This window comes from Stenotrophomonas sp. TWI377, from assembly GCF_039674525.1.
Lineage (GTDB): Bacteria > Pseudomonadota > Gammaproteobacteria > Xanthomonadales > Xanthomonadaceae > Stenotrophomonas.
Map to the genome: position 1 here is coordinate 1 of NZ_JBDJNT010000013.1, position 113126 is coordinate 113126.

The window sequence follows — 113126 nt, forward strand, 5'->3', positions numbered from 1 at the left end:
CCATCGGGCGGAGAGCAGCCGACCAACGGTCGGCTCTACCATCGGGCGGAGAGCAGCCGACCAACGGTCGGCTCTACCACCGGGTCGCCCAAAGGGGGGCGCGGTGTTTTACCCGTGCGGGGATTGCAACTGGGCGTCCAGCTGCGCCAGACGCTCCGGCGTGCCTACGTCGGTCCATCGGCCGCGATGGTGCTGGCCGGTCACACGGCCCTGCGCCATCGCGTGGCGCAGGAGGGGGACGAGGCTGAACTGCGGCGGTGTCGCGCCGGCCCCGGTGGTGTCGCCGATCACCGCCCGCCAGCCGTCGAGGATCGCCGGGCGGTACACGCCGATACCGGCATAGGTGAGCCGCGCGCTGTCGCCGTCATCGCTGACGCGACCATCGGCGTGCAGGATGAAATCACCGCGCGGGTGCTGCGCGGGATTGTCGACCAGCACCAGATGCGCATCGCCGGCAGGCGTGCGCGGCAACGTGGCGACCTCCATATCCGTCCACACATCGCCGTTGATCACCAGGAACGGTGCCTCGCCGAGAATCGGCAGGGCATTGAGGATGCCGCCACCGGTTTCCAGCGGCACGGCGCCCTCATCGATGAAGTGCAAGCGCAGCCCCCAGCGCGCACCGTCGCCCAGCGCGGGTGCGAACTGGTCACCCAGCCAGGCGGTGTTGATCACCACCTCATCAATGCCGGCGGCAGCGAGCCGTTCCAGGTGCCACACGATCAGCGGCTTGCCACCGGCCACCAGCAGTGGCTTGGGCGTGTGCAGGGTCAGCGGGCGCATGCGCTCGCCCTTGCCGGCCGAGAAGATCATGGCCTTCATGGGCGCGCCTGCACCGGTTCGGCGATGCGGGCCAGGGCCGGTTTGATGCGCAGCTCGAACAGGTCGTGCAGTGGGGCCAGCTCGGGATGGCGCGGCAGCACTTCATCCAGATAGCGGATGAAACGGGGTGCATCCTCGAAGTAGTGACCCTTGCCGTCGCGGTCGCGCAGGCGCACGAACAGGCCGAGAATCTTGAGGTGGCGCTGCACGCCCATCCAGTCGGCGTCGCGCAGGAACTGCGGCCACGGCCGCACCGGCAGGCCGGCGGCCAGGGCGAGCGCGTGATAGCGCGCCAACCACGCGTCCACGCGTTCGATCGGCCAGCTCAGGAACGCATCCTTGAACAGGCTGACCGGGTCGTAGGCGATCGGCCCGCGCACCAGATCCTGGAAATCCAGCACGGCCGGCCCGCCGTCGATCGGCATCAGGTTGCGCGGCATGAAATCGCGGTGGGTCAGCACCTGCGGCTGCTGCAGGGCGTTGTCCATCAGCAGGCGGTGCATGCGCTGCAGGTGCTCGATCTCGCCGCAGTCCAGTTCCAGGCCGAGGTGACGTTGCAGGAACCATTCGTCGAACAGCCCGGCATCACGCTGCAGCAGCGCCTCGCCGAAGCTGCCCATGCCCTCGGGCACCGGGATGGACTGCAGCCGGATCAGTTGCGCGAAGGCGGCATCGAACCAGGCATCGGCGTTGTCGGTGTCGATATGGCGGGCCAGCGTCGGGCCGCCCAGGTCTTCCAGCAGCAGGAAGCCGTTGTATTCATCGCGCGCCAGTACCTGCGGCACGCGCACGCCGTTGGGCTCGAGCAGGTCGTGCATGCGCAGCCACGGGCGCACATCCTCCAGCCCGGGCGGGGAATCCATCACGATGTGGCTGCCGCGCGCGCTGGTGGCGCGCCAGTAGCTGCGGAAACCGGCATCGACCGACGCACGGTCAAGCGCGGTGGCCGGGTCGCCGAGGGCGGCGCAGGTCCACTGCCGGCGGTGTTCGGCGCGCAGCGGATCGGAAGCGGGATCGTTCATGGACGGGTACGTCGAAGCGGCGCCGGAAGGCGCGCGGGAAGAAAGAAGAGGGCGATGCTCAGCGCTTGCTGCTGAACAGCCGGAGCACGGCCAGGACCGCGACCGCACCGAGGATCGCGCCGATGAAACCGGCAGGCTCGCCGCGGGCATACCAGCCCATGTACTGGCCGAACCAGCCGGCCAGCAGGGCGCCGACGATGCCGAGCACGATGGTCAGCAGGCAGCCCATGCGGTTGTTGCCGGGCATGAAGAAGCGCCCGAGCAGACCGACGACGAAGCCGACCAGGATGATGTAGAGCCAGCTGGTGCTGCCAAACAGTCCGTTCATGCCAAATGCGTCAGTAGAGGTGGACGCAGCCTAGCAAGGCCAGGCTGCGTCCGCCAACGTCAGCAGCAGCCGTGGCCACCGTGACGGGTGCCGCTGTCGGCGGCGACCGGCGAACCGCTGGTCTCGCCACGCAGGCTGGCCGCGTAATGCTCGCTGATCACCTTGGACACGCAGGAGGTCACGCGCTTGCCCATCGGGATGTGCAGGAACTCGTTCGGGCCGTGTGCGTTGGAGTGCGGGCCGAGCACGCCGGTGATCATGAACTGCGCACCCGGGAACTTCTCGCCGAGCATGCCCATGAACGGGATCGAGCCGCCTTCGCCCATGTACATCGCCGGCTTGCCGAAGAAGGTCTGGCTGGCGTCGTCGATCGCCTGGGTCAGCCACGGCGCCATCGCCGGGGCATTCCAGCCGCTGGAGGCCTTCTCCAGGTCCAGCTTCACTTCCGCACCGTTCGGCGGATCGCGCAGCAGGGCTTCTTTGAGCAGCTCGCCGCAGGCTTTGCCGTCAGCGGTCGGGGGCAGGCGCAGTGACAGCTTCACCGCGGTATGCGGGCGCAGCACGTTGCCGGCCGAGGCCAGCGGCGGCAGGCCGTCCACACCGGTGACCGACAGCGCCGGGCGCCAGGTGCGGTTGAGCACCAGTTCGGCCAGGTCGTCGTTCATCGGGCGCAGGCCATCGACCATCGGGAATTTCTCGAAGATCGCGGTGTCCACCACTTCAGCGGCACGCTTGGCCTGTTCCTGGCGCTCGGCCGGGATTTCGACATTCATGCCGTCGATCAGGATGCGGCCGGTGTTCTCGTCCTCGATGCGCGAGATCAGCTGGCGCAGCAGGCGGAAGCTGGACGGGATCACGCCGGAGGCATCGCCGGAATGCACGCCTTCGTTGAGCACCTTGACCGAGAAGTTGCCGCCGGTCAGGCCGCGCAGCGAGGTGGTGCACCACAGCTGGTCGTAGTTGGCGCAGCCCGAATCCAGGCACACCACCAGCGAGGGCTTGCCGATGCGGTCGGCCAGGTGGTCGACATAGGCGGGCAGGTCGTAGCTGCCGGATTCTTCGCAGGCTTCGATCAGGATCACGCAGCGCGCGTGCGGCAGGCCTTGTTCCTGCAGCGCCAGCACGGCGGCCAGCGAACCGAACATCGCATAGCCGTCATCGGCGCCGCCGCGGCCGTACAGCTTGTCGCCGCGCAGCACCGGGATCCACGGACCCAGGTCGTCGTCCCAGCCGGTCATTTCCGGCTGCTTGTCCAGATGGCCGTACAGCAGGATGGTGTCGTCGCCGGTCTCGGCGCCGGAGGCCGGGATTTCCAGCAGCAGCAGCGGGGTGCGGCCTTCCAGGCGCACGACCTCGACGGTCAGGCCCGGCAGGTTCTGGGCGCGGGCCCAGGTTTCCATCAGGGTGACGGCCTGTTCCATGTAGCCGTTGGCGACCCAATCGGCGTCGAACATCGGCGATTTGTTGGGGATACGGATGTAATCGACCAATTGCGGGACGATCTCGTTGTCCCACTTTTCACTGACGAATTGGCCGAGCTTGGCGCTGTCCATCTGAACTCCGGAGTGCTTTTGACAAGTCCCGCCATTCTACGCCTGCGCTGGGGTAGGTATTTCCCTACACCACGTCGGGTGTTAGGCCTGCTGTGTGAAGGTGCCGTGGACGATAGGCTGTGTGTATGTGGCGAGGGACGCTGGAACCTTCGACAGGATTGCCGGCAGGGGCCGGTTCCGAGCCACAAGGAGTTACACGGTGGGACCTTGGTTTTCGTGCAGGGCGCTGGTGCTGGGACTGCTGTTGAGCGGAATGGCCTTCGCGGCCGATCGGATCAACATCAATACGGCGGACGCGTCGACGCTGCGGCAGGGACTGGCGAACGTGGGGCCGATGAGGGCCGAAGCGATCGTCGCGTACCGGCGACAACACGGACCCTTTGAACACGTCGAGGATCTGGCGCGGGTGAAGGGGATAGGGACAGCTACCGTCGAACGGAATCGACAACGGATGACGACCGGGGCCAGGCAGGCGCCGGACGAGGCACCGCCCAGGAGGGCAGCGCCGGCCTCCGTACCAAGGCGCTGAACAACAGGACAGGTCGGGACAGGCAGGACGCCGGTCACTGGTCGCCACGGCAGGATGCCGCGGCGGCACCGACAGCTGCAGGGAGGCAGCACGCAGGGAGGCGGCGCGGAAGGATTGGCGCGGACCCACCAGGACGGTGGCATCCAGACCCCGGGAAGGGTTGAGATGGCGGAAGCATATACGGCCGAGTGCAGGATGCATGGCCGGCACCCAGACTGGGCAGGATGCACAGGGGGAAGGCGGGATGCCGACAAGGATGTATCGATTGCCCGGTCTGCACAGGATGTGTGGCCGGGCAATTACTTTTTGGGGCGCACGAAAACCGGCAGCAGGGCTGCGCGTGTTTTCGCGAACGCATGCAGGCACTTCGTGTAGCGTGGCGGCATCTCTTCGAATGGATGCACGACATGGCAGTACGCAGCACGCTGTTGAGTCTGGCCCTCGGGACGCTGCTGGCGACCGGGATGCTTCCCGCCACGGCCGCCAACAGTGCGCCGACGGCCAGCAAGACGACCGAGGCCCCGCGCGGTCCCACCGATCTCAAGCCCGGCGAGTTTCTCTGGCATCCGGAGATCTCCCCGTCCGGCCCGATCGTGCTGGTGGTCAGCCTCGATGAGCAGCGCGCCTACGTGTACCGCAACGGCATCGCGATCGGCATGAGCACGATCAGCTCGGGCAAGACCGGGCATGAAACCCCCACCGGCGTGTTCACGATCCTGCAGAAGGACAAGGACCACAAGTCCAACCTCTACAACAGCGCGCCGATGCCCTACATGCAGCGCCTGACCTGGGACGGTATCGCGCTGCACGGCGGCAGCCTGCCCGGTCACCCGGCCTCGCACGGCTGCGTGCGGCTGCCACAGGCGTTCGCGCAGAAGCTGTTCGGCGAAACCCACCGTGGCGATACCGTGGTGGTGGCCGATGCCAAGAGCGCGCCGATGACGCTGGCCTATCCGGCCGTGCTGGCGCCGGTCAGCAGCACCGGCAAACCGCTGGTCGAGAGCACCGACGCCCCGGCGCATTACTGGAACGATGCGGCGGCCCCGGCCGGCCAGGTCGGCATTCTGGTCAGCCTGCATGATCAACGCCTGTATGTGCTGCGCGATGGCGTGCTGATCGGCGAGTCGCGGTTGGAGGCCAAGGCCTTGCCGGCGTTCGAGGGCACCACGTTGTTCGTGATGGGCCAGGGCTACCAGGACAACCCCAGCCCGCTGGACCCGCACCGCCCGCTGCACCGCTGGACCGCCTACCCACTGCTGGGCCAGACCGCCGCCAATGCCACCCCGGACCTGCTCGCCACGCCGAGCCTGCCGATGGCGCTGCCGCCGGAATTCGCCGAACAGCTGTACAGCGTGCTGGTGCCCGGCACCACGCTGCTGGTGACCAGCCTGCCCGCGGTTCGCCCGGTGGCCGATGAACAGAACCTGCAGCCCGTCTTGGAATCCGACGCCGGCGGGTCCACGTTGTAAGCGTTGCCTCCGGTTGGTGTGCTGCCCATGCCCGTTGTGAAATTGCTGCCTGCCGCGTTCTGCGGCCTGATCGCGTCCGCCACGGCGGGCGCGGCCAGCCCTGCGCCGGCCCCGGAGGCGAATCCGGTGCAGATGGCCGAGATGCTCTCCAAGGCCGCACCGGCTGCGGACAAACACGTGTTGCAGCTGGCGGCCCGCGCGATGCGCTGTGCGTTGCGCCGGCCGGAACTCGGCGTCGACCCGGGCAAGTTGAGCGTGATCGATTACTCGCGGCCGTCGACCGAACCGCGCATGTGGATTTTCGATCTGACCCGCCAGCGGCTGCTGTTCGAGGAGTGGGTCGCGCATGGGCGCAACAGCGGTGACAACCGTACCCAGCACTTCTCCAACAAGGACGGCAGTTTCATGTCCAGCCTGGGCGCGTTCACCGCCAAGGAGACCTACATGGGCGGCAACGGCTATTCGCTGCGCCTGGAAGGGCTGGAGCCGGGCTTCAACGACCATGCCCGCGACCGCGCGATCGTCATCCACGGCGCGCCGTACGTGAATCCGGCGATCGCGCGCCTGCAGGGCCGGCTGGGCCGCAGCCTGGGGTGCCCCGCTGTGCGGCTGTCCGTGGCGCGGCCACTGATCGACAGTCTGCGCGGCGGCACGATGGTGTTTGCGTATTACCCCGACAAGGACTGGCTGGCGCGTTCGCGCCTGCTGGAACCCGATTGTGGCGGCGTGTCCTGAGGCAGCTCTGCTGCGTCGGCTCAGGCACACTGGCGCCATGTCGACCGATACCGTCCTGAGCGCGGCCAGCCGCGTCATCCCCTCCTTCGAATACCGCCGCGAACGCTGGCGCAACGGCCTGGGCTGGACCCGCGAGATCCTGCGCGTGCCCGACAACGACGATTGGCAGGTGCGCCTGTCGATCGCCGAGATCGAGCAGGACGCCGCGTTCTCGGCCTTTCCCGGGATCGACCGCGAACTGGTGCTGCTGCGTGGCGAAGGCCTGCACCTGCGGTTCGCCGATGGCGCACTGCATACCCTGATGCCGCCGCACGACCGCCTGCGGTTTGCGGGCGAAGCGCAGGTGACCGGCGAACTGATCGACGGGGTGACCCACGATTTCAATCTGATGTGGCGGCGCGATGCCGTGCAGGCCGAGCTGCTGCACCGGCCGCTGGTGGGCAGCATGTTCTTCTTCACCGAACCGGCGGCGGCGTGGGCGATTCATCTGCTTGCCGGCCAGGCCGAATTCGAAGGCGAGCCGTCGCTGGCACCGCTGGCCGCCGGTGATACCGCCTGGTTGGCCGCCGGTGAGCGCCGCCGGTTTGCCTTGCACGGCGGCGGCGAGTTGCTGGCGATCCGTGTCACTGCGGGGGGCCGCAACGCCTGAGGGCCTGCCGACAATCCTCAGTACACGTCGCGCCGGTAACGTCCGGCCACGATCAAGGCCTCTTTCCCGTCGCGGCCCAGCGCCTGCTCGATCACCGCATCCACCGCCGGGGCCATGCCCTGCAGGCTGCCGCAGACCAGGATCGTGGCACCGTCGTGCACCCACTGCTGCAGCGTGTGGATCTGCGCCTGCAGCCGGTCCTGCACGTAGTGATGCTCACCACCGTCGCGACTGAACACCGTATCCAGACGCGCGATCCAGCCGTCGCGCTGCCAGGCGCGCAGGTCGTCGCCGAAGAAGAAATCGTGCGCGGCCGTACGCTCGCCGAACAGCAGCCAGTTGCGGCGCGCGCCGGCACTGATGCGCTCGCGCAGGTGGGCGCGCAGGCCGGCGATGCCGGTGCCGTTGCCGATCAGGATCAGCGGCGTTGCCGCTGCCGCACCGTGGAAGTTCGGGTTGCTGCGGAAGCGCAGATCGATGCGGCCCTCCAACGCAGCGTGATCGCACAGCCAACCACTGCCCAGCCCCGGGGTGCCATCAGGACGCAGCTGACGGCGCAGCAGCAACTGCACCTGGCCTTCGGCAGGCAGGCTGGCGATGGAGTACTCCCGGTGCGGCAGCGGGCGTAGCGCGGCGATCAGCGCGTCTGTGTCGGCAAACGCGGCCGTCTCGTCGCTGCTGGGCAGGTGCGCCCGCGCGAGATGCGCACGCAGCGGCTGTCCATCGATGTCCGCATCGCCCTCCCAGGGGGTATCGCGCAGCCAGGCCTCGACCTCGGCCGGCGAATGCTGCGGCCCGATCTCGACCACGTCGCCGGCCTGCCACGCCGGCAGCACGCCATCGGCAGGTACCAGGGTGATGCGGTAGGTCGGTGCGCCCGGGCTGCCCGGGTTTTCCAGATGGCGCGCCTGCAGTTGCCACGGCAGATAATCGGCCGGGGCCCAGTCCGGCAGTTCGGTCGCTTCACCACCGAGCTGGCCGAGCAGTTGCTGCCAGTGGCGCAGTGCGCCGGGATCGGCGTTGTCTACCTCCACGGTATCGAACAGCGGATGCGCGCCGTGCTGACGCAGCCACGCATCGAGCTGGTGGCCAAACGCGCAGAAATGCCCGTAGCTGCGATCACCCAGTGCCAGCACGCCGTACTGCAGCTGCGGCAATGCGAGCGCCTGTGGCATCACCTTGCGCAGGAAGGGCAGGGCATGATCCGGCGCATCGCCTTCGCCGGTGGTGCTGACCACGAACAACGCCTGCCCGCTGCGCTGCAGAAGCTCGGCCGTCACCGCATGCAGCGCGCGGATGCGGACCAGCAGGCCGGCAGCGCGCAACGCCTGCGCACTGCGTTCGCACAGCTGCTGCGCGAAGCCGGTCTGGCTCGCCCAGACAAGCAGGATCGGTGCGGGTCCGTTGTCGGCCACGTGGTCTTCGCGCGCGCGCCCGCGCCACCAGATCAGCGTGCAGAACGCGGCATAGCCCACCAGGCTGCCCGCTGCCCAGCGCCACTGCGAGGCCAGGGGTGCGCTCTGCCACCACGCGTCACCCAGATGCAGGCGCAGCAGCGCCCAGGCGATGACCGCCAGCAACAACATGACCGCCAGGTTGCCCAGCCACGCACGGGAAGGACGCAGACTCATGCCGCGCCCACGCGGTCGTCGGCGAGCAGGTGCTCGAATGCGGGACTCATCTGTTCCTCGATCCCGTGCGCGCCCCGGCTGACAACGCGGGCGGCCAGTGCATGGGTGCGCGCAAATGTGATGCCCTCGTCGGGGCCCATCACCGTCAATGCGGTGGCCCAGGCATCGGCCTGCATGGCACTGTCGGCGACCACGGTGACCGCGGCCGCAGCGCGCGTGACCGGTGCACCGGTGCGCGGATCCAGCGTGTGGCTGAACTGCTCGCCGCCCTGTTCGAAGTGATGCCAGCGATCACCGGAGGTGGCCACCGCCCGATCTCCCAGCGCGAGCACGCGTGGCGGATGGTCTGCTTGTGCATCGTCTTCCGGGGCCGATTCCACCAGCACGCGCCACGGCTGGTCATCAGGCTTGCGGCCAAAGCCGTGCAGCTCGCCGCCGACCTCCACCAGTGCGGCGTGCACCCCGTTCCCGCGCAGCCACCTGCTGACCTGATCGACACCAAATCCCTTGGCAATCGCCGACAGATCCAGCGCCAGCCCACCGGGTTGCAGCAGGCGACCGGGCTGCCACTGCAGCCGTTCCCACCCACACCGCGCACGGGTGGCGGCGAGGGCGGCCGCATCGGGAATGCGCCGGGCCTGCGCCTGTGCGCCGAATCCCCACAAGGCCACCAACGGGCCGATGGTCGGATCGAAGGCGCCGCCGCTGCGCTGTGCGATGTCCAGCGCGCACTGCATCACGGTGTCGAACAAGGGCGGCAGCGCCTGCCACTCACCCGCGGGCGCACGGTTGAAGCGCGCGATATCGCTGTCGGCTTCCCACGTGCTCATCTGCGCCACGATGGCGTCCAGCTGCGCCTGGATGCCGGCGTGCAGCGGGTGCAGGTCGCGGCTGCGCGCCACGGCCAGCTTTACCTGCCAGGTGGTGCCCATGGTGTGGCCGCCGAGGCTGGCGATGTCGAGATCCGGGTTGTTCATGGGGATGGGCACGTCGGGCCTAGTAAGCCCGATGGCCGGACTGCGTCGGGTGAAAAGCCCCCGTCGTGTCGACGGGGGCGGGGTGAGGTGGACGGCGCGTGCAGCGGCCGCGCCGAAGGCCGTTACTCGGGCAGCACTTCCAGCGTGGCCACGTAGCTCAGGCGACGCTTCTTGGCTTCCTTGATCGAGGTCTTGCTGTCCTCGGTGCCGGTTTCCAGCCAGTACATGCCTGCTTCCGGCCAGGTGACGGCGAACTCGCCCTTGGCATCGGTGCTGACCTTGATCTCGTCCTGGGCGTTGCGGTACCGGGTGCCGCCGCGGGTGATCTCGAACGCCAGGCCGGCGGTCGGCTTGCCGTCGACCAGCACGCGGAAGCGCGCGGCTTCACCGGCGACCAGATCGTTCGGGTGAGCCAGCGCGATCATCTCGATGCCCTGGTTGGTCGGCTTGAGCGCGGTGTCGTTCGGGGAGCCGTTGGTGACGAAGGTTTCCACGCGACCGACCGACTGCGAGACCTGCAGGTTCCTGGCGTTCTTCGGCACTTCGGTGGCGAAGGTGGCCGGCGTACCGCGCCAGCGCTTGGGCTTGCCGTCCTCTTCCCAGCTGGCCGACAGACCGTTGTTGATCGTGGCCAGGCGGTAGGTGCCCTGCTGGGTCAGCTCGACATCGAACACGCTGCGGAACTTGCCGGTCGCCGCGTTCTGCGGCTGCACGGTGCTGCCGTCCGGCGCGGTGATGACCAGGTTGTCCAGGCGCAGCGGCACGTGGTTGAAATAGAACAGGTCGTTGGAGACCGCCGCATCGACGGTGATCCACGGGTTGGTGCCCGCGATCACGGTCTGCGAGGGCTGCAGCCAGGCCTTGTGGGCCAGGGCGGAGAACGGAAGTGCGGCGGCCATGGCGGCGGCGAGGACGAGCGTGCGCTTCATCGAAAAACTCCAGGTGGATGGGGGATCAGGGCTTGGCGGTCAGGGTGACCAGACCGAGTTCGGTCGCGCCCTGGGCCTTGCCGGACTGGGCGGACGTGGCCGGCCAGGTGAAGGGGATCTTGAGCAGTTCGCGGCCGCCGACTTCGCGCACCGCTTCCACCACGAGGGTGTAGTTGCCCGGTGCCAGCGCCTTGAGCGCCGGCTGCTTGTCGCTGAAGGAGAGCGCGTGCTTGCCGACCGGGCGGGTCGGGCCGGTCACGCCGTCCACCGGCACCTCCAGCGTGCGGCCGCTCTTGCGCCACCACTGGCGCAGGTCGGGCAGCCACTTGGTGCCATGGCCTTCGGCGTTGCCGGTCTGCTGGTACCAGACGGAGAGGTTGGCGGCGACCTTCTGGTCGGCCCCTTCCAGCCACACGGCCACATACGGGCGGTGGTACTCGGCCACGTTGAGCTTGGGCACCTCGACGTTGATATCCAGGGTGGTGGCATAGGCCGGTGAGGTGGCCAGCAGGCCGCTCAGGGCGATGGTCAGGGTGACGCGCATGGTGCGACTCCGGAAGGGACGGTCAGTGGATGAGGATCAGGGCGATCAGCAGCGGGATCAGCAGGCCCAGGCCGACCAGCGGCCAGGTCATGCGGCGCTGGCGGGCATGCAGGTGCAGCAGGAACAGGCCGGTGATGCAGAACACCAGGCAGGCCACGGCGAAGATATCCACGAACCAGCCCCAGGCGGGCCCGGCATTGCGCCCTTTGTGCAGATCGTTGAAATAGGACACCCAGCCGCGTGCGGTGGATTCGTATTCCACGTCGCCCGTTTCGCGGTCGATGCTCAGCCAGGCATCGGCCCCCGGGCTGGGCATGGAGAGATAGATTTCGCCATCGGACCATTCGGCCGGGCGGCGCCCGATCGAGATGCCGAGCTGCGCATCCAGCCAGCGGCTGGCCACCCGGGGAATGGGCGCGTGGCCATCGGCGCGGTCGCCCAACTTGCCGAGCAGGTCAGCAGGCAGCTCGAGCTGGCGGCTGACCACCTGCGGCGTGGCTTCGATCCTGGCCGCGTGGTTCAAGGTGATGCCGGTCGCGGCGAACAGCAGCATGCCGATCAGGCACACCGCCGAGCTGATCCAGTGCCACTGGTGCAGCGTGCGCAGCCAGAAGCCGCGGCGTTGTTGTTGCACGCTGGAAGAAGGAGCGCTGGTGGCCACGGTCGGGAGAGAGAGTACTGAGGGGCGAATTACACCATTGATGAGAATGATTCGCAATTTGTGAAAAAAGAAGGCAGCGTTCCGTCGCCGGCGCGCTGCCCGAGGTCAAGGCCAGCGGCGACGTCACTCAGGACGCCGCCGCGGTGTGCCTCAGAACTTGGCGTTCAATGAGATCCAGTAGCTGCGACGCTGATCCTTGGTGGCGTAATCGTCCACGCAGCTGAACTCGCTGTCGCTGATCAGCACGCAGGACTGCGAGACGAAGTCCTTGTCGAACAGGTTGTTGACCCGCGCGTTGACGGTCAGCCACTTATTGATATCCCAGCTGCCGCCGAGGTGGAAGATCGTGTAGTCCTCGTAATAGCGGGTCTGCGAGCTGCTCACGCCGCCGACGTTGCTGACCAGCGTGTCGCGGTAGCGGTCGTAGCGGCCTTCGCCGATCAGCGACAGGCTCACCGCCTCGCTGATCTGCCAGTTCAGGCTCGCATTGGCCATGTGCTTGGCCGGGTTGCCGGTGATCGGCAGGCCCTTGCCGGTGCCGCTGGTCTGCTCGCTCTTGGTCCAGGTGTAGTTGCCGCGCAGCTGCAGAGTGTCCAGCAGATCGACCTGGGCGGCGGCTTCGACGCCGCGGGTTTCGGCCTTGTCGATGTTCACGCTCTGGCCGAAGGTGCTGTAGCCCAGCTCGGCCCAGCCCGGGCCGATGTCCACGCAGTAGCTGCCATCGTTCGGGGCGACTTCGCAGTTGGCGAAGGTGCCGCCGCTGGCGATCTTGTCGTCGAACTTGTTGAGGAAGCCGGTGAGGTTGAAGCCCCAGCGATCGCCTTCGTAGTACGCGGCGATTTCGTAGTTGGTGCTGGTTTCCGGCTTCAGGTTGGGCGAGCCGACCAGCGGGGTCACGCCCTGGCCGCCGAAGCCGACGATGCCGGGGAACAGCTGGTCCGGACGCGGGGTCTTGTAGCCCGTGCTGACGCCGCCCTTGACGGTCCAGGCATCGTTGGCATTCCACACCAGGTAGGCGCGCGGGCTGACGTGACTGCCGAAGATGTTGTGATCGTCATAGCGCACGCCGACCGTGGCGGTCAGGGTATCGGTCAGCGACCAGTTGTCCTCGGCGAACAGCGCCCACATGCGGTGCTGCTGCTTGACGTTGTTCTTGTAGCCGTTGCCGTCCATGCCGAACACGCCATCGACCATGTCGGTGTCGTTGTACTGGCCGCCCACGGTGAGCTTGTGCGCGCCGAAGGTGAGATCGAGCATGGTGTCCAGCACGTTGCCCTCCAGCTCCATGGTGCGCAGCGGGCGCGGCAGGAAGGCCTGCAGGCGCGCCAGCTCCGCCGGATTGAGTGCGCTCAACCCGTTGCGCGCGCCGGCCGCGCAGTTCGCTGCGGCGCCGGTGCGGCGGCAGACGTCGTTCCACAGGCCCTGCAGATCGGCGCGCTCGTCCAGGGTCAGCGGCAGCGAGCGGCCGAGGTTGTTGCTGGTGATGTGGGTCAGCGTGGTCTGCCAGGTGCCGAACTCATAGCGGCCCTGATGGGTCAGTGCCAGCTGGTCGCGCTCATAGCGCTGGTAGGCGGTGTAACCCACGCGCGGCTGCACCACGCGGCGGGTGATGTTGCCCGGACCGTTTGGGTTGCGGATCGTCGCATTGCCAACGCGCCACAGGCTGGCCAGGCTGTCCAGGGTGCCAGTCTGGCCTTCGCTGTTGTCGTACTTCTGGCGCGACACGTCGTAGTCCAGCCACAGCTCGTGGTCGTCATTGACGATGAAGTTCAGGCGCAGGCCGGTGTTCCAGTTGGTGTTGGCCACCGCCTTGCCGCCGCCACCGAAGCCGATGCTGCGCGACCACAGCGTGCCGTCCGGCAGCGGCAGGTCATCCCATTCCGGGTTGGAGGCTTTGGCGTCGTAATAGCTGCCGCGCACCGACAGGCCCAGGCGGTCCTTGACCAGCGGGCCACTCAGGTAGACATCGGTGCTGCGGGCATCACCGAACTGGTCGTCCTGCTGCAGGGTGAAGCCCTGGGTGACCGCGCCATGCCACTCGGTCTGGTTGCGGCGGGTGATGATGTTGATCACCCCGCCCATCGCATCGGAGCCGTACAGGGTCGACATCGGGCCGCGGACCACTTCGATGCGTTCGATCGCATCCAGCGGTGGCATGTACGAGAACTGGCCGCCACCGAAGTTGTTCGGGTACAGGTTGCCGGCGTTGCTCTGGCGGCGACCGTCGATCAGCACCAGGGTGTAGTCCGAGGGCATGCCACGCATGGAAATGGTGGCGCGGCCGTTCTTGTCGGTCGGCTCCATGCCCACGTCGATGCCTTCCACGTCGCGCAGCGCATCCACCAGGCTGGTGTACGGGCGCTTGCTCAGCTCCTCGCGGCTGATCACGCTGATGCTGGCCGGGGCATCGGCGATCTTCTGCTCGAAGCCGGCGGCGGTCACGACCACCTTGTCCAGCGTGGTCGGGGCGGCGGCCTCGCCGTTGGCGAAGGCCGGGGCGCTCAGCGCACCGAGCAGGGCGATGGACAGGGTGCAGCGGGACAGGGACGTGCGACGACGATGGCGCTGGGCCATGGGGGTAACCTCGGAAAGAAGAACGCGGACGCAACGCGGCAGGCCGCAGGGCGGCAACACGCGCAGGAATCAGGAAGGCCCGGAACGGGCAGAGCGTGCGTGACCGCGCGGGGCGCGATGGCGCCGCGGGCAGTCGGGATCAGCCCTGCGGAGGGGCCTGGCCGCGCTGGACGCGCAGGCCGGGTGCAGCAGGCAGCGGCGTGGCCGGTGCCGAATCAATGGCGGGTAGGACGCGTGGCGGCTGTGCTACCAGCGTGGCCATCAGCGCATCCAGCGATTCCACGACCGGTGGCAGCGACGGCTGCGGCGGTGGCGTGGAAGCAGGGCGCGCGCTGGCGACCCGGCGCGGCTTGGCCGGGGTGTCTTCCTGCACCGCGGTCTCACCGCCGCCGACAGGACGCTCGTCCATTGGCATCTGCAGGACCATCACGGTGCTGCCCGGGGCAACGCGCTCGAGTACCGGCAGGCCGGTAAACAGCATCGCCAGCACCGCCAACCACGCCAGCACCACAGGCAGCGCCGGGCGCTGCCCGCGCATGGCGGTGGCAAAGCTGCGATGGCGGTGGGGGTGGCGCAAGGGAAGATCCCGAAAGGGCGGACCGGACCTCCGGTTCGCAACGCGCCGAGATTGTAGTGAGAAATGTTCCCAAGCGCAAATGGGAACGATTTGCGATTGCGGGGGGCCTATGGCGCCAGGCTCAGATCTCGCTCCAGCGTCGCAGGAGATTGTGATACACGCCGGTCAACTGCAGTACTGCCGCGCTGTCGGCACCGGTGGTGCGCAGCGTTTCGATCGCACTGTCCATCTCCAGCAGCGTGCGCCGCGCGCTGTCATCGCGCACCATGCTCTGCACCCAGAAGAATGAGGCCAGCCGCGACCCACGGGTGACCGGATTGACGCGGTGCAGGCTGCTCGAGGGATACAGCACCAGATCGCCGGCGGGGAGCTTCACCTCGTGCTCGCCGTAGGTATCGCTGATCACCAGCTCGCCGCCGTCATAGTCGTCCGGCGCGGTGAGGAACAGCGTGCACGATACGTCCGAGCGCAGATGACTGCGCTGTCCGTCCAGCTGGGTAATCATCACCGCCCCATCCACGTGGAAGCCGTACTCGCCGCCGCCCTGGTAGCGGTTGAAACGGGGCGGCAGAATCCGCAGTGGCAATGCCGCCGCGAAGAACAGCGGATGCCGGTCCAGGGCGCCCAGCACGATCCGGCCCAGCTCGGCCTTCAGGGGCGAGGCGTCGGGCAATTGTTCATTGCGCTTGACCTGCGCGCCCTGCGCGCCGACGGTCTCGCGCCCATCGGCCCATGCCGCCTCGGCCAGCGCGCGCTGGAGGTGGGCCAGTTCATCCGCGCTCAGTACGTCGGGAACATGCAGCAACATGACAGGGTCCTTGTACGACGCAGGGGAGGGCTCCCCTGCGTCGGCCGGTGGTCAGAAGCGGAAGTCCGCACTGAACAGGACGGTGCGCGGGGCACCCGGGGTGTAACGGTAGCCGCTCTTGTTGATCGCAGCCACGTACTGCTTGTCGAACAGGTTGTAGGCGTTCAAGCGCAGCACCAGGTGCTCGTTGATGGCATACGAAGCCACCGCATCGTAAACCGTGTAGGACTTGGTGAAGGCCGGGGTACCGACCGCACCGTCGGTGCCGCGATGCATCTGGCCGGCGTAGCGCACGCCGCCGCCGATCGTCAGGCCGGACGGGAAGGCATAGCTGGTCCAACTGGTGAAGGTGTCGCCCGGGGTGTAGGTCAGGTTGCGGGTGCCGTCGGCGGCGACGTTGGCGCCTTCTTCCACCTCGGTATCCAGATGGCTGTAACCCGCCGAAACCGACCAGTTGTCGGTGATGCGGCCCACGGTGGAGACTTCGATGCCCTGCACCGACTTCTTGCCGGTCTGGGTCGGGTTGCCCGCATCGTCCAGGACCTGCGTGTTGATCTCGTTGCTGACCTCGGTCTTGAACAGCGCCACGTTGAAAGCGAGTGCGTCATCGAGGAAGGCCCACTTTGTCCCCACTTCGACGGTCCTGGCTTTCTGCGGCTCCAGGCTCGGATTGTCAGCGCTGCTGGTAGAGGCGCTCAGCTGGAAGTTGCTGCCGCCCGGCGGCTGCTGGGAGAGGGCGTAGTTGGCGTACAGGCTGACGATGTCATCGACCTTGTAGACCGCGCCGAGCTTCCAGTTGAGCAGGGTGTCCGAATGTTCAAGCGAGGGATTGGCGATCACGGTGCCAACCGGGTTGGCGCCACAGGCCGGACCACGGCCGCCGCACACCGACGCACTCTGGTACTCGGTCGAGTAGTGGTCCGCGCGCAGACCTGCGGTGACCAGCAGGCTTTCGCCGAGGTTGAGGGTGTCGAAGAGATAGATCGAGGAGGTGGTGGTCTTGCCGTGGCTGTCGGCGCCGTTGTGTGCCCAGGTCAGTCCGGTCGCGTTCCAGTCCGGGGCATACAGGTTGGCCGGCGACCAGGTGGTGCCACCGGTGGCGGCCTGGCCGAAGCTCTTGAGCTCCTCGCGGGTGAATTCCAGGCCGGCGCTCAGGTTGTGCACGATCGCCCCGGTGGTGATATCCGCCCGCAGGTTGAGCTGGTCGGTCAGGATCGTGTTCTGCTGGTCCTTGAAGGTCGGCAGGCTGCGCGCGATGGTGTAGCTGGCTGGATCGGCCGGGTTGGTGAAGCGGATGTTGCCGGTCGGTGCGCCATTGGCACCGCGCGTGCCGGTACCCATGAACGCGGTCAGCAGGTAATCCTGGTCGGTGCGGCCCCAGCGGGCGGTGTTGGTCACGCGCACGGCGTCGTTGATGTCGTGCTCGATGCGGAACGTCGCCATCTTCGCGGTGACATCGTCGTGGTCGGCGCGGGTGCCGTAGAAATTCTCCGGATCGACCGGCTGGCCGGCCAGCTGCTCCAGGCTGGGCTGCGGCGTCCAGCCCGGCAGGCCCAGGGTCGGCACGCCGCCGTCGGGCACGTTGTCCTGGTCCACGTAGAGCAGGTTGAGGAAATAGCGCGTGCTGGTGCCCAGGCCGAACGCCAACGACGGTGCGATGCCCCAGCGGCGGTTGTTGACGTGGTCGCGGCCGGGTTGGTCGCTGTCCTGCCACATCGCATTCACGCGCAGCGCACTGGTTGCGCCGAGCGCCTGGTTCCAATCGGCGGTGCCGCGCTGCTGGCTGTCGGTACCGGCCGAGACCGTGCCCGACACGGCGTTGTGCAGGTTGGCCTGTTTGCTGACCATGTTGATCGCACCCGTGGGTGCCGAGCGTCCGTTGTCGGTGCCGGCCGGGCCCTTGGCCACCTCCACCTGCTCGGTATTGAACACATCCCGCGAGATCGAGCCGAGGTCGCGCACGCCATCGACGAAGATGCTGCTGGAGGTGTCGAAGCCGCGCATGAAGATGCTGTCGCCGGTGTTGGTGTTGCCGTTCTCACCCACGTAGAACGTACCCACCCCCGGGCTGTTGCGCAGCGCATCGGTCAGCGTGGTCGCACCCTGCTGATTGAACAGGTCGCTGGTGATCACCTGGATCGTCTGTGGGGTGTCCTGCAGCGACTGGGTGAACTTCGGGGAAGCGACCTTGTCGGCCTTGAAGCCGCGCACGCCGCGCACATCGATCTGATCCAGGGTCTGCGGCGTGTTGCCACTGGACTGGGCGTGCGCGATGACCGGCAGGACAGCCAGGCTCAGCCCGGTGACCAGGCCGGCAGTGGCGCGACCGGCAACGGTGCGCGGAAAGGAAGAATGCTTGCGGCTCTTGATCATGGTGTGGACGATCCGGGAAGGGAAAGACGGGCGGCGCGGCGCGCGCGGGGAACAGCGGCCGGCAATGGAGACGCGGGCACGCGAAGCCGTTCGCACTGCGCACAGGCGCAGGCACGGCACGCCCCACGCGGTGCGTGGGGCAGGGATCAGGCGTGGGGAGGCGCGTGGCCGGGATTGAGCCGCAGCGAAGGTTCCAGCCGCTGCCGCCGCAGCGCATCGGACGGCCACAGCGGGACCAGGGTCGTCCAGCCGGTGCGCCGCTGACGCAGGGGCACGCCGACATGACCGAGTTCGGGATCGGGGCCGGACTCGGCGGCCGACGGGGGCTCTGCCGCCGGGAGCTCGGGCACGGGCATGGCCGGGGCGGTCGCCGTCGGCGAGATGTCCCAGGCCAGCGAGGTCCGTGCCGGCGCCTTGCCTGGCTCAGCGCCGCGCTGGGGTCCGCTCAGCCCGCGGCACGCCAGCAGCACCACGCAGAGCGTGGTCCACAGGGCAAGAGCGCCAAGAAGAGAGCGGTGGGCGGACACGGGCTACCGGACAGGCGCGACCGGGTGGCCGCAATGCCTATCGTAATAGGAACAATTCGCGTTTTCAAAACGCCGACATTCAGCCCGGCTCAGTCGCGGTCGTCGCGGGCCCAGACCGCGTCGTGTTCCCGCTTGACCGGGAACTTCGCGACCGGCGAGTAGGCCGGGGCGCACAGCGCGGAGCCGTCGCGGATATCGAAGCGGGCCCCGTGCAGGACGCACTCGATGCTGGCCTCGCCGGTATCGAAGGTGCCCGAGGACAGCTCGAACTCGTCGTGGGTGCACTGGTCTTCCAGCGCGTACAGCTCGCCGTCCAGGTTGAACACCACGATCGGCGTGCCGGTCACTTCATCAAAGGTGCTCTTCATCTCGCCGGGCAGCAGCTCGGCGCTGGCGCAGACGAAGGTCCAGGTCTCGCTCATGCCGGCACCGCCAGCGGCTTTTCCAGGATCTCGAAGCGCAGATCGTCGCGCTTGGGGATGCCGAAGCGTTCATCGCCATACGGGAAGGGCTTCTTGATGCCGGTGCGCTGGTAGCCGCGGCGCTCGTAGAAGGCGATCAGTTCGTCGCGGATGTCGATCACCGTCATCTGCATGACCGGCACGCCCCACTCGCGCGCGGCGTGGGCTTCGGCGGCCAGCATCACCTGCTTGCCGACGCCGCCGCCCTGCTGGGTCGGGTCCACCGAGAACATGCCGAAGTAGCCCTTGCCCTGGTCATCGGCGATATGTGCGCAGGCCAGCAGCTGGCCCTCGCGCTCGGCGAGCAGGATGGTGCTGCGCGGGCGCTCGATGTCGGCCTGAAGACCCTGCGGGTCGATGCGGGCGCCATCGAGGATGTCGGCCTCGGTGGTCCAGCCGGCGCGGCTGGCATCGCCCCGGTAGGCGGAGGTGACAAGGGTGACGAGGGCGGGGATGTCGGCCAGCGTGGCGGCGCGGTAGGTCAGGGTGCTCATGCCGCCATTTTAGGCTGGCCGGGGCCCGGACGGAAACGACCGGGGCGGGCAACGAAAAACGCCGTGGCAGGCCACGGCGTTCCAGGGGGGACACAGACGAGGCGGGCTCAGCCCAGCAGCTTGCGCACCTTGTTCAGCGCCACGATGAAGCGCTCGATCTCGTCATGCGTGTTGTAGAACGCCAGCGAGGCGCGGCAGGTCGCGGCGACGCCGTAATACTGCAGCAGCGGGTGCGCGCAGTGCTGGCCCGAGCGCACGGCAACACCTTCCAGATCCAGCAGGGTGGCCAGGTCGTGCGAATGCGCGCCCTCCACCAGGAAGGAGACCACCGCCGCCTTGTCCGGCGTGGTGCCGAAGATGCGCAGGCCGTCGATCTTGCCCAGTTCTTCGTTGAAGTGCGCCAGCAGCTCGGTTTCGCGTGCTTCCACGTGGTCCAGGCCGAGCGATTCGAGGTAGTCCACCGCCACGCCCAGGCCGATGAAACCGGCGATGTTCGGGGTGCCGGCTTCGAACTTGTGCGGGGCATCGTTGAACACGGTGCCCTCGAAGCTCACTTCCTTGATCATCTCGCCGCCACCAATGAACGGCGGCATGGCGTCCAGGTGTTCGCGCCTGGCCCACAGCGCGCCGGTGCCGGTCGGGCCGCACATCTTGTGCCCGGTGATGGCATAGAAGTCGCAGCCGATCGCGGGGATGTCGACCTTGCGGTGCGGTGCGGCCTGCGAGCCGTCCACCACGGTGATGATGCCGCGCTTGCGGGCCTCGCGGCAGATCTCGCGGACCGGATTGACCGTGCCCAGCACATTGGACACATGGGCAACGGCGAGCAGCTTGACCTCGGGGGTCATGGCCTTGCGCAGTGCGTCCAGGTCCAAGGCGCCATCCGGGGTGATCTCGGCCACGCGGATCGTCGCGCCGGTGCGCTGGGCGACCAGCTGCCAGGGCACGATGTTGGCGTGGTGTTCCATGCGCGAGACCAGGATGACATCGCCGGCCTTCAGCCGCGGCAGTGCCCACGAATAGGCGACCAGGTTGATCGCGAAGGTGGTGCCGCTGCACAGCACGAGCTCGCTGGCGCGCACATTGAGGAAGCGTGCCAGCTTGTTGCGTGCGCCTTCGTAGGCATCGGTCGCCTCGGTGCCGAGCGCATGCACCGCACGGCTGACGTTGGCGTTGTAGCGGCGGTAGAACTCGTCCAGCGCGCCGATCACCTGCACCGGCTTCTGGCCGGTGTTGGCGTTGTCGAAGTACACCAGCGGCTTGCCGTGCACTTCGCGCATCAACAGCGGGAAGTCCAGTCGCACGCGGTCCCAATCGGGCGCGGCGCCGGTATCGGCGACCGGGCGCGGCGTGGACAGGTTCATGCCACGCCCGCCAGGGCCAGTGCACGGGTGAGCTGGGCGGTGAGCTGCTCGGTCAGGCGTGCGTCGAGCGCGTTCAACGGTTCATGGCAGAACGCCGCGCTCAGCAGCTGCTGCGCGCGATCGGCCGGCAGGCCGCGCGAGCGCAGGTAGAACAGCGCATTCGCATCGAGCTGGCCAACCGTGGCCCCGTGCGCGGCCTTGACCTCGTCGGCATCGATCACCAGCGTGGGCTGGGTATCGATCTCGGCATCGGCCGACAGCAGCAGGTTCTTGTTGGACAGGTTGGCGTCGGTGCCATCGGCGCCTTCGCGGATGTGGATGCCACCGTGGAAGACCACGCGGCTGCGGTTGGCCGCCACACCACGCCAGACCATTTCCGAGGCGGTATCGCGTGCGATGTGCTCGATGCCCAGGCGGGTATCGACATGGCGGCGGCCGTTGCCGAGCAGCACGCCGTTGGCGGTCAGCTGGGCGTTGTCGCCTTCCAGGCGGACGTTGAGCTCATGGCGGCTCAGCGCGGCGCCCAGTTCCAGATCGACACGACGGTACTGCGCGTTGCGGGCCAGCACGGCGTCGGTGCGCAGCAGCGAGGTGGCGCGGGTGGCGTCGGCCTGCACACGGGCGTGCGACAGCACGGCATCCTGCGCCAGGTGGACGTGCACGAGGGTGTTGTCCAGGTGCGCGGCATCACCGACATGCAGGTGGTGCTCGACCACGCCCAGCGCAGCGCCAGCGCGAAGTTCGATCAGGTGGCGGTGGTGCCAGGACAGATCGGTCTCGCCAGCCACGCTGATGAAGACCAGCTGCAGCGGCGTCTCGACCTGCACGCCGGCTTCCACGCGCAGCAGCACGCCTTCATCGGCGAGCGCGGCGTTGAGGCGGGCGAACACTTCCTCGCTGCGCTCGAAGCGGCGGCCGAGGAAGCGAGCGGCTTCATCGCCCGCGGCCAGCGCCGAGGACAGGGTCGCCAGCTGCACACCGGCCGGCACCGCGGCGACATCGCTCAGCGCGCCGGACGGGCGACCATTGACGAACACCAGCCGCGGCGACGGAATGTCGGCCAGCAGGGCGGCATCGACCACGGCCGGGGCGAGCGGGGCGGGCTGGAAGCTGCGACGCTCCAGCTGGCGCAGGGAGGTGTATTTCCAGGCTTCGGTGCGCGGGCCGGGCAGGCCGGCCTGCAGGGCGGCATCCAGCTCGGCGCGACGTGCATCGCTGCCGCAGAAGCCGCTGGCGAGGGAATCGAGCAGGGCGCTCATCAGACCGCTGCCTCCGGCACCACGCGGTCCTTCAGGAAGTGGTAGCCATGGGCTTCCAGTTCCAGGGCCAGTTCCGGGCCGCCGCTCTGCACGATCTTGCCGTCGGCCAGCACGTGCACCACGTCCGGCTTGATGTAATCGAGCAGGCGCTGGTAATGGGTGATCACGATGAAGGAGCGGTCCGGCGAACGCAGCGCGTTGACGCCGTCGGCCACGCTCTTGAGCGCGTCGATATCCAGGCCGGAGTCGGTTTCATCCAGGATCGCAAGCTTCGGCTCGAGCACGGCCAGCTGGAAGATCTCGTTGCGCTTCTTCTCGCCACCGGAGAAGCCTTCGTTGACGCCGCGGTGCAGCAGCTCGTCCTTCAGGTGCAGCACGGCCAGCTTCTGGCGGACCAGCTTGAGGAACTGCATCGAATCCAGCTCTTCCTCGCCGCGCGCCTTGCGCTGGGCGTTGAGCGCCGCGCGCAGGAAGTAGGTGTTGTTCACGCCGGGGATTTCCACCGGATACTGGAAGGCCAGGAACAGGCCGGCGGCGGCGCGTTCTTCCGGCGCCAGCTCGAGCAGGTCACGGCCTTCGAACTGCACGCTGCCTTCGCTCACGTCATAGCCGTCGCGGCCGGCCAGGACGTTGCCCAGGGTGGACTTGCCGGCGCCGTTGGGGCCCATGATGGCGTGCACCTGGCCGGGCTTCACGTCGAGCGAGAGGCCCTTGAGAATCTCTTTTTCGCCAATGCGTGCGTGGAGGTTGTCGATCTTCAACATGTCGATAATCGTCTTGTCAGATAGGGGAACTGGAGGCAGCGCGACTCAGAGGTCGTATTCGCTGCGCTCGAGGAATTCGTTGCGCAGGTAGGCGGTGCGGGTTTCGGTCAATGCGGCCTTGGCGCCGATGTAGAGCATCGGGTACATCGAGCCGTACAGCATGCGCGGGTCTTCATCCTTGCCGACCGGGTACTGCGCTTCCAGGTCGGCATCGCGCAACTGCACCCACAGGCGCTGGGCGGCCTTCAGCTTGGCCAGCGCCACCGGGGCATCGGCCAGCTCGCCGACCACCTGGCGGTACACCGCGTTCAACGCGGCATCGGCTGTTTCGAACCCTTCGTTGGCGCACTCGTTCATCTGCATCTGCGTGCTCAGATCGTCGCAGGCCGATTCGGCGAACGCCGGCGCGGCCGCGCAGAGCAGCAGGGCCAGGGGGAGCAGGCGCTTCATCCGACCGAGCCTTCCAGGCTGACTTCCAGCAGCTTCTTGGCTTCCACGGCGAACTCCATCGGCAGCTCGCGGAAGACCTGCTTGCAGAAGCCGTCGACGATCATCGAGACCGCGTTTTCCTGGTCGATGCCACGGGCGCGGCAATAGAACAGCTGGTCGTCGGAGATCTTGGAGGTGGTCGCTTCGTGTTCGACCGTCGCGCTGGGGTTCTTCACCTCGATGTAGGGGAAGGTATGCGCGCCGGACTTCTTGCCGATCAGCAGCGAATCGCACTGGGTGTAATTGCGCGCGCCTTCGGCGCCGCGATCGATCTTCACCAGGCCACGGTAGGTGTTCTGGCCATGGCCGGCGCTGATGCCCTTGCTGACGATCTTGCTCTTGGTGCGCTTGCCGATGTGGATCATCTTGGTACCGGTGTCGGCCTGCTGACGATGGTGGGTCAGCGCGACCGAGTGGAACTCGCCGACCGAATCATCGCCAAGCAGCACGCACGACGGATACTTCCAGGTGATCGCCGAGCCGGTCTCGACCTGGGTCCAGGTGACCTTGCTGCGCGCACCACGGCACTCGGCACGCTTGGTGACGAAGTTGTAGATGCCGCCCACGCCGTTCTCATCGCCCGGGTACCAGTTCTGCACCGTGGAGTACTTGATCTCGGCGTCTTCCAGCGCGACCAGCTCGACCACCGCGGCATGCAGCTGGTTCTCATCGCGCATCGGCGCGGTGCAGCCTTCCAGGTAGGACACGTACGCCTTGTCTTCGCAGATGATCAGCGTGCGCTCGAACTGGCCGGTGTGGCCGGCGTTGATGCGGAAGTAGGTGCTCAGTTCCATCGGGCAACGCACGCCCTTGGGGATGAACACGAAGCTGCCGTCGGAGAACACCGCCGAGTTGAGCGCGGCGAAGTAGTTGTCGCCGACCGGCACCACGGTCCCCAGGTACTGCTTGACCAGTTCCGGGTGTTCTTTGATCGCTTCAGACATCGAGCAGAAGATCACGCCCTTCTCGGCCAGTTCCTTGCGGAACGTGGTGCCGACCGAAACCGAATCGAACACCGCATCCACGGCGACGCCGGCCAGCTTGGCGCGCTCATGCAGCGGCACGCCGAGCTTGTCGTAGGTGTCCAGCAGTTCCTTGGGCACATCGTCCAGCGAGGCGTACTTCGGGCCCTTCGGCGCGGAGTAATAGCTCAGCGCCTGCAGGTCGATCTGCGCGATCTGCAGCTTGGCCCAGTCCGGCATCGGCATGGTCAGGAAGTGGCGGTAGGCGTCCAGCCGCCACTGCGTCATCCACTCCGGCTCGTCCTTCTTGGCCGACAGGGCACGGATGGTGTCCTCGTCCAGGCCGGGCGGCAACGAGTCCGATTCGATGTCCGTGATGAAGCCCGCCGAATACTTGCGGCCGAGCTGCTCATGGATCTCGCGGTTGGGGGTATCGCCGGTGGCGACGGTATCGAGGGTATCGGTGGCCATGGGGGCTGCCTGATCAGGAGACGACATCCGCCGCGATCGCGCGGCGGTGGGCGTCAACAAGGGGAAGAGGGGGCAGGATCTGCGCCAGGGTGACCGCGCGCAGCGCTTCGGACACCACGTCGTTGATCATCCGCCAGCTGCTGCGCGCGCCACACTGCAGCTCGCGGCCGCACTGGCTGTGGTCGTGGGCGCACTCGGTCAGGCCCAGCGGCCCTTCCATGGCTTCCACGATCTCGAACAGCGTGATCTGGTCTGCCGCGCGGGTCAGCCGGTAGCCGCCACGGACGCCGCGCAGGCCTTCGACCAAGCCTGCCTGGGCCAGCGGCTTGAGCAGCTTGCTGACGGTGGGCGGTTCCAGACGGGCGAACTCGGCCAGTTCAGTGGCACTGAGCACCTCGCCCGGGCGGGCAGCGAGCACGGTCAGCACGACGGTGGCGTAATCGGTGAGCTTGGTGACGCGGAGCATGTGGGGTGCAGAACCATAAAGCGGACTGAAATTGTACGCTTTTCTCCGGCGGCATCCAACCCGCCCGTTCAGGCGCCCGCAGGGCGGCCTGGGACGCGTATTGAACCGCATCGCTTTGGCAATCACAAAGATTAAGCGAGAATCGGGGCTTCCCACCGCAACGGTCAGCCAGATGCCCAAGAAGATCCAGGCCCGCAAGTCCACCATCCATGGCAATGGCGTGTTCGCGCTGGCGCCGATCAAGAAGGGCGAGCGGGTCATCCAGTACAAGGGTCTGCTGCGCAGCCACGCCGACGTGGATGCCGACGACACCGGGGATGTGGAGAGCGGTCATACCTTCCTGTTCACCCTGAACGACGACTACGTCATCGATGCGAACTACAAGGGCAACGACGCGCGCTGGCTCAACCACAGCTGCGATCCGAACTGCGAAGCGGTGATCGAGGAAGCCGAGGGTGACAACCGCCGCGAGGACAAGGTGTTCATCGAGGCGATCAAGGACATCAAGCCGGGCGATGAATTGACCTACAACTACGGCATCACCCTGGCCGAGCGTCACACCGCGCGCCTGAAGAAGATCTGGGAATGCCGCTGCGGGTCGAAGAAGTGCACCGGCACGATGCTGCAGCCCAAGCGCTGATCCCTCCGGTCGCCACCGGCCGTGGGCCGGTGGCTGTCCCGACACGATGTGCACATTGTGGTCACCGCCGCCCAATGCGGCCGTGGCCACACTGAGCGCTCCTACTTACTGGAGCCGCTCCATGGCACACGTACTCAACGGCAAGCACATCGCGATCCTCGCCACCGATGGCTTCGAACAGTCCGAGCTGCAGGAACCCAAGCGCCTGCTGGAATCCTGGGGCGCTTCGGTCAAGGTGATCGCCCCGGGTGACGCCCGCACGATCCGCGGCTGGAAAGACAAGGACTGGGGCGAGGAGGTCACGGTCGATGCACCGCTGAAAGGCGCCAAGGCCGACGATTACGACGCGCTGGTTCTGCCCGGCGGCGTGATCAATCCCGACAAACTGCGCATCGACACCGATGCGGTCGCGCTGATCAAGGCCTTCGGTGGGGCGGGCAAGCCGGTGGCCGCGATCTGCCACGGCCCGTGGCTGCTGGTCGAGTCTGGCCTGGCCAAGGGCCGCAAGGTGACCTCGTGGCCGTCGCTGAAAACCGATCTGGGCAATGCCGGTGCGGAGTGGACCGATGCCGAAGTGGTGGTGGATGGTAGCCTGATCACCAGCCGCAAGCCGGGTGATATTCCCGCCTTCGCCGATGCGGTGGCCAAGGCGTTGGCCGGTTGATCGTGTGGGCACCGACCCAGGTCGGTGCCCACCATCGCGTTAGTTGCTGAGCAGCCCGGCCGGCACCAGCGCGCCGAGATCCTGGTTGAAGGTGACCACCAGCTTGCCGTTCTCCACCTGCGCCGACTGCACCTGCAGCGTGCCGAGCACCGCGGCCACGCTCGGGTCGATCTTGTAGATCGGCTCGCGCTGGGCGTAATCGGTGAGCCAGGCATTGAGCAGGCCGCGCGTACGCGAATCCAGCTTGCCGCCGTTGTTGGCCGGGGTGAAATCGTCGACCGTCGGCTCCTGCAGGTGGAAGCCCTGGGTCTGCGCGTCATAGCGCAGGCCGCTGCTCAGCTTCACTTTGCCCAGCGGCGCCGGGTTGCCGCCGGCGGTCGCCATGGCAACATCGAAGCCCAGGTCCAGCCGGCTGCCCTGCGGAAGGGTCAGCTGCGGATGGCTCATCGTCATTGCGATCAGGCCCCCCAGCGCATTCTGCGTGCGCGGGAAGCTGCCATCGAGGTACTGCTGCACATCGGTGGCGCCGACCGACAACTGGCGGCCGGAGACGCTGGGCGCGGCCTGCGCGCCGATGGCGGCGGCCAGCAGCACGGTGCAGGCGGCGAGGCGGGACAACAGCGGGCGAACGTTCATGGCGGCAGGCCGTGGGGAATGAGATGCCAACAATAGCGCGCGCGGCTGAATCCAGCTTTGACGTACGCGGTCAGGATGCGCCGGTGCGCCCTGCCGATGCAGTCAGTTCAGTACCGGCTGGATCGAGGCGCCATGGATCTCCCACCCGCTCCCATCCGCGCGGGGCTGCAGCCGATACCAGCCCTCGAAACGGAGCGTGCTGGTCCCGGTGCTGACCCGGATCTGGACCGGCACTTCGCGCAGCCGGGAGGGCTCGGCGGTGTCCCGTGCGATCGGGGCACTGGTCTTGATGCGCAGCCCGCGGAAGTCGGGCAATGCGCGAAGGGCGGCATCGTCCGGGTGGCCGCCCGGGCCGCCGCCGGTCCACTGTGCGTCGGCGGTGGCGACGTCGCCCTGCGCCAATGCACTCAGATAGCGATGCACCAGCGAGGGCTCATCCAGTGCGTCCGCGGCCACTGCACTGAGTGCGGTCGGTGGCGCGGCGGTGGGTGGGGGCGTCGGTGCACTGTGCTGAGGTGGCACGTCATCGGCGTGCGCTGCGCCTTCGCGTGCCGCAGCTGACTCGGTCAGGGGCGGCTGCTGCTGGCAGGAGCAGCCGTGCAGGAACAGCAACGGAAGCAACAGGACGGCGCGGCGCATGCAGGACTCTCCCCGGAGAGCGCCGAGTGTAGCGCCACGCCCGGCGCTTGGCTCAGGGCGCGCCCTGGATCGACTCCAGCGCAGCGAGCACCTCATCCAGCTGCGGCTGCAGCACGGTGAGCGGGTGGCTGGGTTCCTCGGCGTGGCGCTGGGCGAGATCGCGCAGCAGCTGGGTGGCCACGATGGCCGCGGCACGTTCGTCACCGCTGAGCCCGGTGTTGCGCCGCGCGATTTCCAGCAGGCGCATCCAATCCTGCTGCGCACGATGCTCCAGCTCGATGGTGCAGCGCCCGCTGCACTGCAGGCCGTCCTTTTCGATCGGGGTGACGGTGATGCGGTAACGCTGGGAAGAAGAGCTGGCCATGGCTGCCTGCGCGGTGGGGGACAAGGCCACCATAGGCTGCGATGTGTGCGGCGGCGACAGGCGCGGTCGCACGCAGTGTTCCACCCTGTGCGTTCCGCTCGGTTCTGCGATGCCGTGGATCGCGGCAGGACAGGCATCTTCGCGCCACGTGGGCGCCGCACACGTCTCTGGCAACGCTGTGTTTCGCTGCGCGCGCGTCACCAAAAAAAACGGGACGGCATATGCCGTCCCGTCCGGGTGCTGCAGGAAGCGCGCAGATTAGAGCGCGGCATCCTTGAGCTTCTTGAGCGGACGCACCTTCAGCTTGGTGGACGCCGGCTTGGCGGCGAACCACTGCTCTTCCTTGGTGAACGGGTTGATGCCCTTGCGCTTCGGCTTGGCCGGCACGCTGACGGTGGAGATCTTCAGCAGGCCCGGCAGGGTGAAGCTGCCCGCGCCCTTCTTGTGCACCGAAGCGGCGACGGCGCCTTCCAGCGAGGCGAGCACGGCGCGCACGTCCTTGGCGACAACGCCGGACGCTTCAACGATGTGTGCAACCAGACCAGACTTGCTCAGCACTTCCTTGATCGGCTTGGGAGCGGCCGGCTTCGCGGCTGCCTTCGTAGCGACTTTCTTTACTGCCTTCTTCGGGGCAGCCTTCTTAGCGGTCTTTGCCATGGTTTCCTGTTCCGTGAACGGTTGGTTGTTTGGTCGCGCCGAACCCCGTCGGCAAGCGAAATGTAGGGCAACTATGGGGCGCCGCCAATAGGCAAACGCATAAAAATTGGTGATTTCCACGCCCTTCGTTACCGCAGTGCATCAGGTCATAGCCAAAAAACAGGGTCCGCCCTCGCGGCGGAGGCCATCGGTCATGGACCGTCGCACCCCGACTGTCGCACGAAAACCACTTGAAAACAGCATCGATCTTGATGGCCGATTCAGCTGGGAGCGCCGCCTGCCGTGGCGCTGACGGCGGCCAGACACGGTGCTAACGCGGGGCGGTCTAGGCTGGCTTGGCCATTCATCCCGCAGGAGATCAACGATGGGTATTTCGCGTCATGCCACCGCGCATTGGGAAGGTGACCTCAAGACAGGCAAGGGACAATTGAGCACGCCCCAGAGCGGCTTGATGGACAAAACCCGCTATGCCTTCAGCAGCCGCTTCGGTGATGAGAAGGGCACCAACCCGGAAGAACTGATCGCCGCCGCACACGCCGGCTGCTTCACGATGGCACTGTCGGCCAAGCTCACCGAGGCCGGTTTCGTGCCGACCTCGCTGGATACCGAAGCCAAGGTGGACCTCTCGATGGAGGGGGGGGCCCAGCTGTCGCAGATCACGTTGAAGGTGAAGGCCGTAGTGCCGAACATCGAGGCCACCCAGTTCCGTGCCATCGCCGATGACGCCAAGCAGAACTGTCCGGTGTCCAAGGCGCTGAGTGCGGTACCGATCAGCCTTGAGGCCGAGTTGGCCGGCTGATCCGCGCCCGCGATTGGTGCACAGCAGATTGTGATGGGAAAGCGGCGGCCGCATAGTCGCCGCTTTCCTGTTGTGGGGTATCTGCATGCGTCCGACCGCTCTTGCCGCCCTGATGGCCTGCCTGCTGGCCGGCACCGCGCAGGCGGATGTGCGCCTGCTGACCGCCGCGACCATCCATACCGGGGATCCCGACGCGCCCGCCGCCACCGCGCTGGCGTGGGATACCGACACCGGGCGCGTGCTCGCCGTCGGTGATCGCCAGGCACTGTTGACGCTGTATCCGCTGGCAGCGCTGACCGACGTCGGCCACGCCACCGTGATCCCGGGGCTGATCGATGCGCATGCACACCTGATGTTCCTGGGCGGCACCCTGATGCAGGCCGACCTGACCGGCGCGGCCGGCACCCAGGACATCGTGGCGCGCCTGCAGCGCTTTGCGGCCGACAATCCCGAGGGCTGGCTGCTGGGCAGCGGCTGGGACCAGAACCGGTGGCCGGACAAACGGTTCCCGACGGTGGCCGATCTCGACGCGGCGTTCCCGGACCGGCCGGTCTGGCTGGTTCGCATCGATGGTCACGCGGGCTGGGGCAACAGTGCGGCACTGCGCGCGGTCGCACGGGAGCCGGGCCAACGCGCGTTGAAGGGCAACTGGCAGCCGGCCGGTGGGCGCATCGTGCGCGATGCCAAGGGGCAGCCGGGCGGGGTGTTCATCGATGAAGCGATGAGCCTGGTGCAGGCGGCGATCCCAACGCCCAGCGACGCCGCCCGCGAGCAGATGCTGACCCGCGCACTGGATAAAGCGGTCAGCCAAGGCCTGACCGGTGTGCACGACATGGGCGTATCGCGCGCCGATCTGGCCCTGATGCGCCGCTTCGCCGATGCCGGCGCGCTGCCGCTGCGCATCGATGCGTATGCCGATGGCAATGGCGATGCCCTCGCGGATATGTGTGCGCAGGGCGCGTACCAGCATGCCGGTGGCCGCCTGGAAATGCGCGGGGTCAAGCTTTTCATGGACGGCGCGCTGGGCAGCCGCGGTGCCGCGCTGCTGGCCGATTACAGCGACGATCCGCACAACCGTGGGCTGCTGGTGACCTCGCCGGCCGATTTCGAAACGGCGGTGCGCAAAGCCGATAGCTGTCATGTCCAGGTCGCCACCCATGCGATCGGGGATCGTGGCAACCGGATCGCACTGGATACCTATGCCAGGGTGCTGGGCGAGCGCCGTGGCAGCGACCATCGCTGGCGGATCGAGCATGCGCAGGTGGTGGCGCTGGAGGACATTCCGCGCTTTGCCCACCTCGGCGTGATCGCCTCGATGCAACCTGCCCACGCCACCTCGGACATGGGCTGGGCGCAGGATCGGGTCGGTCCCGAGCGGATCCTCGGGGCCTATGCGTGGCGGCGGATGCTGGGCTCCGGTGCCCGTCTTGCGCTTGGTTCGGATTTCCCGGTGGAACAGGTGGATCCCCGCCTGGGCCTGTATGCCGCGGTCACCCGCCAGGACCGTGCCGGCCAACCGCCGGCGGGCTGGCAGCCCGATCAGCGCCTGACCGCGGCCGAAGCGCTGCGGGGGTTCACTGCCGACGCCGCGTGGGCAGGCCATGACGAGGCCCAGGTCGGCCGGTTGCAGCCCGGCCTGCGCGCGGATTTCGTCGTGCTCGATCGCGATCCGCTCAGCATCGCGCCTACCGAACTGGCGGACCTGCAGGTGCGCTCGACCTGGGTCGATGGCGCACCGGTGTACGACGCGGCGCGTTGACGCGCCGCCGCCGGGATCACCAGTCCAGCGTGCCGCGGATGACGGTCTGCACCTGGCCACCGGACCAGACATCGCCATGGTCATCGATGCGCAGGGTCAGGCGCGCATCGTGGCCCACTTCGCGACCCTGGCTGACCACATAGCCGTGCGCGGTGCCAGGCAGCGCGTCGCGGCTGTCCAGCCAGGCAGCCAGCACCGCATTGGCCGCACCGGAGGCGGCATCTTCAAAGCGGCGACCGTTGCCGACGAACGCACGCACCGCAAGATCCCACGCCTGGCCCTGGCTGCGTGCATAGGCGAAGACCCCCATGCTGTCGGTGGCCTCGGCCAAGGTCGCCACGGCATGCCAATCCGGGGTGAGCGCGCGCAGGGCGGCCTCGTCAGCGAGTTCGACCACCCACCAGCTGCGGCCACCGGCCATGCGCGCCGGCGGCAGATGGCCCAGCGGCCAGCCCGCCAGCGCGGCCTGCAGGCGCGGGTCGGCGGCCGTGGTCACTTCGGCCACCGCGGCGCGCGGGGTACGGATCGCGATGGTGCGGGCCTCACCGCTGCCGTCCACGCGTAGCGGCAGGGCCCCGGCGATGCCGTCCTGGACCAGCATGCCCTCGACCGGTGCGGCCACGCCCAGCTCCAGCACGGCATGCGCGGTGCCCACGCTGGGGTGGCCGGCGAACGGGACTTCCTTCTGCGGGCTGAACATGCGGATGCCGTAGCTCGCGCCCGGGGCTGCAGGCGGGAACACGAAGGTGGTCTCCGGCAGCCGGGTCCAGCGGGCGATGGCCTGCATCGCCGTCTCGTCCAGGCCCTGTGCATCGAGCACGACGGCCAGCGGGTTGCCGGCGCCGGGGTAGGGCGAGAACACATCCAGCTGCAGGAAACGACGGGAGGTCATGGCGGGGCGCTCAACGAAAAACGGGCGGGCAGCTTACCAACCGGGGCCTTGTTCCGGGCGCTGTGTGGCGGCCTGCGCACCGGTCCGGGGACAAATCCACCCGACCTGGGCCGCCCTGGCCCTGCAACGGGCAGGCTTGGCATAGAATCGGGGGTTCGGCCCGGCGTGCCGGGCGATCCCCCTCACTACCCAAACCTCCACCTCCATGTCAGCTTCCCCCCTTGTCGATCGCTGGATCGTACTGAAGTTCGGCGGCACCTCCGTGTCGCGTCGTCACCGCTGGGACACCATCGGCAAACTGGCGAAAAAACGGGCGGAAGAAACGGGCTCGCGCGTGCTGGTGGTGGTATCGGCGCTGTCCGGGGTGACCAATGAACTCACCGCGATCGCTGATGGCGCCGCCGACAGCCGCGACCGTATCGCCGCGCTGGTCGCGCGCCACCGCGAATTCCTGACCGAGCTGGAGCTGGACGGCACCGCGCTGGACGTGCGTCTGGACGCGCTGGCCGGGCTGCTGGACGATCCGCGTGCCGCCGGTCGGCCGCTGGAGTGGCAGGCCGAGGTGCTGGGCCAGGGCGAACTATTGTCCTCGACCGTCGGTGCGGCCTACCTGCGCGCCAGTGGCCTGGATTTCGGGTGGATGGATGCGCGCGAGTGGCTGGATGCACTGCCGCCGCAGCCCAGCCAGAGCGAATGGTCGCAGCGCCTGTCGGTGAACTGCCAGTGGCGTGCCGAGGCCGACTGGGCGGCACGTTTCCGCGCCCAGCCGACCCGCATGCTGATCACCCAGGGCTTCATCTCGCGTCATGCCGATGGCGGTACCGCGATTCTGGGCCGTGGTGGCTCGGATACCTCGGCGGCGTACTTCGGTGCGTTGCTCGGCGCCAGCCGCGTGGAGATATGGACCGACGTGCCGGGCATGTTCAGCGCCAACCCGAAGGACGTGCCGGATGCGCGCCTGCTGACCCGCCTGGATTACTACGAGGCGCAGGAAATCGCGACGACCGGCGCCAAGGTGCTGCACCCGCGCTCGATCAAGCCGTGCCGCGATGCCGGCGTGCCGATGGCGATCCTGGACACCGAGCGCCCCGAGCTGCCCGGCACCAGCATCGACGGCAATGCGGCCGCCGTCCCGGGCGTGAAGGCGATCAGCCGCCGCAACGGCATCGTGCTGGTCTCGATGGAAGGCATCGGCATGTGGCAGCAGGTCGGCTTCCTGGCCGACGTGTTCGGGCTGTTCAAGAAGCATGGCCTGTCGGTCGACCTGATCGGTTCGGCCGAGACCAACGTGACCGTTTCGCTGGACCCGTCCGAAAACCTGGTCAGCACCGATGTGCTGGCCGCGCTGTCGGCCGATCTGTCGCAGATCTGCAAGGTCAAGATCATCGTGCCGTGCGCGGCGATCACCCTGGTCGGCCGCGGCATGCGCTCGATGCTGCACAAGCTCTCGGACGTGTGGGCCACCTTCGGCCGCGAACGCGTGCACATGATTTCGCAGTCTTCCAACGACTTGAACCTGACCTTCGTCATCGACGAAGCGGATGCGGACGGCCTGCTGCCGATCCTGCACGCCGAGCTGATCGACAGCGGCGCGATGCCGGTGGAAGAGGGCGAAGTGTTCGGCCCGCGCTGGCGCGAAATCGCCGGTACCATCCGCCCGCGCGAAACCGCCTGGTGGCGGGGCCAGCGCGAGCACCTGCTGACGCTTGCCCAGGCCGGTACGCCGCGCTACGTCTACAACCTGCCGACGGTACGGGCGCGTGCGCGCGCGCTGAACGCGATCAAGGCGATCGACCAGCGCTACTACGCGATCAAGGCCAACTCGCACCCGGCCATCCTGGAGGTGCTGGAGCAGGAAGGCTTCGGCCTGGAGTGCGTGTCGCACGGCGAGCTCAAGCACGTGTTCAACACGCTGCCGACGCTGTCGCCCAAGCGCGTGCTGTTCACCCCCAGCTTCGCGCCGCATGCCGAGTACGATGCCGCGTTCGCGCTGGGCGTGACCGTTACCCTGGACAACGTGGAAGCCCTGCAGCGCTGGCCGGAACTGTTCAGCAACCGCGAGCTGTGGCTGCGCGTGGACCTGGGCCGTGGCGAAGGCCACCATGCCAAGGTCCGCACCGGCGGCAAGGACTCCAAGTTCGGCCTGCCGATCGCCCGCGTGGATGAGTTCGTGCGCATTGCCGGCGAGCTGGGCACCCGCGTGGTCGGCCTGCATGCGCACCTGGGCAGCGGCGTGGAAACCGCGCAGCACTGGCGCCTGATGTGCGATGAACTGGCTGGGTTCGCCCGCCGCATCGGCAGCATCGAGACCATCGATATCGGCGGTGGCCTGCCGATCCCGTACAGCGCCGACGACGAGCCGTTCGATCTGGAGGCCTGGGCGATCGGCCTGGCCGAAGTGAAGGCCGTGCACCCGGCGTTCCGCCTGGCGATCGAACCGGGTCGCTACCTGGTGGCTGAGTCCGGCGTGCTGCTGGCGCGGGCCACCCAGGTGGTGGAGAAGGATGGCATCCGCCGCGTCGGCCTGGATGCAGGCATGAACACGCTGATGCGTCCGGCGCTGTACGACGCCTGGCATGACATCGAGAACCTCAGCCGCCTGAGCGGCTACTCCGAAGCGATGTTCGATGTGGTCGGCCCGATCTGCGAATCCAGCGATGTGTTCGGCAAGCGCCGCCGCCTGCCGGCCTCGACCGCGCCGGACGATGTGATGCTGATCGCCGACGCCGGCGCGTATGGCTACGTCATGGCCAACACTTACAACCAGCGCGAGCTGCCGCGCGAGGACGTCATCGATGATGGTCCTTGACCGCTGCCTGCCGCCTTCCAAACCGGATACACCATGACTGCTTTTGATAAACACCAGGTTGCCGTTTTCCGCTTCGTCCGCTGCGACTTCGCCGCGGACACCGGCGTGGCGCAGCTGGTCTACGCCTTCGATGACGGCCCGGAATTGATCGAGACGGTGACCATTCCGGGCGCGCCGTTCGTGCTCGAGGGTGACCGCGCCGAGGCAGTGCAGCGCGCCCTGCGCCTGCTGCACCTGATGGCCGGCGTGAGCTACTACAAGGCCGGCGTGCCCGAACAGGTGCGTATCGACAGCTACACGATCGATGCGGCCACCGCTGCGCTGGTCGAGACGGTGTACCTCAACGGTCTGGGCGAGTTCGCCTACCGCAATGGCCTGAACCTGCGTGGCCGCTTCCGCCTGCCGGTGGAGGGCGAGGCCTTCACCGCACCGGTGCTGGGCCTGCGCGAACACGCGCTGGTCGCCATCGGCGGCGGCAAGGATTCGCTGGTCAGCATCGAAGCGCTGCGCAGCCTGGGCATCGCCGAAACGGTCACGTGGATCGGCGGCTCGCAGCTGATCCGTGCCTGCGCCGAGCGCACCGGCCTGCCGATCCTCAACATCGGCCGCACGCTGGCCCCGGAGCTGTTCGAGCTCAACCGCCAGGGTGCCTGGAACGGCCATATCCCGGTCACCGCGGTGAACTCGGCGATCCTGGTGCTGGCCGCGCTGCTGCAGGGCGTGGACCAGGTGGTGTTCTCCAACGAGCGCTCGGCCAGCTATGGCAGCCAGATTCCGGGCACCGGCGAGGTCAATCACCAGTGGTCGAAGGGCTGGGCGTTCGAGCAGGCCTTCGGTGAGCACCTGGAGCAGCATGTCGCCGCGGACCTGCATTACTACTCGCTGCTGCGCCCGCTCTCGGAGCTGGCGGTGGCGCGTCAGTTCGCCAAGCGCGATGTCTACGACGCGCATTTCTCCAGCTGCAACCGCAATTTCCACATCCTGGGCGAGCGCCCGGTGAACCGCTGGTGCGGCGTCTGCCCGAAGTGCCACTTCGTGTTCCTGGCGCTGGCCCCGTTCATGCCCAAGATGCGCCTGGTCGGCATCTTCGGCCGCAACCTGCTCGACGATATCGAGCAGGCCCCGGGCTTCGATGCGCTGCTGGAATTCCAGGACCACAAGCCGTTCGAGTGCGTGGGCGAAGGCCGCGAATCGCGCGCCGCGATGGCGACCCTGGCCGCGCGCCCGGAGTGGAATGAAGACGCATTGGTGAAGCGCTTCGTCCACGAGATCCGCCCGCAGCTGGACGCCACTGAACTGCAGATCGAACCGCTGCTGGCACTGGAAGGCGAGCACCGCATTCCGCCGGCGATCTGGGAGCGTCTGCGTGCGAATTTCGCAGCTTGATGGCAAACGCGTTGCATTGTGGGGATGGGGACGTGAGGGACGCGCCGCGTTTCGCGTCCTGCAGCAGCGGCTGCCGTCGCTGCCGCTGACCCTGTTCTGCCCGGAGGCCGAGGCCACCGGTGCGCGCGAGGAAACCCACGGCGCGCTGACGGTCCGTTCGGATGTCACCGGCGAGGCGCTGGCCGCGTTCGAGGTGGTGATCAAGTCGCCGGGCATCAGCCCGTATGGCGACGCTGCGTTGCACGCCACGGCGCAGGGCACGCAGTTCATCGGCGGTACCTCGCTGTGGTTCGCCGAACAGGCCGCCGCCGACGGCATCGTGCACGATACCGTGTGCGTGACCGGCACCAAGGGCAAGAGCACCACCACCGCGCTGCTGGCGCATCTGCTGCGCGCCTCGGGCGCGCGCACCGGGCTGATCGGCAACATCGGCCTGCCGCTGCTGGAAGTGCTCGACCCGCAGCCGGTGCCGCAGTACTGGGCGGTGGAGCTCTCCAGCTACCAGACCGGCGAGGTTGCGCGCAGTGGCGCGCACCCGCAGGTCGCCATCGTGCTGAACCTGTTCCCCGAGCACCTGGATTGGCACGGCAGCGAAGCACGCTACATCGACGACAAGCTGCAGCTGGTCACCGGGGCCGCGCCGCGGATCGCGGTGCTCAATGCGGCCGACCCGCACCTGGCAGCGTTGTCGCTGCCGGAGAGCGAGGTCATCTGGTTCAACCAGCCGCTGGGCTGGCATATGCGCGGCGATGTCGTGCATCGCGGCGAGCAGGCCGTGTTCGACACCTCACACACGCCGCTGCCCGGCCGACACAACCGCGGCAACCTGTGCGCGGTGCTGGCGGCGATCGAGGCGCTGGGCCTGGACGCGGTGGCCCTGGCCCCGGCGGTGCAGGCCTTCCGCCCGCTGCCCAACCGCCTGCAGACCATCGGTGCGCGCGAGGGGATCACCTTCGTCAACGATTCGATCAGCACCACGCCGCACGCAAGCCTGGCGGCGCTGGAATGCTTCGCCGGTCGCCGCATCGCGCTGCTGGTGGGCGGCCATGATCGTGGCCTGGACTGGCACGACTTCGTCGCGCACATGGCCCACGACGTGCCGCCGGTGGAGATCGTCACCATGGGCGCCAACGGCCCGCGTATCCACGCGCTGCTGCAGCCGCTGGCCGATGCCGGCAGTTTCGGTCTGCATGCCGCTACCGATCTGCCCGACGCCATGCGGCTGGCGCAGGCCGCGCTCGGCGGGCAGGGCGGGGTGGTGCTGCTGTCGCCGGGTGCGCCGAGCTACGGCGTGTACCGCGACTACGTCGCGCGTGGCCGGCACTTCGCCGAACTGGCGGGGTTTGATCCCGATGCGATCACGGCGATCCCGGGCATCGGGATCGCATAACGTGCCACGGTAGAGCCGACCGTTGGTCGGCTGCGTGGGATCCTGCAATCAGGCTTCTTCCTCATCGATGAACGCGTAATCCCCGTCGATGAGCTGCTGCAGGTACGCATCGAAACCCGGTGCGATCACGGCATAGCTGTCCGGGTCGTGCAGGTAGCGCACCACCTGGCCGACCGTGCCGCCCGGCGCGGGGTCGAAATCCAGGTACAGCATCGACGTGCCGCCGTTGTTCATGCAGTGCGAGAAGCACAGGCGCTTGCCCATCGGCAGATCCGCATCGATGCCCTCGCCGAGGATCTCGGGGTCTTCCTCCAGCCATTCCTCGTAGATCGAGCGGATGCTGTCATCCCACTGCGCGCTGTCCTCGAATATCTGGTCCACCGAACGCAGGTAGTAGGGGTAATGCCCCTCCTCGACATCCGAGCCCAGCATCAGCACCACCGCCTCGCCACCCGGGTAGGTGCGGAAATGCGTGCCATCGACCCGCCCCAGCAGCGCCACCAGGCTCTCGGGCACCTGCGGCCAGCGCTCGCGCAGGCGCTGCAGATCGGCCGTGCTGGCGCCCTCGACCCAGGCCCACATCCGCGCATCGTCGTGGGGCAGGCGCGGCACCAGGCCGGAAAGGAAACGATCGACAAGGCTCATGCGGGGTTCCATGCAAAGGGGGCGGCCAGCCTGCCATAACAGGGACGGAGGTAGTTAATTCACGGGGTTGCACGTCGCGCCGGCGCTTCTACACGGTCTCGTCAACCGGCCGTCATACACTCGGGGCTCTTTCTGTCGGGAGCAGACGCATGAACAGGCAATGGCGGTGGGGTGCGGCGGTGCTGTTGGGCATGACGGCGCTGCCCGCGCTGGCGGCGATGCAGGCCAAGCCGGTGGAGTGGACACAGGACGGCACCACCTTCAGCGGAGTGCTGGTCTACGACGACAGCGACAACGACAAACGCCCTGGCCTGGTGATGGTGCCCAACTGGAAGGGGGTCAACGATTCGGCCATCGCCAAGGCCAAGCAGCTGGCCGGCGATGACTATGTGGTGCTGGTGGCCGATGTGTACGGCAAGGGTGTGCGTCCGAAGACCGATGCCGAGGCCGGTCCGGTGGCGACCAAGCTGCGCAATGACCGTCCGGTGCTGCGGGCGCGTGCGCTCAAGGCGATCGAGGTGTTGAAGGCGCAGGCCGGCAAGGCACCGCTGGATGCCAGCCGGATCGGCGCGGTCGGGTTCTGCTTCGGCGGCACCACGGTGCTGGAGATGGCGCGCGCTGGCGCACCGCTGGCCGGTGTGGTCAGCCTGCACGGTGGGCTGGGCTCGCCGCTGCCGGCCAAGGCCGGTGGCACCCATCCCTCCGTGCTGGTGCTCAATGGCGCCGACGACAAGAGCGTGAGCAAGGACGACATCGCCAGCTTCGAGCAGGAAATGAACGCCGCCCAGGTCGACTGGGCGTTCACCAACTACAGCGGGGCGGTGCACTGCTTTGCCGAGTCGGATGCGAACAGTCCGCCGGGGTGCCAGTACAACGAGCGCGCGGCCAAGCGCGCGTGGAAGGCGCTGGATGAGTTCTTCGAGGAGCGGTTCGAGACGACACGCCGGTAGGTGCCGACCGTTGGTCGGCACGCTTTCCGATCAATGCGAGCGCTGCACCGCGTAACGGGCCAGCCCGCGAAGCGCGGCCACGGCATCGTTGTCGGCCAGGCCGTCGAGCGCACGCTCGGCGGCATCGGCGTATTCCTCGGCACGGGCGCGGCTGTACTCCAGCCCGCCGGTGGCATGGATGGCCGCCAGCACCTCCGTCATCGCCTCGGCGTCACCGTTCTGCACGATCTCGCGCAGGCGGTCACGGGTGGTCGCATCGGAATGCGCCATCGCGTGGATCAGCGGCAGGGTGGCCTTGCCCTCGGCAAGATCGTCGCCCAGGTTCTTACCCAGCTCATCGGCATTGGCCGAGTAGTCCAGCACGTCATCGGCGATCTGGAAGGCGTAGCCCAGGTTCATGCCGTAGTCGTACAGCGCCTGCTGGGTGGCTTCGTCCACGCCGCTGGCCAGCGCGCCCAGACGGGTGCCGGCAGCGAACAGCACCGCGGTCTTGCGCTCGATCACGCGCAGGTAAGCGGCTTCGTCCGTATCCGGGTTGTGGACATGCAGCAGCTGCAGTACCTCACCCTCGGCGATCCGGTTGGTGGTGTCGGCCAGGATGCGCATGACCGGCATGCGGTCCAGTTCGACCATCAGCTGGAAGCTGCGCGAGTACAGGAAATCGCCTACCAGCACGCTCGGGGCATTGCCCCACAGCGCATTGGCGGTGCTGCGGCCACGCCGCAGGCTGGATTCGTCCACCACGTCGTCATGCAGCAGGGTCGAGGTGTGGATGAACTCGATGATGGCCGCCAGCTGGTGGTGTTCCGGGCCGGCTTGGCCGACCGCGTGGCCAGCCAGCATCACCAGCATCGGGCGCAGGCGCTTGCCGCCGGCCGAGATGATGTGGTCGGCGATCTGGTTGATCAGCACGACATCCGAGGACAGTCGGCGACGAATCAGCGCATCGACGGCGTCCATGTCGGGCGCGGCGAGCGTCTGGATCTGGGGCAGGCCCAGCGCGGGGCGGGTGTCTTCGGTGATGGTCATGCGGTCTGACTTTCAGGCTTGGGCGGAATTATAGGCGGTGCCGTCGTATTCCGCCCGCGAAGACGCCGCTGTCGCGTGGGCAAGGGGGCGACAGGCATGGGGACAGGGGAGATGATCACGGCGACCTCGACCCTCGCGCCCGGGCGCGTGGCGGGTATTGCCCGGCACGATGGGGTGTCCGGCTTGGGGGAGGCGCCGCCATCCGGCGTGAATACGTATGCATGCAACCCCACCGCTGGAGGCGCCCAGCTAAGCTTGTCGGGTTCGTTTCTGGCCCCCTCGCGGGTGCCGTGGAAGCCCGAAGGGGGGCCCCAATGTCGCAGTCTCCATGGTGGCGCGGTGCCGTCATCTATCAGATCTACCCGCGCAGTTTCCTGGACGCCAACGGCGATGGCGTGGGCGACCTGCCCGGCATCATCGAGCGGCTGGACTATGTCGCCGCGCTCGGCGTCGACGCGATCTGGGTGTCGCCGTTCTTCAAATCGCCGATGGCCGACTTCGGCTATGACATCGCCGACCACCGCGACGTCGATCCGTTGTTCGGCACGCTCGCCGATTTTGACCAGTTGCTCGCCAAAGCGCACGCGCTGGGCCTGAAGGTGATGATCGACCAGGTGTTCAGCCATACCTCGATCGACCATGCCTGGTTCCAGGAGAGCCGGCAGGACCGCACCAATCCCAAGGCGGACTGGTACGTGTGGGCCGATCCACGCGAGGACGGCACCCCGCCCAACAACTGGATGTCGATCTTCGGCGGCGTGGCCTGGCAGTGGGAGCCGCGCCGCGAGCAGTATTTCCTGCACAACTTCCTGGCCGACCAGCCCGACCTGAACTTCCACAATCCGGCGGTGCAGCAGGCCACGTTGGATTACGTGCGGTTCTGGCTCGACCGTGGCGTGGATGGCTTCCGCCTGGATTCGATCAACTTCTGTTTCCACGACGCACAACTGCGTGACAACCCGGCCAAGCCGCTGGAAAAGCGCCTCGGCCGTGGCTTCAGCGCGGACAATCCGTACGCCTATCAGTACCACTACTACAACAACACCCAGCCGGAGAACATCGGCTTCATCGAGCGGCTGCGCGTGCTGCTGGACGCGTACCCGGGCTCGGTCAGCCTGGGCGAGATCTCCGCGGAAGATTCGCTGGCGACCACGGCCGAGTACACCGCCCCGGGCCGCCTGCACATGGGCTACAGCTTCGAGCTGCTGGTGAAGGATTTCAGCGCCGGTTACATCCGCGACACCGTGTCACGGCTGGAAGCCACCATGACCGAAGGCTGGCCGTGCTGGGCGATCTCCAACCACGATGTGGAGCGTGCGGTGACGCGCTGGGGTGGCCATCCGGCCCAACCGCGCCTGGCGCGGATGCTGGTGGCCATGCTGTGCTCGCTGCGCGGTTCGATCTGCCTGTACCAGGGCGAGGAACTGGGGTTGGGCGAGGCGGACGTGCCGTTCGAGGCGCTGCAGGACCCGTACGGCATTACGTTCTGGCCGAACTTCAAGGGCCGCGACGGTTGCCGTACGCCGATGCCGTGGCTGGATGCGCCGAAGGCGGGCTTCACGACGGGCGAGCCGTGGCTGCCGATTCCGGCGGAGCATCAGGCCGCGTCGGTGGCGACGCAGGAACAGGATCCGCATTCGGTGTTGAACGCGTTCCGTCAGTTCCTGGCATGGCGGCGGACGATGCCGACGCTGTTGGTGGGGGATATTCGTTTCCTCGAGTGCGCCGAGCCGGTGTTGATGTTCGAGCGGGTGCACGGGGAGGAGACGTTGCTGTTGGCGTTCAATCTGTCGGCCGGGACGGCTCGGGTTGCGCTGCCGGTGGGTGACTGGCAGGCGATGCATGTTCCGGGTCCGGATGTCGGCGAGGTGGTCGGTGGTGAGTTGGTGTTGCCGGCGCAGTCGATGTTTTGCGCGCGACGCAGCTGAGTGGGTTTCCGGTGGTATTGAGAGGGCGGGGCCGGGTGCCTCGCCCTTTTTTTGTCTTGCGTTCGTGCGGTGGGCCCCCGCACGGCCAAGGGGGGGTGGGGGGGGGCTGGGGCTGGTTTGGGCGGGCAGGGGGGGGTTGGCGGGACCCGCCGCAAGTACGTCCGTGTAGGCTCATGTCGCGCCATCCATGGCGCTCATGGTCCCGCCAACCCACCCGTGCCCGCCCTTTGACAATGGGCTGGTGCGCAAGGGAAAAGCGACGCTAGCAGCTGAAGCATGCGCAATGGTCGGATCGGCCAGCGCGGTCGAGATGATCGGGTTGATCGGTCTGGTCGGTGGGAGCGGAACAGTCCGGGCGGTCAGGGCAATCGGGGCGTTCGACGTGGTCGGCACGGTCAAAAGTGTCGAGGCGGCCGAACTGCTCGAGCTGGTCCGAACCGCAGACACCTGGTTCGATCCTTCTTTGCGCTGCGTCGCAATGCATTGCACTGCACTGCACTGCCATGGCCACCAACCCACTGTCGAAGGGCGGGGGTGTGTGGGTTGGCGGGACCGTTGTGCCGCATGGATGCGGCTCACGAGCCCCCAAGGATGGGTTTACGGCGCGTCCCGCGAACCCACACACCCCCGACCAGGCCACGGACATCCGGCGCTGACGCTCTTCAGAGTCAGAGAAAAGCCAACAAAAAACCCGCTGCACAAGCAGCGGGTTTTCGATGTCGCCACTAAGTCGCTGACAAGAGCAACATCAGAACTTGTAGTTCACACCCAGCATGTACGTGCGGCCCCACTCCACGTACTCCAGCGGTCGATCCTTCGTGCCAGCGTAGGTGCGATACGGCTCGTTGGTCAGATTGCTTCCCTGCAGCAACAGCGTCAGCCCATGCAGACTGCTGCTGTCCGCGAAGGTGTAGCTGACCTGCGCATCCGTCACGTTCTCACCGACCACATACCGCAGCGTCCGGTTGCCGTTGAAGTTGCCGATCTCACCGATGAAATCCGAACGGCGGCGTTGGCTCACGCGGGCCTCGAACCCACTGCGCTCGTAGTACGCCGTGAAGTTGTACACGCGCTCGGACAGGCCGGGCAGGCTGATCGGATCGCTGCCCACGCTGGACGCGCTTTCCGGATCCAGGATCTTGATGTCGCTGTCGTTGAACGTCGCACTGGCCTGCACGCCGAAGCCACGCAAGGTCTCGGTCAGCATCTCCAGCGGGAACGAGGCGGTCAGCTCCAGGCCCTTGAGCTTGCCACCCTGGCCGTTCTGCGGGGCCGAGAAGGTGCCGGTCGGCAGCACCGGCACGATCATGCCCGGCGGTGGTACGTAGCTGGCCAGCAGATCGCTGAAGTCGTAGTCATCGCGCGACTGCGTGTAGACGTAGGACTTCAGGTCCTTGAAGAACACCGCAGCCGCCACATACGCCTTTTCACCGAAGTACTTTTCGTAGGACAGATCGATCGCATTGGCGCGCCACGGATCCAGCAGCGGGTTGCCGCCGCTGCCGCCGGGCTTGCCGGTGGCGGTGTCCACGCCGAACTCCAGGCCGGCGCGCATCTGGTCCACGCGCGGGCGTGCCACCTGCTTGGCCACGGCGAAACGCAGCGTCTGCTGGTGCGGGAACATGAAGGCCAGGTTCAAGCTCGGCAGCCAATCGGTGTAGGTCTTGCCGTCATCGATCGGCAGGATGTTCTGGCCGTCCGGACGCGAGCGGTCGAAGTAGTTGGACTGCGAGCTCTGGTCGGTGCGCACCATCTGCACGCCGATGTTGCCGCGCAGGCCCACCTCGCCCAGGTCGGTGTTGATGTTGGCGCGGATCCAGGCGGTGCTGGTCTTTTCCTGCACCGTCCAGGCCTTGGGAATCAGGTAGTCCAGGTTGGTGACCGGGTTGAAGACCATGTAGCGGTCCACCGCGGCCGGGACGTTCCAGGCGGGGATGTAGCCGATGCCGGCGAAGCCCAGGTTGACCGGTGCGTACTGCAGGTCACCGGCGATGTTGGCATCGCCCTGGTCGCCGAGCAGGATGTTGCCCTCGGCCTGGGTCTTGTCCTTGCGGCGGTCGGCGTAGTTCACGCCCACGTCCACATCGGAGAACCACGGCAGCGAATCGGGCATCGCAAAGGTGGCCTGCAGGCGGGCGCCCTTCAGGCGGTCTTCGACCATCGGCACCTTGCCGTAGCCGGAGCCGTAGATGGTGTTGGTCAGGAACAGCGCGTCCGGGTTGGAATAGTCCAGCCCCGGGCTGATCTGCGAGAACCCGTCCGGCTTGACCACCACCCCGACCGAATCCAGCTGCGGCATCGGCGTGAGCTGCAGGTTGTTTTCCAGGTTCAGTTCGTTGCGCGTGGCCTTGGAGTAGTTCACATCGGCGACAACCTTGACCCGCTCGAAGTTGAACTCGTTGTTCCAGCCGAACGCGTCGATCTTGTCCTTGCGCTTGTTGTACATGCCGCGCACCAGCGGATACACGCCGGTCGCCACGCCGCCGGCGAAGGTGCCATCGGCGTTGATCTGCGGGTTGGTGATCAGCAGGCCCGGGGTATAGCCGCCGTTGTAGTTGCTGAGGTTGACCTCGAACTGGTTGGCGGTATCGATCTGCTCGGCTTCGGTGTGGAACGCATCCAGGGTGCTGGTCCACACGTTCGACGGGCGGAACTGGACGGTGGCCATCACGCCGTCGCGCTCGTTGTTACCGGTGCGGCGCAGCGCCTTGATGCCGTCGGAGAACACCGTGCCCGGGGCCAGGCCGGGGCGGTTGCCCTGGTCGGTCTGCTCGGTGGTCCACGGTTCGTACAGCCCGACCTGGTTCTCCTGGATGGGCATGTCGCTGTGCGCGTAGCCGATCGAGATGCCCAAGGTGTTGTCGAGGAACTGGTCGATGTAGCTGGCGCTGAAGCGGTTGCCGTACGGATCGACATTGGCGGCCTTGCCCAGCGAGCTCTTCTGGTAGCGGCCGCTGATCGCGATCACGCGCTCGGCGAAGCTCAGGGGGCGCACGGTCTGCATGTCGATGGTGCCCGACAGGCCCTGGCCGACCAGGGCGGCGTCCGGGGTCTTGTACACGGTCACGCCGTTGACCAGCTCCGAGGGGTACTGATCGAACTCGACGCTGCGGTTGTCACCGGTGCTGACCACTTCGCGTCCATTGAGCAGGGTGGTGGCAAAGTCGGGCGACAGGCCGCGCACGCTGATCACCTGGGCACGCCCGGCCACCCGCTGGGCGGCCAGACCGGGCAGGCGGCCCAGCGATTCGGCGATGCTCACGTCGGGCAGCTTGCCGATGTCCTCGGCCGAAATCGCTTCGACCACCGAGGTCGCGTCCTGCTTGATCGCGATCGCGTTCTCGATGCCGCGGCGGATGCCGGTGACCTGGACCGTGTCCAGATTGGTCGCCGCGGTGCCGGTCCGTGCAGTGGTGGTACTGGGTTCGGCGGTCTGCGCCGACGCCATCAACGGCGTCAGGGCGACGGCCAGCGCGAGACTCAGCGCGCTGCGCTTGCGGTTCAACATTTTCCCCTCCCAGGCAATGTTGCCAATCGATTTTTTGGTTGCCCGGAGGACCCGGGAGCGTCATGGCGCGGTGGCCGTTGACTGCGTGGCTATGGTAGGCAGCGCATCGGCTGTAGGAATCACCCTGCATACGTATTCAATGACGTTTGCAGCGTTGGAAGCGATTACAGGTGCGTTATTGCAGCCGCACCGGCGTACACGCGCCCGGTAGGTGCCGACCGTTGGTCGGCACGCCGCATCCACGCACGCGGCGCTGGCTGAGCGACTTACAACGGGGTAAAGCGGATCGCCTGGCCGCCGCCCGGTGCAAGCACCAGCGTCAGCGCATCGGCGCTGGTGACCTCGCGCGTTTCGCGCACGAAGGCGAAGGGATTGCGGCGGAAATCCGCGCCGTCGCCATCGCGGTAGATCTCCGCGCGGTAGCGCACACCCGGCGCCAGGAAGCCCAGCGAGACCGGGAGCACGCGGCCGTGTTCATCGGTGATGCTGCCCAGGAACCAGTCGCGGCTGTGGCGGTCCCTGCGCACGATGGTGACGTAGTCGCCCACCTCGCCGTTGAGCACGCGGCTGTCGTCCCAGTCCACCGCGACGTCCTCGATGAAGCGGAAGGCTTCGCGGTGCTGCTCGTAGTGCTCGGGCAGGTCGGCCGCCATCTGGATTGGGCTGTAGATCGTCACGTACAGCGCGAGCTGCCGGGCCAGCGTGCTGGGGATCGCCTGACCGCCGCGGCCCTTCAGACTCAGGATGCCGGGGGTGTAATCCATTGGCCCGGACAGCATCCGGGTGAACACCAGGTTGACCTCGTGCTCGGGCGGGTTCGGCGGTTGGCCCCAGGCGTTGTACTCCATGCCACGCGCGCCTTCGCGGGTGATCCAGTTCGGGTAGGTGCGGCGCAGGCCGGTGTCCTTGATCGGCTCGTGCGGATTCACCGCGATATGCCGCTTGGCTGCTTCCTGCACCACCTTGAGGTGATGGCGGGCCATGAACTGGCCGTCGTGCCACTCGCGCCACAGCGGCCCACCGGCCGGGTTGCGACGGTCGACCTGGCCGTCATCGCAGACATAGCCGCTCTTGAATGCATCCACGCCCAGCCGCGCATACAGATCCAACGCCGCGCCCAGCTGATCTTCGTAGTGTTCGATCGCGCAGCCGGTTTCATGGTGGCCGATCAGGTGTACGCCCTTCTTCGCGCCGTAAGCCGACAGTGCCTCGATATCGAAGTCCGCGGTGGGCCGGGTGAAATCGAAGGCATAACCATTGCCGACCCATTCACCGTTCCAGCCGGGATTCCAGCCTTCCACCAGTACGCCACGGAAGCCATGCCGGGCGGCGAAGTCGATCACGCGTCGGGTCTTGGCGGTGGTCGCGGCGTGCCGCGGGCCGGTGGCCCAGCTCTCCTCATCCAGATGCATCGACCACCACACGCCCAGGTACTTGGAAGGCTTTACCCAGCTGACGTCGCCCAGCACATTGGGTTCGTTGAGGTTGAGGATCAGGCTGGATTCGACCAGCCCGCCGGCGGTGTCGCTGATCTGCAGCGTGCGCCAGGGGGTGTCGAAGGGCAGGTTTCGCCGCACTTTCCAGCCCTCGGCCGAGGGCGACAGCTGCGCGCGCAGGCGTTGGCCGTCGGTGCGGCGCAGCCACATGCCGGCGTAGTCCACCAGCGCGGCTTCGTGGATGGCGACATGCAGGCCATCGCGGCTGCGCAGCGTCATCGGCGTATGTGCCAGCGGCACCTGATCCAGCGGCGTGCGCTGGTAGAGATATTCGTAGTGAATCGGCTCACCGGCCGGAATCCACCAGGCGGTGGAGGTCGGCGCGATCGCGAACTCGGTCAGCTCATCGTCGATGATCGCCTCGCGCATGCCCGGCTGCTCGGGGAAGTGGTAGCGAAAGCCGAGGCCGTCGTCATAGACCCGGAACACCACATCGATGCGGCGCTTGGCGCCGCTGCGTTCGGCCAGCTGCACGACGACTTCGTTGAAGTGATTGCGGGTCAGCCGGCGCTCGCCCCAGGGCTGTTCCCAGGTTTCATCGACGCTGCGCGACTGCTGGCCCACCACGGCGAGATCCCGGTCCAGGCGGCCATCGCGCAGCTGGAAGCCGAGCTTGGAGCTGTCCACCACGGCCTCGCCGAAACGTTCAACCCGATAGCTGGGGTTGCCGCCGTCCAGTTGCAGCGACACGCGCAGGACCTTGCCGGGCGACTCGACGTTGGCGACAGTGACCGGTTCCGCCGAGACGGTGGCGCTGAATGCGCAGAGGATCCAGCCGAGCAGGGGCCGGCGACAACGTGCGGAAGGCCCGTTTGTTGGATGCGACAGTGACGGCATTTCCCCTCCCAAGGCGGCCGAAAACACCCCCGGACTATAGCGATGCGGTCACGATTGCCGACCGCCCTGGCCATGAATACGTATGCAGCTCGATGCAGGCTGCGGCGTGCCGTCTACCATGGGCCCAAGGCACCCTGGGAGGGGGCCGCGAGCGCATTGCCGCGAGGCGGTGCGGACCTACAACGCGAGCAAAGGGGAGGGAGGCAACAGGCGCGAGCCGGTTCGCCACTTCGATGCTGAAGATGATCTGCCTGACCGTTGCCCTCGGGGCAGCGATGGGGTCCACCGCACGTGCGGCCGACCTGGACTTCGATGGCCGCCATGCGCGTGCCGAGACCGCCGCTGAAGGTGGCTACCGTCTGCATGCACCGCAGGGCGAGGTGCGCGTCAGCGCGCAGCCGATGCGCGGCGAGACCGGCAGTGTGCTGTTCGATGCGCTGTTCGGGCTGGCCCAGCAGGAGATGGATGCCGACCGCGTGGATGCGATCCGCGACCCGGCCTTCAATCACGGTAAGCCCGTGGACTGCGAGTGCTTCCAGACCGGCGCGCGCTGGCCCTATGTGTGGACCCGCGATGTGAGCTTCGCCGCCGATCTGGCGCTGTCGCGTCTGGATCCCGTACGCACGCGCCAGTCGCTGCGGTTCAAGCTGTCCACCGCACGCGATGGGCATACGCCCGGTCTGTTCGTGGCGCAGGACACCGGCTCCGGTGGCAGCTGGCCGATCAGCAGCGACCGCGTGGTGTGGTTCCTGGCCGCACGTGGGCTGCTGGATGACGCGGCCTTTGCCGAGCAGGTCTGGCAGGCACTGCAGGCCACCCTGGCACAGGATCGCGAGGCGGTGTTCGAGGCGCGGATCGGCCTGTATCGCGGCGAGACTTCGTTCCTGGATTGGCGCGAGCAGACCTATCCGGACTGGACCCGCGAGGATGTCCGCTTCATCGGCGAGTCCTTCGCGCTCTCCACCAACGTGCTGCATTACCAGGCGCTGCGACTGGCCGAGCAGCTGGCACGCCAGCGCGGCGACGCGCGCGCCACCACGTACGGCGAATGGGCCGATGCGCTGGCCCGCCAGATCGACGCACGCTTCTGGCGCGAGGAGGCTGGCCAGTACATGAGCTATATCGGCGAGGTGGCGCACCCGGTGCCGTACGCCAAGTACGACCTGCTCGCGCTCTCGCTGGGCGTGCTGGCCGATGTGTTCCCGGCCGATCGCGCACGCCGCGCGCTGGCGAATTACCCGGCCGTGGCCGGTGGCAGCCCGGTCGTCTGGCCGCAGGAAGCGCAGCAGCCGATCTACCACAACCGCGGCATCTGGCCCTTCGTCAGCGCGTACTCGCTGCGGGCAGCGCGCCGGTTGGACGATGCCCCGCGCATTGCCATGGAGATCGAATCGCTGATGCGCGGCACCGCGCTGGCCGGTTCCAACATGGAGAACTACGAGATGCGCACGCTGGCCGTGCATGTCGATGAAGGCGCCCTCAGCGGCCCGGTAGTCAATTCGCCGCGGCAGCTGTGGTCGGTGGCCGGGTACCTCTCGATGGTGCTGGAAGGGGTGTTCGGCGTGGAAGACGACGGACGCATCGCGCCGAAGCTGCCGGTGTCCCTGGTGCCGACGCTGTTTGGTGCGCAGGACCGCATCCGCCTGGACGATGGCGAACAGCGTTACGTCCTGGTGCGACCGAAGCAGCTTGCCGGCGAGCTGCTGGTGGCGGGTGATATCCAGCGCGATGGCAGCACCACCACGGTGCAGCTGGTGCCGTTGCATGCGACGGGCGCGACACCATCACCGGCCATCCTGCGTCCCTCGGCGGTGTTCGCCCCGGCCACCCCAGCCACCCCGGTGCCGCGCGAAACGACGGCGGGCTGGCAGATCACGGTGCCTGCCGGGCACGTGCTGTGGCGCGACGGCCAGACGCTGGCGCCCACACGGGGTGTCGCCACGATTGCCCGGGACGGTGCCAGTCACTGCCTGAGCCTGACCCGCCGGGAGGGCGCGCTGGAATCGCTGCACAGCCCGATGACCTGCATCGGCCCGCAGCAGGTGCTGGCCGGCGACACGCACTGGCAGTGGATCGCACCGACCGCCGGCCGCTGGCGTGCACGCCTGCGCTACGACAACCCCAACGGCCCGATCAACACCGGCGTGACTGCAGCGGTGAAGACGCTGGTGCTGCAATGCGAGGGTCAACCGGAGCAGCGCCGCCCCATCGTGATGCCGCACAGCGTGGGCGAACAGGACTCCACGGCGGTTGAATTCGAGCTGCCGGCACGCGCCTGCCGCGTCACGTTGGACGAGGGCTTCAACATGAGTGCGTTGACCCACTTCGCGCAGTACAACGGCGGCAAGGGTGGCCGTGAGGGCGTGCTCAATCAGGCCCGCGTGTCCGCGCTGACCCTGATGCCGGTCGCAGCCTCGCCGGAGCCGCGCCGATGAGCCGTTCGCCCAAACCGACGCTGTCGTTCTGGCAGATCTGGAACATGTGTTTCGGCTTCCTCGGCATCCAGTTCGGCTTTGCCCTGCAGAACGCCAATGCCAGCCGCATCTTCGAGACGCTCGGCGCCCCGATGGATGCGGTGCCCGGGCTGTGGATCGCCGCGCCATTGACCGGCCTGTTGGTGCAGCCGGTGATCGGCTACCTGTCCGACCGCACCTGGACGCGCTGGGGCCGCCGCCGCCCGTTCTTCATGATCGGTGCCGTGCTGACCACGCTCGCCCTGCTGGTGATGCCGAACTCGCCGACGCTGTGGATTGCGGCCGGCACGCTCTGGGTGCTGGATGCCTCGATCAACGTATCGATGGAGCCGTTCCGCGCGTTCGTCGGGGATCAGCTGGCCCCCCGGCAACGGCCGACCGGCTTTGCGATGCAGAGCTTCTTCATCGGCATCGGTGCGATCGTCGCCAGCTTCCTGCCTTTCATCCTGGCCCACCTCGGCGTGGCCAACACGGCGGCCGCAGGGCAGGTGCCCGATACCGTGCGCTACGCGTTCTACTTCGGGGCGGCGGTGCTGCTCGCGGCGATCACCTGGACCGTGGTCAGCACCCGGGAATACTCGCCGGCCGAGCTGGCCAGCTTCGATGATGCCGAGCCGTCCGCGGTGCACCAGAGTGCGCGCGTGGCAGGACCGCCGCCGTGGGCGCAGATCGGCGGCTGGGTGGCGGTGGGCATCGTGCTGGCCGCCGCCATCGCGGCGCGGCAGGGTGACCGCATGCTGTATGTGCTGGCTGGCCTGTGCATGGCGTATGGCGTGCTGCTGGGTGTGGCGCGCTGTGTGCCGGGGGCGAACATGCTGGCCACCATCGTCGACGACCTGCGTGCGATGCCGCGCACCATGCGTCGCCTGGCCTGGGTGCAGTTCTTCTCGTGGTTCGCGCTGTTCGCGATGTGGATCTACACGACCGCCGCCGTCGCCGGCACCCATTTTGGTTCCACCGATACCGGCTCTGCCGCCTACAACGAGGGCGCCAACTGGGTCGGCGTACTGTTCGGTGCCTACAACGGCTTCGCGGCGTTGGCCGCGCTGCTGATTCCGCTGATGGTGCGCTCACTTGGCCTGCGCTGGGGCCACCTGGTCAACCTGTGGCTGGGCGGGCTGGGGTTGATCTCGATGTTGTTCATCCGTGATCCGCACTGGCTGCTGCTGTCGATGGTCGGCGTCGGTTTCGCCTGGGCGTCGATCCTCTCGTTGCCGTATGCACTGCTGTCCGACAGCGTGCCGGCGGCCAAGATGGGCATCTACATGGGCCTGTTCAATTTCTTCATCGTGATCCCGCAGCTGGTCGCGGCCAGTGCGCTTGGCTTCCTGCTGCGCACCTGGCTGGGCGGCGATCCGATGCACGTGCTCGCACTCGGGGGTGGCAGCCTGCTGCTGGCCGGCCTGTGCGTGCTGTATGTGCCATCCCAACAGGAGGTTGTCTGATGCCCCGGTATTCGTCGTTGTCGCTGGCCCTGTCATTCGCGCTGTCCGCCAGCCCCGCCCTGGCCGTCGAACGCCCGGACTATGTCGGTACGCGCGAGCCGTTCGCCAGCCAGGCGGTCTACTTCGTGGTCACCGACCGCTTCGTCAATGGCGATCCGTCCAACGACCACCGCGACCAGGGCGGGGCACATCCCACCTTCGATATCCCGGTGCCCTGCCCGGACAAGGTCGATGGCAACATCGGCTACCTCGGCGGCGACTTCAAGGGCGTGCTCGACAATGCCGCGTACATCCGCAACCTGGGCTTCGGCGCAGTGTGGATCACCCCGATCATCGACAACCCGGACCAGGCCTTCACTGGCAGCAAGCCGATCAGCTGCACCAGCACGCTGACCGACCGTGGCAAGACCGGCTACCACGGCTACTGGGGCGTCAACTTCTACACGCTCGACGAGCATCTGCCGAGCAAGGACCTGGACTTTGCCGCGTTCACCCGCGGCCTGCATGCCGCCGACCTGAAGGTAGTGCTGGATATCGTCGGCAACCATGGCTCGCCCGCGTGGACGATGCCGGTGGCGCAGCCGCAGTTCGGGCAGATCTTCGACAAGGACGGCCGCTTGATCGCCGACCATCAGAACCTCCCGCCGCAGCAGCTGGACCCGCTCCATAACCCGCTGCATGCGTTCTACAACAACATTGGCCCGGTCGACGGCAAGGACGGCTCGATCTTCGACGGCAACCTGGCCGAGCTGTCCGACTTCAACGAGCACAACCCGGCGGTGATGGACTATCTGGTCGGCGCCTACCTGCAATGGACCGCGCAGGGCGTGGATGCGCTGCGCATCGACACCATCGGCTGGCTGCCACACCCGTGGTGGCATGCCTTCGTCAACCGCATCCGGGCCGAGCATCCCGGCATGTTCATGTTCGGCGAAGCGTTCGACTACGACGCCAGCAAGATCGCCGAGCACACCTGGCCGGCCAACGCGAACGTCAGCGTGCTCGACTTCCCGCTGCGCGGCGCCCTGTCGTCCGTGTTCGGCAGGGAGCAGAAAGGCTTTGAGACCCTGGCCGAGCCGCTTCACCTGCTGGATGGGCCGTACGCCAATCCGTATGAGCTGATGAGTTTCTACGACAACCACGACATGGCCCGGCTGGATGCCAGCGATGCAGGGTTCATCGACGCCCACAACTGGTTGTTCACCGCGCGCGGCATTCCGGTGATCTATTACGGCTCGGAAACCGGCTTCATGCGCAGCCGTGCCGAGCATGCCGGCAACCGCGCCTACTTCGGCCAGCAGCGCGTCAACAACGCGCCGAACAGCCCGATCTATGCGCGGCTGCAGCGCATCGCCAAGCTGCGTGAGGCCACACCTGCACTGCAGCGTGGTCTGCAGGTCAACGAGCGGCTGCAGGGCGATGAAGCGGTGTTCTTCCGCGTGCTGCAGCAGGGCGATACCGCACAGACCGCCCTGGTCCTGCTCAACAAGGGCGACACCGCCCGCACCGTCGAGGTGCGCCGCTATCTGCAGGCCGGGACCTGGCGCGACGCGCTGGGTGGCGCGAGCCAGACGGTCACCGGCGCACTGAAGGCCGAGGTGCCTGCGCATGGCGTGCGCGTGTTCGTGCTGGATGCGCAGGTCGACCAGACAGCGCTACAGCAACAGTTGAAGGCGGCGATGGAGGACCAGCAGGCCCGCACGAAACGCCTGGCGAAGTAGCCGGGGAATGCCCGGTCTGCCGTTCGCGGTGGGCCGGGCACTACAATCGGGCTCGCGATCGCGCACTGCGGTCCTTCCGAGTACGCTTTCCATGTCACGCCTGTCCCTGCGCCCCGCAACGCCCGACGACGCCGAACGCCTGTTCCATCTGATGCAGTTCTACTACTTCGAGGCGTCGGCCTGGAGCGGAGAAGAAGTACGCTCCGACGGCCTGTTCGACTGTGATCGGAGCGATGTCGAGGCCTCCCTGCGCAACGCGCCGCAGTGGGCGCGGTTGTTGTTCGTCGACGAAGCACTCGCCGGCTTCGTGCTGGTGGACCGGGTGGAACGGGACGGCCACCACTATCCTGAACTGGCCGATCTCTTCGTGCTGCCCAAGTACCGGCGGCAAGGGTTGGCCGCGTATGTGGTCAACGCACTGGTGCGTCCCGGCGAGGGGCAATGGCTGCTCGCAGTGTTCCGCGGCGACGTGGCTGCGCATGCCCACTGGCTGCGGACCCTGCCGCGTCTTGGTCTGCCCCACGTCGCACTGGCCGACGATGACCCGCGGTTCCATCTCTACCTGATCGGCGATCCGGCCAGCCTGTAGTGCCGGCCGCTGGCCGGCTCCCGACACGCCCGGCGGTACACTAGCGGCCCCCACCCACACCCCCGCATTCCATGAACGACGCTGCCCCCCAGACCCCGATCGAAACGCTGCTCAAGACCGCGATGGACGGTCAGCTGCCGATCGGCCTGTTCATGAAGGCCTTCGTCGCCTCCGAGGTGGTGTTGCTCACCGGCAGCCTGGTGACGCCGGATGGCAGCGGTTTCGATCCGCTGCTGTTCGACAAGCAGGGCGTGCTGCACGTGTCCGTGTTCACCGATATGAGCCGCGTCGGTTTCCACAGTCAGCAGGCCCCGCATACCATCCGCATGCTGATGCTGGAGGTGCTCAAGCGCGTCCCCGGCGGCTACGGCGTGGTGATCAATCCGGGCACCTCGCTGGGCTTTGAAATCTCGCCGTCCGGCGTCGGCGAAATCCTCAAGGACTTCGCTGACGCCCCGCGCTGACGCTGCGTTTTACTGCAGCGTCACCTTCCGCCGGTTATCCGACGACACCCGATCGATCAGTTTGTTGTACGGATCAAAGCCCGCCTCATCCGGCTTGCCCTCCACCGTCACCGTGATGGAGGGATTGGCCTCGGTGACGTGGTGGCGCTGCAGGTACAGCACCTTCTGATCGCGCTCCTTGCCCGACGGCGCATTGGCGAATACACCGACGTCGATCCAGTCGTCCATGCTGCCGGCGGTCTCCTTGCCGCCACCGTCGGCATAGCGCTTCTCGGCGTGCAGCTTCAAGGTAACGTCGTACTTTCCATCGGCACGCTTCTGCACGCTCGCGGTGAGGACACGGTTGTCGTAGAAGCTGATCTTCTCGAACAGGTCCGTCACCAGCTGCTGACGGTCGGCCGGGGTCTCGGCGCGGAGGTAGGCGAGCAGTTCGGTGGAGGTGGTGTAGGGCGGCTGCTGGAAGGCCTTGTCCTGCAGATAGCGCTGTAGGGCGCGATTGAGGGCGGCTTCGCCGATCTCCTCACGCAGCCGGTAGAACGCCAGCGAGCCCTTGCGGTAGTGGATGTACTGCTGGTTCTCCACCCGTGCCAGCGGCAGTTCTTCCACGCCTTCGCCACCACGCCCGGACAGGTACCCGTCCAGCTCGTTCTTGAGGAACTGGCGCATGTGCTGTCGGCCGTACTCCTTCTCCATCACCATCAGCGCCGAGTACTGCGACAGCGACTCGGACAGCATCGTGGCGCCCTGTACGTTGGCACCGATCACCTGGTGCGCCCACCACTGGTGTGCGATCTCATGTGCGGTGACATAGAACACGTAGTCCACCTTGTCCGGATCGCGCAGGTCGGCGATGAAACCAATCGATTCGGAGTAGGGGATCGTGTTGGCGAAGGACTGCGCGAAGCTCTGGTAGCCCGGGAATTCGATGATGCGCACCTGACGGTGCTGGTAGGGCGTGAAGTTGGCTTCGTAATACGCCAGCGACTTCTGCACCGCATCGATCATGCGGTCCACGTTGTAGCCGTGCTGGGGGTCGTAGTAGATCTCGACCGGAATGCCCTTGTAGGCCGCGCGCTTCACTTCCCAGCGGGCAGACAGGTAGGCGTAGAAGTTCAGCATCGGCCGGTCCATGGCATAGCTGAAGCAGCGGCGGCCGTTCACGGTCGTCTCCCGCACCAGGTATCCCGGTGCCAGCGCAACCTGGTCCGGCGCGGTGCAGATGGTGCTGCGGAAGTCCAGCCAGTCGGCATCGTCGCTGACGTAGTTGTTGGCGCGTGCGGCCTGGTCCTCCAACTTGGGCATGCGGGTCGGCTCGCCAAGGCCGCGCTTGCGACGCTCGTTGCGGTCGGTGATCTGTACGCGCTGGTTGTAGCCGAACGACGGCAGATCGCTGCTGTTGAAGAAGGTGCCGTTGTCGACCAGGTTGGTCGGTGCCTGATGCGCGGTGATGCCGTCCGGATGCTGGTTGATGCGGAAGTGGATACGGCGTTCCTCACCGGGCTGCAGCGGCTTGGCCAGCCGGTAGATGCGATAGCCCAGATCAGCGTCGTGCATGGACAACGTTTCGCCCCCCAGGTCGACCAGGGTCAACTGCCTGTCATCGTCCATCGACACATGGATCTGATCGATGGGCGCGGCATGGGTATTGCGCACCGTCCAGTAAGCATCGACGACCATCGACTGGGTTTCCGGCGACAGGTCGATCCGGTTGTCCACCGCCACGATGCGTGGCTGCGGCAGATCACGGTAGCGCGACAGATCGCGTTCGTAGCGGGCCTGCAGGTCCAGCTGCTGATCGGGCGAGCGGAACTCGTTGCGGATGTTGGTGCTCCAGTACAGCCAGCCACCCACCCCGATGAAGGCCAACGTGGCCACCACTGCACCGAGTCCAGTCGGGCCGCGCAGGCGGCGCCCGGCCAGCACCAGCCGCTGCCGCACACCATTGCCGACGCCGCGTACCCAGAAGGCCGAGGCGACGCACAACAGGGCCAGCAGGAACAGCGCCCAATACCCTTGGAACGCCAGTTGCCCCGGCAGGAAGTGACCGTAGCCGTTCATGTCCGAGTACGGCGCGATCGGCCAGCTGCCGAAGTTGTACAGGTTCTGCGTGTAGTCGAGCATGCCCAGCACCGCCTGCCCGATCATCACCACGATCAGCAGTGCGTAGCCGACGAACTTGTTGTTGGTCAGCACCTGCAGCACCAGCGCCAGCCCACCCATCAGCAGATAGACCACCGAATCCAGCGCGAGCATCTTGAGATACACCAGCGGCTCGATGTGGGTGTAGCCCTTGGCCAGCTGCACGCCGATCGCGGCCAGCGCGCCGATGGCCTGGAAGCAGGCGATCACCGCCACCAGCGTGGCGAACTTGGCCAGCAACGGCACCCAGTTGGGCACCGGCATCGCATCGGTGACGTCACTGATGCGGGCGGTGCGTTCCTTCCAGACCAGCTCGCCGGCGAAGAACAGCACGATGATGATCAGCAGCCAGCTGTAGGTGCCTTGCAGCGCGGTCAGCATTTCCGAGGTGACCGGCCAGATCGGCGTGCCATACATCGTCTGGCGGAACAGGGCGCCGGGCAGGAAGTTGCACAGCCCCAGCACCAGCAGTACCAGGAAGGGCACGCTGCGCACCACGCCAGCCGTATCAAAGCGAACCTGATGCAGGAACTGGCGCCAGGCGGTGCCGACACCGCTGCCGGGCACCACGCGTGGCACCGTGACCTGGGCCGGGCGCAGCGACGGGGGGCTCGTTGCCGCGGCGGCTTTACGGCCCCAGCGACGACCGGCACTGCCGCTGCGCTCGGTGCGGAACAAGGCAAACGTCGCAGCGAACAGCACTGCCGCCACACCCAGCCATAGCGCACGGTTGGCCAGCAGCTGACCGGCGACGGCAGGCAAGCCGGAGTTGCGTTCGGCCACCGACCAGTAACGGATGGTCCGCGACAACGCGCGCAGGCCGAGCGGCTCGCTCAGCACCGCAATCCAGGTGTTGTCGATGTCGCGGAGCAGGGCCGCGCTGACGCCGTACAGCACGAAGTAGGCGATCACGCCGATGTAGACCCACAGGATCGAGCGGGTGGTGGCCGCCAGCAAGGCCAGCAGGGCCGTGGTGAAGATCAGGTTCGGAATCACGATGACGCCGAATGCCCAGACATAGCTGTACAGCGAGACCGGGCCCATACGGGCCGGATCGACCCAGGGCATGAACGGCCCCAGCGCCATGCCGGCGGCAATGATCACGTACACCAGCAGCCCGCTGACCAGCGCGGCGCCGATGCGTCCGGCCAGGTAATCGCGGCGTTTGATCGGGCTGGCGAAGATCAATTCGGCGGTGCCGAGATCGAAGTCGCGCAGCAGTGCATTGCTGACGAACAGCGTGGAGACCAGCATGCCGAGCAGAGTGAAGATGCCCAGCATCGAAGCGATGACGGTCGGTGCATTGCTGTGCACGTTGCCGGTGCCACCGCCGATCTGTATCGCGTCGGACGACGCGGCACCGAAGGCCATCAAGGCGAACAGGCCCGCCAGCAGCCACAGCAGCGGGGAACGGAGCTGCTCGCGCAGCTCGAAACGGAAGAAGGCAGCGATCATGGGCCGGCTCCGGTCAGGCGGCCCGCGACTGCAGGCGCAGTCGCTGGAAATAGACGTCTTCCAGATCGGGAGCCACGGCTGCGAAGCCGTCGCCGGGGTCGTTCGCGCTGTGTACGTGGATCACCGGCCGCCCACCGACCAGGCGCGTGGACAGCACCACATGGTTGGTCTCATACGTGGGCAGTTCGGCAACGTCGACCTGCTTGCGCCAGACCTGGTGCTGCAGCGCATCGATCGCATCGCTGGGTTTGCCGGTCAGCAGCACCTGTCCCTTGTTCATGATGGCCATGTTCGGGCAGAGGTCGGTGACATCTTCGACGATGTGCGTGGACAGGATCACCGCCACGTTCTCGCCGATCGCCGCGAGCAGGTTGAGGAAGCGGTTGCGCTCTTCCGGGTCCAGGCCAGCGGTGGGCTCATCGACGATCACCAGGCGCGGATCGCCGAGCAGCGCCTGCGCGATGCCGAAGCGCTGGCGCATGCCGCCGGAGTAAGTGCCGAGCTTGCGCTTGCGCGCATCCCACAGGTTGACCTGCTGCAGCAGCGCCTCGACCACCTCACGGCGCTGGCCCTTCTGGGTGATGCCCTTGAGTACCGCGAAATGGTTGAGCAGGTCCAGCGCGCTGACCTTGGGATACACGCCGAAGTCCTGCGGGAGGTAGCCCAGCCGGCGCCGTACCGCATCCTTGTCGCGCAGCACGTCGATGGCCGCCTCACCGGGAATCGACAGCGTCGCCGAGCCGCTGTCGGCCTCCTGCAGCGTGGACAAGGTGCGCATCAGCGAGGACTTGCCGGCGCCGTTGGGCCCGAGCAGACCGAACATGCCGCGGGGCACATCGAGCGTCACACCGGCGAGGGCATGGACACCATTGGCGTACGTCTTGGACAGCGCGCGGATCTCAAGCATGTGGCCACTTCCCCTGGGAGATAGCGCGGTTATCCGCCCTATTCAGGTAGGCCGCATCCGCCGTAAGTCATGGGTGCTTCTGGACACGTGTGCGCCACCGAGCGGCCAGCCATGACGCAGCCACGCAGCCTGCGGCCACCAGCAGCCAGCCGGATGCCGTTGGCCCCGCGCTCTCCTTGATCGCGCCCCACCACGCCGGGCCGAACATCGCCCCGATGGCCAGGACGGCGAGGGCCAACAAGGCAAGCAATACCCGCGACACCCAACGTTCGATACCGGCGTCATGCCGGGCAATGCGCAGCGTGACATCACGGGCGAAGCGCATCGGCGGTCCACTCTGCGGGGCCGAAGCGATCGCCTGGGCGATGCGCAGGTAGTCGGTGGCGTCCGGCGCAGCGCGCTGGCCGCTGAGGGCGGCGCGCAGCGCATCCTCCTGGGCCTGCCATTCCTCGGGATCGATGCGGGGATCGTCTGCGCTGCTCATGCGGGCACTCCAATGCGGGATTCGAGCAGTTCGCGCAACCGCTTGCGGCTGCGGAACAGGTGGCTCTTGATGGTGCCTTCGGCCAGCTCGGTCAGGGTGGCGATCTCGGCGATGGAGATCTCCTCCAGGTGATAGAGCGTGAGCAGGGTGCGCTGCAGGGGCGGCAAGCCGTCGATCGCAGCGTACAGGTGGGCGTTGATGTCGTGCTCGCTGGTCAAGGCTTCCAGATCGATGCCATCGCCGATCTGTTCGATCAATGCGGTGCCGTCCTCGCCCATGGTGTTCTCCACCAGCGGAATGCGGCGGCGTTCCAGGTGGCGCTTGGCGATCGAATAAGCGACCTGCGCCACCCAGGATTTCAACGCGCTCTCGCCGCGGTACTGATGCAGCGTCTGATGGATGCGCAGGAAGGCTTCCTGGCACAGCTCGCGGGTGTCGTCGGGGTGGCGGACCATGCGGTCGACCACGCGCCAGCACAGCCCTTGATACTCCCGCACCAGCTGCTCGAACGCCCCGGGCTGCCGCGACAGAATGGCGGCGACCAGTGCCCGGTCGGCGTCGAGACAGTCGGCAGGGGTGGGCGGCGGGGTGCGCATCCCCATAGGGATACGTCGAGTGCGCCATCGGTTGCAACCGTGCTCCGTGCAACCCATTCCGCCCTGGCCGTATCTCAGTGGACAAGCCCCTCCTCAACGGAACGAACGCACCATGGATTACAACCTGATTCTTCCCGTCGTCCTGATCCTGGGCATCGTGTATGCCATCAAGAGCGTGGTCGATGGCCACACCCGCCGCCGGATCGTTGAAGCCCGCGGTTCGGAAGAGCTGGTGCGCTCGCTGCTGGCCGGCGACACCACCAAGCGGCGGCTGGCCGCGCTGCATTGGGGCTGCGTGTTGCTGACCCTGGCGCTGGCATTCGGCCTGGTCGATCTGCTCGGTATCGACCGGGTCACCCCTGGCGCGATCGCCCTGCTGCTCGGTGCGACCGGGCTGGGCAACGTGGTGTACTTCGTGCTCGATCGCCGCCTGAAGTAAGCCCGCCATCCTGCCGCCCGCGTCGCCGGCGGCTCCCCTGCAACAGGACCTCGAATGAAACGCATCCTGGCACTCTGTGCCGGCGTTGCCGTGGCCGTGATGTCTCCGGTGCGCGCTGCCACGCCTGTCGATTTTGCCCCGCTGTCCTCCCTCATCGAACAGACCAAGGCGGCCACGGGCCTGCCTTCGGGTACCGCGGTCGTGGTGGTGAAGGACGGCAAGGTGATCCATGAAGGCTACTACGGCCTGGCGGATATCGGGGCCGGCACGCCGGTCACGGCTGACACTGTCTTCTACATCGCCTCGGCGACCAAGCCGTTCTTCGCGCTGAACGCCCTGCACAAGCAGGCCGCCGGCGAGCTCGACATGGCGATGTCACTCCAGCAGATGTTTCCGCAAACACGCTTCGATGGCCTGGAGGCCGAGGCGATCACCGTCGGCGATCTGCTCACGCACACGGCCGGCGTGGACAACACTGCCCTGGTCTGGGCCACCGCCTTCAGCGGCGTGCACGACAGCGCCTCGCGGCGGGCGCTGGTGGGTGCGACGCGGCGCGATCCGGACGCGGCGCACGGCACCTTCCGCTATACCAACCTGGGCTACAACCTGCTCAGCATCTGGATGGACCAGCACGACGGCCTGCCGTGGCAGGACCAGCTGCAGCACACGCTGTTCGATCCGTTGGGCATGCGGCACACGAGTACCCGGATCAGCACTGCCGAGGCGGCCGGCTGGCCCATGGCCACGCCTTACTCGCTGGCCAGTGCGCAGCCGACCACGCCGCTGTATCTGCGCAAAGCGGACGACACGATGCAGGCGGCCGGCGGCATGGTCGCCACCGCGCCGGACCTGGCGCGGTTCCTGATCGCGCAGTTACCGGGGGAGGGCAACACCGCCCTTGCCCGGCAGGTAATCACCCGCTCGCAGCGGCGTCAGGTCGCGCTGGACGCGAGCTATCTGGATTTCGCGCGCGACGGCTACGCGTGGGGCTGGTACACCGGTCCGTACAAGGGCCACCCACTGCTGCACCACTTCGGTGGATTCGCCGGCTTCCACGCGCATCTGTCGTTCATGCCGGACCAGAACATCGCGCTGGTCGTGCTCAACAACGAGGACGTGCTGGGCGCGCCGCTGACCAACCTCATCGCCGATCACGTGTATGGCCTGCTGTTGCACGAGCCCGGGATCGCGTCGAGCTCCGCCGCCCGCTTCCTGGCGCTGCAGGCAAAGGCGGCCCAGATGCAGGCGAACGTGGCGCGCCAGCGCGAAGCGATCCAGTCACGCCCCTGGCGGCGGTCCTTGCCGCGCGACCATTTCGTGGGCCGATACGTCCATCCGCTGCTCGGCGAGGTAAGGGTCGACGCGGCAGGTGACCAGGCGCTGCGGCTGCGCTGGGGGCGGCTGGACGCCGTCGCCAGTGCAGGCGAACAGAGGGATCAGGGGCGCGTTGAACTCGTCCCCGGTTCGGGGAGCTGGCTGACCTTCCAGGTGGGAGAGGGCCAGGTACGGTCGCTTACGTTCGAGACCCTGACCTTCCAGCGCGTGCCCTGAGCCAGGCTCAGCCGCGCAGCGAGGAGTCCCGCAGCACCTGCTTGACCGCGATGCTCTCGCCCTCCACCGGCTTGCCCTCGATCAGCGCCAGCAGCTTCTCCACCAGCAGGTGCCCGGCCTGCTTGGTGTCCTGCTGCACGGTGGACAGTGGTGGGGAGACCGAGGCGGCCAGCGGGATGTCATCGAAACCGGTGACCGCCACGTCCTCGGGCACGCGCAGGCCGTGCTCGCGCAGGGCGCGCATCGCACCGATCGCGATCAGGTCGCTGGCCGCGCACAGCCCATCGATACGTTCGCCGCGCGCCAATAGCGCCTGGCAGGCATCGAAGCCGGACTGCTCGGTGGTGATCGCATCGTGCTGCAGGGACGGCTCGGCGGTGAGGCCGCGTGCCTGCATCGCCTCGACGTGGCCGCGGTAGCGCTGCTCGAACTCGGGATAGTGGCTGGAAGCATGGCCGACGAAGGCGATCCGGCGGCAGCCCTGGTCGAGCAGGTGCGCGGTGATGTCGAAGCCGCCCTGGAAATTGTCGCTGCCGATCGAGACACCGGGCTGATCGGGCAGGGAAGCACCCCAGCGCACGAAGTGGGTGCCTTGCTCGACCAGCCGCTGCAGGCGCTCGCGCGACTCGTGGTAGTCGCCGTAGCCGAGCAGGATGATGCCGTCGGCCTTGTTGCTGTCCTCGTAATCGGCCTGCCAGTCGGTGGACAGCTGCTGGAAGGAGACCAGCAGGTCGTAGCCGCGCAGCGCGCAGGCCCGGGTGATCGAGCCGAGCATGGCGTGGAAGAACGGGTTGATCAGCGAGTCGTCGTTGGTGGGGTCTTCGAAGAACAGCAGCGCCAGCGTGCCGGCATTGCGCAGGCGCAGGCTGGAGGCATTCTTGTCGACCTTGTAATTCAGCTCCCGGGCAATGGCCAGGATCCGCTGCCGGGTCTCGGCGTTGACCATCGGGCTGCCGCGCAGCGCCCGCGACACCGTGGGCTGGGAGACGCCGGCCAGGTGGGCGATATCGAGGGAGGTGGCTTTGCCGCGGATGGTCATTTCAGCAGGGGGTGAGGCAGTGAAGGGACATCATGCCATGCGCTGCCAGGGCTGGGCCTGTCGCCGGGACGGTCAGGCTGGCCGGGGCCTGGCGGCAGTCGGCGTAACGGTCGTCACCCTTGCCGCGTATGGCTCGAGCAGGTTTCCGGTCGCTGCCGGGCGGAATTCCGACAGGGTCGGGGACGGCGGCAATGATAAGATGGTGCAATCTGGATCCCCCCAATTTTCCCAAGGGCGGCCCGGCAGATCTGCACCCCGCCCGGGGCTGTGATATGACTGCGGCCTGCCCTCGGACAACGGAAGAGCAACCCTATGGCGCGCGGCATCAATAAAGTCATCCTGGTCGGCAACCTCGGCAACGACCCGGACGTGAAGTACACCCAGGGCGGTATGGCGATCACCCGCATCAGCCTGGCCACCACCAGCGTCCGCAAGGACAAGGATGGCAACCAGCAGGAGCGTACCGAATGGCACCGCGTGGTGTTCTTCGGCAAGCTCGGCGAGATCGCCGGTGAATACCTGCGCAAGGGCAGCTCGGTCTACGTCGAAGGCAGCCTGCGTTACGACAAGTACACCGGCCAGGATGGCGTGGAGAAGTACTCCACCGACATCATCGCCGATGAAATGCAGATGCTCGGCGGCCGTGAGGGCGGCGGTGGTGCCGGTGGCGAACGTCCGCAGCGCCAGCAGGCCCCGCGCCAGGAGTACGGCGGTGGTGGTGGTGGCGGTGGTCAGCGCGGCGGCGGTGGTGGTGGCTACGGCCAGCAGCGCCCGCAGCAGCAGGCCCCGCAGCAGTCCGCGCCGCCGATGGACGACTTTGCGGATGACGATATTCCGTTCTGATTTCCAGCCGTCAGTTCGCGTTTGAATAAACCCCAGTAAGCCGGTGTGCTTACTGGGGTTTTCTCGTTTGGGCGGCGTTGTGCCCCGCAGCATGCGTTTTCGTGCACCGCGTCTTGCAAAAAAAACCGTTCCTCCTCTATGGTGCAATCGATTGCATTGCAGCAGTTCGACAGCGTTTGATACCAGGAGGCCGGAAGGCGGATGTCCATCCATTCCATCAGACCGCCCTCGGCGCCGGGGCTCACGCGGCGCGATGCGCTTCGCATGGCGGTCGCCGGCAGCCTTGGGCTGGGTGCTGCGGCCGTGTTGCCGGCGTTTGCCGCTGCCGCCCCGCTCAAGGGCAACCTGAAGCACGCCGTCGCCCGCTGGACCTTCCCGCAGCTGTCGGTCGCCCAGCTCTGCACGACGGTGAAGGACATTGGTTTTGCCGCCATTGATCTGGTCGGCCCAGAGGATTGGCCCACACTGAAGGCCCACGGCGTCTACAGCTCGATGTGCAACGGCGCGGAGCTGGGCCTCACCAAGGGCTTTGCCGACCCCCGGTTCCACGACGCCCTGGTGGAGCGCTACACGCGGCACATCGATCTGGTGGCCGATGCGGGGTACCGCAACCTCATCTGTTTTTCCGGCAACCGCAATGGCATGGATCCCCAGCAGGGCATGGCCCACGCCGAGGCGGGCCTCAAGCGCATCCTCGGGCATGCCGAGAAACGCGGCGTGGTGCTGGTGATGGAGCTGCTGAACTCCAGGGTCGATCATCCCGACTACCTGTGCGACACCTCCACATGGGGCGTGGCGTTGTGCCAGCGTCTCGGCTCGGACCACTTCGGCCTGCTCTACGACATCTATCACATGCAGATCATGGAGGGCGACATCATCGCCACCATCGGCAGGGATCACGCCTGTTTCAAGCATTACCACACGGCGGGCGTGCCGGGCCGGCACGAGATCGGGGACCACCAGGAACTCAACTACCCCGCCATCTGTCGCGCGATCCGCGACACCGGTTTCGACGGCTATCTGGCGCAGGAATTCATGCCTGCGGCACCGGATCCCGTCGGCTCGCTGCGCGAGGCGATCCGCCTCTGCGACGTCTGAAACGATATCCACCAGGTGAGAGATCCATGGCAGACAATCATTACGACGCCATCGTTGTTGGCTCGGGAATCAGTGGCGGTTGGGCGGCGAAGGAGCTGACCGAGAAGGGCCTCAAGGTGCTGATGCTGGAACGCGGCCGCAACATCGAGCACGTGAAGGACTACGTCAACGCGATGAAGGAGCCGTGGGACTTCCTGCACCGCAACCGGCCAACCCAGGCGATGAAGGCGGCCTTCCCGGTGCTGATGCGCGACTACGCGCTGGCCGAGAACCTCCAGGGCATGTGGGCCGACGAACAGGAATCGCCCTACATCGAGACCAAGCGCTTCGACTGGTTCCGCGGCTATCACGTCGGCGGGCGTTCGCTGATGTGGGGCCGGCAGAGCTATCGCTTCTCCGACCTGGACTTTGAGGCGAACCTCAAGGACGGCATCGCCACCGACTGGCCGATCCGCTACGCCGACATCGCCCCCTGGTACGACCATGTGGAGAAGTTCGCCGGCATCGCCGGCACCCGCGAAGGGCTGGACGTGCTGCCGGATGGCGAGTTCCTGCCGCCGATCCCACTCAATATCGTCGAGAAGGATGTGGCCGCGCGGATCAGGAAGGCCTTCGGCGGCACCCGGCACATGATCCACTCGCGCACCGCCAACATCACCCAGCCGATGCCCGAGCAGGGCCGCGTCAACTGCCAGTACCGCAACAAGTGCATCCTCGGCTGTCCCTTCGGGGCCTATTTTTCCACCCAGGCAGCGACGCTGCCGGCGGCGATGAAGACGGGCAACCTGACCTTGCGGCCATTCTCCATCGTCAAGGAAGTGCTCTACGACAAGGACCGCAAGCGTGCGCGCGGCGTAGAGGTCATCGATGCCGAGACGGGGCAGACCTATGAGTACACGGCGAAGGTCATCTTCCTCAATGCGTCGTCCTTCAACTCGACCTGGCTGCTGATGAACTCGGCCACCGATGTCTGGGACGGTGGGCTGGGCTCCTCGTCCGGCGAACTGGGCCACAACGTGATGGACCATCATTTCGGCGCGGGTGCCTCCGGCCGGGTCGAAGGGTATGAAGACAAGTACTACTTCGGCCGTCGTCCCTGCGGCTTCTACATTCCCCGCTTCCGCAACGTGGCTGCGGACAAGCGCCGCTACCTGCGTGGCTTCGGCTACCAGGGCGGTGCCAGCCGCATGGGATGGTCGCGCGAGATCGCCGAGCTGAATATCGGTGCCGACCTGAAAGAGGCGCTGACCGTGCCCGGTGACTGGCGCATCGGCATGACCGGCTTCGGCGAGATGCTGCCGCACCACGACAACACGATCCGCCTGGACAGCGACCGCAAGGACAAGTGGGGACTGCCGGTGCTGGCGATGGATGTCTCCATGCGCGCCAACGAACTGGCCATGCGCAAGGACATGGCCGCCGATGCCGCCGAGATGCTCGAGGCCGCCGGCGTCAAGGACGTGGAGATGCATGACAATGACTACGCCCCGGGCAAGGGCATCCACGAAATGGGGACTGCGCGCATGGGCCGTGACCGCAGCACCTCCGTGCTGAACCAGCACAACCAGGTCTGGGATGCGCCCAACGTCTATGTGACCGACGGGGCGTGCATGACCTCCAGCGCGTGCGTGAATCCTTCATTGACCTACATGGCGCTGACGGCACGCGCTGCCGACCATGCCGTGCGCGAACTGAAAGCGGGGAATCTCTGATGGACCGCCGCGAACTGCTGAAGATGATCGTCGCCGCCACCGGTGCGGCCATGATCGGTCTGCCCGCACTCGGTCAGGCACAGGCTCCTGCCGCAGGGGCGAAGTCGCGCTTCTCCGACGCGGATGTCGGCACGCTGGATGAGATCGCCGAGACCATCCTGCCGCGGACGAAGACGCCGGGGGCGAAAGACGCAGGCGCCGGTGCGTTCATGGCGACGTTCGTCAGCGACTGCTACACCGCCCGGCAGCAGGCGACGTTCCGCGCCGGCCTGGCCGATATCGACAAACGCGCGGGCGGCCGCTTCGTTTTACTTGCGCCGCAGGCCCGCACCGAGCTGCTGCGCGCGCTGGATGCAGAGGCCAGGAAGCACGCGGTCGAGGTGACCGAGACCGGCACCGCCGAGGAGGGAGAAGCGATGCCGCATTACTTCACGATGCTCAAGCAGCTGACCATATTCGGTTTCTTCACCTCCAAGGCCGGCGCAACTGAAGTGCTGCGCTACGTCGCGGTGCCGGGGCGCTACGACGGCGACCTCGCCTATATCCCCGGTACGCCGGCGTGGGGGACCAGCTGATGGAGCGCAACGGAATGATCACGCCTGTGCTGATCGCCGCCGCCGTGCTGGTTGCCGCACCTGCGCTCGGGCAGGCCGGTGCCGACCCTGCACGCGATCCGCAGAAGACCGAGGTCTGGACGCCGGTGCCAACGAGCGTGGCCACGCCCCCAGGAAAGGCACCCTCCGACGCAATCGTGCTGTTCGATGGCAACGATGTGTCCGCCTGGGAGTCGGAGCAGGGCGGGCGCGTGCCTTGGCGCGTCGCTGATGGCGCACTGACGGTGGTTCCGGGCAGCAAGGGCATCCGCACCAGGCAGCACTTCTGCGACGTCCAGCTGCATGTCGAGTGGCGCACGCCTGTCGAAACCGAGGGCTTTGAGGGCCAGGACCGCGGCAACAGCGGCATCTTCCTGCAGGAACGCTACGAGCTGCAGGTGCTCGACAGTTACAACAACCCGACCTATGCCAACGGCCAGGCCGGCGCCATCTACAAGCAGGCCATGCCCTTGGTGAACGCCTCGCGCGCACCGGGGCAGTGGCAGGCCTACGACATCCTCTGGAAGGCACCTCGGTTCTCACCCGGCGGCGGGCTTGTGTCGCCCGCGCGCATCACGGTCCTGCACAACGGCGTGCTGGTGCAGGACGACACCGTGCTGGCGGGCAAGACCGAGTACATCGGCGCGCCCTCGTACGCGCCCCATGGGTGTGCGCCGATCTACCTGCAGGAACACGATTCCAACGTCAGCTACCGCAACATCTGGGTGCGGGCGCTGTAGTGGACTCCTATTTCGCCAGGTAACTGGCGAGATTGTCGATTTCCTGTGCCGACAGCTGGGAAAAGGGCGGCATCAAGCCGCCGCCCTTGCTGATCTTTTCCTTGATCTGCGTCGGCTGCAGCCGCTTGGCGACATCGGTGAGTGCGGGGAACGTCGGCGGAATGCCGGCCCGATTCGCGCCGTGGCAGGCCGTGCAGTGCACGGTATAGAGTTGTGCGCCAGCGGCCGGGTCGTCCTTGGACCACGCTGTGGTGGGGGCCAGCACCGTGCCGAACAGCGTCAGGACCAGCGTCAGGATCTTGTTCACGTGGGGCTCCTTGGCGGGCTAGCGCGGTGCGCTGGCGGGCGGCGTGGCGGTGAGGTGTTGACGCAGGTAGTCCGCGCCCGTCTTGATGACCTTGGCCGGATCACGCGGTTGGTCGTGCTCGACGATGTACCACTGCACGCCCGCCGCCGCGGCGGCAGGCAGGATCGCGTTCCAGTCCAGCACGCCCTGGCCAACGGCGGCGAAGCCGCCCTCGTCTTCGGCCTGGCCTTTGGGGGCGTTGTCCTTGGCGTGTACCGCGAACACGTGGCCACGGAACTTGCCCAGCATCACCACCGGGTCATGGCCCGCACGGGCTACCCAGGCCAGGTCCAGCTCGGTCTGCAGGTCGGGGCCGGCCGCAGCGAACAGCAGTTCCAGGCCGGTTTTGCCGTTGAAATCGACCAGCTCGAAGTCATGGTTGTGGTAAGCCAAGCGCATCCCCTGGGCCTTTGCCAGCGCCGCGATCCGGCCCAGTTCCTGGCCCAGTGTGGTCCAGCCTGCGGCATCGGTCGGCCGATCCTTCTTGTCCAGGTACGGCACCACCAGGGTGGTGTTTCCGATCGAGCGGTTGAAGGCCACCACCCCGGCCAGGTCGCTGCGCAGATCGGCCAGTTGCACGTGGGAGGAAATGGCCTTGATCGAATAGCGGTCCAGCAGGTGCTTGAGTTCGGTGGCGCTGACGTTCTGGGTACCCACTGTCTCCACCGCGCCGACGCCCGCGTCATGCACGATCTTCAACTGCTGGTCGAGCGTGCCGGCGTCGCGCAGCGTGTACATCTGCACTGCGATGGGCTGCTGCGGACCGGCGGGGTCGCCTGCGAAGGCAGGCAGGGCAACGAGCAGCAGCAGTGCAAGGGTGGTGGTCCTGCGCGTAGCGATTTTCATCAACACATCCTCCCGGGATTCAACCGATGGTGGTCCAGGCACGTGACCTGGCCGATGCAATCACGCGGTCGACGATCAACGCCGAACGCAGGCCGTCCTCGAAGGTGGGCAGGCCCTGTGGCCGCTCACCGTCGATGGCGTGATAGGTGTCGGCGACGAACGCCTCGAAGCAGTGGCCGTAGCCCTGCGCATGGCCGGGCGGCAACACCGACAGCCGGCGTTGTTCGGCACTGCCGGCACCCGGTCCACGCACGAAGGTTTCCTCGCGCTGGTCGGGTCGGCCGATCCACAGCCGTTCGGCGTCCTCCTGGTTGAACGCCACGCTGGCCTGGGCGCCGTCGATCTCGAACCAGAGGCGATTGTGGCGTCCGGCCGAGACCTGGCTGACCGTCAATGACGCCAGCGTGCCTGCGCCGGTCTTGAACATCGCCGCGGCCACATCTTCGCTGGATACGGCCTGCATCGCGCCGCCCGCCGCCGGCGTGGTGAAGCTCTGGCCGGTGAGGGCGCCGCGCTCGGCGAGCACGGTGGCGAATGCCGCACTGACGTCGACGAAGCGCTCGCCACTGACCCATTCCACCAGGTCGCACCAGTGCGAGCCGATGTCGGCGAACACGCGCGACGCGCCGCCCAGCGCCGGGTCCACGCGCCAGTTGTTGCTGGCCGGGTCCAGCAGCCAGTCCTGCAGGTAGCTGCCGTGGATCAGGTGCAGCGGCCCCAGTTCGCCCTGCGCGATGCGGGCGCGCGCCTCGCGCACCACCGGGTGGTAGCGGTAGACGAACGGCACCGTGGCGACCAGCCCGGTCGAGGCGGCCAATGCGGCCAGCGCCTGGGCGTCCTCCAGCGTGGTGGCCAGCGGTTTCTCGCAGATCACGTGCTTGCCCGCGTTCAGCGCCGCCTGCGCCATGCCGCGGTGCAGATGGTTGGGCGTGCAGACGTGCACCACCTGCACCTGTGGATCGGCGACCACGTCCTCGATGTCCCGATAGGCACGCGGCACGCCCCACGCCTGCGCCACGTCGCGTGCGCGCTGCGGTGACGAGGCGGCCACGCCCCGGATCTCCGCACCGGCCAGCAGCGCCGCGCGATGGTGTACGGCGCCGATCATGCCGGTGCCGACGATGGCAATTCCAAGCTTGGGCATCGGGTGCGGTCCTCAGGGGGTGGACGGTGCGGCCGCAACCACCGGCCGGTCGCGGAACAACAACAGGAAGGCGATCAGCACGACCAGCGCCACGCCTGCCGGGAACAGCCAGATCTTCTGCCAGTCCGGGCCCGCCGCCGTGGTGTAGTGCTCCACCACCGCGCCGGACAGGAACGTGCCAATCAGCATGCCCACGCCATACGTGGCCAGGGTGATGAAGCCCTGCGCGCTGCTGCGCGCGGCCGGGCCGGCATGCGCATCGGTGTAGATCTGGCCGGTGACGAAGAAGAAGTCGTAGCAGATGCCGTGCAGCACGATGCCGATCACCAGCAGGGAGAAGCCGCTGCCTGCATCGCCGAAGGCGAACATCGCATAGCGCACTACCCACGCCGCCATGCCCACCGCCAGCATCGTCTTCACTCCCAGCCGCACGAACAGGAACGGCATGGCAAGCATCAGCAGCACTTCGGAGACTTGGCCCAGCGATTGCAGGCCGGCCGCGCCGCGCACGCCCAGATCGTTGAGGTACGGGTTGGTGAAGTTGTAGTAGAACGCCAGCGGGATGCAGATGGCGATGGAGGCCAGGAAGAACACCAGGTAGGCGCGCGACTTCAGCAGCCGCAGCGAGTCCAGCCCCAGGATCTGTCCCAGGCCGGCGTCGCGCTGTTGCGCCAGCGGCGGCGTGTGCGGCAGGGTGAATGCATACAGGCCCAGGGCCAGCGACGCCATCGCCGCCATCTGGAAGGTCAGCTCGAGCCGATGCGCCTGTTCCCAGCCCAGCCAGCCGATCAGCACGCCGGCCACGATCCAGCCGATGCTGCCGGCCACCCGCACCAGCGGAAACTGCTTTTCCGGCGACTGCATGTGCCGCATCGCCACACTGTTGGCCAGCGCCAGCGTTGGCATGAACAGCAGCATGTATCCCATGACATAAACGGAGAAGGTGCTGAAGTCCGTCGCCGTGGAGGCCAGCCACATCATCGCCGCGCCGGCCAGATGCAGCACCGCGAGAATGCGCTGCGCCGCGAAGTAGCGATCCGCAATCAGGCCAACCAGGAACGGCGCGACGATGGCGCCGATGGACTGGCTGAGGAACGCCGTCGCGACCTGGCTCGCAGTGGCCTGCAACGGCCCCTGCACCAGGTACGTTCCCAGGGTCACGAACCACGCGCCCCAGATGAAAAACTGCAGAAACATCATCGCGCCCAAGCGCGACATGGTGTGCGTCATGGCTTGCCCTCCCAGGCAGTGATGGCTCAAATCCCCAGCATGCGGCGCAGTGATCCAGGATCGGTGCCGCTGTCGGCAAAGTCGTCGAAGGCGCGCTCGGTCACGCGGATGATGTGGTCGCGGATGAAGACGGCCCCTTCGCGCGCGCCGTCTTCCGGGTGTTTCAGGCAGCACTCCCACTCCAGCACTGCCCAGCCGGGGAAGTCGTACTGCGCGAATTTCGAGAAGATCGCCTTGAAGTCGATCTGCCCATCACCGAGCGAGCGGAACCGGCCCGGACGATCGATCCAGTCCTGGTAACCGCCATACACGCCACTGCGCGCACTGGCGTGGTACTCCGCGTCCTTGACGTGGAAGATGCCGATGCGCGCGTGGTAGCGGTCGATGAAACCGAGGTAGTCCATCTGCTGCAGCAGCAGATGGCTGGGGTCGTACAGGATCTTTGCGCGGGGGTGATGGTCCACCACGTCGAGGAAACGCTCGAAGGTCGCGCCGTCGTGCAGGTCCTCGCCCGGATGGATCTCGAAGCACAGGTCCACGCCGCAGGCGTCGAAGGCATCGAGGATGGGGCGCCAGCGGCGGCCGAGTTCGGCGAAGGCTTCTTCCACCAGTCCGGGCGGGCGTTGCGGCCAGGGATAGAAGTAGGGCCAGGCCAGCGCGCCGGAGAACGTGGCGTGCGCGGTCAGCCCCAGGCGCTCGCTGGCCTTGGCGGCCAGCAGCAGCTGCTCCACCGCCCAGGCCTGGCGGGCCGCGGGATCACCGCGCTTGTCCGGTGGTGCGAAGCCGTCGAACAGGCTGTCATAGGCCGGATGGACGGCAACCAGCTGCCCCTGCAGGTGGGTGGACAGCTCGGTGATCTGCAGGCCATGCCCGGCCAGCATGCCGGCGACGTCGTCGCAGTAGGCCTGGCTGCGCGCCGCCTCGGCCAGATCGAACAGGTGGGGCGCGCTGGTCGGCACTTGTACGCCAGAATAGCCCAGCCCCGCGGCCCAGCCGGCCAGCGTGTCCAGCCGATCAAAAGGAGGTGTGTCGCCGATGAACTGCGCCAGGAACAGCGCTGGACCCTTGAGCGTTTTCAAGAGGATTCGCCCTCGATGCAATCGATTGCATTATCCTAGCAGGGGCATTCGAAAGACCCGTTGTGCACTGCACAGCGGAAGGAAGAGGTAACCCCATGGCCACCATCTACGACATTGCAAAGCACGTCGGCGTCTCGGCCGGCACGGTGTCGCGGGCGCTGTCCCGACCGGAGAAAGTGCTGCCGGCCACGCGGGCGCGCATCGAGCAGGCGGCCGCCGCGCTGGGCTATGTCCCCAACACGGTGGCCAGAACCCTCAAGACCCAGCGCAGCGGCAAGATCCTGGTCACCGTGCCGGACATCGCCAACCCGTTCTTCGCCCAGATCCTGCAGGGCGCGGAGGACGCGGCGCAGGCCGTTGGCTACGCCGTGCTGCTGGGCGATACCCAGAACCTGCCCGAGCGCGAGGAGCGCTACGCACAGATGCTCCGGCGCAACGAGGCCGATGGCCTGATCGTGCTGGGCCATCGCCTCCCGCCCACGGCACGTGACATCGTCCAGCAGCAGGGCAGTGCCGCGCCGGTGGTCAACGGCTGCGAGTTCGATCCCGCGCTGGGCATCCCCAGCGTCCACATCGACAACGCGGCCGCCGCGCGCGCGGTGATGGAACACCTGTACGGGCTGGGGCACGAGCGGATCGCCGTGGTCGGTGGGCCGCCGGACAATCCCCTGCACCAGCAGCGACTGGAAGGGGTTCGGGCCGCCGGCAAGGCGCGCGGTCGCCTGCGTCACCTGAGCGTTGTGCCGGGTGACTTCTCGGTGGAATCCGGCCATGCCGCCGGGATGAAACTGCTGGCCCGCGCGTCGGTGCCGACCGCGGTCTTCTGCTTCAGCGACCAGATGGCGCTGGGCGTGCTGGCGGCCTGTCGGGATCTTGGCATCGGCGTGCCCGATGGTCTGTCTGTCGTCGGCTTCGACGACCTGGCATCGTCGCGTTACCTCACGCCCCCGTTGACGACCATTCGACAACCGATGCGGGAGATCGGTGCCCGCGCGGTCCATCTGCTGCTTGCCATCATCGAACGTGTCGATGTACCGCTTCAGCAGACGCTGGATTTCAGTTTGATGGTGCGGGGCTCGACTGCAGCGCCCGCGCCGCATCCACTACCATGGGCCACCCGTCAGGATGCGCCCGCATGTCCATAGTGATCCCCGCGTTGCCCAAGCCGCCCACCGCCCGCATCGCGGCCTGGGTGCTGATGCTGCTGGGCATGTGGCTGACCCTGAAACTCGGGCTGGTGGTGACCCTGCTGTCGGGCCTGCTGGTGTTCCACCTGACCCACCTGCTGGCCTCCACCGTCGAAGGCAAGCTGCCGCCCGGGCGCGCACGGGCCTATTCGGTGATCGTCCTGTCGGCGTTGATCATCGGCGCGCTGACTCTGGCGGCGATCGGCATCGCTTCGTTCTTCCGCAACGAGACCGGTGGCCCGGATGCGCTGTTGATGCGCCTGATGGACATCCTCAACACCTCCCGCCACCAGGTGCCGGACCTGCTGCAGCCCTATATCCCGGAAGACCTGCAGGCGCTGCGCACGGCGATGAACGACTGGGCGGCGACGCACCGCCAGCAGCTCGGCATCGCCGGCACCTCGGCCGTGCAGATCAGCGTGCGGATCCTGATCGGCATGGTGCTGGGGGCGATGATCGCGCTCTACGACGAGTTGCCCTTGCCCAAGATGGGGCCGCTGGCGCAGGAGCTGATCGGCCGCACCAGCCGCATGGCCACGGCGTTCCGGCAGGTCGTGTTCGCACAGGTGAAGATCTCGCTGCTCAATACGCTGTTCACCGCCATCTTCCTGCTCGGGGTGCTGCCGCTGTTCGGCGTGCATCTGCCGCTGTCCAAGACGCTGGTGCTGATCACCTTCCTCGCCGGCCTGCTGCCGGTGGTGGGCAACATCATCTCCAACACGGTCATCACCATCGTCGCGCTGTCGGTGTCGTTCTACGTGGCCGTGGTCGCGCTGCTGTACCTGGTGGTCATCCACAAGCTGGAGTATTTCCTCAACGCGCGCATCGTCGGCGGCGAGATCCAGGCACGTGCGTGGGAACTGCTGCTCGCCATGCTGGTGATGGAAGCCGCGTTCGGGCTGCCAGGGCTGGTCGCGGCGCCCGTGTTCTATGCCTATATCAAGCGCGAGCTGCTGGACCAGCGCTGGATCTGAATCACCGGCCGCCGGGCGCGCTCCGTTGCTCCCAGCGCCGCCGCGGTCTATAACGCGGGTGGGTCTTCCACGGGAACGGCACCATGGCGACGAACGTTCCACATCAAGGTGGCCTTTTTCCGCGGACGGTTACTGCAGCCGGTTCCGCCAGTCGCCTCGAAAAGCCAGGACACGCGCTACCTGCATATCGAGGAAGGCGTGCCGCTGGACGAAGCGCAGTTCCGTACCTGGCTGGAGCAGGCCAGCCGCCTGCCCGGCGAGCGGATGTGAGGGCAGGGCTGCCCTACAGCTTCAGGTTCAACGACACGTAAGCCGAGCGCCCCGGTGCGGGCGAGAACATCGGCTGGTCATCGCCGCCCCAGAAGAAGTTGTCGTACCACGCATAGGCGTAGTCGCGGCCGGTCAGGTTCTTCACCTGTACATCCACGCTCAGCCGCTCGGACAGCTGATACGACGCACTGGCATCAAGCACCGCGAAGGCGCCGAACGTGCCCTGCGTGTTGCGCTCTTCAATGTAATAGTCACCCTGCATCCGGCCCTGCAGGCCGAAGGTCCAACGATCGTTGGCGCGGTAGTCCAGGCCGATGTTGCTGATGTAGCGCGGCGTGGCGATGACCTCGTTGCCGGCCAGGGAGGTACCGTCGGTGGTGAAGGCGCTGACCACCTTGGCCTGTTGGATGGCGTGCGAGCCCCACAGCGTCCACCGGTCGCCCAGGCGCGCGGTGACCTGCAGGTCGATGCCTTCGCGACGGGTCTGGCCCAGGCCGACCGAGGTGCCGGTGGCCGGCATGTTGGCGACCTCGTCGGTTGCATCCTGGCGCCACACCGCGATGCGCGCGTCGGTGCCGACGGCCGGGGGGAACTTGATGCCCACCTCCTTGCCGGTATTGATCGAGGGCCGGAACGTGTCCTGGCCGGCGGTGAGGTAGGCCGGCGCGGTGGAGCCGGTCAGTACCTGGAACGTCCTGCCCCAGTTGGCATAGACGTTCAAGGCCGGGGTGATCGCATAGACCACGCTCAGCTTGGGCTGCTCGATCGTGCCGTAGTGCTGCAGCGGGGCGGTGATGCCACCGGGCAGGCGGGTGCTGCCGGAGAAGCGGTCGACGCGGTAGGCCGGCACGATCTTCAGGGCAGGGGTGGGCTGATACACGGCCTGCACGTAAGCACCGAGGTTGTCCAAGGTGTAACGGTCATCGTTCTGGACCCGCGCCGGGGTCGAGAAGTCGGTCGGGACGGCGTGGTTGTAGCGCAGGCGGCGGTACGTGTTGTCCTGGTGCTCGGCGTTGAGACCGCCCTCGACTGTCAGCGCAGGCATGGCCGCCCAGGTCAGCGTGCTGAGCAGGCCCGTCTGTTTCTCGTCCCACTGGCGGCGCTGGCGCGGCGCGTTGCCGGGCACGTAACGGGTGAAGGTCACCTGCCGATCGTCCTCGTAGCGGTTGTAGTACAGCGTGTTGTTGACATGCACGGTGTCACTCAGCTGCAGGTCCAGATGGGTGCTGAGATGGCGCATGTCGCGGTCGTCGAGATCGTTGGCATTCTTGAGCGCCGATCCGCGGCGGTCGGTGGCCAACTCTTCAGCCGTCATGAAGCCGGGCTCGTCCGCCTCGTGGTGGTACACCCGTGCGATCAGGCCGATGGTGAACAGGTCCTCGTCGCCGCTGTAGAACCACTTGCCGCCGAGCGAGTATTTTTTCGAACGGTCATGATCGCGGTAGCCATCGGAGGCCTGTGAGGCCAGGAAGTAGTTCTGGACGACACCGTTCGCTTCGCGACCGATCGCGACCTGCGCTTCGCGGGTGTTGTAGCTGCCGTAGGTGAGCCGCGCATTGGTGTAGTTGCCGCCTTGGCGGGTGCCGAGGTTGATGTTGCCGCCAATGTTGTGCAGGCCGTAACGGGGGTCGTTGGTGCCGCGCACGACTTCGATGTAGTCGATGTCCAGCGGGAACACCATGTCGATGAAGCGCTGGTTGCCGCTGTTGACGTTGCTGGGGATGCCGTCGATCAGGATCTTGATGCCGTTGAGGTAGCCCTCGCCGTTGAACGCGCGGAAGGTGGCCTTGCCGGACTCCGCGCCCTGGCGGGTTTCGGTCAGCTGCATGCCCGGCATCTGGCCGAGCAGCTCCCAGCTGTTGGAGACGTTCTTCTCATGCACCTGGTCGCCGCCCATCACATCCACCGAGGTCAGCACGCGGTTCGCAGCGAGGGGACGGCGGGAGCCTTCGCGCACATGCACGCTGCCCAGCGTGATCGCCGCATCGCTGGACTGCGCGCGCGCTTCGCCGGCGCACAGGGTCGCCAGCACGGCGGACACCATTGCCTTGGTTTTCATCTCTTTGTGCCTTTCAGTAGCCGTGAGAACAGGGGTAGGGCAAGCGGACAGCGGTCGCTCGCTGAGGGGAAGGGGGAACTAAAAAGAAATAATATAACATTGCATTAATGTCCGCTTCCCTTTGACCTCCGGCAGCCAGCGCAACGCCCGTGCGCCCCCGCGCGCTGCGGCAGCCAGCGAGCCGTCCGCATCGCAGCAGATCGATGCGCGCAGCCAGTCGCATCCGCCGCCTGATCCACGAGGTCGATCCGGCGGTGGTGGACACCTGGAAGTGGCGAGGCGTGCCCGTGTGGGAGCACAGCGGCATCCTGTGTACCGGCGAGACCGACAAGGCGGCCGTGACGCTGACCTTCGCCAAGGGCGCGGCGCTGCCCGATCCCAAGGGGCTGTTCAATGCGAGCCTGGAGGGCAACACCCGCCGCGCCATCGATCTGCACGACGGCGAAACGATCCACCCGACCGCGTTCAAGGCCTTGATCCGCGCCGCGATCGCGCGCAAGCGTGCAGCGAAGCCCCCTGCCGCTGCAGCGCGTGCGAAAGCAAGCCAGCGCTCTGCCTGAATCATCACGACCTCCTGCACTGGAACACGCCGCGCGATTCGGCAACGATAAAGGGCTGGGCGAGGCGGCAGCGATGCGGCCGGCCCATTCCCCCACGTTTCCAGGATGTGCCTGTGCTGAGTGTGATCGGCTGTTTGCTTGCGTTGTATCTGGTGTGGCGCGTGATCTGGCCGCTGCGGTTGTCGCGTCCGGTGCGGATCGTACTGGGCCTGCTGGTGGTCGCACTGGCGCTGCACCACCGGATCGTGGCCCAGTTCGCTGGGACCATGGCCTCGCCCGAGATTCCCAAAGCGGTGATCGCGGTGCTTGCGACCGGGTTCACCACGCTGCTGATCAGTGCGGTGTTCGTGTTGGTGCTGGATGCGCTGCTGCTGATCGCGCACCTGGTCCGGGCGCGGCGCGTGCTGCCGATGCTGCGCGCGGCGTGGCTGCGCCCTGCAGCGGGCACGTTGGCGCTGCTGCTGTCCGCCTATGGCATCTGGCAGGGCATGGCGGTCCCCAAGCCGCGGCAGATCGAGGTGGCCATCGAGGGGCTGCCGGCCGCGTTTGACGGCTACCGCGTGCTGCAGCTCACCGACATCCACGCCAGCCGCCTGCTCACCGGTGCCTGGGTGGAGAAGGTAGTCACCGAGAGCAATGCCCTGCATCCGGATCTGGTGGTGATCACCGGGGATCTGATCGACGGCAGCGTCAGCGCCCGCGCCAACGACTTTGCGCCGCTGGCCAGGCTGCATGCGCCCGATGGCGTCATCGCGATCACCGGCAATCATGAGTACTACGCGCAGTACGCCGAGTGGATGCAGGCCTTCCGCGGGCAGGGCATGCAGGTGCTGGAGAACACCCACACGCAGGTCCAGCGTGACGGTGCGACGTTGACCATCGCCGGTGTCACCGATCCAGTGGCCGCGCGCTACGGTCTGCCCATGCCGGACCTGACGGCCGCACTGGCCGGGGCGGACCCGCAGGCGCCGGTGATCCTGCTCGACCATCGTCCGGTGGAAGCACGCGCGAATGCCGCGAAGGGCGTGGCGCTGCAGCTCTCCGGCCACACCCACGGCGGCCACATCGTCGGCATGGACCAGCTGGTCAAGCGCGCCAATGGCGGCTTTGTGTCCGGGCGCTACGAGGTGGATGGCATGACGTTGTATGTCAGCAACGGTGCCGGGCTGTGGCCGGGCTTCGCGGCACGTATCGGCGTGCCGTCCGAGATCACGCTGATCACGCTGCGGCCGCGCTGATGGTGTGTGGATGCGCCATGCCCGGGGTAGTGCTGCCGGACACCGAGGCCTGGACAATGCACGATCCAGTAGGCCGCGATTATCCGATCTGGGTGTCCCTGCCGGCCGGCTACGCGCGGGAGACACACCTGCGCTACCCGGTGCTGTATGTCACCGATGCGCTGTACAGCTTTCCGCTCGCGCGCAGCGTGCGCAACATGGTCGGGCAGGGTGGTGCGCATCTGGCGCCCTTCATCCTGATTGGCCTGCCACCGCAGGACGGGTTGAGCTCGCAGCAGAGCCGCTCGCGTGATTACACCCCGACCCGGCCCACCCGCAGTCCCGGGGACGAGTACACCGATGGCATCACCTACGGCGGCGCCGCGCACTACCGGGATTTCCTGGCGCAGCACGTGCTGCCGCAGGTCGAGGCGCGCTACCGGACCGATCCAGCGCAGCGGGCGTTCGCCGGCCATTCCTACGGCGGTCTGTTCGGCGCATTCGTGTTGCTGACGCGTCCGGCGATGTTCCAGCGCTACATCCTGTCCAGTCCTTCGCTGTGGTTCGATCAGCATGTGATCGAGCGGATCGAGGCGGACTACGCCAGTGCGCATGCGGATCTTGACGCCCGCGTGCTGCTGTCGATCGGCGCGCACGAAACCCCGGCCTCCGATGCGCCGTTCGCCGCCCGCAACGACATGGTCGCGCATACCCAGGCCTTTGCCGACCGCCTGCGCGGGCGCGGGTATCCCGGCCTGCAGCTGGAGACACGCGTGGTGCCGGATGAGGATCACCTGACGGTATATCCGGCGATGCTCACCCGTGCTCTGTTGGCGTTGTTCCCCAATGGGAGCACCTTCCGGACCGTGTGAAATTTCCGCCAGTGGCTGTGCACGCCTCGGTCACCGGGCTGCGCGGAGGCTGGGCGCACGAGCCCTGACCCCCGGAGATTCCATGACCACGCTGACCCTGCCCGAACTGGCCAAGAAGATGGCCGGCATCGATTTCGCGATGCTGCAGACCCACACCGCCAGCGGCGAGATCGCCGGCCGGCCGATGAGCAACAACGGCGATGTCGACTACGATGGCGACAGCTACTTTTTCGCCTTCGACAGCGCCGACATGGTGGCCGAGATCGAGCGCGACCCGAAAGTGGCGCTGTCCTTCACCGGCAGCAAATCGCTGCTGGGCAAGCCGCCGCTGTTCGTGGCCGTGGAAGGCCATGCCACGCTCAGCCGCGACCGTGCGACCCTGCAGGCGCATTGGGTCCCGGACCTGGAGCGGTGGTTCAAGCAGGGCGTGGATACGCCTGGCATCGTGCTGATCCAGGTCAAGGCGACCCGCATCCACTACTGGTCGGGCGAGGACGACGGCGAGATCCGCCTGTAAGCGATGCCTGCCCCGTCGATCAAGATCGGATGCGCAGGCTGGTCGATTCCCAGCCGTTACGCCGCATTGACCGGCGCGGGCGAGAGCATGCTCGCGCGCTACGCAACGCGGTTCCCGGTGGTGGAGATCAACTCCTCTTTTTATCGGCCGCACCAGCAGCGCACGTATGAACGCTGGGCGGCGAGCGTGCCGGCCACGTTCCGGTTCTCGGTGAAGCTGCCCAAGGCCATCTCGCATGAGGCGGCCCTGCGCGGTTGCGGTCCGGCGCTGGACCGCTTCCTTGAGGAAACCGCCGGCCTGGGCCGCACGTTCGGCGGGCTGCTGCTGCAGCTGCCGCCGAGTCATGCCTTCGATGCGCGGGTGGCGGCCGGCTTCTTCGGCATGCTGCGCCGTCGCACCGCTGTGCGCGTGGTCTGCGAGCCGCGCCATGCCAGCTGGTTCACGCCGCAGGCCGACGCGCTGCTGCAGCGGCATGCGATCGGGCGTGTCGGCGCGGACCCTGCGCGGGTTCCCGAGGCTGCCCAGCCGGGCGGTGACGCCAGATGGCGCTACTGGCGATGGCATGGGGCGCCACGCATGTATTACAGCGACTATGACGACGCAGCACTGCGGGATTTGGCCACGACGGTTGCTGCGCGGACAGCAGGTGCGCGCTGGGTAATCTTCGACAACACTGCCCATGGGTTCGCCATCGCCAATGCGGCGCGGCTGCAGGACCTGCTCGGCGCCGCCACCCTCCAGGAGCCCGCCCATGCCTGAAGGTCCCTCCATCGTCATCCTGCGTGAGGCCGCCGCCAAGTTCCGCGGCAAGACCGTGCGCCTGGCCACCGGCAACAGTACGTTGGACCTGACCCGCATGGAGGGGCGGCGGGTGGTGGCCCTGCGCAGCTGGGGCAAGCACTTCCTGATCGAGTTTCGCGGCTTCAGCCTACGCGTTCACATGCTGATGTTCGGCAGCTACCGCATCGATGAGCGCAAGCCGTCGCCACCGCGGGTGTCGCTGCAGTTCGACAACGGCGAGCTCAACATCTATGCCTCGTCGGTGAAGTACATCGACGGCGCGCTGGAGGACACCTACGACTGGCGCGGGGATGTGATGGACCCGGCCTGGGATCCCAGGCTGGCGCGCAGGAAGCTCAAGCAGCAGCCCGAAACGTTGATCTGCGACGCGCTGCTGGACCAGGAGATCTTTGCCGGCGTCGGCAATATCATCAAGAACGAAGTGCTGTTCCGCACGCGTGTGCATCCCGAATCCACGGTGGGTGCGCTTCCGCCACGCAAGTTGGGCGAGATCATCAAACAGGCGCGGCAGTACAGTTTCGATTTCCTGGACTGGAAGCGGCAGTTCGTATTGCGCCAGCATTGGCTCGTGCATACCAAGCGCACCTGTCCCCACTGCGGCGGGCCGATCAGCAAGACCTACCCGGGCACGACCCGGCGGCGGGCGTTCTTCTGCCCGGTGTGCCAGGTGCGCTACGGCGCCGCGCCTGCCGGGCGCAACGCCGCGCCGAACGCACGCAAGGCCGCCCCGAGGCGTTCAGCCAGGTCCTCGCCCATGGCGTAGGATGGGGGCAACACGCACGTACGCGCGTCCTGCGCGATCGACACCTGATCGCCTTCGCTCCTTTCTCAGAGTCGTTCATGCCGCCCGCGGAATGAAGACTCCCGTGTCCCACGGAGCGCACATGCCGGGCTATACCACCCGCATTCTCACCATCCCGGTCGGCGGGCACGACTTCCGTATCCGCGCGCTCAGCGATCTGCAGCAGTTTTCCGATCCCACCGGACGTGCCCAGCGGGCCGGCATCCACTCTTCGTTGTGGAGCCTGTTCGGTCAGATCTGGCCGGCCGGCCGCGCGCTGGCCGATACCATGAGCCACTTCGACGTGACCGGTAAGCGGATCCTGGAGCTGGGCTGCGGGCTGGGCCTGTCCAGCCTGGTGCTGGCCCATCGCGGCGCGGATGTCGTGGCGACCGACCACCATCCACTGGCCGAATCCTTCCTGGCCTACAACGCCGGCCTCAACGACCTGCCGGCGGTGACCTACCGTGACCTGCCCTGGGAGGTCCCTGACGGTTCGCTGGGGCGCTTCGACCTGATCATCGGCAGCGACATCCTCTACGAACGAGGGCATGCCCATCAGATCGCGGCGATGATGCTACGGCACGCCAAGCCCGATGCCGAGCTGCTGATCACCGATCCCGGCCGCGGCAACGTGGGCTCGTTCTCGCGTGGCATGGCCCTGCAGGGCTTCGATGTGACCGAGGAACTGGGGCTGTTCGAAGATGAAGGCAATGCGCCAGGCAACGGCCGCCTGCTGAGCTATCGGCGGGGTGCGGTGCGGCCGGCGGCCGTGGCCTGAGCACAGGCAGGGCGTGTTGCGACACGACCGCTCTCCTGTGACGCGGCCTGCAGATCGACTGGCGTAGGCTGTCGCCGTCCAGATGCGGCCCAGGCGGCCGGGAGTCCCTCGATGCAATCTCGCCCACTGCCGCGCCGCGAAGGCCTGCGTGTTTCCAGGATGCAGGCTTGAGCACGGCCGCTACCGCGCCCACGGCGCGCCCGCAGACGCGCTCGATGGTCATCGCCGGCCTCTCCACCGTGGTGGAGTGGTACGACTTCACCCTTTACCTGTATCTGGCCACGGTGTTGTCGCGCGTGTTTTTCGGTGGCGGCGAGAATGCGTTGCTGGCCACCTTGGCCGGGTTTGCCGTGTCGTATCTGATGCGTCCCTTGGGGGCACTGGTCTTCGGCCATCTCGGCGACCGTTTCGGGCGGCGCTACATGCTGCTGGCCTCGATGTTGCTGATGACGGTTGCGATGCTGGCCACCGCGCTGCTGCCCACCTTCGAGAGCATTGGCGCGACCGCTGGTGTGCTGCTGTTGCTGCTGCGCTGCCTGATGGCCTTTTCGGTCGGCGGCGAATACACCGGCGTGGTGGCGTATCTGCTGGAAACCGCACCCGTGCGCAGGCGCGGGCTGGTCACCTCACTGGCGTCGGCCGCGAGCGAAGTGGGGGCCCTGCTGGCGGTGGCGTTGTCGGCGCTGACCGTCGCGCTGCTGAGCACCGCGCAGCTGGATGGCTGGGGCTGGCGGATTCCGTTCTTCGTCGGCGCGGCGCTGGCGGGGGCGATCCTGCTGGCGCGCTCGACCATGCACGAATCGCCGGAGTTCAAGCGGCAACAGGCCGAGGGCACCGTGCCGACGTCGCCGATCCGCGATAGCTGGCGGCACCACAAGCCCGCGATTGCGCGCACGTTTGCGATCTCCGCACTGGGCTCGATCACCTATTACGTCGGCATCACCTATGTGCCCGCATTCCTCGGTTCCGTGGGGCAGGTGAGTGAATCGGAGGCGTTGTGGCTGTCCACGGTCGCGGCGGTGGCGGTGATCGTGGTGACGCCGCTGGCAGGCGCGTTGTCCGACCGGGTCGGGCGCCGCCCCGTGTTGATCGCGCTGGCCGCGCTGTCGGCGCTGCTGCCGTTGACGATGTTCTCGGTGATGGCCGGCGGCAGCACCGTGGCGATCGGTCTGGCGGCGGTGGTGCTGGCGTGTCTGGCCGGTGGGGTGAGTGCGGTGGCGGCCCCTGCCACGGCCGAGCAGTTCCCCGGCGAAGGGCGGCTCAGCGGGCTGGCCCTGGGCGTCACCATGGCCACGGCGTTCTTTGGCGGTGCTACGCCCTTGCTGGCCGAACTGCTGGTGCGGCATACCGGCTGGTCGTCGGCCCCCGGGGCGATGATCGCGGTGGTCGCGATACTGGTACTGCCGGTGATGTGGACGCTGCGCGAGACGCGGCCCCGGTAGGGCCGGCCGCTGGCCGGCTCCACGCAGGATGGTGAGAAGGTAGTGCCGGCCGCTGGCCGGCTCCACGCAGGATGCTGAGAAGGTAGTGCCGGCCGCTGGCCGGCTCCACGCAATGTCGGGTCTTCGAGGAGCCGGCCAGCGGCCGGCACTACCTGTTTACGGTGGGTCGCCACAAAAAAAACGGGCCGCCCGAAGGCGACCCGTTCGTTCAACACAGCGATGTCGTCAGGCCTCAGTATTTCCAGCGCAGGCTCAGCGCGACAAAACGCGGCTCGCCGTAGTTGTTGTAATCCAGGTTGGCCCAGTAGGTCTTGTCCAGCGCATTGCGCACGCTCAACGTCGCCGTCCAGCTGTCGCTGAGGCGGTAGTTGGCGTTGAACTGCACCAGCGCGTACGCCGGCTGGTTCACCGTGACCGTGCCGCCGAGCGGATAGGGGACGTTGTAGCCCTGCACCTTGCTCTGCCACTGCACGCCGGCACCCACGCTCAAGCGCTCCAAGGCACCGCGCAGCCGCACCTGGGTGTTGAGCTGCAGCAGATCTTCGGCCGGGTTGGCGTACAGCAGATCGGTGGCGGCACGGGTGACCTTGACGTGGGTGAAGCCGGCATTGACCGTCCAGCCCGGCAGGATCTCGCCGTTGACGTCCACTTCCCAGCCGCGTGCCTTGGTGCCGTTGATGCCGATGTAAGCCGAGCTGCCATCGCTGAGCGAGCGCTCCGGCACGCTCGTGTCGAGCACCGCGTAGTTGTCCTGCTTGGCCTCGAACACCGCGGCATTGGCGGTCAGGCGACCATCGAACCACTGCGACTTGATGCCCGCTTCCAGATTGGAGCCTTCCACCGGTGCCAGCAGGTTTTCGTTGCGGTCCTTGAAATTCTGCGGGTTGAAGATTTCGGTGTAGCTGGCATACGCCGCCACCTGCGGGGTGATGTCGTACACCAGTCCCACATAAGGCGTGACTTCATCCGTCACTTTGTAAGCGCCGCTGGTGCCGGTGTACGCGCCGGCCGCGTTGTAGGAACGGGACAGCGTTTCCCAACGGCTCAGGCGCGCACCGGCAATCAAGGCCAGCGGATCGGCCAGGCGCAGGCGGGTGGCCACGTAGACGCCGCTCTGCGTGGTCTTGGCAACGCGGCGTGCGCCGGTACGCGCGTAGGTCACCTCGGAGATGTCGCCATCCCACGTGCGGATATCCGGGATGTAGTAGCAGCGCTCGGTCCCGCAACGTGCCCAATCGGTGGGATAGCGCAGCGCGATGGTGTTGGTGGTGCCTTCCAGATCCGCCCACTGCCCACCCACGGTCAGGTCGTGCTCGCGGCCGAACAAGGAGAACGTGCCGCTCAGGTAGGCATCCACGTTGCGGCGGGTGTCTTCGGAATCGCCGGCGGCGGTGCGCAGGAAGATGCCCGCACCGGTGGTCGGATCCGGGTAGCCGCTGCCGTACACGCGCACGTTCTGCACGTTGCCCTGGGTGTAGGCGGTGTTGATCTTCAGCAGCCAGTTCTCGCCGAAGCGCTGCTCCAGGTTGGCGAAAGCGGTGCTGGTCTCGCGCTGCCAGTAGCTCCACTTCGGCGCGACGTTGGTCGAACGCGGCAGATGGGCGAAGTCGCCCTGGCTGTTGAAGAACGGCACCGTGCCCCAGGTCGAGCCAACCGGATTGTTGTCCTGGGTCTGGTAGCCGACGGTCAGCGTGGTGCTGTCGGTCAGGTCACCTTCCAGCACGGCCATGCCGGCCATCTTGTTCTCGTGGTAGCGGTCGTAATACAGATCGTGGTCGGTGTAGGCGGCAACCACTCGGCTGCGGAAACGGCCGTCAGCGGTCAACGGCGCGGTCACGTCGGCTTCCATGCGCTGGTAGTCCCAGCTGCCGGCGCTGACCGAGAAGGAGGCATCGAACTCCTTGCCCGGGCGCTTGCGCAGCAGGTTGACCGTCGCCGATGGCACGCCTGCGCCGCTCAGCAGGCCGTTGGCGCCGCGGATCACTTCGACCCGATCGTAGAACGCGGTGTCATATTCCTGGTTGGTCGAGCCGCTGTAGGTGGGGATGCCATCGACCTGGAAATCGGTGATGGGAAAACCGCGTGCGTAATACAGCGGGCGCTGGGTGTCGTAGAACGAGACGCTCACGCCGGTGACGTTGCGCATGACGTCGTTGATGCTGAACAGCGATTCGTCCTGCAGGCGCTGAAGGCCGATCGACGTCGCCGACTGCGGGGTTTCCTGCAGGCTGATCGGCAGGCGGGTGGTGCTCGAGGGCGCGGCCCGTGCACCCACCACGCTGACCTTGTCCAACGTCTTGGCATCGGCAGCGCTGCTGGCGTCTGCCAGCGCATCGGCGAAGGCCTGCGGGGCGGTCAGCGAGAGGGCGGAGAGCAGGGCCAGGGCCAGCGGGGCACGGCGGGAGCGGAGCGGGTGGGCGCGGAGCGACATGGGGGTCTCTGGACGGCAGTAGGGAAGGAAGGCAACAGGCAGGCAACGCCGGCGCGCAGGCGCCAGGCACGGTAGGTCCATCCTGGGAAAGCAGGCTGTCGGGCAGCTGCGGGGAGACGGCAGTCCGTTGAGACCGTCCCGTTTCCGTAGCGACACCCCTGCGATGCGCAAATGTAAATCGTTCTCAGTCGCTTTACAATTCTTGAACAATCGGCCGCGTCGGCGTAGAGCGGTCGCGCGGCGGCGCTGGCCCCCAAAAACGCAACCGGCCACCGCGAGGGTGGCCGGAGGGAAACCGTGGCGGAGGCCCGAAGGCCTCGCCGGTGCAGGCTTACAGCGCCTGCAGTTCTTCGTTGGCGTTGCGCTTGGCTTCGGCCGGCTTGGCGGCCGGCGGCGGGGTCAGCATCACCGCGGGGCTGGTCTCGACCGGCACCTCCAGGTACGGCAGCTTCAGGGTCTCGCTGGTCAGGCGGCGGATCTCATTGGTCAGCGCCGGGCTGTCATTGAGCTTGCGGCCATACGACGGGACGATCTGCTTCAGGCGCGCTTCCCAGCCCGCCGCCATCTGCTCCGGGAAGGCTTTCTTGAGCAGGTCCAGCATGATCGGCGGCGAGGTCGAGGCACCCGGCGAGGCGCCGAGCAGGGCGGCCAGGGTGTGGTCCTGGTCGGTCACGATCTCGGTACCGAACTGCAGGATCGAGCCCTTTTCCGGGTCCTTCTTGATGATCTGCACGCGCTGACCGGCGGTCACCAGTTTCCAGTCCTCGCGCTTGGCGTGGGGAAAATACTTGACCAGTTCGGCCTGGCGGTCGTCATCGTTCAGACGTGCCTGGCCCATCAGGTACTTCACCAGGTCCAGATTCTCCAGGCCCACGCCCATCATGCCGGCCACGTTGTTGTGGTTGACCGAGGAGTACAGGTCGAACCACGAGCCATGCTTGAGGAACTTGGTGCTGTACAGCGCGAACGGCCCGAACAGCACCACCGGCTTGCCATCCAGCTTGCGCGCATCCAGGTGCGGCACCGACATCGGCGGCGAGCCGGTTTCGGCCATGCCGTAGGCCTTCACCGAATGCCGGTTGGCGATCGCCGGGTCCTGGAAGGCCAGGAACTGGCCACCGACCGGGAAGCCGGCGTAGTTCTTCGATTCCGGAATGCCCGACAGCTGCAGCAGCTTGAGCGCGGCGCCGCCGGCCCCGATGAACACGAAGCGCGACTTGACCGTGGTCTCGTTGTCGGACTTCAGGTCCTTGACGGTCACGTTCCAGCTCTTGTCATCGTTCTGGCGCAGGGCGCGCACTTCATGGTTGAGGTGCAGCTTGAAGTTCGGGCTGCGTTCCAGGCCCGCGGTCAGCTGGCGGGTGATCACGCCGAAGTTCACGTCGGTGCCCAGCGGCATCCAGGTGGCGGCGACCTTCTGCTTCGGATCGCGGCCTTCCATCAACAGCGGCGCCCACTGCGTGATCTGCGCGGGATCCTCGGAGTACTGCATGCCGTAGAACAGCGGGTTCTTGACCAGCGCCTGCTGACGCTTGTGCAGGTAAGCGATGTTCTCATCCCCCCAGACGAAGCTCATGTGCGGGGTCGGGTTGATGAAATCGCTGGGCTGGCTCAGGCGGCCTTCGCGGATCTGGTGCGACCAGAACTGGCGCGAGATCTCGAACTGCTCGGCGATGCCGACCGCACGCTTGGTCTCGATGCTGCCGTCCGGCAGTTCCGGGGTGTAGTTCAACTCGGCGAACGCGGAATGGCCGGTGCCGGCGTTGTTCCAGCCGTCCGAGCTTTCCAGCGCAACCCCGTCCAGGCGTTCATAGACCTGGATGTTCCAGTCGGGCTGCAGCTCCTGCAGGAAGGTGGCGAGCGTGATGCTCATGATGCCGCCGCCGACCAGGACGACGTCGACCGGCTTGTCGTTGCCGGCGGCCGGGACCGAGCGCTGATGCAGCGGCCAGTACAGGAACAGGGCCGCTGCCAACAGCAACAGCACGAGCAGGCCGAGGACGACCTTCGCTAGTTTTTTCATGGGGATCTCAGGTAGGGAGACATGGGAAGGATGCCGCCGCTGCCGGGAACGCCCGTGAAGACGGGCGTCACAGCGGTACCTTGATCGCAATTTTAGCCCGTTCTGGTACGGATTTGGTGCAACGCAGCATCCGGTGGCTGTGCCGGACCGGCTCAGTCACTGGCGAGAGTGAAGTACTCCAAGAGGAAATAGCTGGCTTGATAGGCCAGTGCTATCAGAGCCAATACCAGATGCGCACGCTGCTGGCGCAGGGCGAAGCCCAGCCCGGCGATCCCCAGCATCACCACGGTATGCACCCAGTAAGCGTCCCCCAGCATCTGCCAACGGCTGTGGCCCTTGATGGCGGTATCCACCAGATCCAACAGCGTGACCAGCGCCAACATCCCGAAGAAGCCGCCGCGGCGCTGCAGCAGGTAGTTCTCATAGCTGCCGAACTCGCGCACGTCGTCGGGAAACAGCAGCACGCAGAGCAGGTACCACGACGCGCAGTAGGCGATCACGAACAGATACAGCTCGAAGGTCCACTGCCGGACCTCGCCCAGCCGGAACTCCCACCACCAGAAGGTCACCACCGAAATCAGCGCCCAGACCACCCAGCACAGGTGGATCAGCGAGCAGCCGCGTCGTTTGGGGTGCTCGATGATGCCCGCCAGCCCGCGCAGCAGGGTGGTGATGCTCAGGCCGAGGATGATGCTGAGCACCACGCGGATGTGCAGGTAGACCGGATCGGTGTCCATCGACGTGCCCGCGGCTGGGATGCGCCGATGCTGCATCGGGGCGGGTCATCGGATCGTGTAGGACGGCGTGCGGCCCCGATACGACAGCCGACCAGCGGTCGCCTCTACCGGTCGGGGTTATCGTTTCTTGCGCACCAGCGTCGCCGAGGCCGCCAGCACTGCCCGGGTCAGCAGCGCCATCGTCTGTACATCGCCCTTCCAGTGCTGCCAGTACAGCGGCACGTCTTCCCACGCGCGCTGCTTCATGTGCACCAGCCGCCCGGCATCCAGGTGGCGTTTGACCAGCGGCAGCGGGTTCATGGTCCAGCCCAGCCCGCCCAGGTTCGCCTGCACGAACGCGCGGGTGGAAGGAATCCACCAGGTCGGTGCGGTCAGCGGCAGGTCGTTGCCCGCCAGGCGCCGGGCGAAGCGGGCCTGCATGTCGTCCTTGCGGTTGAACACCAGTACCGGCGCCTGGGCCAGCGACTGTGCATTGACCCCCTTGGCGAAGTACTGCTCATGGAAGGCCGGGGTGCAGGTGGCGGCGTAGCGGATGCTGCCCAGCGCGTGGATCTGGCAGCCCTGCACCGGCTCGTCCAGGGTGGTCACCGCGCCCAGCACGGCCCCCTGGCGCAGCAGGGCCACGGTGTGGTCCTGGTCTTCCGAGCGCAGGTCCAGGGTGGTGCCGGTCTGCCGCGCGAACTGCAGGGCGGCCTCGGGGAACCAGGTCTCCAGGCTGTCATGGTTCACCGCCACGGGGATGCTGGCGTGCGGCAGGTCCTCATCGGCGATGCCCATGCGGTGCAGCGCATCGTGCTCGAGCAGGGCGGTCTGTTCGGCCAGCTGCACCAGCACCTGGCCCTCGGTGGTGGCGACCGCCGGGGAGGAGCGTTTGACCAGCAGGCGGCCGACCCGATCCTCCAGCGCCTTGACCCGCTGGGAGACGGCCGAGGCGGTGACATTGAGCGACTGCGCGGCCCGTTCGAAGCTGCCTTCCCGGATCACCGCCGCCAGGGCGCGGAGCTGGGCATGGTCGATGCGCATGATCTTAAGTTCCGCTAAAGATGGTTAAGTAAGTTTAGCTCTACTTTTTCATGGTGCGGCGCGACAATATGCGCCATCCGGTGCTGTACGCCTTGGCGAGGCACCGCCCCCCAGCACGACACAGGTGGTATCCCATGTTTTCGATCATTTCCGGCGGCGCCGGGCTGAGCGCGTGGCTCAGTGGTGCCGCAACCGGCATCGGCCTGTTTGCGGTGGTCGGCGCGCAGAGCGCGTTCATCCTGCGCCAGGGCATCCTGCGCAAGCACATCATTCCGGTGGTGGCGACGTGTGCCGCCATCGATGGCATCTTCATCTTCGCCAGCGTGGCCGGCCTGCGCACGCTGACCCAGGCGCTGCCGTGGCTCACCACCGTGGTGCTGTGGGGCGGCGTCGCCTTCCTGGCCTGGTACGCCTGGCAGTCGGCGCGGCGCGCGCTGGCCGGCGGTGGCGGCATGCACGTGGACGAGGGCGACAGCACCTCGCGCCGCGCGGTGCTGATCTCGGCGGTCGGTTTCTCGCTGATCAATCCGCATTTCTGGCTGGACATGATGGTGATCGGCGGCATCGCCGAGAACTTCGGCAATGCGCGCATGGCCTTCGCCGCCGGCGTGTTCACCGCCAGCTGCCTGTGGCTGACCGCCCAGGGCCTGGGGGCACGCCTGCTGGCGCCACTGTTCACCAAGCCCAAGACCTGGCGCATCCTCGACGGCACCATCGCGGTGATTCTGTCGATCCTGGCGCTCAGCCTCGCGTTCCGCGGCATGCATTGAACTCTCTCCTCGATGCAGGTCCTGGAAATGGCACCGTTCGCGGTGCCATTTTTTTTTGCACCAACAGTAATATCCCTCTGGTTGGCGGCTCGATCTTCCGCCTAGAATCGCGATCCCGGACATGAGGTCCGATGCAGCAGGGGGAAAGGATGAAGCACGTACAAAGGTTGGGATTGCTGGTATTGCTGGCCATCACGGGCCAGGCCGGCGCGGTGGATCTGGAGCGCTACCTGCGCCGGGATGCCTTCACCGATATCAAGATTTCGCCGAACGGCGACTATTACGCGGCCACCGTGCCGATGGAAGATCGCACCGCCCTGGCGATTCTGCGCAGGAACGGGGGCGAGGTGGTGGGCTCGTTCGTGCCGCCCAGGAACAACCACGCCGATCATTTCGACTGGGTCAGCGCAGAACGTGTGCTGATCGGCCTGGCCGAGAAGCAGGGCTCGCTGGACCAGCCGCGCATGACTGGCGAGCTGTATGCCATGAACGCCAACGGCAGGCGCGGCGAGCTGCTGGTCGGCTACCGCGCGCAGGACAACGGCCCGGGTACCCGCATCCAGCAGAAAAAAGTGGAGGCCGTGGCCGCGTTCCTCGCCGATGATCTGCCCGCGGACGAGCGCAACGTGCTGGTCACGATCTGGCCATTCAACGATGACCCGTTCACCCGTGCCGACCGGATGGATGTCACCACCGGCCGTCGCCAGACCGTGGCGCGCTCGCCCGTACGCCGCGCCGATTTCGTCACTGACAACCAGGGTCAGGTACGTTTCGCCCATGGTGCGGGAACCGACAACGTCAACAAGCTGTACTACCGCGAAGGATCGGGCACGACCTGGAAGCTCGTCAACGATGAAGCCTTGAACGGGCGGATCGAAACGGCGATCGGCTTCTCCGAAGACGGTCGGCTTGCGTATTTCAACACCGAGATGCCGCAGGGCCCCGACGCCATCGTGTCCTGGGATCCGGTGACCGAAGAGCGCAGGTTCGTGCTGCGTGATCCCGTGGTGGACGTGCACAAATACATCTACCGGCCCGGCACCTCGATCCCGGTGGGCGCGCTGTACCTGGGTGACACGCCACGCACCCGCTTCTTCGACGAACAGGGCCCCGATGCGCGGTTGTATCGCAGCCTGGAAGCGGCGTTCGGGGGCGATGCGGTCTTCGTCACGTCCAGTACCCGCGACGGCCGGCAGCTGATGGTGGAGGCGTGGTCCGGGCGCAACCCGGGCGATTTCTACATCTTCGACAACGTGGCCAAGAAAGCGGACCACGTCATCAGCCGCAGCAACTGGATCGACCCGGCCGCCACCGCAGAGGTACGCCCGGTGGCCCTGAAGGCACGTGACGGGCTGCCGCTGCACGGCTACCTGACCGTGCCCGCCAAGGCCGCTGCCAAGTCGCTTCCGATGGTGGTGATACCGCACGGCGGGCCTTACGGTCCGTTCGATACCGGCGGGTACGACGCGGAAAGCCAGATGCTTGCCGATGCCGGGTACGCTGTCCTGCAGGTCAACTTCCGCGGCTCGGGCAATTACGGGCGCGCCCATCGGTCCGCAGGTGCCCGCCAGTGGGGCGGCACCATGCAGGACGATCTGACCGATGCAACCCGCTGGGCGATCCGGGAGGGCATTGCCGACGCCTCGCGGATCTGCATCTATGGCGCCAGCTATGGCGGTTATGCGGCGATGATGGGGGCGGCGAAGGAGCCGGCGCTGTACCGGTGCGCCGCCGGGTATGTAGGTGTCTACGACCTGCCGATCATGTTCACCAGTGGCGATATCCAGCGCCGCGGCTCGGGCGAGACCTACCTCAAGGAATGGATCGGCGAGCGCGCCCAGTTGGCGGCGGTATCGCCGGTGAACCTGGCCGACCGCATCAAGGTGCCGGTGTTCCTTGCCGCCGGTGGCGAAGACGAGCGCGCCCCGATCCAGCACACCAGACGGATGGAAGCGGCGCTGAGAAAGGCCGGCGTGCCCGTGGAGGCGTTGTACTACCCGACCGAAGGCCACGGTTTCTACACCGATCCGCACCGCCGCGAGTACTACACCAAGCTGCTGGCGTTCCTGTCCAACAGCCTGGGCGGGGAGACTGCTTCGGCGTCCGCGCAGCCTTGATCGCTTCATTCGGCGTTGTTTGTGAGGGGGGTGCTGGGCACGACAGAATGCAAGTTGTTGCATGGTCCCCGGCGCGACCCCGCGGGATGCTGGACAGCTCTCCCCTTCGGTGTTCTCCAGCATGTGGCGCAACCTCTCCTCGCCGTCCCGCCTACGGTCTTTCCCGTGCCTTTCAGCGCCTTTGCTGCTTGTGCTGTTCTCCAGTCCCTCCCGTGCGGCAGACATCGATGACGGTCTGCAATTGACGGTGGAGCAGGCGCTCAAAATCGCAGTGCTCAGCGGCGAGGTGGACGAGAGGACGATCCGGTTGCACAAATTGATGCGCGGGGGCGAGCCCCCGGCGCCATTGAGCAAGCCCGACACTGCGGTACTTCATGACACCGTCCAGTTGCTGACAATGGGCAAGCTGGTGACCGAAAATGTTGTCGCATTGGCGTACGGCAACCGGCTTGAGGGCACAGCGGCGGGTCGTCTACTGGCGGCATCGCCAGCATGGGGATTTTCCGGCGACGGCGCTCGTTGCCTGGCACAGGACGTCCGGCGCGAGCCTGTTGATGGCGCACTTCTCGACCCCGCATCCACCGATAGGGTGGGCTATCGCGTCCAGTACGTTTGCATCGCACCACATATGCACAAGAGTCGTGCGCTGGCACAGCTGATGACGGCTGCCGTGCAGGGACAGGCCGCACCGTCGGTAGATGCACTGGAGCGGTCGATGTTGGCCGGCGAGCGCCGCGACGAGGCCCGGCCCCGGTCGATGAACGGCAGCCTCCATTTGTCCAGCGATGCACATGGCCGTAACTGGACGAGCAGCGTTGCCATTGTGGGCGAACAACTGCTGGCGGAAACAGAGGTGCCGCCCACTGTGTGGATGCCGGCGCCGGTGTCGCAGGCTGAATCGGTGCGCGTGGCGGTGCAGGAACTGATGCAGCGCATGCAGGTTGCCGGAGAAGCGTCGGCAGACCTGCAGGATGCGATCGCCGCGCACCTCCTGCTGCGCTTTCCGGAAGTGTTGTGGGGTGCCGTGCGCGAGGACGTCACCTCGTTCGCGCGCGCAGCTGCCCGCCGCGCAGCGACGGCGGAATGCCGGGTGCAGGAGGTGCAGCAGGGGGAAGACCAGTATGAAGCGCACACCGTTCGCCTGGCGCAGGCTGACTTGGAATGCACGTTGCCCGCGCTCGAGTGGACGCTTGCACCTCTCGACGCCCATGATCGTGATGCGACCGCCTTGGCGGCACGCTATCGCCAGTTCCTTCAGCGCGCGACGGAAACGATCGCCACGTCACCTGCTCATGCGGCCGCAACCGCAGTGGATTTTCAGCAGGTGTCCGGACCGAATGGCGACGCATGGCACGCCGAGTCAGGTGCTTTGCCCAAGCTACTGCTGGAGGGCATCCTGCCCGCACCATTGGTGAAAGAACTCGGTGGCCTGGCCCTGAACGCAGATGCGCTCCATCCGGATATGCGTTTCGAGAATCTTGACGGGCGCAATCTGGACGAGTCTGGACGCGTGCTTGTGCGCCGTTTCCTGCAGGAACTGCGCGCAGCCAACACGCGGAATGAGGTGACGCTGCCCGAGCGCTGATTGCCGCGGTTCGGCTACTTCACCCCGTGCATCATCTTCTTCAGCAGCGGCGAACAGGCCAGGGCAACCGCCGCGCACCCCAGGCCGATCCACATCAGCAGCCAGAACAGGTGTTCGTAGCTGGCGGCGGCGCTGCCGATGTTCATGGTTTCGCCTTCCGGTACCTCGATCGCGGCGAGCTTGCCGAACAGCGCGGCCAGCGTTTCCGAAAACGCGGTGGCCAGGAACCACGTGCCCATCATCAGGCTGACCACCCGCGGCGCGGCCAGCTGAGTAACGGCGGACAGACCGACCGGTGACAGGCACATTTCGCCGATCTCCAGGATCAGGTAGGCCAGTACCAGCCACCACACGCTGGCCATCTGCCCGGTCGCGCCCACCTGCTGCGCCGCCAGTGCCAGGGGCACGAACGACAGTGCGGCGAAGATCAGCCCGATCGAGGATTTGACCGGCTTGGACGGGTCCATGCGGCGACGGTCCAGCCACGCCCACAGCATCGCGAACAGCGGGGCGAGCACCACCAGGAACAGGCCGCCGAGGTAGGTCAGCGAGCCGGCCGTCTGCGGGATCACCAGGCAGTCGCGGATCAGCATCACCAGCATCGCGGCCACAATGGCGATGAACAGGTTGCGCGGCGCGGACGAACCCGGGTTTCGCTCCGACAGGCGCGCGGCCACCACGAAGCCCAGCGGTGCCAACAGCAGCGAGGCGATCGACCACGGCAGCGGCGTGCCGCCCTGGATCACCAGCGACGGCACCAGGTCCTTGGTCAGCAGGCGATCGGTGAAGGTCACCCACGAGCCGTAGGTCTGCTCGTACAGGGTGAAGAACACCAGCGCCATGAAGATCAGCGCCATCAGCGCGATCATCTGCTGGCGCTGCACCGGCGTGCAGCGGGTGCCGGTGAACCAGGCGAACCAGACCAGCACGCCACCCAGCACCACGATCATCAACATCAGCGCCAGGCTGATTTCACCGCCGAGCGCGAACGCGCCATTGGCCGCGGCCCACATCAGCGCGGCGACCGGCACCACGCCCAGCACGGCCACCGCATAGATCAGCCATTCGCGGCGGATGCCGAGCACGCGTTGGCGCAGTGCCGGCAGGTCGGACGGTTCGGCGTGGCCCTGCAGGTACTTCTGGCCCCACAGGAACATGCCCAGGCCGATCACCATGCCAATACCGGCCGCGCCGAAGCCGTACTTCCAGCCATAGGCTTCGCCGAGGAAGCCGCACACCAGCGAGGCAAACAGCGCGCCCAGGTTGATGCCGGCGTAGAACAGCGAAAAGCCTGAATCGCGACGCGGATCGTTTTCCGGGTACAGCTTGCCGACGATGGTGGAGATGTTCGGCTTGAGGAAGCCCACGCCCATGATGATCAGGGCCAGCGACAGGTAGGTGATGCCCAGCGCGGCGTCATCGCGGACCACCGCGCCATCGACGCGGACCGCTGCGTGACCTTCGAAGGCCATGCCCAGATGCCCGAGCACCAGCAGCACGCCGCCGAACACCACCGCCTTGCGCATGCCCAGCCAGCGGTCGGCGAGCAGGCCGCCGAAGACCGGGATGCAGTAGACCAGGCCACCGTACGCGCCGAGCAGATCCAGGCCGGCCTTGTCGCCGAACAGGTGGTACTTGGTGAGATACAGCAGCAGCAGCGCCTTCATCCCGTAGAACGAGAACCGCTCCCACATCTCGGTGAAGAAGCAGATGTAGACGCCCTTGGGATGGCCGAGGAAGTCGTCGGTGGGGGTGGAGGTTGCGGCGGCGGGCAGGGCGGCTGCGGTCATCGAGGGATCGGGCAGGGCGGACAAGGGGGCGAGTATAGGCCCGGGGCGAAGGGTCAGCCGTGCCGTGTCTGGCCGCTCCGCCGTCGTGGTATCGGCCGCTCCGCTGTCGTAGTGCCGGCCGCTACGCTCTAGTAGTGCCGGCCGCTGGCCGGCAGCCTCACCATCCCGGCATCGCGCGCTTACAGATAGCGAAGCCAGGCCAGATCCCGCCGCCGCGCCTTGAACCGCGCGAACGCCCGCGTGGGCCAGTACAGCGCCAGTGCCAGCACCACGGTGATCACCCACAGGCTCGCCACGTGGTCCACGGCGACATACGCGCCGTGGGTGTGCCCCCAGCGTGCTTCGGCCAGCACGTACAGCAGCTTCAGCACGTACAGGTGCAGCAGGTAGAAGAACATCGGTGCTGCGCCGATGTCGGCCAGTGGCGCCAGCGCCCGTGCCACGCGCGGCTGCTCGTACAGGCGCAGCAACAGCAGGCCGATGCCCAGGGTCAGCAGCAGGAACAGGAGCGAGGGCGGGTACTTGGTGACGTTGAAGACGCTCATCAGCGTGCTGCCCAGTGTGGCGAAGGACTGCCACGGGCTGTCGCCGTAGCGGTTCACCGCCCGCAGGATGACGAACGCCAGCAGCGCACCGGCACCGGCCAGCCACAGGCGACGCTGGCGCAGGAGGGCATCGCCGCCGCGTGCGAACCACGGGCCGATCACCCAGCCCAGTGCAATCACGCCGATCCACGGCAGCACCGGATACGAGGTCCGCAGGCGCAGCCCGTCGGTCACGGTGATCCAGTCGCGCTGGTGCAGCACCTTCCACAGCACGGCCAGCACCCCGTCGCCCTGCACGCGGACGCCATCGAGCAGGTTGTGCCCGGCGATCACGGCCAGCGCCAGCACCGCCAGTGCGCCGCGTGGCAGCCACAACAGCCCGGCCAGCGCGATCATGCTGATGCCGATCGCCCAGATCACCTGCAGGTACATCACGCTGGGCGGGAACTGCAGCGTCCACGCGAAGTTGACCACCAGCAGCTCCAGCACCACCAGGAACAGGCCGCGCTTGAGCAGGAAAGCCGACGCGGCCCGGCGCCCATCCGGCTTGCCACTGGCGTACAACCAGGCCGACAGGCCGGTCAGCAGCACGAACACCGGGGCACACAGATGCGCCAGCAGCCGGCTGACGAACAGCGCCGGCTCGACCTGGTCCACCACCATGGGGTCGCCGACCTGCTGGTGCATGTAGAAGGTTTCGCGCACGTGGTCGAGCAGCATCAGCACAATGACGGTGCCGCGCAGCTGGTCGATGGAGGTCAGGCGGGAGGTGGGGGAATGCGTCACAGCAGCGCCGGTTGCTCGGTGCGATAGGATATAACATAACTAAAGTGGATGGGCCCGGCCTTGGACGTTGCCGAGTCCGGCGTGTCGCAGCGGCGGCGGCCCGCGTAGGTCAACATGGGCCTCGATCAGGTGGTGCGGGGTTGCCGGCCGGCGGCCGGCACTACTGGACTTGCCCGTACATGAACGCTAGCGTGGCAGGGATTTTTTGCCAGCAGGGGCTTCCATGAACAACGACGCTGCGCCACGCCAGCTCACTTTCCGCGCGGTGGTGCTTGCCATCGTGCTGGCGGTGATTCTGTCGGCCGCCAACGCCTACCTCGGTCTGTTCGCAGGCCTGACCATCGCCACCGCGATTCCCGCGGCCGTCATCTCCATGGGCGTGCTGCGCCTGCTCGGCGGTGGCACCATCCTTGAAAACAACATCGTCCAGACCGGTGCTTCGGCCGGCTCGTCGATCGCCGCCGGCGTGATCTTCACGATTCCCGCGCTGGTGATCATGGGCTACTGGCCGGACTTCAAGTACTGGTGGGTGCTGGGCATCGCCGGCCTGGGTGGCCTGCTGGGCGTGCTGTTCTCGGTGCCGCTGCGCCGTTCGATGATCGTCGAAGATCCGCTGCCGTTCCCGGAAGGCAAGGCGGCCGCCGAAGTGCTCAAGGCCGGTGAAAACCCCGGCCCGGGCCTGAAGATCCTGGCTGTGTCGGCGGTGATCGGCGCCTTCGTGAAGCTGGCCGCCGAAAGCGGCCTGCGCCTGATTCCGGATGCCTGGGCCACCTCGGCCTACGTGGGCAGCTCGAAGATCACCGCCTTCATCGGCACCAACCTGTCCCCGGCGCTGCTGGGTGTGGGCTACATCGTCGGCCTGAATGTCGGCATCGTGGTGGTGTCCGGCTCGATCCTGACCTGGCATATCGCCATTCCGCTGTACCAGTCGTTCTTCATGAACACCGATCCGGCCCTGGCCGCCTCGATCGCCACGGCCAGCTCCACCGAGGCGGCGTTCGCCATCTGGGGCGCGAAGATGCGTTACCTGGGCGTGGGCGCGATGCTGATCGGTGGCGTGTGGACCCTGATCTCGCTGCGCAAGTCGCTGCTCAATGGCGTCAAGAGTGGCTTTGCCGCGGCCCGCAAGAGCGGTGGCCCGGCGCTGGCGCACACCGAGCGCGACCTGCCGATGAAGTGGATGCTGGTGGCCCTGGTGGTGTTCACCCTGCCGCTGTTGGCGCTGTACCAGGCCATCGTGGGCCAGTGGCACGTCTCGATCCCGATGACGCTCATCATGATCGTGGCCGGCTTCCTGTTCGTCTCGGTCTCGGCCTACCTGGCCGGCCTGATCGGCTCCTCCAACAACCCGGTCTCGGGCATCACCATCTCCACCATCCTGTTCGCCTCGGCGGTGCTGGTGCTGCTGCTCGGCAAGGACGGCCTGACCCCGGTCGGCGTGGGCGGCGCCCCGCTGGGTGCGGTGGCCGCGATCATGATCGGTGCGGTGGTGTGCTGTGCGGCCGCGGTCGGTGGCGACAACCTGCAGGATCTCAAGGCCGGTTACATCGTCGGTGCCACCCCGTGGAAGCAGCAGCTGATGCTGGGCATCGGCGCGTTCTCGTGCGCGCTGATCATGGCGCCGGTACTGAACCTGCTGGCCACCGCCTACGGCATCGGCGTGAAGTCCGAGCTGCATCCCAACGCGCTGGCCGCACCGCAGGCGAACCTGATGGCCTCGGTGGCCAAGGGCCTGTTCGGCGGCGAGCTGCCGTGGACCTTCATCGGCATCGGTGCCGTGGTCGGCGCGGCGATCATCGCCTTTGACAGCTGGCTGAAGTCGCGCAACGCCCGTTTCCGCGTGCCAGTGCTGGCCGCGGCGATCGGTATCTACCTGCCGCTGGAGCTGATGGTGCCGATCTTCCTGGGCGGCCTGATCGCCTACCTGGTGGAGCGTTTCCACAAGATCCGCGGCGACGATGAAGAAGGCCGCGACCGCGTGCACAAGCCGGGCGTGCTGTTCGCCGCCGGCCTGATCACCGGTGAAGCCCTGATGGGTATCGCGATCGCAGTACCGATCGTCATCAGCAGCCGCGCCGACGTGCTGGCGCTGCCGTTCCACCTGCCGGGCGCGCAGTGGATCGGTCTGGCCGTACTGTTCCTGGTCGGCTGGTTGATCTATCGCACCGGCAAACGCGCGGTGGGTTCGGTCTAACCAGCGACCCCGGTGTGCGTCACGACAAACCCCGCTCCGGCGGGGTTTGTCGTTTCTGGAGCGCCCAGGGCACGGCATGACCGATGGCCTTTGCATGGGCCACCCCTCGGCCCTACCATCGGCGTTTTGCCGTTCCGCGGAGACCCCGATGAAACTTCGTTACGCCCTGCTGCCGTTGTGCCTGCTGACCGCGATGCCCTCGCTGGCGGCCACGCGTGGCCTGGATGTGCGCGACATGATCGCGCTGGATCGGGTCTCCAGCCCGCTGCTCACCGCCGATGGCGGCAACGTGATCTTCGCCAAGCGCGTGGTCGGTACCGACAGCAAGGCCAGCACCGGCCTGTACATCCGCAACCTGCGCACGCGTGACCTGGCCCCGCCCAAGCCGCTGACTCCGGCCGGTTGGAACGTCAATTCCGCAGCGCTGTCGGCCGATGGCCAGACGGTGTACTTCCTGAGCGCCAGGAACGGCAGCCAGCAGCTCTACGCGCAGCCGACCACCGGCGGCACGCCGCGCCAGCTGACCGACTTCCCCGTCGATGTGGACAGCTTCCACGTCTCCCCGCAGGGCGACCGCGTGGCCTTCAGCAGCGGCGTGTTCCAGGACTGCGGTTCGGACCTGGCGTGCACCAGCAAGAAGCTGGACGCGCACAAGGCGCGCAAGAACACCGGTGAGGTGTTCGATAACCTGTTCGTGCGCCATTGGGATACCTGGGCCGATGGCCGCCGCAATACGCTGTTCGTGGCGCCGCTGCCGGCAGGCAAGGCCGCCGCGGTGAAGGGTGCTTCGGCGATCAGCGCGACGCTGGCCGGCGATGCGCCGTCCAAGCCGTTCGGCGGCAATGACGACTTCACCTGGTCGCCGGATGGCCAGAGCGTGGTCGCCGCGATCCGCGTGGCCGGCAAGCAGGAGCCGTGGTCGACCAATTTCGATCTGTACCGTCTGGATGCCGAGGGCAAGCAGGCCCCGGTCAACCTGACCGCGGCCAACCCGGCCTGGGATGCCGGCCCGGTGTTCAGCGCCGACGGCAAGACCCTGTACTACCGCGCCATGAAGCGCCCGGGCTTCGAAGCGGACCGCTTCGGCCTGATGGCCATGGACGTGGCCACCGGCAAGACCCGCGAGATCGCACCCAAGTGGGATCGTTCGGCCGGCGAGATCGTGCTGTCCGGTGACGGCACGCTGATCTACACCAGCGCCGACGACATGGGCGAGCACCGCCTGTTCGGCGTCGATATCGCCACCGGCACCGCTGAAGTGGTGGCCGACGGCGGCAGCATCGGCTCGCCGGTGATCGCCGGCACCACGCTGGCGTATACGAAGAACAGTCTGAAGAGCGGTGATCAGATCATCGTGGCCGCCTTCGATGGTGCCAACCCGCGCGAGATCACCCCGAGCGCCGGTGAGATGCTGCCCGACGTCGCCTTCGGCGATTACGAGCAGTTCCAGTTCAAGGGCTGGAACAACGAGACCGTGCACGGTTACGTGGTCAAGCCGTACAACTACCAGGAAGGCAAGAGTTACCCGGTCGCGTTCCTGATCCACGGTGGCCCGCAGGGCAGCTTCGGCAACGGCTGGAGCTACCGCTGGAATCCGCAGACCTACGCCGGCCAGGGCTACGCGGTAGTCATGATCGACTTCCACGGCTCCACCGGCTACGGCCAGGCCTTCACCGATGCGATCAGCCAGCACTGGGGCGACCGCCCGCTGGAAGACCTGCAGAAGGGCTGGGCCGCGGCACAGAAGCAGTACCCGTTCCTCAACGGTGACAAGGCGTGTGCCCTGGGCGCCAGCTACGGCGGCTTCATGGTCAACTGGATCGCCGGCAACTGGAACGAGCCGTGGAAGTGCCTGGTCAATCATGACGGCGTGTTCGACCAGCGCATGATGGGCTACGCCACCGAAGAGCTGTGGTTCACCGAGTGGGAGCAGGGTGGCACGCCATACGAGAAGGCGGCCAACTATGAGAAGTTCAACCCGGTCAACCATGTGGCCGACTGGAAGAAGCCGATCCTGATCGTGCACGGCCAGCTCGACTACCGCATTCCGGTGGAGCAGGGCCTGGCCGCGTTCACCGCTGCGCAGCGCCAGGGTATCGAATCCAAGTTCCTGTACTTCCCGGATGAGAACCACTGGGTGCTCAAGCCGCAGAACAGCGTGCAGTGGCACGACACTGTCAACGGCTGGTTGAAGCAGCACATCGGCGAATAAGCCGGTTTGAAGCGCCGCCCCCAGGGGCGGCGCTTCTTCATGGCACCGGGTCTCGTTGGCCGTGGTATCACCGGTGATCGGCCGCGGTGTAACCGGCTAACGTCGGCGGTGTAACCGATCATCGTCGGCGGTATAACCGGTCATCGTCGGCGGTATAACCGGTCATCGTCGGCGGTGTAACCGGTCATCGTCGGCTCTACCGGTGATTGTTTTCCCGAGCCGTGTGGAATCGCACGCCCCTCCTCCAGGTACTCCACACCCGTGAAAGCTCCCGCCCTGATCCAGAACGACATCGTCGTCTTCGGCCTGATCGCCGCCACCCTCGGTGCCGTGTTCTGGACCGCCTCGCGCGAGCAGGGGCTGTGGAAGCGGTTCTATACCTACGTGCCCGCGTTGCTGCTGTGCTACCTGATTCCCGGTGTGTACAACACCGTCGGCCTGATCGATGGCCAGAACACCCATCTCTATAACCCGGTCGCTCGTGACATCCTGCTGCCCGCCGCCCTGGTGCTGCTCACCCTGGCCGTGGACATCAAGGGCATCCTGCGGCTGGGACCAAAACTGATCGTGATGTACCTGGGCGCCTCGCTCAGCATCATGATCGGCGCCGTGGTCGCCTTCCAGTTGATGAAGTGGCTGCATCCGGCGACGGTGGCCGGCGACACGTGGGCCGGCATGGCGGCGCTGGCCGGCAGCTGGATCGGCGGCGGCGCCAACATGCTGGCGATGCGCGAAGTCTTCGATGTCAACGCGACCACCTTCGGGCAGTTCGCGGTGGTCGATGTCGGTGTCGGTTATGTGTGGATGGCGGTGCTGATCTTCATGGCCGGGCGCGCGGCAAAGATCGATGCGCGCAGCGGTGCCGACACCTCGGGCATCGATGCCCTCAAGCTGCGCATCCAGGCCTTCCAGGCACAGCATGAGCGCGTGGCCAGCCTGACCGACCTGATGCTGATCGTCGCCGTTGCCTTCGGCGTGGTGGGCCTGTCGCATGCGATTGCCGGGCCGGTCTCGGCGTGGTTCAAGGGGCATGTCGCCTGGGCCTCGCAGTTCAGTCTGGACGCGCCGTTCGTGTGGGTGGTGGTGATCTCCACTACCTGCGGTCTGGCGCTGAGCTTCACCCGTGCGCGCAACCTGGAAGGCGCCGGTGCCTCCAAACTGGGTTCGCTGCTGCTGTACTTCCTGATCGCCTGCATCGGCATGCAGATGGACCTGCTGGCGCTGCTGGACCGCCCGTGGCTGTTCCTGCTCGGCCTGATCTGGATCGCCGTGCACATCGTGCTGCTATGGGCGCTGGCGCGCGCGCTGAAGGTGCCGTTCTTCTACTTCGCGATTGGTTCGCAATCCAACATCGGCGGGCCGGCCTCCGCGCCTGTGGTCGCGGCGGCGTTCCACCCCTCGCTGGCGCCGGTCGGCGTGCTGCTCGGCACGATGGGCTACGCGACGGGCACGTATCTGGCCTACATCGTGGGCATCACCCTGCGCGCGATGGCCGGGTAGAGCCGACCGTTGGTCGGCTGCTCCTGACGTCGCGTCACAGCGCATGACAGCCGACCAACGGTCGGCTCTACGGCAGAAGCAACCTGCGCTACATCAACCAGGCAAGTGCATCTTCACCGTCCTGCTCGAACCGCGCCGAGTGAACACCCTGGCGCCTATACGCTTGGCGCGTCGCCACGCGCCCGGGACCAGCCGCACATGCGGATTTACGCAGGAAGAAGGCCGCGTTCGAGTAACCACGCCTTGGCATCTTCCGCATCCTGCTCGAACCACGCCTTCGTAGACCCCAGCCGGTACGTATACCCCCACGCATCCATGTCCAGCATCAAGCGCGCGCTGCCGACGCCTGGCAGTTGCGCGGCCAGCACGATCTGCAGGTAACAGGTGGCGTCTTCTTCGGGCACCGAATCGGTGGCATCGGTGTGCACCAGCGCACGCCGCTCCGGCGGCAGCACGATCAGGTGGCAAGCTTCGTGCAGCATCGAGTGCACGGGCGTGTCATCGCGGACATACACGTCGCTGCCGATGATGCCGGCTTCGGGTTCACCCCAATAGCTGCCCGGAATCGGCGCGCCGTCGGCCACACGATGCAGGTGCAGATCGTGGGTGGCGAGCAGGGCGAGGGCATCGTCGAAACGGATATCGCCGACACAGGTGACCTGCGGTTCGGCGGTGGGGGCAGCGTCGTTCATGGGTTACCGCTCAACCGCCCCTTCCAACGCGGAAGGGGCGATGTCGATCAGGGCTGCTGCGGGCCTTCCGGCAAGGCGACGGAGATATCGAGCACATCGTGCTCCCCGTCCTTGACCAGATCGACCTTGACCGCATCAGCGTCGATGTTGACGTACTTCTTGATCACTTCCAGCAGCTCGCGCTGCAGCAGAGGCAGGTAGTCCGGGCCGCCGCGGTGGCTGCGTTCCTGCGCGATGATGATCTGCAGGCGGTTCTTGGCCGTTTCGGCAGTGGTCTTCTTTCGGTTCAGGAAATCGAACAGTCCCATGCTTACCCTCCGAACAGCTTGCTGAAGAAGCCTTTCTTCTCCACGGTGGTGAAGCGCATCGGACGCTCTTCGCCAAGGATGCGGCCAACCGCATCTTCGTATGCCTGGCCCGCCGCCGATTCGGGGTCCAGAATGACCGGCTCACCCTTGTTGGAGGCATTGAGCACGTCGCCCGATTCGGGCACCACGCCAATGGCCTTCAGGCCCAGCACTTCTTCCACGTCGGTGATGCTGAGCATTTCGCCGCTTTCCACCCGTACCGGGCTGTAGCGCGTAAGCAGCAGGAAGGCCGGCACGTTCTTGCCGGATTCGGCCTTGTGGGTCTTCGAATCGAGCAGACCGATGATGCGGTCCGAGTCGCGCACCGAAGACACTTCCGGGTTCACCACCACGACCGCACGGTCGGCGTAGTACATCGCCAGGAACGCGCCCTTCTCGATACCGGCCGGGGAGTCGCAGATGACGTATTCGAAGCCGTCGGCGATGAGATCGTCGAGCACCTTGCGCACGCCTTCCTGGGTCAGTGCGTCCTTGTCGCGGGTCTGCGAGGCAGCCAGCACGTACAGGTTGTCGAAGCGCTTGTCCTTGATCAGGGCCTGCTTGAGGGTCGCTTCGCCGTGCACGACATTGACGAAGTCGTACACCACGCGGCGCTCGCAGCCCATGATCAGGTCCAGGTTGCGCAGGCCGACGTCGAAGTCGATCACCGCCACCTTTTTGCCACGACGTGCCAACCCGCAGGCCAGGCTGGCGCTGCTGGTGGTCTTGCCGACGCCGCCCTTGCCGGAGGTGACTACGATGATTTCAGCCAAAGGATTTCTCCTGATTCTTCTGTTTGGGGGCTGCGTCAGTCCAGCGCAGCGATCTTGATCTGGTCCTGTTCCAGCCACACCTGCACGGCCTTGCCGCGCAGGGAGTCCGGAACATCGTCCAGTACCTTGTAATGGCCGGCAATGGCGACCAGTTCAGCGTGGAATTCACGGCAGAAAATACGCGCCGTGGTGTTGCCTTGGGCACCTGCCAGGGCACGGCCCCGCAGCGTACCGTAGATGTGGATGCTGCCGTCGGCGATCACCTCGGCGCCCGCGCCGACGGTGGCCATGACGGTCAGGTCGCAGTTTTCCGCATACAGCTGCTGGCCCGAGCGGACATTGGCGGTCTGCATGCGGCCCGGCTTGGGCGCGCCACCGGTGGCCACCGCACTCGGCGCCGGTGCCGCAGGCACGGCAGCGGCGGCACGCGCACGGCGCGGCGGCGGTTCGGCGACCGGCAGGGGCGCAGGGGCCGGTTCGGCCTCGGCGCGCTCGTACTGGGCGCGGAACTTGGCCAGCAGCGGCAGGCCGAGCTGCTGGGAAAGCAGGTCGGTTTCGGTGGTGCCGTAGGCCAGCGCAACCGGCAGCACGCCGGCCTTGCGCAGGCCGTCCAGCAGCGCCTTGGCGGTCGCCACGTCCGGCATCCTGCTGAGTCCGCCGAAATCCAGGATCACGGCTGCACGCCCGAACAGCTTCGGCGCACGCGCGACACGTTCCTGCATTTCACGGGTGAGGCGCTCGACATCGAGGGTGCGGATACGCAGATTGGCGATGCCGACCTGGCCGATCTTCAGTTCACCGGCCTGTTCAAAATCCATGTTCGCTGCCACCGATCAGGTCCCCGTCTGCTGCTGCACGCGCAGCGGCTCGCGGCGATGGCCCACCCAGGGCACATCCGGCAACTGGTCGCCGTAGGTGTCGTGCACCCACTGGTAACTGCACAGGTCCTTGAGCAGCATGCTGGCGCGCACATCCACGTGGGCCATGTTGTTCTGCCCGACCTCGCGGAAGCCGAAGCTGCCGTGGAAGAGCAGGGCGGCATCGGCACCGTGATCGAGGAACACCTCGCAGGTCAGCTGCGGGTAACGCAGCTCGGCGTAGCTCTGCGCATCGGCATAGAACGCACGGCCAACGCCACCGCCGCGACGGCGGCTGGCGACCACGATGCGGTCGATATAGAAGAATTTGCTGTCAAGCTGCTGCTTGAACCAGGCGAAGTTGCTGCTGTCGTGCTGGCTGTCGCTGCCGAAGCCGATCAGGAAACCGGCCAGGTTGCCGTCGCGCTCGGCGACGCGGAAATACTCAGCGCTTTCATAGAACAGACGCAGGCGGGCGGCATCCAACGGCAGGATGGCCAGGCCGGCATTGTTGTTCAGGGCCAGGACGGAATCGAGCTCGTGCTCGCGCACGTCGCGGATGACAATCGACATTGTGACTCCGTGGGGTAACGCGGTTGGCCCATCGAGGGGCCCTCGGTCCGATTATTGCATGGGTGGCTTCCCCCCGCGAGCGGACAGGCATGACTTCTGTGGGAGTGCAGGGGAACAGGTTCAGCCTACTATGCGTCCATGTTGGGATACCTCAGCCACACCCGAGTACTGCGACTGGCCGGCCTGTTCACCTGGGTCATGGTCGGACTTCCCCTGGTTTACTCACAGTACGAAGCGCTGCTGCGCCGCGGCGGAGGCGTCGATGCGTGGGCGCTGTGGCTGTTTGCTGCGTACCTGGCCTTCGGCGCCGGCTACTTCTGGCTGACCCGCGGGCTGCGCAACGGCGGCCACTCGCGCTGGTATGACCGGGTCATGCTGGTGCTGCTGACCGCGTCGGCGCTGGGCGTGAGCTATCTGAGCGGCTCCGGGCTGGGCAGCATCCTGATGATGGTCGCTGCCGGGGTCATCCCGTGGATGCTGCCGGTGCGCGGTGGCGTGATCTGGCTGCTGCTGAGCCAGCTGGCAGTGCTGCCGGTCTACTACCTCATCCTGAATTTCTCTTTGTTCGAAGCGGTGATGCAGTCGCTGTTGTATGGCGGCTTCTCCATGTTCATCTTCGTGACCAGCCTGGTGGCGCGGCAGCAGACCGATGCCCGTGAAGAGCAGCGAAGGCTCAATACCGAGCTGCGCGCCACCCGCGTGCTGCTGGCCGAAAGCGCCCGCGTCAACGAACGCACCCGCATTTCCCGGGAGCTGCACGATCTGTTGGGCCATCACCTGACCGCGCTCAGCCTGAATCTGGAAGTGGCCGGCCACATCACCGAAGGGCAGGCGCAGGAACACGTCCACCAGGCCCATACTCTGGCCAAGCTGCTGCTGACCGACGTGCGCGAGGCGGTCAGCCAGCTGCGCGACAGTGGCGCGATCGATCTGGCCGCCGCGCTGCGCCCGCTGACCGAGCAGGTCCCCTCGCTGGAGATCCACCTGGATATCGACGAGCCGCTGAGCGTGGAAGACCCCGAGCGGGCCCACGTGCTGCTGCGCTGCACCCAGGAGATCATCACCAATGCAGTGCGGCACGCCGGCGCGCGCAACCTCTGGATCAAGGTCCGGCGCGAGGCGCCGGGCATCGTGGTGCTGGAAGCGCATGATGACGGGGTGGGCGCCGACGGGATCGTGGTCGGCAACGGGTTGCGCGGGATGCGCGAGCGCCTGCAACAATGCGGTGGTGAGCTGCAGATCGAAACCCGCCGGGGCCAGGGCTTCCGCCTTCGTGCCTCGGTACCCGGCGTGCCAGTATTGATGCTGACCGCTGTCATTGAAGGAGTGCGTTGATGATTCGCGTCTGCCTGGTCGACGACCAAACCCTGGTGCGGCAGGGGATCCGCTCACTGCTGGCGCTCGATGACGGCATCGAGGTGGTCGCCGAGGCCGCCGATGGCCGCCAGGCAGTCGAGGTGGTTCCCCAGGTCCGCCCGGACGTGGTCCTGATGGACATGCGCATGCCGGTGATGTCCGGCCTGGAGGCGCTGCAGATGCTGTCGCGGCTGAACCAGCTGCCGCCGACCATCATCCTGACCACCTTCGACGACGACCAGCTCGTCCTGGCCGGGCTCAAGGCCGGGGCCAAGGGCTACCTGCTCAAGGACGTGACCCTGGACCAGCTGGTGGGCGCGATCCGGACCGTGGCCGATGGCGGCTCGCTGGTGCAGCCGGCGGTCACCCAGCGGCTGCTGTCGGGCCTGGAGCACATGCGCAACGAGTTCGTGAGCCTGGACCGGCCGGACCCGTTGACCGACCGCGAAACCGAGATCCTGCGGCTGATGGCCAGCGGCTTCTCCAACAAGGAGATCGCCAATTCACTGGGCGTGGCCGAGGGCACGATCAAGAACCACGTGTCCAACATCCTCTCCAAGCTGGGGGTGCGCGACCGCACCCGGGCGGTGCTCAAGGCCTTCGAGCTGCAGCTGGTCTGAGCCGGTGGACCCGGCGCCGGCCTTCGGGCGGTGACGGGTTTGCAGGTAATTTCTGAATTCTGCGAAACCCTTGCAGCGCAAGCGATGCAGGGGGATTTTCGGTCTCGACAGCCGAATCCGGCAAAGAAATATTGTCCATCCGCTACGTGCTGACACGCGCGATGCGTTATCTTTCCGCTCCTTGTCTATGCAAAACCGCTGCCGACATGGAAACCGGTGTGCCAACCCTGATCAACAACACCGGCGAAGCCTGCTAGGATTGGCGCTTCGCTTCAATCAACCCGGCCGTGGGATCGGCCCCGGAGACTCCTGAATGACCCGTATTATCGAGTTCCTGATCGCCTTGGGGATCGTGGCTGGCCTGTTCGTCATCATTGGCGTATGTCTGCCGGGCGAGCGCCATATTTCCGAAAGCATCGAGACCAACCGCAAGATGACGATCGTGTACGACACGGTCAACAGCCTGCGCCGCTTCAAGGACTGGAACCCGCTCTTGCTGCGCGATCCCGCCGTTGAACTGAAGTACTCCGGCCCCGCTGCCGGCGTCGGCGCACGCCTGGACTACGCCTCCAAGGAAAGCTCCTTGGGCGAGGGTAGCTGGGTGATCACCGAGTCCGAGCAGAACAAGCACGTGGCGATTGCGATCGAGGACGCCTCCAAGGGTCACGACAAGACCACCAGCTTCACCCTGGAGCCGACCGGCAAGGGTGGCCGCAACGTCAAGATCACGCAGGACTACAGCGTCAAGTACGGTTTCAACCTGTTCGGTCGTTACGCTGGTCTGTACGTCAGCCGTCACGCCGGTGACGACCTGAAGCTGGGTCTGTCGCGCATGGCCAACATGCTGGCCACCGTGCCGAACATCGACTACCGCACCGCCGAAGCCCCGCTGACCGATCTGGCCATCGTGGACGTCCCGGCCGAGGACCTGCTGGTCGTCACCGCCGGCAACGTGGACCGCGGCCAGGAGACCATCACCAAGTCCATCAAGGACAACCAGGAGTGGATCAAGCGCGTCATGGAGGCCAACAACCTCGAAGCCGCCGGTCCGTTCCGCATCATCACCACCGATTTCGGCGCCGAGAAGTACGCCTTCGACGTGGCCCAGCCGGTCAAGAAGAAGGGTGCCGAGGCCGCGACGGCCGAAGCCCTGACGGTGAAGATCGACGATGGTGCACCGGTCAAGTACGTGCATGTGGCTCCGCATCGTTCGGCCCACGCGGCCTACACCGGCCACATGGCCGGCCTGGACATCGCCCGCAACGCCCTGCGTGCGTGGTCGGTGACCGGCGGCAACGAAGTGATCGATCGTCCGTACGAGTCCTGGAAGGACGGCGTGGACAAGTCGTTCACTCCGGAAGGCACGTACGACATCTACTGGGCCGTCAAGTAATCCGACGGTTGCCGTGATGTAACGCACGACCTGAAACGCGCCGCTTCCTGCGGCGCGTTTTTTTTTGGCTCCGGCCACGGGGCACTGTCTGAAGGACGCAAGCATGCTCAACCTGGAACGACGCACGCGCAAACCCTCCCTGCTGGCCGGCCTGGGCGGGCTGCTCGCGGCCACGGCGGTGGGCCTGTCGGCTTACGCCTCCCATGGCATCGCCGACCCGCTGGCGCAGTCGCATGTGACCACCGCGGCGCTGTACGCGTTCGGGCACGGTGTGGCCTTGGCCGTCCTTGGTCCGACCCAGCAGAACACGCTGGGCCGGCTGGCCCTGTACGTCCTGCTGATCGGCACGCTGCTGTTCTCCGGCAGCCTGGTGGCGGGCGCGCTGTGGAAGCTCAGCACCTCGTTGGCGCCGGTCGGTGGCACCGCGCTGATGGTGGGCTGGCTGGCCTACGGGCTGAACGCGCTGAGGCGCTGACATGCCCCGATACCGCCGCGGCTTTGATGTCGATGAGGCGCATGCCTGGCTGAGCCGGCGCGACCGGCGGCTGGGCACGTGGATGAAGCGGCTCGGCCCGATCCAGGCGCAGCCCGGGTGGGCGAAGACGTTCGATCCGGTCGATGCGCTGGCCAGGGCAATCCTGTTCCAGCAGCTCAGCGGCAAGGCCGCCTCGACCATCGTTGGGCGGGTGGAGACGGCCATCGGCAGCACCCGGCTGCACGCCGATACGCTTGCGCGTATCGATGACCCCGGGCTGCGCGTCTGCGGTGTCTCCGGCAACAAGGCGCTGGCCCTGCGCGACCTGGCCAGGCGCGAGGCAGCAGGCGAGATTCCCGACCTGCGCCGGATGTCGGTGATGGACCATGATGCGATCATCGATGCGCTGGTTCCGATCCGCGGCATCGGCCGCTGGACGGTGGAGATGATGCTGATGTTCCGGCTGGGTCGCCCGGACATCCTGCCGGTGGACGACCTCGGTATCCGCAAGGGAGCGCAGCGCGTGGACAAGGCCGAGCGGATGCCGACCCCGAAGGAACTGCTCGCCCGTGGCGAGAGGTGGGGCCCGTTCCGGACCTACGCCAGTCTGTACCTGTGGCGTATCGCCGATTTCACGGTGGATCCGAAGGCGACGACCAATCGTTCGCAGGGGTGAGGCTACGCGTCCGGCGGCTCCGGCGCGAAGGCCGGGTCGTCGCTGATTCGTGCCCGTGCTGGGTGGCGCTTTTTCGCCGCAAGGTAGCGGTGATGGCGGAAGGTGGCGTAGGTGCCGCGGAGTACCACGACCCCGATCACCACCAGCATTCCCATCCTCCGCAGCGTGTCTGCCATGCCGGCGCTGTCCAGCCTCAGATGCATCACGAACACCCATGCCCACAGCGCAGCGGTCAGGCAGGCCGCAACCCGGCTGCGTTTGTAGACCCCCACTGCCAGACCCAGGTAAACGCAGCTCAGCATCGCAGCAGCGATGAAGTTCATCATGGCGAACACGTGCTGGTTCTTGGCCCACGTCCAGCCACCCGTGGCGAGGGTGAACACGGTGAGTCCCGCGCCCAGTAACCAGAGCTGCGTGACTGGTCTGGTGATCCCGCTCGGCACCTGTTCCCAGTGCGGTGCCATGGGCGTGGAGGGGGGAACCTCACCGGCCTGGTAGGGATTCTGATCGTCCATGGTTGTCCTCCTTGTGGGCCGCCCCGGTCAGGGTGTGGCGTCGCGCCAGCACCAATGCCACGGTTCGTAGACAATCCCGTGCGGGTTGTCGCGCGGGTAGCTCAGCTGGAAGCCGAAGCGGCCCGCATGCTCGGCCAGCCACGCAAACGCGGCCGTCGACTCAAACGATTCTTCCGCCGGCGGTTCGCCCGGCGTGCCGATGTCCAGCGCAAGGCCGCTGTGATGCTCGCTGTAACCGGGCGCGGCGTTGACCTTCAGTATGTCCTCCACACTCA

At 66.8% G+C, this 113126-nt stretch carries 102 protein-coding genes (1 of these 102 running past the window's edge); 47 read left to right on the top strand and 55 right to left on the bottom strand.

What is annotated here, in order from left to right:
• Positions 1 to 108 precede the first annotated feature (108 nt).
• From murU to ABE546_RS12215, 4 genes are read right to left on the bottom strand one after another with little or no spacing between them, the layout of a single operon-like run.
• Positions 109 to 822 (bottom strand): N-acetylmuramate alpha-1-phosphate uridylyltransferase MurU, encoded by a 714-nt coding sequence (murU, locus tag ABE546_RS12200; protein ID WP_070426783.1) that lies wholly within the window; start codon positions 820 to 822, stop codon positions 109 to 111.
• The gene (locus ABE546_RS12205; protein ID WP_313212596.1) at positions 819 to 1844 is read right to left on the bottom strand and encodes a phosphotransferase; all 1026 of its coding nucleotides are present in this window, start codon (positions 1842 to 1844) and stop codon (positions 819 to 821) included. The genes murU and ABE546_RS12205 overlap by 4 nt, the downstream gene beginning before the upstream one ends.
• Positions 1845 to 1902: 58 nt before the next feature.
• On the bottom strand, positions 1903 to 2172 hold the full coding sequence (locus ABE546_RS12210) for a GlsB/YeaQ/YmgE family stress response membrane protein (RefSeq protein ID WP_019185648.1): 270 nt from the start codon (positions 2170 to 2172) through the stop codon (positions 1903 to 1905).
• 59 nt (positions 2173 to 2231) lie between these two features.
• The gene (locus ABE546_RS12215) at positions 2232 to 3725 is read right to left on the bottom strand and encodes a M20 family metallopeptidase (RefSeq protein WP_313212597.1); all 1494 of its coding nucleotides are present in this window, start codon (positions 3723 to 3725) and stop codon (positions 2232 to 2234) included.
• A gap of 253 nt (positions 3726 to 3978) precedes the next feature.
• Here ABE546_RS12215 and ABE546_RS12220 point away from each other — a divergent pair, with 253 nt between their 5' ends.
• The 4 genes from ABE546_RS12220 to ABE546_RS12235 all read left to right on the top strand — a co-directional run bounded on the left by ABE546_RS12220 (position 3979) and on the right by ABE546_RS12235 (position 7107).
• Positions 3979 to 4254, top strand: coding sequence for a ComEA family DNA-binding protein (locus tag ABE546_RS12220; RefSeq protein ID WP_346463951.1), 276 nt, complete (start codon positions 3979 to 3981; stop codon positions 4252 to 4254).
• Between the two features lie 464 nt (positions 4255 to 4718).
• Positions 4719 to 5723: a L,D-transpeptidase gene (locus ABE546_RS12225; RefSeq protein ID WP_313212613.1), complete on the top strand. Its 1005-nt coding sequence runs from the start codon at positions 4719 to 4721 to the stop codon at positions 5721 to 5723.
• A gap of 27 nt (positions 5724 to 5750) precedes the next feature.
• Positions 5751 to 6458 carry a murein L,D-transpeptidase catalytic domain family protein gene (locus ABE546_RS12230; protein WP_313212598.1) on the top strand — a complete coding sequence of 236 codons (708 nt, stop codon included), beginning with the start codon at positions 5751 to 5753 and terminating at the stop codon, positions 6456 to 6458.
• Positions 6459 to 6495: 37 nt separating this feature from the next.
• The gene (locus tag ABE546_RS12235) at positions 6496 to 7107 is read left to right on the top strand and encodes a HutD family protein (protein WP_346463850.1); all 612 of its coding nucleotides are present in this window, start codon (positions 6496 to 6498) and stop codon (positions 7105 to 7107) included.
• 17 nt (positions 7108 to 7124) lie between these two features.
• Here ABE546_RS12235 and ABE546_RS12240 read toward each other — a convergent pair whose 3' ends face one another.
• The 18 genes from ABE546_RS12240 to ABE546_RS12325 all read right to left on the bottom strand — a co-directional run bounded on the left by ABE546_RS12240 (position 7125) and on the right by ABE546_RS12325 (position 25438).
• Entirely contained in the window at positions 7125 to 8738 is a 1614-nt protein-coding gene (locus tag ABE546_RS12240) for a flavodoxin domain-containing protein (protein WP_346463852.1), read from the bottom strand.
• On the bottom strand, positions 8735 to 9715 hold the full coding sequence (locus ABE546_RS12245) for an FAD:protein FMN transferase (RefSeq protein WP_313219147.1): 981 nt from the start codon (positions 9713 to 9715) through the stop codon (positions 8735 to 8737). The genes ABE546_RS12240 and ABE546_RS12245 overlap by 4 nt, the downstream gene beginning before the upstream one ends.
• 122 nt (positions 9716 to 9837) lie before the next feature.
• Positions 9838 to 10644, bottom strand: coding sequence for a DUF4198 domain-containing protein (locus ABE546_RS12250; RefSeq protein WP_313217464.1), 807 nt, complete (start codon positions 10642 to 10644; stop codon positions 9838 to 9840).
• Between the two features lie 25 nt (positions 10645 to 10669).
• A complete protein-coding gene (locus ABE546_RS12255) occupies positions 10670 to 11188 on the bottom strand; it encodes a DUF2271 domain-containing protein (protein ID WP_313217466.1) in 519 nt (172 codons plus the stop codon).
• A gap of 22 nt (positions 11189 to 11210) precedes the next feature.
• Positions 11211 to 11849: a PepSY-associated TM helix domain-containing protein gene (locus ABE546_RS12260; protein ID WP_346463854.1), complete on the bottom strand. Its 639-nt coding sequence runs from the start codon at positions 11847 to 11849 to the stop codon at positions 11211 to 11213.
• A 150-nt stretch (positions 11850 to 11999) separates the two neighbouring features.
• A complete protein-coding gene (locus tag ABE546_RS12265) occupies positions 12000 to 14423 on the bottom strand; it encodes a TonB-dependent receptor (RefSeq protein WP_346463856.1) in 2424 nt (807 codons plus the stop codon).
• 139 nt (positions 14424 to 14562) lie between these two features.
• Positions 14563 to 15000: a hypothetical protein gene (locus ABE546_RS12270; RefSeq protein ID WP_346463858.1), complete on the bottom strand. Its 438-nt coding sequence runs from the start codon at positions 14998 to 15000 to the stop codon at positions 14563 to 14565.
• 121 nt (positions 15001 to 15121) lie between these two features.
• Positions 15122 to 15808 carry a Fe2+-dependent dioxygenase gene (locus tag ABE546_RS12275; RefSeq protein ID WP_313217472.1) on the bottom strand — a complete coding sequence of 229 codons (687 nt, stop codon included), beginning with the start codon at positions 15806 to 15808 and terminating at the stop codon, positions 15122 to 15124.
• A gap of 51 nt (positions 15809 to 15859) precedes the next feature.
• Positions 15860 to 18181 carry a catecholate siderophore receptor Fiu gene (locus tag ABE546_RS12280; RefSeq protein WP_346463860.1) on the bottom strand — a complete coding sequence of 774 codons (2322 nt, stop codon included), beginning with the start codon at positions 18179 to 18181 and terminating at the stop codon, positions 15860 to 15862.
• Positions 18182 to 18327: 146 nt separating this feature from the next.
• Positions 18328 to 18654 (bottom strand): hypothetical protein, encoded by a 327-nt coding sequence (locus ABE546_RS12285; RefSeq protein ID WP_346463862.1) that lies wholly within the window; start codon positions 18652 to 18654, stop codon positions 18328 to 18330.
• A 143-nt stretch (positions 18655 to 18797) separates the two neighbouring features.
• The gene (locus ABE546_RS12290; RefSeq protein WP_346463864.1) at positions 18798 to 19130 is read right to left on the bottom strand and encodes a non-heme iron oxygenase ferredoxin subunit; all 333 of its coding nucleotides are present in this window, start codon (positions 19128 to 19130) and stop codon (positions 18798 to 18800) included.
• On the bottom strand, positions 19127 to 19663 hold the full coding sequence (locus tag ABE546_RS12295; RefSeq protein WP_346463866.1) for a GNAT family N-acetyltransferase: 537 nt from the start codon (positions 19661 to 19663) through the stop codon (positions 19127 to 19129). The genes ABE546_RS12290 and ABE546_RS12295 overlap by 4 nt, the downstream gene beginning before the upstream one ends.
• 107 nt (positions 19664 to 19770) lie before the next feature.
• Positions 19771 to 21027 (bottom strand): cysteine desulfurase, encoded by a 1257-nt coding sequence (locus ABE546_RS12300; RefSeq protein ID WP_346463867.1) that lies wholly within the window; start codon positions 21025 to 21027, stop codon positions 19771 to 19773.
• Entirely contained in the window at positions 21024 to 22286 is a 1263-nt protein-coding gene (gene sufD, locus ABE546_RS12305; protein ID WP_313217484.1) for a Fe-S cluster assembly protein SufD, read from the bottom strand. The genes ABE546_RS12300 and sufD overlap by 4 nt, the downstream gene beginning before the upstream one ends.
• On the bottom strand, positions 22286 to 23050 hold the full coding sequence (sufC, locus tag ABE546_RS12310) for a Fe-S cluster assembly ATPase SufC (RefSeq protein WP_088432788.1): 765 nt from the start codon (positions 23048 to 23050) through the stop codon (positions 22286 to 22288). The genes sufD and sufC overlap by 1 nt, the downstream gene beginning before the upstream one ends.
• Before the next feature lie 45 nt (positions 23051 to 23095).
• The gene (locus ABE546_RS12315) at positions 23096 to 23500 is read right to left on the bottom strand and encodes a lysozyme inhibitor LprI family protein (protein ID WP_346463869.1); all 405 of its coding nucleotides are present in this window, start codon (positions 23498 to 23500) and stop codon (positions 23096 to 23098) included.
• Positions 23497 to 24972, bottom strand: coding sequence for a Fe-S cluster assembly protein SufB (sufB, locus tag ABE546_RS12320; protein ID WP_259261287.1), 1476 nt, complete (start codon positions 24970 to 24972; stop codon positions 23497 to 23499). Before sufB ends, ABE546_RS12315 begins: the two co-directional genes overlap by 4 nt.
• Before the next feature lie 13 nt (positions 24973 to 24985).
• The gene (locus ABE546_RS12325; protein ID WP_026070170.1) at positions 24986 to 25438 is read right to left on the bottom strand and encodes an SUF system Fe-S cluster assembly regulator; all 453 of its coding nucleotides are present in this window, start codon (positions 25436 to 25438) and stop codon (positions 24986 to 24988) included.
• A gap of 172 nt (positions 25439 to 25610) precedes the next feature.
• On the opposite strand from ABE546_RS12325, the gene ABE546_RS12330 reads away from it, so the two are divergent.
• Positions 25611 to 26078: an SET domain-containing protein-lysine N-methyltransferase gene (locus tag ABE546_RS12330; protein ID WP_176990804.1), complete on the top strand. Its 468-nt coding sequence runs from the start codon at positions 25611 to 25613 to the stop codon at positions 26076 to 26078.
• A 121-nt stretch (positions 26079 to 26199) separates the two neighbouring features.
• Positions 26200 to 26742: a type 1 glutamine amidotransferase domain-containing protein gene (locus ABE546_RS12335; protein ID WP_346463871.1), complete on the top strand. Its 543-nt coding sequence runs from the start codon at positions 26200 to 26202 to the stop codon at positions 26740 to 26742.
• A 39-nt stretch (positions 26743 to 26781) separates the two neighbouring features.
• Here the strand turns inward: ABE546_RS12335 and ABE546_RS12340 are convergent, their stop codons facing one another.
• From ABE546_RS12340 to ABE546_RS12355, 4 genes are all read right to left on the bottom strand, one after another.
• The gene (locus ABE546_RS12340; RefSeq protein ID WP_346463873.1) at positions 26782 to 27378 is read right to left on the bottom strand and encodes a DUF1439 domain-containing protein; all 597 of its coding nucleotides are present in this window, start codon (positions 27376 to 27378) and stop codon (positions 26782 to 26784) included.
• Positions 27379 to 27480: 102 nt separating this feature from the next.
• On the bottom strand, positions 27481 to 28017 hold the full coding sequence (locus ABE546_RS12345; protein ID WP_313217490.1) for a hypothetical protein: 537 nt from the start codon (positions 28015 to 28017) through the stop codon (positions 27481 to 27483).
• 52 nt (positions 28018 to 28069) lie between these two features.
• Positions 28070 to 28414 (bottom strand): DUF3861 family protein, encoded by a 345-nt coding sequence (locus ABE546_RS12350; RefSeq protein ID WP_313217492.1) that lies wholly within the window; start codon positions 28412 to 28414, stop codon positions 28070 to 28072.
• Between the two features lie 225 nt (positions 28415 to 28639).
• On the bottom strand, positions 28640 to 29038 hold the full coding sequence (locus tag ABE546_RS12355; protein ID WP_019185677.1) for an HU family DNA-binding protein: 399 nt from the start codon (positions 29036 to 29038) through the stop codon (positions 28640 to 28642).
• Positions 29039 to 29402: 364 nt separating this feature from the next.
• Here ABE546_RS12355 and ABE546_RS12360 point away from each other — a divergent pair, with 364 nt between their 5' ends.
• Both ABE546_RS12360 and ABE546_RS12365 read left to right on the top strand, forming a co-directional pair.
• The gene (locus ABE546_RS12360; protein ID WP_346463874.1) at positions 29403 to 29837 is read left to right on the top strand and encodes an OsmC family protein; all 435 of its coding nucleotides are present in this window, start codon (positions 29403 to 29405) and stop codon (positions 29835 to 29837) included.
• Positions 29838 to 29922: 85 nt separating this feature from the next.
• Positions 29923 to 31596, top strand: coding sequence for an amidohydrolase (locus ABE546_RS12365; RefSeq protein WP_346463876.1), 1674 nt, complete (start codon positions 29923 to 29925; stop codon positions 31594 to 31596).
• Between the two features lie 16 nt (positions 31597 to 31612).
• Here the strand turns inward: ABE546_RS12365 and ABE546_RS12370 are convergent, their stop codons facing one another.
• Positions 31613 to 32488, bottom strand: coding sequence for a PhzF family phenazine biosynthesis protein (locus ABE546_RS12370; protein WP_346463878.1), 876 nt, complete (start codon positions 32486 to 32488; stop codon positions 31613 to 31615).
• Positions 32489 to 32693: 205 nt separating this feature from the next.
• On the opposite strand from ABE546_RS12370, the gene ABE546_RS12375 reads away from it, so the two are divergent.
• The 3 genes from ABE546_RS12375 to murD are packed head-to-tail and all read left to right on the top strand — an operon-like array spanning position 32694 to position 38073.
• Positions 32694 to 35297 (top strand): bifunctional aspartate kinase/diaminopimelate decarboxylase, encoded by a 2604-nt coding sequence (locus ABE546_RS12375; protein ID WP_346463880.1) that lies wholly within the window; start codon positions 32694 to 32696, stop codon positions 35295 to 35297.
• A gap of 33 nt (positions 35298 to 35330) precedes the next feature.
• Positions 35331 to 36683 (top strand): UDP-N-acetyl-alpha-D-muramoyl-L-alanyl-L-glutamate epimerase, encoded by a 1353-nt coding sequence (murL, locus tag ABE546_RS12380; RefSeq protein ID WP_346463882.1) that lies wholly within the window; start codon positions 35331 to 35333, stop codon positions 36681 to 36683.
• Positions 36664 to 38073, top strand: coding sequence for a UDP-N-acetylmuramoyl-L-alanine--D-glutamate ligase (murD, locus tag ABE546_RS12385; protein WP_346463883.1), 1410 nt, complete (start codon positions 36664 to 36666; stop codon positions 38071 to 38073). The genes murL and murD overlap by 20 nt, the downstream gene beginning before the upstream one ends.
• 48 nt (positions 38074 to 38121) lie before the next feature.
• Here murD and ABE546_RS12390 read toward each other — a convergent pair whose 3' ends face one another.
• On the bottom strand, positions 38122 to 38718 hold the full coding sequence (locus ABE546_RS12390) for an SMI1/KNR4 family protein (RefSeq protein ID WP_313212424.1): 597 nt from the start codon (positions 38716 to 38718) through the stop codon (positions 38122 to 38124).
• A 149-nt stretch (positions 38719 to 38867) separates the two neighbouring features.
• On the opposite strand from ABE546_RS12390, the gene ABE546_RS12395 reads away from it, so the two are divergent.
• On the top strand, positions 38868 to 39668 hold the full coding sequence (locus ABE546_RS12395) for a dienelactone hydrolase family protein (protein WP_346463885.1): 801 nt from the start codon (positions 38868 to 38870) through the stop codon (positions 39666 to 39668).
• A 30-nt stretch (positions 39669 to 39698) separates the two neighbouring features.
• Here the strand turns inward: ABE546_RS12395 and ABE546_RS12400 are convergent, their stop codons facing one another.
• The gene (locus tag ABE546_RS12400; RefSeq protein ID WP_346463887.1) at positions 39699 to 40697 is read right to left on the bottom strand and encodes a polyprenyl synthetase family protein; all 999 of its coding nucleotides are present in this window, start codon (positions 40695 to 40697) and stop codon (positions 39699 to 39701) included.
• Positions 40698 to 41011: 314 nt separating this feature from the next.
• Here ABE546_RS12400 and ABE546_RS12405 point away from each other — a divergent pair, with 314 nt between their 5' ends.
• Complete coding sequence (locus ABE546_RS12405; protein WP_346463889.1) at positions 41012 to 42625, top strand: alpha-glucosidase; 1614 nt, start codon at positions 41012 to 41014, stop codon at positions 42623 to 42625.
• Between the two features lie 748 nt (positions 42626 to 43373).
• Here ABE546_RS12405 and ABE546_RS12410 read toward each other — a convergent pair.
• Positions 43374 to 46133, bottom strand: a complete 2760-nt coding sequence (locus tag ABE546_RS12410) for a TonB-dependent receptor (protein WP_313217511.1) — start codon at positions 46131 to 46133, stop codon at positions 43374 to 43376.
• Positions 46134 to 46399: 266 nt separating this feature from the next.
• Complete coding sequence (locus ABE546_RS12415; protein ID WP_346463953.1) at positions 46400 to 48412, bottom strand: glycoside hydrolase family 97 protein; 2013 nt, start codon at positions 48410 to 48412, stop codon at positions 46400 to 46402.
• Between the two features lie 287 nt (positions 48413 to 48699).
• On the opposite strand from ABE546_RS12415, the gene ABE546_RS12420 reads away from it, so the two are divergent.
• The 5 genes from ABE546_RS12420 (at position 48700) to ABE546_RS12440 (ending at position 55159) form a co-directional block, all read left to right on the top strand.
• Entirely contained in the window at positions 48700 to 50901 is a 2202-nt protein-coding gene (locus ABE546_RS12420) for a Six-hairpin glycosidase-like protein (RefSeq protein ID WP_346463891.1), read from the top strand.
• Positions 50898 to 52385 carry an MFS transporter gene (locus ABE546_RS12425; protein ID WP_346463893.1) on the top strand — a complete coding sequence of 496 codons (1488 nt, stop codon included), beginning with the start codon at positions 50898 to 50900 and terminating at the stop codon, positions 52383 to 52385. The genes ABE546_RS12420 and ABE546_RS12425 overlap by 4 nt, the downstream gene beginning before the upstream one ends.
• Positions 52385 to 54106, top strand: a complete 1722-nt coding sequence (locus ABE546_RS12430; protein WP_346463894.1) for an alpha-amylase family glycosyl hydrolase — start codon at positions 52385 to 52387, stop codon at positions 54104 to 54106. Before ABE546_RS12425 ends, ABE546_RS12430 begins: the two co-directional genes overlap by 1 nt.
• 91 nt (positions 54107 to 54197) lie before the next feature.
• Positions 54198 to 54695: a GNAT family N-acetyltransferase gene (locus ABE546_RS12435; RefSeq protein ID WP_346463896.1), complete on the top strand. Its 498-nt coding sequence runs from the start codon at positions 54198 to 54200 to the stop codon at positions 54693 to 54695.
• A gap of 71 nt (positions 54696 to 54766) precedes the next feature.
• Positions 54767 to 55159, top strand: a complete 393-nt coding sequence (locus ABE546_RS12440; protein WP_346463897.1) for an SseB family protein — start codon at positions 54767 to 54769, stop codon at positions 55157 to 55159.
• A 9-nt stretch (positions 55160 to 55168) separates the two neighbouring features.
• Here the strand turns inward: ABE546_RS12440 and ABE546_RS12445 are convergent, their stop codons facing one another.
• From ABE546_RS12445 to ABE546_RS12460, 4 genes are all read right to left on the bottom strand, one after another.
• A complete protein-coding gene (locus ABE546_RS12445; RefSeq protein ID WP_346463899.1) occupies positions 55169 to 58753 on the bottom strand; it encodes a M1 family aminopeptidase in 3585 nt (1194 codons plus the stop codon).
• A 13-nt stretch (positions 58754 to 58766) separates the two neighbouring features.
• Positions 58767 to 59660, bottom strand: a complete 894-nt coding sequence (locus ABE546_RS12450) for an ABC transporter ATP-binding protein (RefSeq protein WP_313217527.1) — start codon at positions 59658 to 59660, stop codon at positions 58767 to 58769.
• Between the two features lie 67 nt (positions 59661 to 59727).
• Entirely contained in the window at positions 59728 to 60144 is a 417-nt protein-coding gene (locus ABE546_RS12455; protein ID WP_313212072.1) for a hypothetical protein, read from the bottom strand.
• Entirely contained in the window at positions 60141 to 60740 is a 600-nt protein-coding gene (locus ABE546_RS12460) for a sigma-70 family RNA polymerase sigma factor (protein WP_346463901.1), read from the bottom strand. Before ABE546_RS12460 ends, ABE546_RS12455 begins: the two co-directional genes overlap by 4 nt.
• 112 nt (positions 60741 to 60852) lie before the next feature.
• Here ABE546_RS12460 and ABE546_RS12465 point away from each other — a divergent pair, with 112 nt between their 5' ends.
• Positions 60853 to 61179 carry a hypothetical protein gene (locus ABE546_RS12465; protein WP_313217531.1) on the top strand — a complete coding sequence of 109 codons (327 nt, stop codon included), beginning with the start codon at positions 60853 to 60855 and terminating at the stop codon, positions 61177 to 61179.
• Positions 61180 to 61233: 54 nt separating this feature from the next.
• On the top strand, positions 61234 to 62730 hold the full coding sequence (locus ABE546_RS12470) for a serine hydrolase domain-containing protein (RefSeq protein WP_346463903.1): 1497 nt from the start codon (positions 61234 to 61236) through the stop codon (positions 62728 to 62730).
• 7 nt (positions 62731 to 62737) lie between these two features.
• Here the strand turns inward: ABE546_RS12470 and ABE546_RS12475 are convergent, their stop codons facing one another.
• Complete coding sequence (locus ABE546_RS12475) at positions 62738 to 63769, bottom strand: LacI family DNA-binding transcriptional regulator (RefSeq protein ID WP_313212067.1); 1032 nt, start codon at positions 63767 to 63769, stop codon at positions 62738 to 62740.
• Positions 63770 to 64081: 312 nt separating this feature from the next.
• Between ABE546_RS12475 and ABE546_RS12480 the strand changes: the two genes are divergently transcribed.
• The 5 genes from ABE546_RS12480 to ABE546_RS12500 all read left to right on the top strand — a co-directional run bounded on the left by ABE546_RS12480 (position 64082) and on the right by ABE546_RS12500 (position 68755).
• The gene (locus ABE546_RS12480) at positions 64082 to 64612 is read left to right on the top strand and encodes a single-stranded DNA-binding protein (RefSeq protein WP_346463904.1); all 531 of its coding nucleotides are present in this window, start codon (positions 64082 to 64084) and stop codon (positions 64610 to 64612) included.
• Positions 64613 to 64813: 201 nt separating this feature from the next.
• Positions 64814 to 65710: a TIM barrel protein gene (locus ABE546_RS12485; RefSeq protein WP_313212065.1), complete on the top strand. Its 897-nt coding sequence runs from the start codon at positions 64814 to 64816 to the stop codon at positions 65708 to 65710.
• Between the two features lie 26 nt (positions 65711 to 65736).
• Complete coding sequence (locus ABE546_RS12490; protein ID WP_346463906.1) at positions 65737 to 67422, top strand: GMC family oxidoreductase; 1686 nt, start codon at positions 65737 to 65739, stop codon at positions 67420 to 67422.
• A complete protein-coding gene (locus tag ABE546_RS12495; protein ID WP_313217541.1) occupies positions 67422 to 67997 on the top strand; it encodes a gluconate 2-dehydrogenase subunit 3 family protein in 576 nt (191 codons plus the stop codon). Before ABE546_RS12490 ends, ABE546_RS12495 begins: the two co-directional genes overlap by 1 nt.
• 14 nt (positions 67998 to 68011) lie before the next feature.
• Positions 68012 to 68755, top strand: coding sequence for a DUF1080 domain-containing protein (locus tag ABE546_RS12500; protein WP_346463907.1), 744 nt, complete (start codon positions 68012 to 68014; stop codon positions 68753 to 68755).
• A gap of 7 nt (positions 68756 to 68762) precedes the next feature.
• Here ABE546_RS12500 and ABE546_RS12505 read toward each other — a convergent pair whose 3' ends face one another.
• The 5 genes from ABE546_RS12505 to ABE546_RS12525 are packed head-to-tail and all read right to left on the bottom strand — an operon-like array spanning position 68763 to position 73400.
• The gene (locus ABE546_RS12505; protein ID WP_346463955.1) at positions 68763 to 69053 is read right to left on the bottom strand and encodes a cytochrome c; all 291 of its coding nucleotides are present in this window, start codon (positions 69051 to 69053) and stop codon (positions 68763 to 68765) included.
• Positions 69054 to 69080: 27 nt separating this feature from the next.
• Positions 69081 to 69947, bottom strand: coding sequence for a sugar phosphate isomerase/epimerase (locus tag ABE546_RS12510; protein WP_313217545.1), 867 nt, complete (start codon positions 69945 to 69947; stop codon positions 69081 to 69083).
• Positions 69948 to 69966: 19 nt separating this feature from the next.
• Positions 69967 to 71091, bottom strand: a complete 1125-nt coding sequence (locus tag ABE546_RS12515) for a Gfo/Idh/MocA family oxidoreductase (protein ID WP_313217547.1) — start codon at positions 71089 to 71091, stop codon at positions 69967 to 69969.
• Positions 71092 to 71103: 12 nt separating this feature from the next.
• Positions 71104 to 72321: a nucleoside permease gene (locus tag ABE546_RS12520; protein ID WP_313212053.1), complete on the bottom strand. Its 1218-nt coding sequence runs from the start codon at positions 72319 to 72321 to the stop codon at positions 71104 to 71106.
• A gap of 26 nt (positions 72322 to 72347) precedes the next feature.
• Positions 72348 to 73400 (bottom strand): sugar phosphate isomerase/epimerase family protein, encoded by a 1053-nt coding sequence (locus ABE546_RS12525; RefSeq protein ID WP_346463909.1) that lies wholly within the window; start codon positions 73398 to 73400, stop codon positions 72348 to 72350.
• A 95-nt stretch (positions 73401 to 73495) separates the two neighbouring features.
• On the opposite strand from ABE546_RS12525, the gene ABE546_RS12530 reads away from it, so the two are divergent.
• The 3 genes from ABE546_RS12530 (at position 73496) to ABE546_RS12540 (ending at position 75831) form a co-directional block, all read left to right on the top strand.
• A complete protein-coding gene (locus ABE546_RS12530) occupies positions 73496 to 74545 on the top strand; it encodes a LacI family DNA-binding transcriptional regulator (protein WP_346463910.1) in 1050 nt (349 codons plus the stop codon).
• Complete coding sequence (locus tag ABE546_RS12535; protein ID WP_265309429.1) at positions 74536 to 75561, top strand: AI-2E family transporter; 1026 nt, start codon at positions 74536 to 74538, stop codon at positions 75559 to 75561. Before ABE546_RS12530 ends, ABE546_RS12535 begins: the two co-directional genes overlap by 10 nt.
• A 108-nt stretch (positions 75562 to 75669) precedes the next feature.
• On the top strand, positions 75670 to 75831 hold the full coding sequence (locus ABE546_RS12540; protein ID WP_313212049.1) for a hypothetical protein: 162 nt from the start codon (positions 75670 to 75672) through the stop codon (positions 75829 to 75831).
• A gap of 13 nt (positions 75832 to 75844) precedes the next feature.
• Here ABE546_RS12540 and ABE546_RS12545 read toward each other — a convergent pair whose 3' ends face one another.
• Complete coding sequence (locus tag ABE546_RS12545; RefSeq protein ID WP_346463912.1) at positions 75845 to 77890, bottom strand: TonB-dependent receptor; 2046 nt, start codon at positions 77888 to 77890, stop codon at positions 75845 to 75847.
• 203 nt (positions 77891 to 78093) lie between these two features.
• On the opposite strand from ABE546_RS12545, the gene ABE546_RS12550 reads away from it, so the two are divergent.
• The 8 genes from ABE546_RS12550 (at position 78094) to ABE546_RS12585 (ending at position 84861) form a co-directional block, all read left to right on the top strand.
• Positions 78094 to 78450 (top strand): DUF1801 domain-containing protein, encoded by a 357-nt coding sequence (locus tag ABE546_RS12550; protein ID WP_346463914.1) that lies wholly within the window; start codon positions 78094 to 78096, stop codon positions 78448 to 78450.
• A gap of 113 nt (positions 78451 to 78563) precedes the next feature.
• Positions 78564 to 79688: a metallophosphoesterase gene (locus ABE546_RS12555; protein WP_346463916.1), complete on the top strand. Its 1125-nt coding sequence runs from the start codon at positions 78564 to 78566 to the stop codon at positions 79686 to 79688.
• Between the two features lie 17 nt (positions 79689 to 79705).
• The gene (locus tag ABE546_RS12560; protein ID WP_313217559.1) at positions 79706 to 80539 is read left to right on the top strand and encodes an alpha/beta hydrolase-fold protein; all 834 of its coding nucleotides are present in this window, start codon (positions 79706 to 79708) and stop codon (positions 80537 to 80539) included.
• An 82-nt stretch (positions 80540 to 80621) separates the two neighbouring features.
• The gene (locus ABE546_RS12565; RefSeq protein WP_313212045.1) at positions 80622 to 81056 is read left to right on the top strand and encodes a pyridoxamine 5'-phosphate oxidase family protein; all 435 of its coding nucleotides are present in this window, start codon (positions 80622 to 80624) and stop codon (positions 81054 to 81056) included.
• Between the two features lie 3 nt (positions 81057 to 81059).
• Complete coding sequence (locus ABE546_RS12570) at positions 81060 to 81815, top strand: DUF72 domain-containing protein (RefSeq protein WP_346463918.1); 756 nt, start codon at positions 81060 to 81062, stop codon at positions 81813 to 81815.
• Entirely contained in the window at positions 81808 to 82620 is an 813-nt protein-coding gene (locus tag ABE546_RS12575; RefSeq protein WP_346463920.1) for a DNA-formamidopyrimidine glycosylase family protein, read from the top strand. Before ABE546_RS12570 ends, ABE546_RS12575 begins: the two co-directional genes overlap by 8 nt.
• A 121-nt stretch (positions 82621 to 82741) precedes the next feature.
• Positions 82742 to 83419, top strand: a complete 678-nt coding sequence (locus ABE546_RS12580) for a methyltransferase domain-containing protein (protein ID WP_121043308.1) — start codon at positions 82742 to 82744, stop codon at positions 83417 to 83419.
• 215 nt (positions 83420 to 83634) lie between these two features.
• Positions 83635 to 84861, top strand: a complete 1227-nt coding sequence (locus tag ABE546_RS12585; protein WP_346463957.1) for an MFS transporter — start codon at positions 83635 to 83637, stop codon at positions 84859 to 84861.
• A gap of 232 nt (positions 84862 to 85093) precedes the next feature.
• On the opposite strand, the gene ABE546_RS12590 is transcribed toward ABE546_RS12585, so the two are convergent.
• The 4 genes from ABE546_RS12590 to ABE546_RS12605 form a co-directional block, all read right to left on the bottom strand.
• The gene (locus ABE546_RS12590) at positions 85094 to 87292 is read right to left on the bottom strand and encodes a TonB-dependent siderophore receptor (protein ID WP_346463922.1); all 2199 of its coding nucleotides are present in this window, start codon (positions 87290 to 87292) and stop codon (positions 85094 to 85096) included.
• A gap of 331 nt (positions 87293 to 87623) precedes the next feature.
• Positions 87624 to 89315: a malate dehydrogenase (quinone) gene (gene mqo, locus ABE546_RS12595; protein WP_346463924.1), complete on the bottom strand. Its 1692-nt coding sequence runs from the start codon at positions 89313 to 89315 to the stop codon at positions 87624 to 87626.
• A gap of 152 nt (positions 89316 to 89467) precedes the next feature.
• A complete protein-coding gene (locus tag ABE546_RS12600) occupies positions 89468 to 90052 on the bottom strand; it encodes a hypothetical protein (RefSeq protein ID WP_046273024.1) in 585 nt (194 codons plus the stop codon).
• Positions 90053 to 90169: 117 nt separating this feature from the next.
• Entirely contained in the window at positions 90170 to 91075 is a 906-nt protein-coding gene (locus ABE546_RS12605) for a LysR family transcriptional regulator ArgP (RefSeq protein WP_046272993.1), read from the bottom strand.
• 134 nt (positions 91076 to 91209) lie between these two features.
• On the opposite strand from ABE546_RS12605, the gene ABE546_RS12610 reads away from it, so the two are divergent.
• From ABE546_RS12610 to ABE546_RS12620, 3 genes are all read left to right on the top strand, one after another.
• Positions 91210 to 91845: a LysE family transporter gene (locus tag ABE546_RS12610; protein ID WP_019184554.1), complete on the top strand. Its 636-nt coding sequence runs from the start codon at positions 91210 to 91212 to the stop codon at positions 91843 to 91845.
• A gap of 149 nt (positions 91846 to 91994) precedes the next feature.
• Positions 91995 to 93962 carry a S9 family peptidase gene (locus tag ABE546_RS12615; RefSeq protein ID WP_346463926.1) on the top strand — a complete coding sequence of 656 codons (1968 nt, stop codon included), beginning with the start codon at positions 91995 to 91997 and terminating at the stop codon, positions 93960 to 93962.
• Between the two features lie 181 nt (positions 93963 to 94143).
• The gene (locus tag ABE546_RS12620; protein ID WP_346463927.1) at positions 94144 to 95547 is read left to right on the top strand and encodes a hypothetical protein; all 1404 of its coding nucleotides are present in this window, start codon (positions 94144 to 94146) and stop codon (positions 95545 to 95547) included.
• A gap of 14 nt (positions 95548 to 95561) precedes the next feature.
• On the opposite strand, the gene ABE546_RS12625 is transcribed toward ABE546_RS12620, so the two are convergent.
• On the bottom strand, positions 95562 to 97337 hold the full coding sequence (locus ABE546_RS12625) for an oligopeptide:H+ symporter (protein ID WP_346463929.1): 1776 nt from the start codon (positions 97335 to 97337) through the stop codon (positions 95562 to 95564).
• Positions 97338 to 97516: 179 nt separating this feature from the next.
• Positions 97517 to 98668, bottom strand: a complete 1152-nt coding sequence (locus ABE546_RS12630; protein ID WP_346463931.1) for a heparan-alpha-glucosaminide N-acetyltransferase domain-containing protein — start codon at positions 98666 to 98668, stop codon at positions 97517 to 97519.
• A gap of 223 nt (positions 98669 to 98891) precedes the next feature.
• On the opposite strand from ABE546_RS12630, the gene ABE546_RS12635 reads away from it, so the two are divergent.
• From ABE546_RS12635 to ABE546_RS12645, 3 genes are all read left to right on the top strand, one after another.
• A complete protein-coding gene (locus ABE546_RS12635; protein WP_346463932.1) occupies positions 98892 to 100862 on the top strand; it encodes an oligopeptide transporter, OPT family in 1971 nt (656 codons plus the stop codon).
• Between the two features lie 148 nt (positions 100863 to 101010).
• Positions 101011 to 103074: a S9 family peptidase gene (locus ABE546_RS12640; RefSeq protein ID WP_346463934.1), complete on the top strand. Its 2064-nt coding sequence runs from the start codon at positions 101011 to 101013 to the stop codon at positions 103072 to 103074.
• Positions 103075 to 103335: 261 nt separating this feature from the next.
• A complete protein-coding gene (locus ABE546_RS12645; RefSeq protein WP_313212725.1) occupies positions 103336 to 104574 on the top strand; it encodes a DUF819 family protein in 1239 nt (412 codons plus the stop codon).
• A 206-nt stretch (positions 104575 to 104780) separates the two neighbouring features.
• Here ABE546_RS12645 and ABE546_RS12650 read toward each other — a convergent pair whose 3' ends face one another.
• From ABE546_RS12650 to ABE546_RS12670, 5 genes are read right to left on the bottom strand one after another with little or no spacing between them, the layout of a single operon-like run.
• Positions 104781 to 105266 carry a hypothetical protein gene (locus ABE546_RS12650; protein WP_313217576.1) on the bottom strand — a complete coding sequence of 162 codons (486 nt, stop codon included), beginning with the start codon at positions 105264 to 105266 and terminating at the stop codon, positions 104781 to 104783.
• A 47-nt stretch (positions 105267 to 105313) separates the two neighbouring features.
• Positions 105314 to 105574 carry a cell division topological specificity factor MinE gene (gene minE, locus ABE546_RS12655; RefSeq protein WP_017355894.1) on the bottom strand — a complete coding sequence of 87 codons (261 nt, stop codon included), beginning with the start codon at positions 105572 to 105574 and terminating at the stop codon, positions 105314 to 105316.
• Between the two features lie 2 nt (positions 105575 to 105576).
• Complete coding sequence (gene minD / locus ABE546_RS12660; RefSeq protein ID WP_088432112.1) at positions 105577 to 106386, bottom strand: septum site-determining protein MinD; 810 nt, start codon at positions 106384 to 106386, stop codon at positions 105577 to 105579.
• A gap of 35 nt (positions 106387 to 106421) precedes the next feature.
• Positions 106422 to 107204: a septum site-determining protein MinC gene (gene minC / locus ABE546_RS12665; protein ID WP_313217578.1), complete on the bottom strand. Its 783-nt coding sequence runs from the start codon at positions 107202 to 107204 to the stop codon at positions 106422 to 106424.
• A gap of 15 nt (positions 107205 to 107219) precedes the next feature.
• On the bottom strand, positions 107220 to 107816 hold the full coding sequence (locus ABE546_RS12670) for a GNAT family N-acetyltransferase (RefSeq protein WP_088432114.1): 597 nt from the start codon (positions 107814 to 107816) through the stop codon (positions 107220 to 107222).
• 138 nt (positions 107817 to 107954) lie between these two features.
• Here ABE546_RS12670 and ABE546_RS12675 point away from each other — a divergent pair, with 138 nt between their 5' ends.
• The 5 genes from ABE546_RS12675 to ABE546_RS12695 all read left to right on the top strand — a co-directional run bounded on the left by ABE546_RS12675 (position 107955) and on the right by ABE546_RS12695 (position 112336).
• The gene (locus ABE546_RS12675) at positions 107955 to 109151 is read left to right on the top strand and encodes a sensor histidine kinase (protein ID WP_088432115.1); all 1197 of its coding nucleotides are present in this window, start codon (positions 107955 to 107957) and stop codon (positions 109149 to 109151) included.
• A complete protein-coding gene (locus ABE546_RS12680) occupies positions 109151 to 109792 on the top strand; it encodes a response regulator transcription factor (protein WP_019184539.1) in 642 nt (213 codons plus the stop codon). The genes ABE546_RS12675 and ABE546_RS12680 overlap by 1 nt, the downstream gene beginning before the upstream one ends.
• Before the next feature lie 313 nt (positions 109793 to 110105).
• The gene (locus tag ABE546_RS12685) at positions 110106 to 111185 is read left to right on the top strand and encodes an SRPBCC family protein (protein ID WP_313212728.1); all 1080 of its coding nucleotides are present in this window, start codon (positions 110106 to 110108) and stop codon (positions 111183 to 111185) included.
• 103 nt (positions 111186 to 111288) lie between these two features.
• Positions 111289 to 111660 carry a DUF423 domain-containing protein gene (locus ABE546_RS12690; RefSeq protein ID WP_346463936.1) on the top strand — a complete coding sequence of 124 codons (372 nt, stop codon included), beginning with the start codon at positions 111289 to 111291 and terminating at the stop codon, positions 111658 to 111660.
• A 1-nt stretch (position 111661) separates the two neighbouring features.
• Complete coding sequence (locus tag ABE546_RS12695; protein WP_346463938.1) at positions 111662 to 112336, top strand: DNA-3-methyladenine glycosylase; 675 nt, start codon at positions 111662 to 111664, stop codon at positions 112334 to 112336.
• A gap of 2 nt (positions 112337 to 112338) precedes the next feature.
• Here the strand turns inward: ABE546_RS12695 and ABE546_RS12700 are convergent, their stop codons facing one another.
• Positions 112339 to 112851, bottom strand: a complete 513-nt coding sequence (locus ABE546_RS12700; RefSeq protein WP_346463939.1) for a hypothetical protein — start codon at positions 112849 to 112851, stop codon at positions 112339 to 112341.
• A 27-nt stretch (positions 112852 to 112878) separates the two neighbouring features.
• A protein-coding gene (locus ABE546_RS12705; protein WP_346463941.1) for a M15 family metallopeptidase crosses the window boundary here: on the bottom strand, positions 112879 to 113126 show its 3' end. The gene runs 562 nt beyond the window's last position; only the last 248 of its 810 coding nucleotides appear in the window; the start codon falls outside the window, past its right edge — the gene reads right to left on this strand; the stop codon is at positions 112879 to 112881.

What these genes read in the sequence shown, in the direction of transcription:
- murU (WP_070426783.1), bottom strand. Translation starts at nt 822, where the DNA reads ATGAAGGCCATGATCTTCTCGGCCGGCAAGGGCGAGCGCATGCGCCCG.
- ABE546_RS12205 (WP_313212596.1), bottom strand. Translation starts at nt 1,844, where the DNA reads ATGAACGATCCCGCTTCCGATCCGCTGCGCGCCGAACACCGCCGGCAG.
- ABE546_RS12210 (WP_019185648.1), bottom strand. Translation starts at nt 2,172, where the DNA reads ATGAACGGACTGTTTGGCAGCACCAGCTGGCTCTACATCATCCTGGTC.
- ABE546_RS12215 (WP_313212597.1), bottom strand. Translation starts at nt 3,725, where the DNA reads ATGGACAGCGCCAAGCTCGGCCAATTCGTCAGTGAAAAGTGGGACAAC.
- ABE546_RS12220 (WP_346463951.1), top strand. Translation starts at nt 3,979, where the DNA reads ATGGCCTTCGCGGCCGATCGGATCAACATCAATACGGCGGACGCGTCG.
- ABE546_RS12225 (WP_313212613.1), top strand. Translation starts at nt 4,719, where the DNA reads ATGCTTCCCGCCACGGCCGCCAACAGTGCGCCGACGGCCAGCAAGACG.
- ABE546_RS12230 (WP_313212598.1), top strand. Translation starts at nt 5,751, where the DNA reads ATGCCCGTTGTGAAATTGCTGCCTGCCGCGTTCTGCGGCCTGATCGCG.
- ABE546_RS12235 (WP_346463850.1), top strand. Translation starts at nt 6,496, where the DNA reads ATGTCGACCGATACCGTCCTGAGCGCGGCCAGCCGCGTCATCCCCTCC.
- ABE546_RS12240 (WP_346463852.1), bottom strand. Translation starts at nt 8,738, where the DNA reads ATGAGTCTGCGTCCTTCCCGTGCGTGGCTGGGCAACCTGGCGGTCATG.
- ABE546_RS12245 (WP_313219147.1), bottom strand. Translation starts at nt 9,715, where the DNA reads ATGAACAACCCGGATCTCGACATCGCCAGCCTCGGCGGCCACACCATG.
- ABE546_RS12250 (WP_313217464.1), bottom strand. Translation starts at nt 10,644, where the DNA reads ATGAAGCGCACGCTCGTCCTCGCCGCCGCCATGGCCGCCGCACTTCCG.
- ABE546_RS12255 (WP_313217466.1), bottom strand. Translation starts at nt 11,188, where the DNA reads ATGCGCGTCACCCTGACCATCGCCCTGAGCGGCCTGCTGGCCACCTCA.
- ABE546_RS12265 (WP_346463856.1), bottom strand. Translation starts at nt 14,423, where the DNA reads ATGGCCCAGCGCCATCGTCGTCGCACGTCCCTGTCCCGCTGCACCCTG.
- ABE546_RS12275 (WP_313217472.1), bottom strand. Translation starts at nt 15,808, where the DNA reads ATGTTGCTGCATGTTCCCGACGTACTGAGCGCGGATGAACTGGCCCAC.
- ABE546_RS12280 (WP_346463860.1), bottom strand. Translation starts at nt 18,181, where the DNA reads ATGATCAAGAGCCGCAAGCATTCTTCCTTTCCGCGCACCGTTGCCGGT.
- ABE546_RS12290 (WP_346463864.1), bottom strand. Translation starts at nt 19,130, where the DNA reads ATGAGCGAGACCTGGACCTTCGTCTGCGCCAGCGCCGAGCTGCTGCCC.
- ABE546_RS12295 (WP_346463866.1), bottom strand. Translation starts at nt 19,663, where the DNA reads ATGAGCACCCTGACCTACCGCGCCGCCACGCTGGCCGACATCCCCGCC.
- ABE546_RS12300 (WP_346463867.1), bottom strand. Translation starts at nt 21,027, where the DNA reads ATGAACCTGTCCACGCCGCGCCCGGTCGCCGATACCGGCGCCGCGCCC.
- sufD (WP_313217484.1), bottom strand. Translation starts at nt 22,286, where the DNA reads ATGAGCGCCCTGCTCGATTCCCTCGCCAGCGGCTTCTGCGGCAGCGAT.
- sufC (WP_088432788.1), bottom strand. Translation starts at nt 23,050, where the DNA reads ATGTTGAAGATCGACAACCTCCACGCACGCATTGGCGAAAAAGAGATT.
- ABE546_RS12315 (WP_346463869.1), bottom strand. Translation starts at nt 23,500, where the DNA reads ATGAAGCGCCTGCTCCCCCTGGCCCTGCTGCTCTGCGCGGCCGCGCCG.
- sufB (WP_259261287.1), bottom strand. Translation starts at nt 24,972, where the DNA reads ATGGCCACCGATACCCTCGATACCGTCGCCACCGGCGATACCCCCAAC.
- ABE546_RS12325 (WP_026070170.1), bottom strand. Translation starts at nt 25,438, where the DNA reads ATGCTCCGCGTCACCAAGCTCACCGATTACGCCACCGTCGTGCTGACC.
- ABE546_RS12330 (WP_176990804.1), top strand. Translation starts at nt 25,611, where the DNA reads ATGCCCAAGAAGATCCAGGCCCGCAAGTCCACCATCCATGGCAATGGC.
- ABE546_RS12335 (WP_346463871.1), top strand. Translation starts at nt 26,200, where the DNA reads ATGGCACACGTACTCAACGGCAAGCACATCGCGATCCTCGCCACCGAT.
- ABE546_RS12340 (WP_346463873.1), bottom strand. Translation starts at nt 27,378, where the DNA reads ATGAACGTTCGCCCGCTGTTGTCCCGCCTCGCCGCCTGCACCGTGCTG.
- ABE546_RS12345 (WP_313217490.1), bottom strand. Translation starts at nt 28,017, where the DNA reads ATGCGCCGCGCCGTCCTGTTGCTTCCGTTGCTGTTCCTGCACGGCTGC.
- ABE546_RS12350 (WP_313217492.1), bottom strand. Translation starts at nt 28,414, where the DNA reads ATGGTGGCCTTGTCCCCCACCGCGCAGGCAGCCATGGCCAGCTCTTCT.
- ABE546_RS12355 (WP_019185677.1), bottom strand. Translation starts at nt 29,038, where the DNA reads ATGGCAAAGACCGCTAAGAAGGCTGCCCCGAAGAAGGCAGTAAAGAAA.
- ABE546_RS12360 (WP_346463874.1), top strand. Translation starts at nt 29,403, where the DNA reads ATGGGTATTTCGCGTCATGCCACCGCGCATTGGGAAGGTGACCTCAAG.
- ABE546_RS12365 (WP_346463876.1), top strand. Translation starts at nt 29,923, where the DNA reads ATGCGTCCGACCGCTCTTGCCGCCCTGATGGCCTGCCTGCTGGCCGGC.
- ABE546_RS12370 (WP_346463878.1), bottom strand. Translation starts at nt 32,488, where the DNA reads ATGACCTCCCGTCGTTTCCTGCAGCTGGATGTGTTCTCGCCCTACCCC.
- ABE546_RS12375 (WP_346463880.1), top strand. Translation starts at nt 32,694, where the DNA reads ATGTCAGCTTCCCCCCTTGTCGATCGCTGGATCGTACTGAAGTTCGGC.
- murL (WP_346463882.1), top strand. Translation starts at nt 35,331, where the DNA reads ATGACTGCTTTTGATAAACACCAGGTTGCCGTTTTCCGCTTCGTCCGC.
- ABE546_RS12390 (WP_313212424.1), bottom strand. Translation starts at nt 38,718, where the DNA reads ATGAGCCTTGTCGATCGTTTCCTTTCCGGCCTGGTGCCGCGCCTGCCC.
- ABE546_RS12395 (WP_346463885.1), top strand. Translation starts at nt 38,868, where the DNA reads ATGAACAGGCAATGGCGGTGGGGTGCGGCGGTGCTGTTGGGCATGACG.
- ABE546_RS12400 (WP_346463887.1), bottom strand. Translation starts at nt 40,697, where the DNA reads ATGACCATCACCGAAGACACCCGCCCCGCGCTGGGCCTGCCCCAGATC.
- ABE546_RS12405 (WP_346463889.1), top strand. Translation starts at nt 41,012, where the DNA reads ATGTCGCAGTCTCCATGGTGGCGCGGTGCCGTCATCTATCAGATCTAC.
- ABE546_RS12410 (WP_313217511.1), bottom strand. Translation starts at nt 46,133, where the DNA reads ATGTTGAACCGCAAGCGCAGCGCGCTGAGTCTCGCGCTGGCCGTCGCC.
- ABE546_RS12420 (WP_346463891.1), top strand. Translation starts at nt 48,700, where the DNA reads ATGCTGAAGATGATCTGCCTGACCGTTGCCCTCGGGGCAGCGATGGGG.
- ABE546_RS12425 (WP_346463893.1), top strand. Translation starts at nt 50,898, where the DNA reads ATGAGCCGTTCGCCCAAACCGACGCTGTCGTTCTGGCAGATCTGGAAC.
- ABE546_RS12430 (WP_346463894.1), top strand. Translation starts at nt 52,385, where the DNA reads ATGCCCCGGTATTCGTCGTTGTCGCTGGCCCTGTCATTCGCGCTGTCC.
- ABE546_RS12435 (WP_346463896.1), top strand. Translation starts at nt 54,198, where the DNA reads ATGTCACGCCTGTCCCTGCGCCCCGCAACGCCCGACGACGCCGAACGC.
- ABE546_RS12440 (WP_346463897.1), top strand. Translation starts at nt 54,767, where the DNA reads ATGAACGACGCTGCCCCCCAGACCCCGATCGAAACGCTGCTCAAGACC.
- ABE546_RS12445 (WP_346463899.1), bottom strand. Translation starts at nt 58,753, where the DNA reads ATGATCGCTGCCTTCTTCCGTTTCGAGCTGCGCGAGCAGCTCCGTTCC.
- ABE546_RS12450 (WP_313217527.1), bottom strand. Translation starts at nt 59,660, where the DNA reads ATGCTTGAGATCCGCGCGCTGTCCAAGACGTACGCCAATGGTGTCCAT.
- ABE546_RS12455 (WP_313212072.1), bottom strand. Translation starts at nt 60,144, where the DNA reads ATGAGCAGCGCAGACGATCCCCGCATCGATCCCGAGGAATGGCAGGCC.
- ABE546_RS12460 (WP_346463901.1), bottom strand. Translation starts at nt 60,740, where the DNA reads ATGCGCACCCCGCCGCCCACCCCTGCCGACTGTCTCGACGCCGACCGG.
- ABE546_RS12465 (WP_313217531.1), top strand. Translation starts at nt 60,853, where the DNA reads ATGGATTACAACCTGATTCTTCCCGTCGTCCTGATCCTGGGCATCGTG.
- ABE546_RS12470 (WP_346463903.1), top strand. Translation starts at nt 61,234, where the DNA reads ATGAAACGCATCCTGGCACTCTGTGCCGGCGTTGCCGTGGCCGTGATG.
- ABE546_RS12475 (WP_313212067.1), bottom strand. Translation starts at nt 63,769, where the DNA reads ATGACCATCCGCGGCAAAGCCACCTCCCTCGATATCGCCCACCTGGCC.
- ABE546_RS12480 (WP_346463904.1), top strand. Translation starts at nt 64,082, where the DNA reads ATGGCGCGCGGCATCAATAAAGTCATCCTGGTCGGCAACCTCGGCAAC.
- ABE546_RS12485 (WP_313212065.1), top strand. Translation starts at nt 64,814, where the DNA reads ATGTCCATCCATTCCATCAGACCGCCCTCGGCGCCGGGGCTCACGCGG.
- ABE546_RS12490 (WP_346463906.1), top strand. Translation starts at nt 65,737, where the DNA reads ATGGCAGACAATCATTACGACGCCATCGTTGTTGGCTCGGGAATCAGT.
- ABE546_RS12495 (WP_313217541.1), top strand. Translation starts at nt 67,422, where the DNA reads ATGGACCGCCGCGAACTGCTGAAGATGATCGTCGCCGCCACCGGTGCG.
- ABE546_RS12500 (WP_346463907.1), top strand. Translation starts at nt 68,012, where the DNA reads ATGATCACGCCTGTGCTGATCGCCGCCGCCGTGCTGGTTGCCGCACCT.
- ABE546_RS12510 (WP_313217545.1), bottom strand. Translation starts at nt 69,947, where the DNA reads ATGAAAATCGCTACGCGCAGGACCACCACCCTTGCACTGCTGCTGCTC.
- ABE546_RS12515 (WP_313217547.1), bottom strand. Translation starts at nt 71,091, where the DNA reads ATGCCCAAGCTTGGAATTGCCATCGTCGGCACCGGCATGATCGGCGCC.
- ABE546_RS12520 (WP_313212053.1), bottom strand. Translation starts at nt 72,321, where the DNA reads ATGACGCACACCATGTCGCGCTTGGGCGCGATGATGTTTCTGCAGTTT.
- ABE546_RS12530 (WP_346463910.1), top strand. Translation starts at nt 73,496, where the DNA reads ATGGCCACCATCTACGACATTGCAAAGCACGTCGGCGTCTCGGCCGGC.
- ABE546_RS12535 (WP_265309429.1), top strand. Translation starts at nt 74,536, where the DNA reads ATGTCCATAGTGATCCCCGCGTTGCCCAAGCCGCCCACCGCCCGCATC.
- ABE546_RS12545 (WP_346463912.1), bottom strand. Translation starts at nt 77,890, where the DNA reads ATGAAAACCAAGGCAATGGTGTCCGCCGTGCTGGCGACCCTGTGCGCC.
- ABE546_RS12550 (WP_346463914.1), top strand. Translation starts at nt 78,094, where the DNA reads ATGCGCGCAGCCAGTCGCATCCGCCGCCTGATCCACGAGGTCGATCCG.
- ABE546_RS12560 (WP_313217559.1), top strand. Translation starts at nt 79,706, where the DNA reads ATGCCCGGGGTAGTGCTGCCGGACACCGAGGCCTGGACAATGCACGAT.
- ABE546_RS12565 (WP_313212045.1), top strand. Translation starts at nt 80,622, where the DNA reads ATGACCACGCTGACCCTGCCCGAACTGGCCAAGAAGATGGCCGGCATC.
- ABE546_RS12570 (WP_346463918.1), top strand. Translation starts at nt 81,060, where the DNA reads ATGCCTGCCCCGTCGATCAAGATCGGATGCGCAGGCTGGTCGATTCCC.
- ABE546_RS12575 (WP_346463920.1), top strand. Translation starts at nt 81,808, where the DNA reads ATGCCTGAAGGTCCCTCCATCGTCATCCTGCGTGAGGCCGCCGCCAAG.
- ABE546_RS12580 (WP_121043308.1), top strand. Translation starts at nt 82,742, where the DNA reads ATGCCGGGCTATACCACCCGCATTCTCACCATCCCGGTCGGCGGGCAC.
- ABE546_RS12585 (WP_346463957.1), top strand. Translation starts at nt 83,635, where the DNA reads ATGGTCATCGCCGGCCTCTCCACCGTGGTGGAGTGGTACGACTTCACC.
- ABE546_RS12590 (WP_346463922.1), bottom strand. Translation starts at nt 87,292, where the DNA reads ATGTCGCTCCGCGCCCACCCGCTCCGCTCCCGCCGTGCCCCGCTGGCC.
- mqo (WP_346463924.1), bottom strand. Translation starts at nt 89,315, where the DNA reads ATGAAAAAACTAGCGAAGGTCGTCCTCGGCCTGCTCGTGCTGTTGCTG.
- ABE546_RS12600 (WP_046273024.1), bottom strand. Translation starts at nt 90,052, where the DNA reads ATGGACACCGATCCGGTCTACCTGCACATCCGCGTGGTGCTCAGCATC.
- ABE546_RS12605 (WP_046272993.1), bottom strand. Translation starts at nt 91,075, where the DNA reads ATGCGCATCGACCATGCCCAGCTCCGCGCCCTGGCGGCGGTGATCCGG.
- ABE546_RS12610 (WP_019184554.1), top strand. Translation starts at nt 91,210, where the DNA reads ATGTTTTCGATCATTTCCGGCGGCGCCGGGCTGAGCGCGTGGCTCAGT.
- ABE546_RS12615 (WP_346463926.1), top strand. Translation starts at nt 91,995, where the DNA reads ATGAAGCACGTACAAAGGTTGGGATTGCTGGTATTGCTGGCCATCACG.
- ABE546_RS12625 (WP_346463929.1), bottom strand. Translation starts at nt 97,337, where the DNA reads ATGACCGCAGCCGCCCTGCCCGCCGCCGCAACCTCCACCCCCACCGAC.
- ABE546_RS12635 (WP_346463932.1), top strand. Translation starts at nt 98,892, where the DNA reads ATGAACAACGACGCTGCGCCACGCCAGCTCACTTTCCGCGCGGTGGTG.
- ABE546_RS12640 (WP_346463934.1), top strand. Translation starts at nt 101,011, where the DNA reads ATGAAACTTCGTTACGCCCTGCTGCCGTTGTGCCTGCTGACCGCGATG.
- ABE546_RS12650 (WP_313217576.1), bottom strand. Translation starts at nt 105,266, where the DNA reads ATGAACGACGCTGCCCCCACCGCCGAACCGCAGGTCACCTGTGTCGGC.
- minE (WP_017355894.1), bottom strand. Translation starts at nt 105,574, where the DNA reads ATGGGACTGTTCGATTTCCTGAACCGAAAGAAGACCACTGCCGAAACG.
- minC (WP_313217578.1), bottom strand. Translation starts at nt 107,204, where the DNA reads ATGGATTTTGAACAGGCCGGTGAACTGAAGATCGGCCAGGTCGGCATC.
- ABE546_RS12670 (WP_088432114.1), bottom strand. Translation starts at nt 107,816, where the DNA reads ATGTCGATTGTCATCCGCGACGTGCGCGAGCACGAGCTCGATTCCGTC.
- ABE546_RS12675 (WP_088432115.1), top strand. Translation starts at nt 107,955, where the DNA reads ATGTTGGGATACCTCAGCCACACCCGAGTACTGCGACTGGCCGGCCTG.
- ABE546_RS12680 (WP_019184539.1), top strand. Translation starts at nt 109,151, where the DNA reads ATGATTCGCGTCTGCCTGGTCGACGACCAAACCCTGGTGCGGCAGGGG.
- ABE546_RS12685 (WP_313212728.1), top strand. Translation starts at nt 110,106, where the DNA reads ATGACCCGTATTATCGAGTTCCTGATCGCCTTGGGGATCGTGGCTGGC.
- ABE546_RS12690 (WP_346463936.1), top strand. Translation starts at nt 111,289, where the DNA reads ATGCTCAACCTGGAACGACGCACGCGCAAACCCTCCCTGCTGGCCGGC.
- ABE546_RS12695 (WP_346463938.1), top strand. Translation starts at nt 111,662, where the DNA reads ATGCCCCGATACCGCCGCGGCTTTGATGTCGATGAGGCGCATGCCTGG.
- ABE546_RS12700 (WP_346463939.1), bottom strand. Translation starts at nt 112,851, where the DNA reads ATGGACGATCAGAATCCCTACCAGGCCGGTGAGGTTCCCCCCTCCACG.